Source organism: Bradyrhizobium sp. CIR18 (genome assembly GCF_014198295.1).
In the GTDB taxonomy this organism is placed as follows: domain Bacteria; phylum Pseudomonadota; class Alphaproteobacteria; order Rhizobiales; family Xanthobacteraceae; genus Bradyrhizobium.
Genome location: NZ_JACIHF010000001.1, coordinates 897,114 through 1,006,951, shown reverse-complemented (window position 1 = coordinate 1,006,951; position 109,838 = coordinate 897,114). Strand labels below are relative to the sequence as shown.

Annotated in this window: 108 protein-coding genes, 1 tRNA gene and 2 pseudogenes (2 of these 111 cut by a window edge); 64 read left to right on the top strand and 47 right to left on the bottom strand. The window is 65.0% G+C overall.

Annotated features, from left to right (window positions below; genetic code table 11):
- A protein-coding gene (locus GGD65_RS04895; protein WP_183234525.1) for a GlxA family transcriptional regulator crosses the window boundary here: on the bottom strand, positions 1-491 show its 5' portion. It extends 448 nt beyond the left edge of the window; the window shows 491 of its 939 coding nt (coding positions 1-491); it begins with the start codon at positions 489-491; its stop codon lies beyond the left edge, outside the window.
- Between the two features lie 91 nt (positions 492-582).
- On the opposite strand from GGD65_RS04895, the gene GGD65_RS04890 reads away from it, so the two are divergent.
- The gene (locus GGD65_RS04890; RefSeq protein ID WP_179738585.1) at positions 583-1,269 is read left to right on the top strand and encodes a DJ-1/PfpI family protein; all 687 of its coding nucleotides are present in this window, start codon (positions 583-585) and stop codon (positions 1,267-1,269) included.
- 86 nt (positions 1,270-1,355) lie between these two features.
- Positions 1,356-2,624: an ABC transporter substrate-binding protein gene (locus tag GGD65_RS04885; RefSeq protein WP_246783191.1), complete on the top strand. Its 1,269-nt coding sequence runs from the start codon at positions 1,356-1,358 to the stop codon at positions 2,622-2,624.
- A gap of 31 nt (positions 2,625-2,655) precedes the next feature.
- Here the strand turns inward: GGD65_RS04885 and GGD65_RS04880 are convergent, their stop codons facing one another.
- The gene (locus tag GGD65_RS04880; protein ID WP_018320592.1) at positions 2,656-2,913 is read right to left on the bottom strand and encodes a hypothetical protein; all 258 of its coding nucleotides are present in this window, start codon (positions 2,911-2,913) and stop codon (positions 2,656-2,658) included.
- A gap of 269 nt (positions 2,914-3,182) precedes the next feature.
- On the opposite strand from GGD65_RS04880, the gene GGD65_RS04875 reads away from it, so the two are divergent.
- Complete coding sequence (locus GGD65_RS04875) at positions 3,183-3,557, top strand: hypothetical protein (protein WP_018320591.1); 375 nt, start codon at positions 3,183-3,185, stop codon at positions 3,555-3,557.
- Positions 3,558-3,564: 7 nt separating this feature from the next.
- Here the strand turns inward: GGD65_RS04875 and GGD65_RS04870 are convergent, their stop codons facing one another.
- Complete coding sequence (locus GGD65_RS04870) at positions 3,565-4,842, bottom strand: polysaccharide deacetylase family protein (RefSeq protein ID WP_183234524.1); 1,278 nt, start codon at positions 4,840-4,842, stop codon at positions 3,565-3,567.
- A gap of 179 nt (positions 4,843-5,021) precedes the next feature.
- Positions 5,022-5,795, bottom strand: coding sequence for a polysaccharide deacetylase family protein (locus GGD65_RS04865; protein ID WP_183234523.1), 774 nt, complete (start codon positions 5,793-5,795; stop codon positions 5,022-5,024).
- Positions 5,796-5,910: 115 nt separating this feature from the next.
- Between GGD65_RS04865 and mgtE the strand changes: the two genes are divergently transcribed.
- The 4 genes from mgtE to GGD65_RS04845 all read left to right on the top strand — a co-directional run bounded on the left by mgtE (position 5,911) and on the right by GGD65_RS04845 (position 9,821).
- Positions 5,911-7,332 carry a magnesium transporter gene (gene mgtE, locus GGD65_RS04860; protein WP_018320588.1) on the top strand — a complete coding sequence of 474 codons (1,422 nt, stop codon included), beginning with the start codon at positions 5,911-5,913 and terminating at the stop codon, positions 7,330-7,332.
- Positions 7,333-7,494: 162 nt separating this feature from the next.
- Positions 7,495-7,812, top strand: a complete 318-nt coding sequence (locus GGD65_RS04855) for a DNA-binding transcriptional regulator (protein ID WP_038949950.1) — start codon at positions 7,495-7,497, stop codon at positions 7,810-7,812.
- Positions 7,813-7,981: 169 nt separating this feature from the next.
- Complete coding sequence (locus tag GGD65_RS04850; RefSeq protein WP_179738589.1) at positions 7,982-8,800, top strand: aldo/keto reductase; 819 nt, start codon at positions 7,982-7,984, stop codon at positions 8,798-8,800.
- A gap of 49 nt (positions 8,801-8,849) precedes the next feature.
- Positions 8,850-9,821 (top strand): hypothetical protein, encoded by a 972-nt coding sequence (locus tag GGD65_RS04845; RefSeq protein WP_183234522.1) that lies wholly within the window; start codon positions 8,850-8,852, stop codon positions 9,819-9,821.
- A 1,102-nt stretch (positions 9,822-10,923) separates the two neighbouring features.
- Here the strand turns inward: GGD65_RS04845 and GGD65_RS04840 are convergent.
- Entirely contained in the window at positions 10,924-11,640 is a 717-nt protein-coding gene (locus GGD65_RS04840) for a DUF599 domain-containing protein (protein ID WP_018321160.1), read from the bottom strand.
- 122 nt (positions 11,641-11,762) lie between these two features.
- Between GGD65_RS04840 and GGD65_RS04835 the strand changes: the two genes are divergently transcribed.
- The 4 genes from GGD65_RS04835 to GGD65_RS04820 all read left to right on the top strand — a co-directional run bounded on the left by GGD65_RS04835 (position 11,763) and on the right by GGD65_RS04820 (position 14,567).
- Positions 11,763-12,425 (top strand): glutathione S-transferase family protein, encoded by a 663-nt coding sequence (locus GGD65_RS04835; protein ID WP_026202496.1) that lies wholly within the window; start codon positions 11,763-11,765, stop codon positions 12,423-12,425.
- Between the two features lie 306 nt (positions 12,426-12,731).
- Complete coding sequence (locus tag GGD65_RS04830) at positions 12,732-12,935, top strand: hypothetical protein (RefSeq protein ID WP_018321158.1); 204 nt, start codon at positions 12,732-12,734, stop codon at positions 12,933-12,935.
- A 159-nt stretch (positions 12,936-13,094) separates the two neighbouring features.
- Complete coding sequence (locus tag GGD65_RS04825) at positions 13,095-14,084, top strand: hypothetical protein (protein ID WP_183234521.1); 990 nt, start codon at positions 13,095-13,097, stop codon at positions 14,082-14,084.
- A 42-nt stretch (positions 14,085-14,126) separates the two neighbouring features.
- Complete coding sequence (locus GGD65_RS04820) at positions 14,127-14,567, top strand: DUF1489 family protein (RefSeq protein WP_183234520.1); 441 nt, start codon at positions 14,127-14,129, stop codon at positions 14,565-14,567.
- Here the strand turns inward: GGD65_RS04820 and panC are convergent.
- Positions 14,564-15,415: a pantoate--beta-alanine ligase gene (gene panC / locus GGD65_RS04815; protein ID WP_018321155.1), complete on the bottom strand. Its 852-nt coding sequence runs from the start codon at positions 15,413-15,415 to the stop codon at positions 14,564-14,566. The two genes, GGD65_RS04820 and panC, sit on opposite strands and share 4 nt — an antisense overlap.
- A gap of 280 nt (positions 15,416-15,695) precedes the next feature.
- Here panC and GGD65_RS04810 point away from each other — a divergent pair, with 280 nt between their 5' ends.
- From GGD65_RS04810 to GGD65_RS04795, 4 genes are all read left to right on the top strand, one after another.
- Complete coding sequence (locus GGD65_RS04810; protein ID WP_018321154.1) at positions 15,696-16,619, top strand: division plane positioning ATPase MipZ; 924 nt, start codon at positions 15,696-15,698, stop codon at positions 16,617-16,619.
- Between the two features lie 353 nt (positions 16,620-16,972).
- Positions 16,973-17,833: an alpha/beta fold hydrolase gene (locus GGD65_RS04805; RefSeq protein ID WP_018321153.1), complete on the top strand. Its 861-nt coding sequence runs from the start codon at positions 16,973-16,975 to the stop codon at positions 17,831-17,833.
- 133 nt (positions 17,834-17,966) lie between these two features.
- The gene (locus GGD65_RS04800; protein ID WP_018321152.1) at positions 17,967-18,716 is read left to right on the top strand and encodes a hypothetical protein; all 750 of its coding nucleotides are present in this window, start codon (positions 17,967-17,969) and stop codon (positions 18,714-18,716) included.
- A gap of 64 nt (positions 18,717-18,780) precedes the next feature.
- Entirely contained in the window at positions 18,781-19,509 is a 729-nt protein-coding gene (locus GGD65_RS04795; protein ID WP_018321151.1) for a DnaJ domain-containing protein, read from the top strand.
- 219 nt (positions 19,510-19,728) lie between these two features.
- Here the strand turns inward: GGD65_RS04795 and GGD65_RS04790 are convergent, their stop codons facing one another.
- The gene (locus GGD65_RS04790; RefSeq protein ID WP_183234519.1) at positions 19,729-21,567 is read right to left on the bottom strand and encodes a D-alanyl-D-alanine carboxypeptidase; all 1,839 of its coding nucleotides are present in this window, start codon (positions 21,565-21,567) and stop codon (positions 19,729-19,731) included.
- Positions 21,568-21,956: 389 nt separating this feature from the next.
- Between GGD65_RS04790 and GGD65_RS04785 the strand changes: the two genes are divergently transcribed.
- Entirely contained in the window at positions 21,957-22,295 is a 339-nt protein-coding gene (locus tag GGD65_RS04785; RefSeq protein ID WP_183234518.1) for a phasin family protein, read from the top strand.
- 74 nt (positions 22,296-22,369) lie between these two features.
- On the opposite strand, the gene GGD65_RS04780 is transcribed toward GGD65_RS04785, so the two are convergent.
- Positions 22,370-23,731 carry a TadE/TadG family type IV pilus assembly protein gene (locus GGD65_RS04780; protein ID WP_092257705.1) on the bottom strand — a complete coding sequence of 454 codons (1,362 nt, stop codon included), beginning with the start codon at positions 23,729-23,731 and terminating at the stop codon, positions 22,370-22,372.
- 482 nt (positions 23,732-24,213) lie between these two features.
- Here GGD65_RS04780 and clpS point away from each other — a divergent pair, with 482 nt between their 5' ends.
- Positions 24,214-24,546 carry an ATP-dependent Clp protease adapter ClpS gene (clpS, locus tag GGD65_RS04775; protein WP_026202494.1) on the top strand — a complete coding sequence of 111 codons (333 nt, stop codon included), beginning with the start codon at positions 24,214-24,216 and terminating at the stop codon, positions 24,544-24,546.
- A gap of 282 nt (positions 24,547-24,828) precedes the next feature.
- On the top strand, positions 24,829-27,237 hold the full coding sequence (gene clpA, locus GGD65_RS04770) for an ATP-dependent Clp protease ATP-binding subunit ClpA (RefSeq protein ID WP_092257702.1): 2,409 nt from the start codon (positions 24,829-24,831) through the stop codon (positions 27,235-27,237).
- Positions 27,238-27,315: 78 nt separating this feature from the next.
- Here the strand turns inward: clpA and GGD65_RS04765 are convergent, their stop codons facing one another.
- From GGD65_RS04765 to GGD65_RS04745, 5 genes are all read right to left on the bottom strand, one after another.
- Positions 27,316-27,771: a PEGA domain-containing protein gene (locus GGD65_RS04765; RefSeq protein ID WP_179738609.1), complete on the bottom strand. Its 456-nt coding sequence runs from the start codon at positions 27,769-27,771 to the stop codon at positions 27,316-27,318.
- Between the two features lie 129 nt (positions 27,772-27,900).
- On the bottom strand, positions 27,901-29,322 hold the full coding sequence (locus GGD65_RS04760) for an MFS transporter (RefSeq protein ID WP_183234517.1): 1,422 nt from the start codon (positions 29,320-29,322) through the stop codon (positions 27,901-27,903).
- 137 nt (positions 29,323-29,459) lie between these two features.
- A complete protein-coding gene (locus tag GGD65_RS04755; protein ID WP_183234516.1) occupies positions 29,460-30,485 on the bottom strand; it encodes an aldo/keto reductase in 1,026 nt (341 codons plus the stop codon).
- A 112-nt stretch (positions 30,486-30,597) separates the two neighbouring features.
- Complete coding sequence (locus GGD65_RS04750) at positions 30,598-30,834, bottom strand: hypothetical protein (protein ID WP_183234515.1); 237 nt, start codon at positions 30,832-30,834, stop codon at positions 30,598-30,600.
- Between the two features lie 92 nt (positions 30,835-30,926).
- A complete protein-coding gene (locus GGD65_RS04745) occupies positions 30,927-31,883 on the bottom strand; it encodes a helix-turn-helix domain-containing protein (protein ID WP_183234514.1) in 957 nt (318 codons plus the stop codon).
- 196 nt (positions 31,884-32,079) lie between these two features.
- Here GGD65_RS04745 and GGD65_RS04740 point away from each other — a divergent pair, with 196 nt between their 5' ends.
- Positions 32,080-33,096, top strand: a complete 1,017-nt coding sequence (locus GGD65_RS04740) for a carbon-nitrogen hydrolase family protein (protein WP_183234513.1) — start codon at positions 32,080-32,082, stop codon at positions 33,094-33,096.
- Positions 33,097-33,124: 28 nt separating this feature from the next.
- Complete coding sequence (locus tag GGD65_RS04735) at positions 33,125-34,165, top strand: phenylacetaldoxime dehydratase family protein (RefSeq protein WP_183234512.1); 1,041 nt, start codon at positions 33,125-33,127, stop codon at positions 34,163-34,165.
- On the opposite strand, the gene GGD65_RS04730 is transcribed toward GGD65_RS04735, so the two are convergent.
- A complete protein-coding gene (locus GGD65_RS04730; RefSeq protein ID WP_092257682.1) occupies positions 34,162-34,800 on the bottom strand; it encodes an HAD family hydrolase in 639 nt (212 codons plus the stop codon). The two genes, GGD65_RS04735 and GGD65_RS04730, sit on opposite strands and share 4 nt — an antisense overlap.
- Positions 34,801-34,876: 76 nt before the next feature.
- Here GGD65_RS04730 and GGD65_RS04725 point away from each other — a divergent pair, with 76 nt between their 5' ends.
- From GGD65_RS04725 to tsaA, 4 genes are all read left to right on the top strand, one after another.
- A complete protein-coding gene (locus GGD65_RS04725) occupies positions 34,877-35,842 on the top strand; it encodes a lytic transglycosylase domain-containing protein (protein ID WP_092257679.1) in 966 nt (321 codons plus the stop codon).
- 154 nt (positions 35,843-35,996) lie between these two features.
- Positions 35,997-36,737 carry an AzlC family ABC transporter permease gene (locus tag GGD65_RS04720; RefSeq protein WP_018321136.1) on the top strand — a complete coding sequence of 247 codons (741 nt, stop codon included), beginning with the start codon at positions 35,997-35,999 and terminating at the stop codon, positions 36,735-36,737.
- Positions 36,734-37,084, top strand: coding sequence for an AzlD domain-containing protein (locus GGD65_RS04715; RefSeq protein ID WP_018321135.1), 351 nt, complete (start codon positions 36,734-36,736; stop codon positions 37,082-37,084). The genes GGD65_RS04720 and GGD65_RS04715 overlap by 4 nt, the downstream gene beginning before the upstream one ends.
- Before the next feature lie 32 nt (positions 37,085-37,116).
- On the top strand, positions 37,117-37,608 hold the full coding sequence (gene tsaA, locus GGD65_RS04710; protein ID WP_183234511.1) for a tRNA (N6-threonylcarbamoyladenosine(37)-N6)-methyltransferase TrmO: 492 nt from the start codon (positions 37,117-37,119) through the stop codon (positions 37,606-37,608).
- Between the two features lie 111 nt (positions 37,609-37,719).
- On the opposite strand, the gene GGD65_RS04705 is transcribed toward tsaA, so the two are convergent.
- The 4 genes from GGD65_RS04705 to GGD65_RS04690 form a co-directional block, all read right to left on the bottom strand.
- Positions 37,720-38,145 (bottom strand): HIT domain-containing protein, encoded by a 426-nt coding sequence (locus tag GGD65_RS04705; protein ID WP_018321133.1) that lies wholly within the window; start codon positions 38,143-38,145, stop codon positions 37,720-37,722.
- Positions 38,146-38,209: 64 nt separating this feature from the next.
- The gene (locus GGD65_RS04700; protein WP_183234510.1) at positions 38,210-39,481 is read right to left on the bottom strand and encodes a GNAT family N-acetyltransferase; all 1,272 of its coding nucleotides are present in this window, start codon (positions 39,479-39,481) and stop codon (positions 38,210-38,212) included.
- 211 nt (positions 39,482-39,692) lie between these two features.
- On the bottom strand, positions 39,693-40,439 hold the full coding sequence (locus GGD65_RS04695) for a glycerophosphodiester phosphodiesterase (RefSeq protein ID WP_183234509.1): 747 nt from the start codon (positions 40,437-40,439) through the stop codon (positions 39,693-39,695).
- Between the two features lie 5 nt (positions 40,440-40,444).
- On the bottom strand, positions 40,445-40,912 hold the full coding sequence (locus GGD65_RS04690; RefSeq protein WP_018321130.1) for a RidA family protein: 468 nt from the start codon (positions 40,910-40,912) through the stop codon (positions 40,445-40,447).
- Between the two features lie 248 nt (positions 40,913-41,160).
- Between GGD65_RS04690 and GGD65_RS04685 the strand changes: the two genes are divergently transcribed.
- Both GGD65_RS04685 and GGD65_RS04680 read left to right on the top strand, forming a co-directional pair.
- Positions 41,161-42,006, top strand: coding sequence for a cell envelope integrity EipB family protein (locus tag GGD65_RS04685; RefSeq protein WP_026202492.1), 846 nt, complete (start codon positions 41,161-41,163; stop codon positions 42,004-42,006).
- 258 nt (positions 42,007-42,264) lie between these two features.
- Complete coding sequence (locus tag GGD65_RS04680) at positions 42,265-42,666, top strand: RidA family protein (RefSeq protein WP_018321128.1); 402 nt, start codon at positions 42,265-42,267, stop codon at positions 42,664-42,666.
- 58 nt (positions 42,667-42,724) lie between these two features.
- Here the strand turns inward: GGD65_RS04680 and GGD65_RS04675 are convergent.
- The 3 genes and pseudogenes from GGD65_RS04675 to GGD65_RS04665 form a co-directional block, all read right to left on the bottom strand.
- Positions 42,725-42,961: pseudogene (locus tag GGD65_RS04675) on the bottom strand (ACT domain-containing protein); the annotation flags it as partial.
- Between the two features lie 316 nt (positions 42,962-43,277).
- Complete coding sequence (locus GGD65_RS04670) at positions 43,278-44,567, bottom strand: DNA polymerase IV (protein ID WP_183234508.1); 1,290 nt, start codon at positions 44,565-44,567, stop codon at positions 43,278-43,280.
- Positions 44,564-44,875 (bottom strand): DUF3572 domain-containing protein, encoded by a 312-nt coding sequence (locus GGD65_RS04665; RefSeq protein ID WP_018321125.1) that lies wholly within the window; start codon positions 44,873-44,875, stop codon positions 44,564-44,566. Before GGD65_RS04665 ends, GGD65_RS04670 begins: the two co-directional genes overlap by 4 nt.
- Positions 44,876-45,117: 242 nt before the next feature.
- Here GGD65_RS04665 and GGD65_RS04660 point away from each other — a divergent pair, with 242 nt between their 5' ends.
- Positions 45,118-45,483 (top strand): response regulator, encoded by a 366-nt coding sequence (locus tag GGD65_RS04660; RefSeq protein WP_008566616.1) that lies wholly within the window; start codon positions 45,118-45,120, stop codon positions 45,481-45,483.
- A gap of 14 nt (positions 45,484-45,497) precedes the next feature.
- Complete coding sequence (locus GGD65_RS04655) at positions 45,498-46,871, top strand: PleD family two-component system response regulator (RefSeq protein WP_018321124.1); 1,374 nt, start codon at positions 45,498-45,500, stop codon at positions 46,869-46,871.
- A 326-nt stretch (positions 46,872-47,197) separates the two neighbouring features.
- Here GGD65_RS04655 and GGD65_RS04650 read toward each other — a convergent pair whose 3' ends face one another.
- The gene (locus tag GGD65_RS04650) at positions 47,198-47,806 is read right to left on the bottom strand and encodes a TetR/AcrR family transcriptional regulator (protein ID WP_183234507.1); all 609 of its coding nucleotides are present in this window, start codon (positions 47,804-47,806) and stop codon (positions 47,198-47,200) included.
- A 129-nt stretch (positions 47,807-47,935) separates the two neighbouring features.
- Here GGD65_RS04650 and GGD65_RS04645 point away from each other — a divergent pair, with 129 nt between their 5' ends.
- On the top strand, positions 47,936-49,174 hold the full coding sequence (locus GGD65_RS04645; protein WP_183234506.1) for an MFS transporter: 1,239 nt from the start codon (positions 47,936-47,938) through the stop codon (positions 49,172-49,174).
- 193 nt (positions 49,175-49,367) lie between these two features.
- Here GGD65_RS04645 and GGD65_RS04640 read toward each other — a convergent pair whose 3' ends face one another.
- From GGD65_RS04640 to GGD65_RS40075, 5 genes and pseudogenes are all read right to left on the bottom strand, one after another.
- Positions 49,368-50,081, bottom strand: a complete 714-nt coding sequence (locus GGD65_RS04640) for a hypothetical protein (protein WP_246783190.1) — start codon at positions 50,079-50,081, stop codon at positions 49,368-49,370.
- 301 nt (positions 50,082-50,382) lie between these two features.
- Positions 50,383-50,550: a 50S ribosomal protein L33 gene (rpmG, locus tag GGD65_RS04635; RefSeq protein ID WP_007603295.1), complete on the bottom strand. Its 168-nt coding sequence runs from the start codon at positions 50,548-50,550 to the stop codon at positions 50,383-50,385.
- Positions 50,551-50,758: 208 nt separating this feature from the next.
- Positions 50,759-52,084, bottom strand: a complete 1,326-nt coding sequence (locus GGD65_RS04630) for an LLM class flavin-dependent oxidoreductase (protein WP_183234504.1) — start codon at positions 52,082-52,084, stop codon at positions 50,759-50,761.
- A 205-nt stretch (positions 52,085-52,289) separates the two neighbouring features.
- On the bottom strand, positions 52,290-53,630 hold the full coding sequence (locus GGD65_RS04625) for an amidohydrolase (protein WP_183234503.1): 1,341 nt from the start codon (positions 53,628-53,630) through the stop codon (positions 52,290-52,292).
- A pseudogene (locus tag GGD65_RS40075) lies at positions 53,627-53,832 on the bottom strand (hypothetical protein); the annotation flags it as partial. The gene GGD65_RS04625 and the pseudogene GGD65_RS40075, both read right to left, overlap by 4 nt.
- 68 nt (positions 53,833-53,900) lie before the next feature.
- Here GGD65_RS40075 and GGD65_RS04620 point away from each other — a divergent pair.
- Positions 53,901-54,443: a hypothetical protein gene (locus tag GGD65_RS04620; RefSeq protein WP_183234502.1), complete on the top strand. Its 543-nt coding sequence runs from the start codon at positions 53,901-53,903 to the stop codon at positions 54,441-54,443.
- Here GGD65_RS04620 and GGD65_RS04615 read toward each other — a convergent pair whose 3' ends face one another.
- From GGD65_RS04615 to topA, 4 genes are read right to left on the bottom strand one after another with little or no spacing between them, the layout of a single operon-like run.
- On the bottom strand, positions 54,444-55,196 hold the full coding sequence (locus GGD65_RS04615) for an NUDIX domain-containing protein (protein WP_183234501.1): 753 nt from the start codon (positions 55,194-55,196) through the stop codon (positions 54,444-54,446).
- Positions 55,197-55,226: 30 nt separating this feature from the next.
- Positions 55,227-55,667 (bottom strand): DUF983 domain-containing protein, encoded by a 441-nt coding sequence (locus GGD65_RS04610; RefSeq protein ID WP_183234500.1) that lies wholly within the window; start codon positions 55,665-55,667, stop codon positions 55,227-55,229.
- On the bottom strand, positions 55,661-58,030 hold the full coding sequence (rnr, locus tag GGD65_RS04605; protein ID WP_183234499.1) for a ribonuclease R: 2,370 nt from the start codon (positions 58,028-58,030) through the stop codon (positions 55,661-55,663). Before rnr ends, GGD65_RS04610 begins: the two co-directional genes overlap by 7 nt.
- A 20-nt stretch (positions 58,031-58,050) precedes the next feature.
- Positions 58,051-60,795 carry a type I DNA topoisomerase gene (gene topA, locus GGD65_RS04600; protein ID WP_018321114.1) on the bottom strand — a complete coding sequence of 915 codons (2,745 nt, stop codon included), beginning with the start codon at positions 60,793-60,795 and terminating at the stop codon, positions 58,051-58,053.
- A gap of 311 nt (positions 60,796-61,106) precedes the next feature.
- Between topA and GGD65_RS40070 the strand changes: the two genes are divergently transcribed.
- Positions 61,107-61,262: a hypothetical protein gene (locus tag GGD65_RS40070; RefSeq protein ID WP_240536454.1), complete on the top strand. Its 156-nt coding sequence runs from the start codon at positions 61,107-61,109 to the stop codon at positions 61,260-61,262.
- Between the two features lie 295 nt (positions 61,263-61,557).
- Here GGD65_RS40070 and GGD65_RS04590 read toward each other — a convergent pair whose 3' ends face one another.
- Positions 61,558-62,112 (bottom strand): flavodoxin family protein, encoded by a 555-nt coding sequence (locus GGD65_RS04590; RefSeq protein ID WP_092257629.1) that lies wholly within the window; start codon positions 62,110-62,112, stop codon positions 61,558-61,560.
- A 205-nt stretch (positions 62,113-62,317) separates the two neighbouring features.
- The gene (locus tag GGD65_RS04585) at positions 62,318-62,785 is read right to left on the bottom strand and encodes a helix-turn-helix domain-containing protein (protein WP_183234498.1); all 468 of its coding nucleotides are present in this window, start codon (positions 62,783-62,785) and stop codon (positions 62,318-62,320) included.
- A 121-nt stretch (positions 62,786-62,906) separates the two neighbouring features.
- Here GGD65_RS04585 and GGD65_RS04580 point away from each other — a divergent pair, with 121 nt between their 5' ends.
- Positions 62,907-63,680 carry an SDR family oxidoreductase gene (locus GGD65_RS04580; RefSeq protein WP_183234497.1) on the top strand — a complete coding sequence of 258 codons (774 nt, stop codon included), beginning with the start codon at positions 62,907-62,909 and terminating at the stop codon, positions 63,678-63,680.
- Between the two features lie 70 nt (positions 63,681-63,750).
- Here the strand turns inward: GGD65_RS04580 and GGD65_RS04575 are convergent, their stop codons facing one another.
- A complete protein-coding gene (locus GGD65_RS04575; RefSeq protein WP_092257623.1) occupies positions 63,751-64,359 on the bottom strand; it encodes an FMN-dependent NADH-azoreductase in 609 nt (202 codons plus the stop codon).
- 83 nt (positions 64,360-64,442) lie between these two features.
- Here GGD65_RS04575 and GGD65_RS04570 point away from each other — a divergent pair, with 83 nt between their 5' ends.
- Positions 64,443-64,865, top strand: a complete 423-nt coding sequence (locus GGD65_RS04570; RefSeq protein WP_018321109.1) for a helix-turn-helix domain-containing protein — start codon at positions 64,443-64,445, stop codon at positions 64,863-64,865.
- Here GGD65_RS04570 and dprA read toward each other — a convergent pair.
- Positions 64,862-66,004: a DNA-processing protein DprA gene (gene dprA, locus GGD65_RS04565; RefSeq protein WP_018321108.1), complete on the bottom strand. Its 1,143-nt coding sequence runs from the start codon at positions 66,002-66,004 to the stop codon at positions 64,862-64,864. The two genes, GGD65_RS04570 and dprA, sit on opposite strands and share 4 nt — an antisense overlap.
- A gap of 91 nt (positions 66,005-66,095) precedes the next feature.
- On the opposite strand from dprA, the gene GGD65_RS04560 reads away from it, so the two are divergent.
- On the top strand, positions 66,096-67,340 hold the full coding sequence (locus tag GGD65_RS04560; protein WP_183234496.1) for an amidase: 1,245 nt from the start codon (positions 66,096-66,098) through the stop codon (positions 67,338-67,340).
- On the opposite strand, the gene GGD65_RS04555 is transcribed toward GGD65_RS04560, so the two are convergent.
- The 4 genes from GGD65_RS04555 to GGD65_RS04540 form a co-directional block, all read right to left on the bottom strand.
- Positions 67,332-68,534: a patatin-like phospholipase family protein gene (locus tag GGD65_RS04555; RefSeq protein WP_183234495.1), complete on the bottom strand. Its 1,203-nt coding sequence runs from the start codon at positions 68,532-68,534 to the stop codon at positions 67,332-67,334. The two genes, GGD65_RS04560 and GGD65_RS04555, sit on opposite strands and share 9 nt — an antisense overlap.
- 148 nt (positions 68,535-68,682) lie before the next feature.
- The gene (gene plsY / locus GGD65_RS04550; RefSeq protein WP_092257610.1) at positions 68,683-69,279 is read right to left on the bottom strand and encodes a glycerol-3-phosphate 1-O-acyltransferase PlsY; all 597 of its coding nucleotides are present in this window, start codon (positions 69,277-69,279) and stop codon (positions 68,683-68,685) included.
- 47 nt (positions 69,280-69,326) lie between these two features.
- On the bottom strand, positions 69,327-70,628 hold the full coding sequence (locus GGD65_RS04545; RefSeq protein ID WP_026202486.1) for a dihydroorotase: 1,302 nt from the start codon (positions 70,626-70,628) through the stop codon (positions 69,327-69,329).
- Between the two features lie 5 nt (positions 70,629-70,633).
- Positions 70,634-71,581 carry an aspartate carbamoyltransferase catalytic subunit gene (locus GGD65_RS04540; RefSeq protein WP_018321103.1) on the bottom strand — a complete coding sequence of 316 codons (948 nt, stop codon included), beginning with the start codon at positions 71,579-71,581 and terminating at the stop codon, positions 70,634-70,636.
- Positions 71,582-71,779: 198 nt separating this feature from the next.
- On the opposite strand from GGD65_RS04540, the gene GGD65_RS04535 reads away from it, so the two are divergent.
- Genes GGD65_RS04535 through GGD65_RS04525 form a run of 3 tightly spaced genes read left to right on the top strand, consistent with a single transcriptional unit; the run spans position 71,780 to position 74,996 of the window.
- Positions 71,780-72,544, top strand: a complete 765-nt coding sequence (locus tag GGD65_RS04535; RefSeq protein ID WP_183234953.1) for a M15 family metallopeptidase — start codon at positions 71,780-71,782, stop codon at positions 72,542-72,544.
- 20 nt (positions 72,545-72,564) lie between these two features.
- On the top strand, positions 72,565-74,208 hold the full coding sequence (locus GGD65_RS04530) for an isovaleryl-CoA dehydrogenase (RefSeq protein WP_183234494.1): 1,644 nt from the start codon (positions 72,565-72,567) through the stop codon (positions 74,206-74,208).
- 23 nt (positions 74,209-74,231) lie between these two features.
- The gene (locus GGD65_RS04525) at positions 74,232-74,996 is read left to right on the top strand and encodes a CPBP family intramembrane glutamic endopeptidase (RefSeq protein ID WP_092257604.1); all 765 of its coding nucleotides are present in this window, start codon (positions 74,232-74,234) and stop codon (positions 74,994-74,996) included.
- Here the strand turns inward: GGD65_RS04525 and GGD65_RS04520 are convergent.
- Both GGD65_RS04520 and ruvX read right to left on the bottom strand, forming a co-directional pair.
- Positions 74,993-75,916 (bottom strand): AEC family transporter, encoded by a 924-nt coding sequence (locus GGD65_RS04520; protein ID WP_183234493.1) that lies wholly within the window; start codon positions 75,914-75,916, stop codon positions 74,993-74,995. The genes GGD65_RS04525 and GGD65_RS04520 overlap by 4 nt on opposite strands.
- A 3-nt stretch (positions 75,917-75,919) precedes the next feature.
- Entirely contained in the window at positions 75,920-76,405 is a 486-nt protein-coding gene (gene ruvX / locus GGD65_RS04515) for a Holliday junction resolvase RuvX (RefSeq protein WP_018321099.1), read from the bottom strand.
- Between the two features lie 45 nt (positions 76,406-76,450).
- Between ruvX and GGD65_RS04510 the strand changes: the two genes are divergently transcribed.
- Both GGD65_RS04510 and GGD65_RS04505 read left to right on the top strand, forming a co-directional pair.
- Complete coding sequence (locus tag GGD65_RS04510; RefSeq protein WP_091967017.1) at positions 76,451-76,663, top strand: hypothetical protein; 213 nt, start codon at positions 76,451-76,453, stop codon at positions 76,661-76,663.
- Between the two features lie 272 nt (positions 76,664-76,935).
- On the top strand, positions 76,936-79,155 hold the full coding sequence (locus tag GGD65_RS04505; protein WP_183234492.1) for a DNA/RNA non-specific endonuclease: 2,220 nt from the start codon (positions 76,936-76,938) through the stop codon (positions 79,153-79,155).
- Positions 79,156-79,275: 120 nt separating this feature from the next.
- On the opposite strand, the gene GGD65_RS04500 is transcribed toward GGD65_RS04505, so the two are convergent.
- The gene (locus GGD65_RS04500; RefSeq protein WP_183234491.1) at positions 79,276-80,211 is read right to left on the bottom strand and encodes a cyclase family protein; all 936 of its coding nucleotides are present in this window, start codon (positions 80,209-80,211) and stop codon (positions 79,276-79,278) included.
- A 195-nt stretch (positions 80,212-80,406) separates the two neighbouring features.
- Positions 80,407-81,297, bottom strand: a complete 891-nt coding sequence (locus GGD65_RS04495) for a LysR family transcriptional regulator (RefSeq protein WP_183232105.1) — start codon at positions 81,295-81,297, stop codon at positions 80,407-80,409.
- A gap of 97 nt (positions 81,298-81,394) precedes the next feature.
- On the opposite strand from GGD65_RS04495, the gene GGD65_RS04490 reads away from it, so the two are divergent.
- The 9 genes from GGD65_RS04490 to GGD65_RS04440 all read left to right on the top strand — a co-directional run bounded on the left by GGD65_RS04490 (position 81,395) and on the right by GGD65_RS04440 (position 89,544).
- On the top strand, positions 81,395-82,369 hold the full coding sequence (locus GGD65_RS04490; RefSeq protein WP_183234490.1) for a nitronate monooxygenase family protein: 975 nt from the start codon (positions 81,395-81,397) through the stop codon (positions 82,367-82,369).
- A gap of 54 nt (positions 82,370-82,423) precedes the next feature.
- Positions 82,424-83,500, top strand: a complete 1,077-nt coding sequence (locus GGD65_RS04485) for a nitronate monooxygenase family protein (RefSeq protein WP_183234489.1) — start codon at positions 82,424-82,426, stop codon at positions 83,498-83,500.
- A 140-nt stretch (positions 83,501-83,640) separates the two neighbouring features.
- A complete protein-coding gene (gene gatC / locus GGD65_RS04480) occupies positions 83,641-83,928 on the top strand; it encodes an Asp-tRNA(Asn)/Glu-tRNA(Gln) amidotransferase subunit GatC (RefSeq protein ID WP_028143922.1) in 288 nt (95 codons plus the stop codon).
- A gap of 14 nt (positions 83,929-83,942) precedes the next feature.
- Positions 83,943-84,155 (top strand): hypothetical protein, encoded by a 213-nt coding sequence (locus tag GGD65_RS04475; protein WP_018321091.1) that lies wholly within the window; start codon positions 83,943-83,945, stop codon positions 84,153-84,155.
- Entirely contained in the window at positions 84,152-85,627 is a 1,476-nt protein-coding gene (gatA, locus tag GGD65_RS04470; protein WP_018321090.1) for an Asp-tRNA(Asn)/Glu-tRNA(Gln) amidotransferase subunit GatA, read from the top strand. Before GGD65_RS04475 ends, gatA begins: the two co-directional genes overlap by 4 nt.
- Complete coding sequence (locus GGD65_RS04465; RefSeq protein ID WP_018321089.1) at positions 85,618-85,920, top strand: hypothetical protein; 303 nt, start codon at positions 85,618-85,620, stop codon at positions 85,918-85,920. The genes gatA and GGD65_RS04465 overlap by 10 nt, the downstream gene beginning before the upstream one ends.
- Entirely contained in the window at positions 85,917-87,395 is a 1,479-nt protein-coding gene (gatB, locus tag GGD65_RS04460; protein WP_183234488.1) for an Asp-tRNA(Asn)/Glu-tRNA(Gln) amidotransferase subunit GatB, read from the top strand. The genes GGD65_RS04465 and gatB overlap by 4 nt, the downstream gene beginning before the upstream one ends.
- A 1,577-nt stretch (positions 87,396-88,972) precedes the next feature.
- Positions 88,973-89,239: a hypothetical protein gene (locus GGD65_RS04445; protein ID WP_018321086.1), complete on the top strand. Its 267-nt coding sequence runs from the start codon at positions 88,973-88,975 to the stop codon at positions 89,237-89,239.
- A gap of 95 nt (positions 89,240-89,334) precedes the next feature.
- On the top strand, positions 89,335-89,544 hold the full coding sequence (locus GGD65_RS04440; protein ID WP_018321085.1) for a hypothetical protein: 210 nt from the start codon (positions 89,335-89,337) through the stop codon (positions 89,542-89,544).
- A 156-nt stretch (positions 89,545-89,700) separates the two neighbouring features.
- On the opposite strand, the gene GGD65_RS04435 is transcribed toward GGD65_RS04440, so the two are convergent.
- A tRNA-Ser gene (locus GGD65_RS04435) sits at positions 89,701-89,793 on the bottom strand.
- Between the two features lie 814 nt (positions 89,794-90,607).
- On the opposite strand from GGD65_RS04435, the gene GGD65_RS04430 reads away from it, so the two are divergent.
- Entirely contained in the window at positions 90,608-92,179 is a 1,572-nt protein-coding gene (locus GGD65_RS04430; protein WP_183234487.1) for a porin, read from the top strand.
- Between the two features lie 592 nt (positions 92,180-92,771).
- Here GGD65_RS04430 and GGD65_RS04425 read toward each other — a convergent pair.
- Positions 92,772-95,192: a lytic transglycosylase domain-containing protein gene (locus GGD65_RS04425; protein WP_183234951.1), complete on the bottom strand. Its 2,421-nt coding sequence runs from the start codon at positions 95,190-95,192 to the stop codon at positions 92,772-92,774.
- A 279-nt stretch (positions 95,193-95,471) separates the two neighbouring features.
- Between GGD65_RS04425 and dapA the strand changes: the two genes are divergently transcribed.
- Genes dapA through GGD65_RS04405 form a run of 4 tightly spaced genes read left to right on the top strand, consistent with a single transcriptional unit; the run spans position 95,472 to position 97,949 of the window.
- Positions 95,472-96,362 (top strand): 4-hydroxy-tetrahydrodipicolinate synthase, encoded by an 891-nt coding sequence (gene dapA, locus GGD65_RS04420; RefSeq protein WP_018320002.1) that lies wholly within the window; start codon positions 95,472-95,474, stop codon positions 96,360-96,362.
- A 54-nt stretch (positions 96,363-96,416) separates the two neighbouring features.
- Entirely contained in the window at positions 96,417-96,830 is a 414-nt protein-coding gene (gene mscL / locus GGD65_RS04415; protein WP_026202292.1) for a large conductance mechanosensitive channel protein MscL, read from the top strand.
- A 59-nt stretch (positions 96,831-96,889) separates the two neighbouring features.
- Complete coding sequence (gene smpB, locus GGD65_RS04410; protein WP_018320004.1) at positions 96,890-97,363, top strand: SsrA-binding protein SmpB; 474 nt, start codon at positions 96,890-96,892, stop codon at positions 97,361-97,363.
- A gap of 4 nt (positions 97,364-97,367) precedes the next feature.
- Entirely contained in the window at positions 97,368-97,949 is a 582-nt protein-coding gene (locus GGD65_RS04405) for a peroxiredoxin (RefSeq protein WP_018320005.1), read from the top strand.
- Positions 97,950-97,958: 9 nt separating this feature from the next.
- Here GGD65_RS04405 and GGD65_RS04400 read toward each other — a convergent pair whose 3' ends face one another.
- Positions 97,959-98,633: a uracil-DNA glycosylase gene (locus GGD65_RS04400; protein ID WP_183234486.1), complete on the bottom strand. Its 675-nt coding sequence runs from the start codon at positions 98,631-98,633 to the stop codon at positions 97,959-97,961.
- Positions 98,614-99,258: an NYN domain-containing protein gene (locus GGD65_RS04395; protein ID WP_018320007.1), complete on the bottom strand. Its 645-nt coding sequence runs from the start codon at positions 99,256-99,258 to the stop codon at positions 98,614-98,616. Before GGD65_RS04395 ends, GGD65_RS04400 begins: the two co-directional genes overlap by 20 nt.
- A gap of 329 nt (positions 99,259-99,587) precedes the next feature.
- Here GGD65_RS04395 and rpoZ point away from each other — a divergent pair, with 329 nt between their 5' ends.
- From rpoZ to parC, 11 genes are all read left to right on the top strand, one after another.
- Positions 99,588-99,980, top strand: a complete 393-nt coding sequence (gene rpoZ, locus GGD65_RS04390; RefSeq protein WP_008133017.1) for a DNA-directed RNA polymerase subunit omega — start codon at positions 99,588-99,590, stop codon at positions 99,978-99,980.
- 204 nt (positions 99,981-100,184) lie between these two features.
- Positions 100,185-102,470, top strand: a complete 2,286-nt coding sequence (locus GGD65_RS04385) for a bifunctional (p)ppGpp synthetase/guanosine-3',5'-bis(diphosphate) 3'-pyrophosphohydrolase (protein ID WP_018320008.1) — start codon at positions 100,185-100,187, stop codon at positions 102,468-102,470.
- Positions 102,471-102,515: 45 nt separating this feature from the next.
- Positions 102,516-103,268 carry a pyridoxine 5'-phosphate synthase gene (locus GGD65_RS04380; protein WP_183234485.1) on the top strand — a complete coding sequence of 251 codons (753 nt, stop codon included), beginning with the start codon at positions 102,516-102,518 and terminating at the stop codon, positions 103,266-103,268.
- Positions 103,265-103,684, top strand: a complete 420-nt coding sequence (gene acpS / locus GGD65_RS04375; protein ID WP_018320010.1) for a holo-ACP synthase — start codon at positions 103,265-103,267, stop codon at positions 103,682-103,684. Before GGD65_RS04380 ends, acpS begins: the two co-directional genes overlap by 4 nt.
- Positions 103,685-103,932: 248 nt before the next feature.
- On the top strand, positions 103,933-104,697 hold the full coding sequence (gene lepB, locus GGD65_RS04370) for a signal peptidase I (protein ID WP_018320011.1): 765 nt from the start codon (positions 103,933-103,935) through the stop codon (positions 104,695-104,697).
- Positions 104,694-105,515, top strand: coding sequence for a ribonuclease III (gene rnc / locus GGD65_RS04365; protein ID WP_018320012.1), 822 nt, complete (start codon positions 104,694-104,696; stop codon positions 105,513-105,515). The genes lepB and rnc overlap by 4 nt, the downstream gene beginning before the upstream one ends.
- Positions 105,505-106,431 carry a GTPase Era gene (era, locus tag GGD65_RS04360; RefSeq protein WP_183234484.1) on the top strand — a complete coding sequence of 309 codons (927 nt, stop codon included), beginning with the start codon at positions 105,505-105,507 and terminating at the stop codon, positions 106,429-106,431. Before rnc ends, era begins: the two co-directional genes overlap by 11 nt.
- A 21-nt stretch (positions 106,432-106,452) precedes the next feature.
- On the top strand, positions 106,453-106,833 hold the full coding sequence (locus tag GGD65_RS04355) for a hypothetical protein (protein ID WP_183234483.1): 381 nt from the start codon (positions 106,453-106,455) through the stop codon (positions 106,831-106,833).
- A 138-nt stretch (positions 106,834-106,971) separates the two neighbouring features.
- Positions 106,972-107,724 (top strand): DNA repair protein RecO, encoded by a 753-nt coding sequence (gene recO / locus GGD65_RS04350; protein WP_092257550.1) that lies wholly within the window; start codon positions 106,972-106,974, stop codon positions 107,722-107,724.
- 102 nt (positions 107,725-107,826) lie between these two features.
- On the top strand, positions 107,827-108,114 hold the full coding sequence (locus GGD65_RS04345) for a hypothetical protein (RefSeq protein ID WP_092257547.1): 288 nt from the start codon (positions 107,827-107,829) through the stop codon (positions 108,112-108,114).
- 60 nt (positions 108,115-108,174) lie between these two features.
- Positions 108,175-109,838: the 5' portion of a DNA topoisomerase IV subunit A gene (parC, locus tag GGD65_RS04340; RefSeq protein ID WP_018320017.1), read on the top strand. The gene runs 595 nt beyond the window's last position; 1,664 of the gene's 2,259 nt are visible here — the first part of the coding sequence; it begins with the start codon at positions 108,175-108,177; its stop codon lies beyond the right edge, outside the window.

The window sequence follows — 109,838 nt, the reverse complement described above, 5'->3', positions numbered from 1 at the left end:
AGCGCGAGATCGATCCCGGCCGTGATGCCGGCCGACGTCCACACCCGATCGTCGCGGATGAAGATCTGGTCCGGTTCGAGCCGCACCTTCGGGTAGCGCCCGATGAAGTCGCGGGTGCAGGACCAGTGCGTGGTCGCGCAGCGCCCGTCCAGCAGTCCCGCCTGCGCCAGAAGATAGGCGCCGTTGCAAACGCTGGCGATGCGCACGCCGCGGCTCGCCAGTCGCTGGATGAAGGCGATGGTCGTCTTGCAGCGAGCCGCCGCTTCCACGCCCTCTCCACCGGCGACGAACAGCGTCGTGACCGAGCTTGCCGACCGCAGATTGCGCGCCAGCATCTCGATTCCCGACGAGCTGCGCACCGCGCCCGCCTTCGTTGCGACGGTGATCACGCGCGGCGCATTCGGCGTGTGACGCCTGGCGATCTCGAACACCGAGATCGGACCGGCCGCATCCAGCAACTGGAATTCGGAAAAGATCAGGAAGCCGATCATGGGCGTGTCCAGAATTGAGGGAATTAAGCCATTTCGACCACAAGGCCAACATGGCAGGCTGCAAGCGTCAAGCACGTTGTCGAGGTTGGACATGTCGGGCCCGTTGCAGATCGGTCTTCTGGTTTTTCCGCGCGTCACCCAGCTCGATCTCACCGGTCCCGCCCAGGTCTTCTCCAGCCTGCCTGACGTGACCGTGCATCTGGTCTGGAAACGCATCGAGCCCGTGCCGAGCGATTCCGTCATCGCGCTGACGCCGACCGTCACCTTCGCCGATTGCCCGCAGCTCGACGTGATCTGCGTTCCGGGCGGCTACGGCACCGACGAGCTGATGCTGGACGAGGACGTTCTCGCCTTTCTGCGACAGCAGGAGAGGGGCGCGCAATACGTGACGTCGGTCTGCACCGGCTCGCTCGTGCTCGGCGCCGCCGGTCTGTTGAAGGGATATCGCGCGGCCACCCACTGGACCGCGAGGGACGCATTGCCGTTGTTCGGAGCCGAGCTGTCGCTGGAGAGGGTCTGCGTCGACCGCAATCGCATGACGGGCGGCGGCATCACGGCCGGCATCGACTTCGCGCTCACCCTGGTGTCGATGTTGCGAGGCCGCGCCGCGGCGGAGATGATCCAGCTGCGCATGGAGTACAATCCCGCACCGCCCTTTGCGGCCGGCTCGCCGGACACGGCGCCGGCGGCGATCGTCGCTGCCATGAAGGAGCGGGTTGCGCCGGCGCAGGCGCGGCGGCTGGAGTTCGTCAGGAAGGCCGTCGAGCGGCAGGGATAGCGAGCAGATTCGACCGGCCGAGCGCCGTCGGGACCGGATATCGATCATCGCCGACATGCCGTCGCGATGCTGAAGCGGAGGGGGCAATGGCGCCTTGTCGTGTTGGAGAATTGCTATCGTCGCGCAGCCGGCTTTGCCGTTTGACCTTCGGCCTCATCCTGGCGCTCAGTCCGGCAGCGCTGGCCGAACGGAGCGCGGCCGCCGAATTCTCCGGTGGCGCGATCAGGATCGGCATCATCAATGACCAGGCCGGACCGTTGTCGGATCTGGCCGGGCCCGGCTCCGTCGTCGCCGCGCGGATGGCCGTGGACGATTTTCAACGCGCAACGCCCGGGCTGAAGGCCGAGATCGTCGTCGCCGACCATCAGAACAAGCCGGATATCGGCGCCCAGATCGTCCGCAAATGGTTCGACGTTGACGGCGTCGACATGGTGGCCGACGTCGGAAACTCCGCGGTGGCGCTCGCCATCCAGTCGATCGCGCGCGACAAGAACAGGATCGTGATCTATTCGGCGGTCGGCACCACCGAGATCGGCGGCAAGCAATGCTCGCGCACCGGCCTGATGTGGCTGCACGACAATTACAATCTGGTCGCCGGCTCGGTCCGAAAACTGGTGTCGCAAGGCTATGACAGCTGGTTCTTCATCGCGTCCGACTACGCGTTCGGACGCAATATGGTCGAGGTGTCCCAGCGCGTGCTGGCGGCTGCAGGGGCCAAGTCGCTCGGCGCGGTCTTTCATCCGCTGGGAAATGCCGATTACGGCTCCTTCCTGCTGCAGGCCCAGGCGTCCAAAGCCAAGGTGGTTGCGTTCGCCAATGCCGGCGAGCAGCTCGTGACCTCGATGAAGCAATGGAACGAGTTCGGAATGAACGCGGGGCCGCAGAAGGCAGTCGCCGAGCTGATGTTCCTGACCGACGTGCACGCGATGGGGGCCGAAACCGCCAAGGGCCTGACGACCGTCACTGCTTGGTATTGGGCGCTCAACGAGGAAACGCGCGCGTTCGCCCAAAGGTTCTACAAGCTTCACAACGCCATGCCGACCGCGCCGCAGGCCGCCGTCTACTCCGCCGTGTCGCAATATCTGAAGGCCGCGTCTGCGGCCGGAACGGACGAGACCAACGCTGTTCTGGAGCAGATGCGCGCGATGCCGGTCGACGATTTCTACGCGCGTGGCGCGCGGCTGCGCGCCGACAACAAGCTGGTGCATGATTTCTATCTCGTCGAGGTCAAGAAGCCCTCGGACGTGAAGACGCCCTGGGATTATTACAACGTCGTCGAGAAGATACCTGCCGAGGACGCCTTTCTGCCGCTGAGCGACAGCGAATGTCCGTTGCTCAAGACGTCACGAAACTAGCGCTTCTCGTCAAGACAGGCGGCCGGCCGCCTCAGCCATATTCCTCGCCGATGCCGTATTCCCGGTAGATCTCCAGCGGATCGAGGTCCGGAAACAGGCGGCATTTGGCCTGGGCGAGGTGCAGACTCACCGCCGCCGGCTCCTTGCCGTTCGCCAGCATCTTGCGGAGGTCGTCCATATGCGCGTTCGGCTGGTGCTTCGGTTCGAGCTGCTCCAGCGCGACCAGGGCGGTCGCGAGAGCCTCGGTCAGAACCCAGTCGTCGTGGCCGGTGATTCCCTTCTTCGGCATCGGCAGATCCCAGATGTGACGGCAGCGCACAGTCTATCGCGACTTCCGCCAAATCGCCATTGAGCCGTAGCGGGCGCGCTGCGTCAGGGCAGGGCCACCGCCATCCGGCTTGCATTATGGCGGCGTGTGGCTAAAAGGCGGCGACTTGCAGTATCTTTGTTGAAACAAAGTTGGCGTAGACGGGCCGTCACAACCCAGCTCCCGGTCTGGGTCCCGATCCCGAATTCGCAGCACGATCCGGCTGCGCACCCCTCAAGGCTCGAGCCAGCATGGTTTTTCTCAGCTTCGTCTACCGCTTCATCACCAACTTCGCGTTCATGGCGGTGGTCTATTTCAGCCTGAACTTCATGGAGAAGTATCCGAACCGGGCGATCCTGGCGATCCTGGTGCTGATCTATGCCGCGATGCGCGCGGTCTCGACGCTGCGCGCGTTCTACTTCTTCCAGAAGATCGAGAAGCTGGAAGCCGAGACGCGGCGGCTTCAGGGCCCGATCAATGACGGCTCGGGGGGAACGAACGCGCGCAAGCAGGTCGTCGCCGACGTGGCCCGGCTGCGCCGCGACGGCGAGCTCAAGTCCTATATGGACCTGTTCTTCCTGGCGCTGATCGTGCTGCTCTGCGTCGCCGCCATCATGCGGCAGTAGCTAGGGACTAAGCGCGCTTCTTCAGGCTGGCGATGCGGGTCGAGCGCGGTGTAGTGCCCTTGGCCTGCGCGGCATGCTTCGGTGCGGCCGGCGCCGCATGCGCGGTGTGCCGAGCCTGGGACTTGGCCGTCTTGCCCTTTGCGGCCTTGCCCCTGGCCGCATGCGGCGTCTCGGCGGCCATTGCCAGCCGGGTCGCGGCACGCCGCGACAATGTCGTCGACAGCAGCACCTCGACCGAGCCTTCCGGGATCGCAAACAGAGCGCGGCCGGGCACGGGCAGGGCGGATGCGACGTCCATCTGACCCTTGGTTCGGCGCGGCAGCAGCGGCTGATGCTCGGTCTGCGCATTGAGGTCGGCGAGCGAGGGCGCCGGAAGCGTCCTGGTCTGCGTGAACACGAAGCTCGGAACGGAAGGCCAGCGCGCGATCGGCACGGTCTCGGTCGGCGGATGCAGCAGCCATTCCACCGGCGTGGTCGGCGTCGCCGGCCGGTCGGCGGTCGCCGGCACAACATGCACGATGCGATAGCCGCGCGCCTTGAGGTCGCGGATGATTTTTGGCAGCGCCGCGACCGTGCGGGCCTGGATGTCGTGCAGCAGCAAAATGCCCTTGCCCTTGGCCTCCAGCCGCTGGATCGCGAGCTGATAGACGCGGTCGGACGACACGTGGCGCCAGTCGTCGGCGGGGAAGTCGGCGCTCCACACCTGGATGCCGCGCGAGATCAGATGATGTTCGACGCCTTCGGCGCGCATCAGTCCGGGAATGCGGAAGAACGGCGCCAGCTTGGACGAGTCGGTCATCGCGGCCGAGGTCCACTCGATGCCGCCGTTGATCTCGGCCTCGGCCTTCTCGATGGGCATCCGGTCGAAGGTCAGCGGATGGTTCATGCTGTGGGTGCCGACCGTGTGGCCCGCCGCAACCAGCTTGCGCACGCCTTCGGGATTCGCCTTGGCCTGGCTGCCGATGATGAAGAAGGTCGCCTTGATGCACTCGTCGTCGAGCATCTTGAGGACCTGGTTGGAATATTTCGGCAGCGGACCGTCGTCGAAGGTCAGGACGACCTCATGATCCCTGAGCGGCAGCGTCTCGCGGTACTGCATGGTGCCGATCAGCGGATGTTCGCGCGGATCGACCACCAGGGTGCGGGACGTCCCGAGCGCGTCGGGATGGCCCGGGCAGTCGGCCGCAAGCGCCGCCGGCGATCCGATGGTCGAACATCCAAGGAATCCGCCGAGGCAAAGGACGATCCACGATCGCGTCCGCAAGACAACGCTACTTCCGATCATGAACCCCGTCTGCCCTCATGTGCGATGGCCGCCATAGTAGGTCGGAGACATCGGGAAACGGTTCAGGCGCCAACAGCCTTACCCGTCACAAAGTCCCCGTCCATTAGCAGGGGGTATCATGAACAGAGTGTTAATAGGGCCCAAATCACCCCATTTTGCGCCGGCGTGACATTCCGGCATCAGCGCGCATCGGCGCTCTTCTGCGGCGGGCCGGCCGGCACGATGTGGACCACGCGAAAACCGTTCTCCCTCAGATACCGCAGGAAGGCCGGCATGATCGCGGCGGTGCGCGCCTTGGAGTCGTGGAAGAGGACGATGCCCTTGCCGCTAGCGGCAAGCCGCTCCGTGACCAGCTTCAATTCCTGCTCCGGCGTCATCTCGTTCCAGTCGCTGGCCCAGAGGTCAGCGCCGAACACGACGATGCCGCGGGACTGGAGCAGGTCGAGCTGCGCTTGCGTCCCCTGGAAATAGGGAAAGCGGAAGAACGGCGTCGAAGGCGTCGCCGTCGAGCTGCCGTGCAGCGACATCTCGACGGCCGCGACGCCGCGGTCGATCTCGCCCTTGGCCTTGTCGAACGGGATCCGCGCCATGAACGGATGCGAGAAGGTGTGATGGCCGATGCTGTGGCCCTCGCGCGCGATGCGCTTGACCATGTCGGGATGCTGGCTGGCGTGCAGGCCGATCAGGAAGAAGGTCGCGCGCACGCATTCCTGCGCCAGCGCTGCCAGCACCTTCGACGTCGTCGGCGGGTTCGGCCCGTCATCGAAGGTCAGCACGACCTCGTGATCGGCCAGCGTAAGCGTCTGCGGAAAGCTCTTCAGGCCCACGCGCGGCGTGGTCCTGGCATCGACACTCAGCACGCGCGAGGTGCCGAGCGCGTCCTTGCGCGGGCACTCGGCGGCTTCCGTCGAGGCGATGCCGATCAGGGCAGCGAGGGCCGCGCCTGATGACATCGCGGTCCACCGCTGTCGAAGCATCTTTGTCATTGCGCTCGGCTTTGCCTTGTGGGTATTGCCTGACCGTCAGCCCAGACCATTCGTTCCAACCTGTCAAACGGCGAGGCGCGCCATGGATGAACATATGGACGTTGCCCGATCCGCTGCGGATTCGGTACTCGACCACGTGCCGATGCGCAATGAAGACGGCGATATCAGGCACGAATTCGTCGAGGAAATCGCCCATGCGATCGAGGCCGGCGACAGCGCCTCGCTGCGCGCCTGCGTCGCCGAGCTGCACGAGGCCGACCTCGGCGATCTCATCGGCGCTCTCGAGCCCGACGACCGCGTCCGCCTGGTCGAGCTGACGGGACGCGACTTCGACTTCTCCGCGCTGAACGAGCTCGACGAGGGCGTGCGCGAGGAGATCCTCGAGGAACTGCCGCCGGAGACCGTCGCCGAGGGCGTTCGCGAACTCGAATCCGACGACGCCGTCGAGCTGCTGGAGACCCTCGACCAGGCCGAGCAGGAGGAGATCCTCGAGAAGCTGCCGCTCAGGGAGCGCGTCGCGCTCGAACGCAGCCTGCTGTACCCCGAGAATTCCGCCGGCCGCCGGATGCAGACCGAGTTCATCGCGGTGCCCCAGGATTTCACCGTGGGGCAGGCGATCGACTACATGCGCGAGACGCCTGATCTGCCCGACCGCTTCTACGAGATCTACGTCGTCGACAAGGACCAGCACTGGCAGGGCGCAGTCCCCCTCGACGTGCTGCTGCGCGCGCGCCGGCCGGTGCCGCTCACCGAGCTCACCGATGAGGACCGCCGCCGCGTCTCCGTCCTGGAGGACCAGGAAGAGGTGGCGCGCATGTTCGGCAAGTACAATCTCGTCGCAGCTCCCGTGCTCGACACCCAGGACCGCCTGGTCGGCGTCATCACCGTCGACGACGTCGTCGACGTCATCGAGGAGGAGGCGGACGAAGACCTCAAGGCGCTCGGCGGCGTCACCAGCGACGAAGAGCTGTCGGATACCTTCCTGACGATTGCGCGCGCGCGGTTCAACTGGCTGCTGGTCAATCTCGCCACCGCCTTCCTGGCGTCCTCCGTGCTCGGCCTGTTCGAGGGCCAGCTGGAGAAGATGGTCGCGCTCGCCGTGCTGGCGCCAATCGTGGCGAGCCAGGGCGGCAATGCCGCGACCCAGACCATGACGGTGGCGGTGCGGGCGCTGGCGACGCGCGAGCTCGGTTCTTCCAACGCCTGGCGCGTGGTGATGCGCGAGGCGCTGGTCGGTCTCGTCAACGGGCTCGCCTTCGCCGTGATCACGGGGATTGCGGCGGTGGCCTGGTTCAAGATTCCCGGCCTCGGCATCGTCATCGGGCTGGCGATGGTGTGCAACCTCATCGCCGGCGCGCTCGGCGGCATCCTGATCCCGATGGCGCTGGAGCGTGTCAGGGCCGACCCGGCGGTGGCGTCGGGCACCTTCGTCACCACGGTGACGGACGTGGTCGGCTTCTTCTCCTTCCTCGGGATTGCGACGCTCTGGTTCGGGTTGAGGTAGGGGCGGGCAGCGGGAATTCGTAGCCCGGATGGAGCGCAGCGCAATCCGGGGGTGCCCCAAGCGACAGTGGTCCCGGATTACGCTGCGCTCCATCCGGGCTACGGGCTCCTGTCTTTAATCCGAACTTAAGCGACCTGCCGCATCATCGCCTCGCTTGGGGGAATGAGCATGCGGTTGCGGCTGAAGGCGGACGGACGGGTCGTTGAGTTGCGGGATGGACAGGAATTTCCGGTCCAGCCGTCGCCGGTCGAGCCCACGGCCAATGCCGCGCCGGCCGACGCCAACCCACTCGCAGTGCGTGATTTGCGCCGCCGCGCCTGCCTGACCCAGATGGAGTTCGCCGCCAAGCTCGGCGTTCCCGTCGAGACCATCCGCAACTGGGAGCAGGGCAAGCGCGCGCCGCGGGGACCGGCCCGTGCGCTGCTCGCGGTGATCGCGCACGCCCCGGATACCGTGTTCCAGGCGCTCGCCAAAGCCTGACGCCAAAGCCCTGACACCGAGGGCTGCCGGCCCTGACGCGAACCTCCCGTTAGCATTTGCGCCAAATAACCCGCTGGACTGCCGCGGCCTTCCGTTGGCAGCATCGTGGGCCGGGTCCATAATGAGGCCTGATGACGTCAGGGGCTGCCGCAACGGAAGAGGAGTCCTCATGCTGTTCGTCGAGGCCAATGGCGCAAAAATCCCGGCGATCGGGCTCGGGACCTGGGAGCTGAGCGGAAGACCTGCCGCGCGCCTGGTCGAGCAGGCGCTGCGGCTCGGCTATCGCCACATCGACACCGCGCAAGTCTACGAGAACGAACGCGAGGTCGGCGACGGCGTGCGCGCCTCCGGCGTGCGGCGCGACGACATCTTCCTCACCACCAAGGTCTGGACCAACCATTTCGCGCCCCACGATCTCGAGCGCTCGGTCAAGGAGAGCCTGGCCCGCTTGCGGCTTCCTAGCGTCGATCTGTTGCTGCTGCACTGGCCCAATTCGCATGTGCCGCTGGTGGAGACGCTCGGCGCGCTGTCGCATGCGAAGACCATGGGTCTGACCCGTCACATCGGCGTCTCCAATTTCACGGTGGCGCTGATCGAGCAGGCGGTCGCGCTCTCGCCGGAGCCGCTGGTCTGCAACCAGGTCGAATACCACCCTTATCTCGATCAGGCGAAGGTGAGGGCGGCCTGCGACCAGCATGGCCTTGCGCTCGTCGCCTACAGCCCGATCGCCAAGGGACGCATCAAGTCCGACCAGAGGCTGGCCGAGATCGGACGCGCCCACCGCAAGTCGTCGGCGCAGGTCTGCCTGCGCTGGCTGGTGCAACAGAATGTCGCTGCGATCCCGCGCACCTCGCGCATTGAACGCCTGTCCGAAAACATCGAGATCTTCGATTTCGAGCTGTCGGAGGACGAGATGAGCCGGATCGCCGCACTCGCCAGTCCGAAGGGCCGCCTGACCGACTTCGGCTTCGCCCCGAAATGGGATTGAGAGGGGGCCGGGGTATGCTAGGACCGCGACGGCAACTCAAGATCGGTCGATGGAACTGCGGAAGATCATACGGACGGACATTGCGGCGTCAGCAATCGCGCATCTGACGCTGGTGGCGCTGATCATCGTGATCAGCGAGGTCCATCCGTTTCGCAGCCAGCCGCCGGAGACCGTGACCGTCGACATCGTCACGCCGGAGCAGGTGAAGGAAGAGATCAAGGAGCAGGAGACGAAGGAGGCGGCCAAGGAGAAGCCGCCGGAGCCGACGCCCGATCTGAAACTGCCGAAGCTCGATTTCACCGACAAGTCCGAAGCGGCGGACAAGCCCGCGGCCAAGCAGCAGGCCGCGGCACCGTCGCAGCAGACGCCACCTGAACCGCAGCAGAAGCAGCCGCAGCCGCAACCCTCGCCCGCGCCGAAGCAGCGTGAGGCCAACGTGCAGCCGCAACCTCAACAGCCACAGCCGTCGCAACAGCCGCCGCCGCAAGCCCAGCAACAACCGCCGCCCCAGGCGATGCCGCAGCCACCGATGCAGCCGCCGCCGCAAGCGATGCAGCAGCCGGAGGCCGCACCGCCGCCGGCCTATCAGGCTCCGCAGCCTGACGTCACCGTCAAGTACGGCGTCATGCTGGGCCTGCCCCCGGAATTGCCGCCGGAGCTGCCGAAAGACACCCCCAAGGACGATGGCGGCGATGGCAAGGATTCAATCGCAGCCAAGTTGCCGGCTGAAGTCATCGCCGCGCTTCGTCGCCATTTGCGCAGCTGTGCGAAATTGCCGGCCGGACTGAGCCCGACCGACGCCGTTCACATCAAGCTGCGCACGGTGTTCGCGACCGACGGCACGCTGGCACGCGAGCCGATCCTGATCGAGGCTCCGCCGTCCGCAAAAGGGGTGGCACTCGTGAAGTCCGCCATGAGCGCGCTCCAGAACTGTCAACCCTACAAGATGCTGCCGGCAAATCTGTACGGGGAATGGAAGATCATGGACCTGCCGTTCAGCCCACGGGATTTCGGATCGTAGCTTCGCGTAGCCCGGATGAAGCGGTAGCGAAATCCGGGGCCGCTCGTCCGGCATTGTGCACTGTCCCGGATTACACTGCGCTCCATCCGGGCTACGGCACCGTGCCCTGTGTCGCCCGCTGTCAATCCGCTTCGCCAAAAATATTCCACTTTACCGAAATTCGGTTTCGGCGTATGTGTTTGCCCATCCTGGCTCACCAAGAGGGGCGACTATGTGGTCGTCACTGTCGCGAGCCGGGCTTGCGGTGGACGCGGCAGCGTCGGCACGAGAGGCGCGGGCAGGGCGGGTAGTCCCTGTGAGCCCGAGGCTTCGTGCGGACGAGCGGCGCTGCCAGGCTTCGTCTCGTCTGTAAGTTTCCGGCTCCGTCGACAGGGCCGGAAAAACTGCGGCGAAATGGCGGGCCGTGCGTACGGCAAAACCGTGTGGTCCTGGCCGTCGTTGCTACGGTCAAGTCCTTGCGAAGGTGCGAGCGAGCCCAACCGGGCAGACTGCATCATCCAATTCGCGGGGCGAGGGAGGCCAGAAGGAATGGTCGGCTCCCGGGAGATCACGGCATAAGCCGTCCAGCCACCGCGCAGGGAAGGCCGAGTGATCGGCCACACCTGTATGCTGCTGTGCGGTTCTTTCTGCGCGTGCTTTTCGCGCAGCGGACCGCGGGTGCGAGCCAGCACCCGGCCTTCCCTGCGCCCTCTTGGATGAGAGGGTCGCGAGACCAAGCAAAGCTCGGGCGAATTGCGCCGCGAGGACGCGAAGGCATGTCCGTGAGCTGAGCTGCGTGCCACAAACTCGATCTCGTAGGGTGGGCAAAGCGCAGCGTGCCCACGCCTTGTTGTTTATGGACGGAGATCGTGGGCACGGCGCTATGCGCCTTTGCCCACCCTACGGCAGCGCCGCTGGGATGTGCACTGGAGCACCGCAATGACAAGTGGAGACAGCGTGCGCCACGCTGCGCTCTCGTGCCCCGGACGCCGCACAGCGTCCCCGGCGATGCGAAGCATCGTCCGGTTCGACGGGGCCATCCATCCGCATCGCGCCGTGTTGCCCTGGGTCCCGGCTCTGCGCCGCAACGCTTGCGCGTTGCAGCTTGTCCGGGACACGTGCCTCAATGACCGCGCTTCATCCTCTCCGCGCCATCCACCACCTCCGGCGCCATCGCCGCCCATGCGCTCGATGCGAATTGCCGGCGCCAGGTCACGACCACCACCGCGGCCGTGGTCACGAACAGCAGCCAGGGGCTGACGAACCAGCCGAGATAGCCGAGCGCGAAGAAGAAGGCGCGCTGGCCGCGATTGAAATGGCGGCCGGCGGATTCGAACAGGCGCGTGGTGCGGATGACATGGGCTTCCGCCTCCGGCGTGTCGCGCCGCTCGGCCGGGGGCATGCCGCCGAACAGGATCGCGACATAGTTGAACAGGCGATAGGACCAGGCGAATTTGAAGAAGGCGTAGACGCAGATCAGCACGAGGCCGACGCATTTCAGCTCCCACATCGCCGGCGACGTGCTGAGGTCGATCGGCAGCTTGCTCAGAATCGTGATGGCGTCGTTGGTGGCGTGCAGCAGCGCCAGCGCACCGCCGAGCGCGATCAGGCTGGTCGAGGCGAAGAAAGCGGTTCCGTTCTGCAGCGAGGCCATGATCTGCATGTCGACCATGCGCGTCTCGCGATCGAGCAGCCGGCGCACCCAGACCTCACGATAGCGGTTCATGCGCGCCGACAGGCTGTCGCGGCCGTAGGCCGAATGCTCCAGCGTCAGGGCATAGACCAGCCATTCGATGATGAAGAAGCCGACCGCGGTGATGTCGACCCAATGCCTGCTCATCTCTCTCTCCTCGCAAGCCGCCACGATTGCCACGCATGGCAGGATGCGGCAACGATTGATTGGCGGCACGCGATGGCGTTAAAAGCGGCTCGCTTCAAAGCGTCTCGGGAAGGACTGATGACATGGCTGCGCTGAAACTCGCGATCGGCAACAAGAACTACTCGTCATGGTCGATGCGGCCATGGCTCGCGCTTCGCGCCAACGACATCCCGTTCGTGGAGACGCTGATCCCGCTCTACACCGACAATCCCGCGGACAAGGAGCAGATCCTGTCGTTCAGCCGTGCCGGCAAGGTGCCGGTGCTGGTCGACGGCGATGTCACGGTGTGGGATTCGCTCGCCATCATCGAATACATCGCCGAGCGCTATCCGGAGGTGAAGCTGTGGCCCGACGACGTCGCCGCGCGCGCGCATGCCCGGTCGGTGTGCGCCGAGATGCATTCCGGCTTCGTGGCGCTGCGCAACGAATGCGGCATGAACCTGCATCGGCCGATCCGCCCCGTGACGCTGTCGGCCGACGCCAAGGCCAACATCGCGCGCATCGAGGAGATCTGGCGCGAATGCCGCACACGCTATGGTGCCAAGGGTCCGTTCCTGTTCGGCCGCTTCGGCGCGGCCGATGCGATGTACGCGCCGGTGGTGCATCGCCTGCGCACCTACGCGATCGACGTCGCGCCGGACACCAAGGCCTACATGGAGACGATGATGGCGCTGCCGGCGTTCCAGGAATGGACCCGCGACGGGCTGGCCGAAACCCTTGTCATCGCGAAGTTCGAGGACGCCTGACCGGTCGGTCCGAACGAGGCCGCTGGCTGTGTGCCGGCCGGCGGCGCTCACGTTCCGGACATTGACTGGCGCCATATGCCATTCGGGCTGCGACCGGCCCTGCGACATGCCGCCTGAACATGCGGCCCCGGCGGTATCATCGACCGGCCGGTTCCATCCCTATCATTCTGAAAAGACTGCAGGATTTACGCGCTTGCCATGGTGGCATGGCGCTGGCCAAAACGGCAGGTCGCGTGCTATACAGCGCCTGGGTTTCTGGCCGGCCGTCGCAGTGGGACCATGGGCGAGGCAGGCGTTGTTTGAGTGATGGAGAGGGTGTTGAAGCACAAATTCCCGATTGGAACGCGCGTATTGTTCACGGCCAGCAACGTCGCGCGCCCTGCTGCCAGCGGCTCGTACGAGGTCATCCGCCTGCTGCCGACCGACGGCGACGACTGCCAGTACCGGATCAAGAGCTCGACCGAAGCTTTCGAACGCGTCGCCAAGGAAAGCCAGCTCGCGCTCTCCTGAAGACCGACGCTCCCCGCGCATTCGCGCCCTCTGCGGAATTGTGTCCTGCCGCCGTCAAAAGGCCCGCTTCACCTTCGCAAGGTGGGCCTGGGGGGCAGTTGCCGACTCGCGGTGCTCGCTTGACCATTCGTTCTCTGCTCGCGTGAGGGGACGTCGCGCATGAACTGGGCATGGGCCACTTCGCTCGACCAAATCTGGCGCTCGCCGGCCTTTCCGATGTGGATGACGCTGGCGGCTGCCGGATTCTTCGGATTGATCCTGCTGATCACGCTGCTGCGCGCCGATAGGTCGGTCGCCAACGGCGCGCTGACCGTGATCACGCTGCTGTCCATCGCGATCGCCGGAGCTGCCACGGTGCGCGTCTATGGACCGGCGGGGCAGGACGCTCCGACCGAAGTGCGCGCGCAAGGTGCTGCCATCGCGAGCCTGCCGGCGCTGTCCTGTCTCGACGATCTCGCCGGCGATGCGGTCGCCATTGGCTGCGAGAAGGCGCTGTTCGGCTCGCCGGATGCCGCGGCTGCCGCCGTCTCCTACACCGCGGCCCGAATCGACCGGCTGACCGCGCTCGGTGATGCCGCGACCGCCGAGAAGAGCCTCACGACGGACATGAAGGTGCTGCGCAAGGCGCTGGAGCACGATCGCTACGGCCTCGTCGCGCAGGTGCTGGTCGTGCGCGACGGCTGCACGCAGTTCGACTGCGCCGCGTTCCGCTCGCTGACCGACCAGCAGCGGGTTGCCGCCAACATGGACGCCCATCTCTACGACATGCTGGTCGCGCGCTACGCGCCAACCTGGAACGCGCCTGCAACGGCGCAGGGGATGCCGGCCACGGCCGCGCTTGCCGGGCTGCCGCCCGCGATGCCGACGGGCAAGCCGACCAGCGCTGAGTTCCCGAGCGCCTCGTCGACGCCGCCGGTCAGCATCATGAATCCGGAGCCCACGGCGACGACGCGTCAGGCGGCGCCCGCCGCCGCGAACGCAGCGCCGGCACCGCGCGCGCCCGCCGCGACGTCGGCACAGGCCGCCGCACCACCGGCCGCGAAGAAGCCGCCGGCCACGAAGGCTGCGCGTGCTCCCGCGGCAGCACCGGTTCCGCTCGCTCCGCCGCCAGCCTCGGCGGCCGCGCCCGCGGCTGCGGATAACGAATAGATCGGCATTCCAAATGCGGTGCTGCCCGGCTAATGCTTGGGCATGCCGCTACATCTGATCAAGCTCGCCGTCGGTTGCGACTCCGTCAAGGAATTGAAGGAGTGGATCGCCGAACGGATGCAGACCGCCAAGAAGAAGGGTCTGCCGCAACGTCACATCCACATCACCCGCATGGTTCCCAAGCGCGATGCCGAGATCCTCACCGGCGGGTCGCTCTATTGGGTGATCAAGGGCGAGATCGCCGCGCGGGAAAAGATCATCGGCATCGAGCCGTTCCGCGACAAGGACGGTATCGGCCGCTGCCGGATCGTGATGCAGCCGAAGGTCGTCTCGGTCTCGCCGCGGCCGATGCGCCCATTCCAGGGCTGGCGCTATCTCGCCGACGATTCCGTGCCGCCCGATCTGGGCAAGTCCGCCGCCGGCTCGATCGCGGCGATGCCGGAGCCGATGCGGCGCGAATTGCGCGATCTCGGGCTGCTCTAAACCGCGATATTGTCGATCAGCCGGGTGTTGCCGAGCTTGGCGGCGACCAGGATTCGCAACGGGCCGTCCTTGCGCGAGGTGAGGGGCGCCAGCGTCTCGGCATGGCGCGCTTCGTAATAGTCGAGCGCAAAGCCGGCCGCCTCGATCGTCGCGGCGCCACGCTTCATGGCCGACGCAACGGCTTCGCCGGCACGGATGCGGCCGGCGCTGTCCTTCATGGCACGGTAGAGGATGGGGGCGGTCTGCCGCTCCTCGGGCGATAGATAGACGTTGCGCGAGGACATCGCGAGCCCGTCGCGCTCGCGCACGGTGCGGGAGCCGACGACCTTGACGCCGAGGTCGAGGTCGCGCGCCATCTGCGTCACCACCCGCAACTGCTGAAAGTCCTTTTCGCCGAAGATCGCAAAGTCCGGCCGGCACTGCGTGAACAGTTTGCCGACCACGGTGGCGACGCCGCCGAAGAAATGCGGGCGGAAGCGGTCCTCGAGGCCGGCGAGCGCCGGTCCCTCCGGCATGATGCGGGTGGCAAAGCCCTCCGGATACATCGCCGCGACGCCGGGGTGCCAGACGATATCGACATCCTCGGCCGCGAGCTTGGCGATGTCGGCCTTCCAGGTGCGCGGATAGGCGCCGAAATCCTCGGTGGGGGCGAACTGGGTCGGGTTGACGAAGATCGAGACCATGACGCGGCTGGCGCGCCGCTTGGCGAGGCGGACCAGAGACACATGCCCGTCATGGAGAGCCCCCATGGTCGGGACCAGCGCGATCGTGGCTTTTCGCTTGCGGAGATTGTCGACGGCGCGGCGCAAGGTTGGGACCGTGCGGGCAATCAAGGGGCTTGCTGACATCAGGACTCGACAGGGTTGGGAATCGGCGCGGCATGACCTTGGCGCCAGGGGCGACTAACCTTAACAAGCGGCGATCGTGGACGCCATGCATCCGGATGCGGCACAGCATCCCGCGCAAGGCGCGCGCGATGTCGCGACATTGTGGCTGGATCACAGACGAAAGACGACGCCGCGATTCATGAAAAACGGCGCAATACGATTTGCATTACCTGTCACGCATTTCACTTGACCGCAGACGCGGCCAACTCGAAGATATTCATCAGGGGTGTTGAGGATCGCCATGCTTGTGCAGGCTAGCCAAGGCCAATCCGGCTCGGCGCATGTAGTCGTGCTCGGCAACGAGAAGGGCGGTTCCGGCAAGTCGACCACCGCCTTGCACATCGCCGTTGCGCTCCTGAAGGCGGGCCAGCGCGTCGCTACCATCGACCTCGACTGCCGTCAGCAGAGCTTCACCCGCTACATCGGCAACCGCTCTGCCTGGGCGCGCCGCACCAAGCTCGACCTCGAACTGCCGGTGCATCGCTGTATCAAGCTCGGCGAGACCATGCAGATCGCCGAGAACGAGAATTCCGAGTTCCAGCAGTTCATGGAGGCGGTCTCGGCGGTCGAGAGCAGCTTCGACTTCATCGTCATCGATACGCCGGGCACCGACAGCTATCTGATGCGGCTGGCGCACTCGATGGCCGACACCCTGGTCACGCCGATCAACGACAGCTTCCTCGATTTCGACGTGCTCGGCACCGTCGATCCCGCCAACTACGCGGTGACGGGCGAGAGCCATTACGCCGAGATGGTGCGCGACGTCAGGCGCAAGCGCCGCCAGCTCGACGGCTCGACCACCGACTGGATCGTCGTGCGCAACCGCCTGTCGATGCTCGGCTCGCGCAACAAGCAGCTCGTCGCCGAGGGGTTGAAGGATCTGTCGCTGCGGCTCGGCTTCCGCTACGTCGACGGCTTCGCCGAACGCGTCGTCTATCGCGAATTTTTCCCGCGCGGCCTGACCGCGCTCGACGAGATCGACGAGGCCACGCTCGGCATGCGCCCCAATCTCGGCCATCTCACCGCACGGGAGGAGGTGACGAGCCTGCTCCGCCAGCTCAAGCTGCCGCTGGACGAGCGCGGCCGCCGCCGCGCCGCCAACCGGGCCGAGTGGTTCAACCAGGTCGACAAGCCGCTCGAGGTCCACGACATCCTCGGCGCCTGAGCCGGCGGTATGCCACTACTTCCGATCGATCCGATCGATCTGAGGGCCGGGCTCTCCAGGGAACTGCGGCCCTGTTTCGCCGTTTTCACCTTACGTTGACCGTGAAATTGAACCCAATTGAGACCGGTTGCGTCGGATGGTGAAGTACACCCTGACGTAGCCTGGCGAGGACGGGATGCCCATAAAACGTGTGCGGCGCACAATGAAAGGGCTGCCGGTTCACAATATTTGGCCTTCCTGTCACGCGCCTGTGACATATATTAGCGAATAGGCGACAAGGGGCCGAAGAGCCCCGGAAGAACACGATTTTCAACAGGGATTCAGGCCGCAAGAGCCTGAGGCTGAGGACGAAAATGAAGCGTGGAATTGCCGTTCTGGTTTCGGTCAGTGCTCTCTGCGGCATCGCCTATTTCACGGCGAGCAAGTGGGCGATCAAGCACGAGACCATTACCTTCTACGACGCCTCGCGCGACAATCGCCCGGTGCCCGTCGACATCGCGGTGCGTCGCGACAAGGAAATGCAGGCCAATGCCGGCATGATCACGCTGCCGGTCGCGGTGATCAATCACGGCAACACCGTCAAGAACACCGAGTACGGCTTCCTCGCCAACATCTTCGCTGCGCGCGGCTACATGGTCCTGAGCCCGCAGCATGACTTGCCGACCGATCCTCCGATGGTGACCAAGCCCGGCGAACTCTATGTCGGCCGGCTGCCGCAGATCCTGCGCGGTGTCGCCAACATTCATCTCGCCGTGCAGGAAATGAGGAAGCTTCAGCCCAACGCCGACTACGACAAGGTCACCATGGTCGGCCATTCCATGGGCGGCGACATCACCATGTATTTCGCCAAGCAGTATCCGGATGAGGTCAAGAAGGTCGTCACGCTCGACAATCTGCGCGTACCCTTCGTCACCGCCGGCAAGTTCAAGATCCTGTCGTTCCGCTCCACCGATCCGCAGTTCAAGGCCGATGCGGGCGTGATCCCGACGGATGAGGAATGCGAGAAGGCGGGTATCCAGGTCGTGAAGACCGAATTCCAGCACAACGACATGCGCGACACCGGTCCGGACGTCGCCAAGAACTCGATCCAGGGCATGCTCGACAAATTCCTGAGCGCCACCGACAGCGAGATCGCGCCGGTCGACACGCAATCCTCGCCGCCCAATATCCTGGAGCCCGGTCCGGTCGCCTTGATGGGGCCTGCCAAGAGCTGACGTCTTCTCCCTGACGGTCCCTCATCGTCAGTCACGATCTGCAAAGCCCCCGCCAGCCTCTGCCGGCGGGGGCTTTGCACATTGACCGGGCAGCTTGCGCTAACCACATTAGCTGCCCACGCAGGGTCAAGGCATGTCGGGCGAACCCATCAAACCGCGCAGCGGCGATGCCGTCTCGGCGCAGGCAGGCCGCGCGGTGCCGCAGGCCGGAACGTCGACTGCGGAAGACATCGCCGCCTTCGTTGCCAAGGCGCAGGCGATGTCACCGCATGCGCCGGGCGCGAAGGGGCGGCTGATCTTCGCGCTGGATGCGACCATGAGCCGGCAGCCGACCTGGGACATGGCCTGCGCGCTGCAGGCCGACATGTTTCGCGAGACCGCCGCGCTCGGCAGTCTCGACATCCGCCTGGTCTATTATCGCGGCTTCAACGAGTGCCGCGCCACGGGGTGGATCTCCGACAGCACCAGGCTTGCGGCGTTGATGAGCAAGATCGATTGCCGCGGCGGCGACACTCAGATCGGCAAGGTGCTGACCGAGGCGCGGCGCGAAGCGGTCGCATCGGGCGTGCGCGCCGTCGTCTTCGTCGGCGATGCCATGGAGGAGAAGGTCGACGAGCTCTGCGCCAAGGCCGGCGAGCTCGGCATGCTCAAAGTGCCCGTGTTCGTGTTTCAGGAAGGTCATGATGCCGTCGCCGAGCAAGCGTTTCGCGAGATCGCGCGCCTGACGGGTGGCGCCTGGTGCCGCTTCGATCCGGGCGCGGCGGCGCAGTTGCGCGAGCTGCTGCGGGCCGCTGCGGCCTATGCCGCCGGCGGTCGCGAGGCCCTGTTGAAACTGGCGAAGACCGCGAGCGGCGCGGCCAGGCTGATCGGCCAGATGAAATAGCGCTCAGGCATCGCGGCGAGGCGTATGCCATGCATTTTGCCGCGAGGGCGACTATATTCCGGTCATGACCCTGATCGCCGGCGCTGTCGCTGTTATCACGCTTTATCTGCTGCTCCAGATGTTCCGAGCCGCCAACCCAGCGGTGCTGGCGAGGGCCATCAGGTTCGGTGGCGGCGTGGTGGCGCTGGCGGTCGCAGCCTTCACGGGCTTGCGGGGCGAACTGGTGGTGGCGATCCCGCTCGGGATTTTCGGCGCCGGCCTGCTGGGCTGGACACCGCTGGCAAACGCCGGCTTCGGCAATGTCGGCGGGCTGTTCGGCGGCGGTGGTGCTGCGCCGGCGTCAGGGCAGTCCTCACGCGTGCGCTCGCAATTCCTGGATATGCGGCTCGACCACGGCTCTGGCCAGCTCGGCGGGCAGATCGTCGCCGGGCCTCACGCCGGGCGCGATCTCGGCGAGTTCGATCTCGCTAGCCTGCTGGCCATGGTCCCGACATTCGACGCCGAGAGCGTGGCCTTACTTGAAAGCTATCTGGACCGCCGGTTTCCCGCCTGGCGTCAGAACGCGCAGAGCGATGCGGCAGGGGGGCAGCGCCGCACGGCGGCGAGCGGCAAAATGACGGCGGAGGAGGCCTATCAGATCCTTGGCTTGCAGCCGGGGGCGGGGCGTGACGACATCAGCCGGGCCCACAAGACCCTGATGAAGAAACTCCATCCCGACCAGGGGGGGTCGAACTACCTCGCGGCCCGTGTAAACGAGGCCAAGGATACTCTGCTTCGTACGCATAACGGCTAACTCCGGCACCACGCTACAAACGCCCGTACCGCGTGAGCTCCGCTTGCTCTGTCTGCCGTCGCCCTGACACCCGCCATTGTCGGCGTGGTTGATCTCTTGAGTAAAGTTTTAACCGTAAATCCTTGACGAGAAGTTGTCGCGGAACTGGCATCGAGACCCGCCAAAAACAAAAATGCCCGCGGCACAGCGCGGGCATTTTGATCGGAGCGTTGCGAAAGATCAGTTGCGGACGGTGATGCAGGAGATGTCGGCGCGCTTCAGGGTACGGCAGACGGCTTCGGCCTGGTCGCGCTCAAGCCCGGCGAAGCGGGCGCGATAGAGCTTGCGATTGTCCTTGGCGACGACCTCGGTGAACGGATCGGCCTTGCTGAGCAGGCCGCGGGCCGAGCTGCGCGCGGCGTCGATGCGCTGCTGGGCTTCGTTCTCGCTCTCGAGCGCGCCGACCTGGACGATCCAGCCGCTGTGAGTGACGACCGGCTTGGTGGTGGCGCTCATCTGGATCGGCATCGGATCGGCGGAGGCCAGCTTCGGAGCGGCCGGGGCGGGCGCGGCAGCCGTTGCGGCCGGCAGCACCCCGAGGATGCCGTTGCCGGTGCCGAAGCCCGCCGGCTGCCGCGGCAGCTCGGTGCGGGCTACCTCGGCCTTCGGCGCTTCCGGCTGGCTGACCACCTCGGGCTTGTTGATGAGATCGGCCCGGGCGACGACGGCGGTGGAGGTTTCCGCGACGTCGGAGCGGGACGAAATGGCGTTGGTGACCGGCGGTGCGACCTGAGCGGGGGCAGCGGAGGCGACCTTCACGGCGCCGGCCTTGACCTGAACCGTCTTGACCCGAACCGGCTTCATCGGCTCGGACGAGCCGGGGATGATCGAGAGCGGCTGGCTCGAGATCACGCCATTGGTGAGCGGCGCCGGCTCGATCCTGGATTCCGTCGGCCGAACTTCAGGCTTGGCTTCGGACCTGGGCTGGGCCGGCGGCACCGCGGCAGTCGCAGCCGCGAGCGTCGACAGGCGTGCGGCCAGACGCGACGGAGCGGCTTCAGGAGCAGGGGCAGAGGCCGCCTGAACCTGAGGAACAGCGCGGGCCGGGATAGGCGACGCATCGGCGACCTCGGTGCTGGCGTCAGCGCCGTTGCGCTCCGTGACCGCGGCGACGGTGTGGGTGGTCGCGCCCTTCTCAAGATTCTCCGCGAGCAGGTTGCGCATGATCGCATCGCGCGAGCCGCCGCTGCGGCCGCCGAGCACGACACCGATCAAATGACGGTTGCCGCGGCGCATCGAGGTCACGAGATTGAAGCCGGAGGCGCGGGTATAGCCGGTCTTGATGCCGTCAACGCCCTCGACATTGCCGAGCAGGTGATTGTGGTTGCGGATCGACTGTCCGCGCCAGTTGAAGGTCGCGGTCGCGAAATAGCGATAATAGCGCGGGAAGCGCTCCTGGATGGCGCGGCCGAGCGTAGCCTGGTCGCGCGCGGTCGTGACCTGCTCGTCGTTGGGAAGGCCGTTGGCGTTGCGGTACACCGTCTTGGACATGCCGAGCGAGCGCGCCTTGCGCGTCATCATCTGGGCGAAGTCGTCCTCGTCGCCGGCGATCGCTTCCGCGATCACCACCGCGGCGTCGTTGGCGGAGCGGGTGACGAGACCCTTGATCGCGTCCTCGACACGGATGGTCTGGCCGGCACGCAAATTCAGCTTGGTCGGATCCTGATCGGCGGCGTGCTGGGACACCGGCATCTCGGTGTCGAGCTTCATCTTGCCGGACTCGAGACGCTCGAACAGCAGATAGAGCGTCATGATCTTGGTGAGCGAGGCAGGGTGACGGATGCCGTCCGGGGCGTTCGACTGAAGCACCGCGCCGGAATTGCCGTCGACGATGATGGACGCGAATTTCGGGCTGGAGCTCTCGGACACATCGCGCTGCACTCGGTGGTGCGCGTAATGGCGGCGATGACGCCGCGCCTCGGCGGCATCGGTGGTGAAGATGACCGCGGTGGTGACCGTAAGAAGCCCGAAAACGCCAACCCGCGCCAAGCGCGAGGAAGACAAGTTTTTACGAAGCATGGAACCCCGTCCCCGTTTCTCAACTGATCACCGGCTCGTGAGGCGAAATTGTGCCCAATGGACCCGGGATCATTACCTGCTCAGGCTGTCCCTCCGCTGGTGTTCGCCGCGGGGGACGTTGGGCCTGAACCGCTATTCTGGCTAAGGTGATGGTCTCAAACGGCTTTTGACCGTCTGCGGAAGTTGAACACGTCCAGGGAATCAGGGTAGGGGCCCGCGGTTTCCAAATGCTTAAAGAACCCTTGCGGGAAACCCCGGGAATCTCCGCGAAGTGAGTCCAAATTTGTGCGTCGCACAAAGATTCTTGACTTTTTTGTGCGTTGCACTAATTGTGGGCAGAGTCAGGGAGCCGGGGCTTCCCGACGAGAGCCAGGGAAAAGGATTCCGAAATGTTCAAGGTTGAAGACTTTCAGAACTACGGGAAAGAGCACTTCGAGCAGTACGTCGCCTCAGCGACCTCGGTGCAGCACGGCCTCCAGGCGATCGCCAGCGCCTATGGCGACTATACGAAGAAGTCGTTCGAAGACACCAAGTCCTTCGTCGAGAAGCTTTCCGGCGTGAAGTCGCTGGACAAGGCCATGGAAGCGCAGACCGATTTCGCCCGTTCCTCCTACGAGACCTTCGTTGCGGAATCGCAGAAGATCGCCGGCCTCTACAACGACCTCGCCAAGCAGGCGTTCAAGCCGGTCGAGACCATCGTGTCGAAGTTCACCCCGGCTGCTCAGTAAATTTTTCAGGACGTCCTGGAATCGAAAAGCCCGGCTGAACCAGCCGGGCTTTTTGTTTGCACGCGCTCGATCCGTCAGCGCGCCACACGCAGCTTCGACAGCGAGGTGCCGATGTCCTTGAACACCGAAACGGTCTGGCTGGCCGACGTGACGAGATAGAACTTGTCGGCGCTGCTGGCGCAATATTGCAGCACGCTCGAGGTCGGATCAGTGCCGGTGTTCACCTGCACCGTGTAGATCGTGATGTTGTTGGGCTGGGCCTTGGCATTGTCGCACAGCTTCTTCTCCCGCGCGTCGATCTGCGAGGAGTCGCTGTACCAGCGGTTCTGCGTGTTCATGCCGTCGGAGAGCAGGACGATTGCGTCCTTGTAGGTGTAGTTGGTGTCCTTGGCCGGCGCGTTCATGGGATCGCCGGTCGAGAGCGTCATCCAGCCCCAGGCGAGGCCAATGCCCTGGTTGGTGTTGCCGGTCGGGACCAGATTGCCGATCAGCGTCTTGAGCGCGGACCAGTCGTAGCTCAGCGGCATGATCGGTTGGATGTAGGCCGAATTGCTGGAATTGCAGTACGAATACTGCTCCGCCGGGAACAGCGTCGACGAGTTGCTGATAACCGGAGTCGTATTCTTGGTGTCGTAGTCCTGATCGCGGTCGGTGACGCATCCCGTCCATTTGTTGTGGTTCTTCGGCGTCCACGTCTTGCCCGCGCTGACGCAGCCCGACTGTTGCTTGTACCAATTGTCGCTGCAGCTGCCATTCACCGCTTCCCAGTCGCTCCAGTCGATCCAGGACTTGTCATAGTTGCTGCTGCCGACGTTGACGTCCTTGGAAAACGGAACCACCGAGATGTAGACGTCGCCGTTGGTCTTGGCGAGCGTGCTGAGCTGGTCGACCAGGTTCTTCGCGGCCGTCTGCATGGCCGGCATCTTACCGTCGTCGGCCATCGATCCCGTGACGTCGAGCACCAGGGCCACGCGCATGCGCGTCAGGCCCCAGGCGCTGGTGGAGGTGGTGTCGATGCCGAGTGTCGGGAAGCCGGCGATCTTCATGAAGCTGGTCGTGTAGGTGCCGGTTCCGGTGAGCTGGATCGTCGAGCCGATGCTGGTGCTCGCGGTATAAGTGGCCCCAACGGTGACCGATGGCAGGGTCGTGGTGTTGGTGAACAGGGCATTGAAATAGGTTTGCGCCTTGCTGCTGATCTGCGACGTCGTGATCGTGCCGGCCGACAGGTCCCTGGAGAGCATCAGCGCGGTGGAGTCGAGGGCCGACTGCATGGAGGCGCGGGCCTGGGCGGCGCGGCTATAATCGATCGCGGCACCGACGAAGCTCAGCACCGGGACCAGCGCGATGGCGAAGATCACGGCGATATTGCCTTGCTCGGCCGCTGCAAAGCGGGCGAATAGTCGACCAAGGCGGCTGACGAGGGGCGGGCGAGACATGACAATCCCCGAAATCTGTGTTTGCCCGATTTCGCGCCACGCCATTGAACGGCAGGTAAATTGGACCGTAGAAAACCGGAGCGACCCGCGTGAAACCGCCGCAGCCGGGTTAACAGCCGGGGTTCCTGGTCAACATGTTCTAAACGCGCGGCGGCGAAATTTTTGTCAAATCGGTCCGGATTGTTTAACCTTGCTCCCGATCGCCCGGACCGGGAATCGGGACTGCTGTGGCCGCATCGGCCGGACCTTTGCACGCTTGCGGCGGGCCGGGGGCAGGCCCATATTGCTGGCGAACGATCCGGCTTGGACCGGATTGTCGGGAGCGGCGATCCAACAAGGCGGCGCGCCTGCGCCAGGCTCCGAAGGGCGGGGTCGTGCGGCGACTGCCATTCGCTTCCAAGGGGAATTTGAACGCCTGAGCCATGCCGCAATTGACTTCCAGACTCGACCTGTCCGCCCCAGCCGCTGCCTACGCTCCTCGCATGAGCAATGACGAGAACCGTTCGGGCAACCCCTCGGGTCCGAACACTTCGGTCATTACCAAGGTCAAGCCCAAGACCAAACGGCCGAACCTCTACCGCGTGCTGATCCTGAACGACGACTACACGCCGATGGAGTTCGTCGTCCACGTGCTGGAGAAGTTCTTCAACAAGGACATCGAGGCCGCGACCAAGATCATGCTGCACGTCCACCATCATGGCATCGGGGAGTGCGGCGTGTTCACTTACGAGATCGCCGAGACCAAGGTGACGCAGGTGATGGATTTCGCCCGCAAGCACCAGCATCCGCTGCAATGCGTGATGGAAAAGAAATAGTCGCCGGTCGCGTTCCTTAGAGTGGTTCTGTTCGCGTGGCGTGTGATGGCAGCACAACCTGCTGCATGATCCGGTGAACTTCGGCGCCGGCGTCAACCCTGCCCAAATGGGTAGTCTGCCCAAATCGGAACGGGTTTTGCATCGAAAATACCGCGGGTGTGTCGCTGCCGGAGTCGCGGAACCGGTCTTTCGCCGCGGTCTTGTATAACTATATGTGACAAAGGTTGTTGTTGCCTGACCGGGCGATCACGACCATGATGGTGGGGGCCATAGAGGACGCGAATGCCGACTTTTTCCCAAAGCCTTGAACAATCCCTGCATCGTGCACTGGCGATCGCAAACGAACGTCATCACCAATACGCGACGCTCGAGCATCTGTTGCTCTCCCTGATCGACGACTCCGATGCAGCCGCCGTCATGCGCGCCTGTAGTGTCGATCTCGACAAGCTCCGCACGAGCCTGGTTAATTATCTTGAGACCGAGTTCGAGAATCTGGTCACGGATGGCGCCGACGACGCCAAGCCGACCGCCGGCTTCCAGCGCGTGATCCAGCGCGCCGTGATTCACGTGCAATCCTCCGGCCGTGAAGAGGTGACCGGCGCCAACGTGCTGATCGCGATCTTCGCCGAGCGCGAGAGCCACGCCGCGTATTTCCTGCAGGAGCAGGACATGACGCGCTATGACGCGGTCAACTACATCAGCCACGGCATTGCCAAGCGGCCTGGCGTCTCCGAGGCGCGGCCGGTGCGCGGCGTCGACGAGGAGACCGAGACCAAGGGTGCCGAAGACGCCAAGAAGAAGGGCGAGGCGCTCGAGACCTATTGCGTCAACCTCAACAAGAAGGCGCGCGACGGCAAGATCGACCCGGTGATCGGACGCAACTCCGAGATCAACCGTGCGATCCAGGTGCTGTGCCGCCGGCAGAAGAACAACCCGCTGTTCGTCGGCGAAGCCGGCGTCGGCAAGACCGCGATCGCGGAGGGCCTCGCCAAGCGCATCGTGGACAGCGAGGTGCCGGAAGTTCTGGCGGCTGCCACCGTGTTCTCGCTCGACATGGGCACACTGCTCGCGGGCACGCGCTATCGCGGCGACTTCGAAGAACGCCTGAAGCAAGTGCTGAAGGAGCTCGAGGCGCATCCCAACGCCATCCTGTTCATCGACGAGATCCACACCGTGATCGGTGCCGGCGCGACGTCGGGCGGGGCGATGGATGCCTCGAACCTGCTCAAGCCGGCGCTGGCCTCGGGCACCATCCGCTGCATGGGCTCGACCACCTACAAGGAATACCGTCAGCACTTCGAGAAGGACCGCGCGCTGGTGCGGCGCTTCCAGAAGATCGACATCAACGAGCCGACGGTCGAGGACGCGATCGCGATCCTCAAGGGTCTCAAGCCGTACTTCGAGGACTACCACCGGCTGAAGTACACCAACGAGGCGATCGAGGCCGCGGTTCAGCTCTCCTCGCGCTACATCCACGACCGCAAGCTGCCGGACAAGGCGATCGACGTGATCGACGAGTCCGGTGCGGCGCAGATGCTGGTGGCCGAGAACAAGCGCAAGAAGACCATCGGCATCAAGGAGATCGAGACCACGATCGCCTCGATGGCGCGGATTCCGCCGAAGAGCGTGTCGAAGGACGATGCCGAGGTGCTCAAGCATCTCGAGCAGACCCTGAAGCGCACCGTGTTCGGCCAGGACAAGGCGATCGAGTCGCTCGCGGCATCGATCAAGCTGGCGCGTGCCGGCCTGCGCGAGCCGGAGAAGCCGATCGGCTGCTACCTGTTCTCGGGTCCGACCGGCGTCGGCAAGACCGAGGTTGCAAAGCAGCTGGCGGCAAGCCTCGGCGTCGAGCTGTTGCGCTTCGACATGTCCGAGTACATGGAGCGGCACACCGTATCGCGCCTGATTGGTGCGCCTCCCGGCTATGTCGGCTTCGACCAGGGCGGCTTGCTCACCGACGGCGTCGACCAGCATCCGCATTGCGTGGTGCTGCTCGACGAAATCGAGAAGGCGCATCCCGATCTCTACAACGTGCTGCTCCAGATCATGGATCACGGCCGGCTCACCGACCACAACGGCAAGCAGGTCAATTTCCGCAACGTGATCCTGATCATGACCACGAACGCGGGGGCTTCCGATCTCGCCAAGCAGGCGTTCGGCTTCACGCGCTCCAAGCGGGAAGGCGACGACCACGAGGCGATCAACCGGCAGTTCGCGCCGGAATTCCGCAACCGTCTCGATGCCATCGTCTCGTTCGGCCATCTCAGCGTCGAGGTGATCGGCACCGTGGTCGAGAAGTTCGTGCTTCAGCTCGAAGCCCAGCTCGGCGACCGCGACGTCACCATCGAGCTGTCCGAGCCCGCCAAGGCCTGGCTGGTCCAGCATGGTTACGACGAGCAGATGGGCGCACGTCCCATGGCCCGCGTGATCCAGGAACACATCAAGAAGCCGTTGGCTGACGAGGTGCTGTTCGGCAAGCTGAAGGGCGGCGGCCACGTTCGCGTCATCTTGGTCAAGGACGAGGCTGACGAGACCAAGGACAAGATCGGCTTCGAATACGTCGAGGGGCCGGTCACGCCGAAGCAGGAGAAGCTCCCGGGCACCCGCAAGCGCCCGCCGGGCAAGTCCAAGCCGGGCGGCCCCGGCGGCTCGAAGGGGCCGACCTCCAAGGGCCCGCTGGTCAAGGCTTGATCGGCACGCCATGAGAATTGAAAAGGCCGGCTGAAAAGCCGGCCTTTTCATTGATGCGATGTCGTACCGCAGAACGGCCTACGTACCGGCCTCCGGCGCGCGCGGCGGCAGGGGCCTCTTCGGAGCGGCCGGCCGGGCGCCGCGGGCAGGGACCGACGGCTGCATCGTTACAATGACCGGGTTTGGCTTGTGATCGGTGGCCGCCCCCGTCGCGGCGTCGACCCCCATGCCGACGACGCCGCCGAGCAAGAGGTTGCCGGCGAAGCCGGTGGCCCCGGTGCCTGAAACTTCCTTGGTGAGCTGCACCGTCTGGGATTGATAGCCTTCCTTCTCGAAGGTGATCGTGATGTCGGCGTTACGCTTGGCGACGATGGCGCAGGGTGTGGTGCAGGTGGTGGGCACTTCGAGCCCGGAGACCATGGCTTCCACGCCTGACGGTGTCGATGAGATGCTGATGTTTTCGGTCGTGCCGCGCGTCACAGACGCGCAGCCGCCCAGCATGACGCTGAGCGCCACAATTCCCAATGAACGCATGAAGTGCCCCTTATTCCCCACGCCAATCAAGCGCAACCGGAGCGCGAGGGCAATAGGTCATTGGTCCGGATAGTTAAGCCACGCAGGGGTTGTGCACGGGAATGGCCGGTACCTGGACGTGGGGCTCCGTCAGTCGCCCCGCAGGCGCTGATCGTCCTGCACGCGGACGTGTTCGGCGCCGCGCGCGCCAACCGGAGACAGCCGCAGCATGCTCAGCACCGCGCCGCAGAGTGCAAACCCGACGCCTGCGAGGAGCGCCAGCCTGGTCCCCTCAACCGGATACCGTCCGAGCAACAACGCGACCAGTGCGGCGCCGGTGGTCTGGCCGAGCAGGCGCGCCGTGCCGAGCATGCCGCTGGCGCCGCCTGCGCGCTCGCGCGGGGCGGCAGCGATCATGGTGCGGTTGTTGGGCGTCTGGAACAGACCGAAGCCGGCGCCGGCCAGCGCCATGCGCCAGATCACGTCGAACGGTGCGGGGTCTGCGGGCAGGAAGGCGAGCGCGGCAAGGCCGCAGGCGAACAGCGTGAGGCCGATGCCGCCGAGCAGGCCGGCCGGATAACGCTCGACCAGGCGGCCGGCGAGGGGCGCTGCGAACGCCACGGCGATCGGCCATGGCGTGATCAGGAGGCCCATATGGACCGCCGAATAGCCGAAGCGGCTCTGGAGGTAGAAGGGGATCGCGACGAAGGCCAGCATCTGCCCGCAGAACGAGGCGATCGAGGTCGCGATCGACAGCGCGAACACCGGGATGCGCAACAGGTCGACCGGCAGCAGCGGCGAGGTCATGTGGGTTTCGCGCCAGATCAGCAGCGCGCCTGCGACGATGGCGATGGCGAACTGCACGAGGCAGGTGATGGCGGCCTCGCCATGACCGACGCTGTCGACGGCCGCGATCCCGACGCCGAAGGTGATCGCCGAAAGCCCCGCGCTCTGCCAGTCGAACGAATGGCTGGCGGGCTTTGTGTGCGGCAGGCTGCGCAGGCCCAGCACCAGCGTCACCGCGCCGAGCGGCACGTTGATGGCGAACAGCCACGGCCAGCTTCCGACCGCCAGGATGCCTGCGGCGAGCGTCGGGCCGATGGCGGCCGAGAAGGCGACGACGAGCGCGTTGAGCCCGATGCCGCGACCGAGCTGGCTGCGCGGGTAGGTGAAGCGCACCAGCGCCGCGTTGACGCTCATGATGCCGGCCGCGCCAAAGCCCTGGATGATGCGCGCGACCGTGAGCAGCGGCAGCGTATGCGCCAGCGCGCAGAAGGCGGATGCCAGCGTGAACAGCACCAGCCCGACCAGATAGACGCGGCGATAGCCGACGATCTCGCCGAGCGAAGCCAGCGGCAGCAGCGAGATCGTGATCGCGAGCTGGTAACCGTTGACGATCCAGATCGAGAAGGCTGGACTGGCGTCGAGGTCGGCCGCGATCGTCGGCAGGGCGACATTGGCGATGGCGCTGTCGACCACCGCCATGATGATGCCGAGCGCGATGGTCAGCACCGCCTGGTTGCGCTGCGGCTGCGGCAGGCCGTCGGCATGCTCGATGGGGGCGGACGACATGATGGAGGCGCGCTTGATTCGAGCCGTGTTTCATCTCCGAATAGGAAATTGCCGGATTGACGGCAACCCGTCAGGCTTTCCGCAGTTCCCGCAACGGAAGCACTCGTAACGGCTCGGCAAACACAAAGATTCTTGCGCTAGACCGCCGGCGGATTGCGGTCGGTAAAGGTCGTGCGCTGGTGCCAATAGGGGTATGGCAGCGTCACCTTGCTCGCGGCGTCGAGCTTGGCAATCTGGTCCTTGGTCAGCGACCAGCCGACCGCACCGAGATTTTCGCGCAGCTGCGTCTCATTGCGCGCGCCGATGATCAGCGTCGATACGGTCGGGCGCTGCAGCAGCCAGTTGAGCGCGATCTGCGACACGCTCTTGCCGGTTTCCTTCGCGACCTCGTCGATGGCATCGACGACACGATAGACGTGCTCGTCCGGCACGGGCGGGCCGAACTCGGCGGTCTTGGGCAGGCGGCTCACCTCGGGCTTCGGCTGGCCGCGGCGGATCTTGCCGGTGAGGCGTCCCCATCCGAGCGGCGACCAGACCACGGCACCCAGCCCCTGGTCGAGGCCGAGCGGCATCAGCTCCCATTCGTAATCGCGCCCGATCAGCGAATAATAGGTTTGGTTGGCGACGTAGCGCGGAAAGCCGTGCTTGTCGGCAACGGAGAGCGACTTCATCAGGTGCCAGCCCGAAAAATTCGAAACGCCGACATAGCGGATCTTGCCGGCGCGCACGAGCGTATCGAGGGTCGCGAGCACCTCCTCGGGCGGGGTGAAGGCGTCGAAGCCGTGGAGCTGGAACAGGTCGATGTAGTCGGTGCCGAGCCGGCTCAGTGAACCGTCGATGGCTGCGAGCAGATGCTGCCGTGACGAGCCGATGTCGTTCGGGCCATCGCCGAAGCGAAACGTGGCCTTGGTCGAGACCAGCACCTTGTCGCGGCGACCCTTGATGGCTTCGCCGAGAACGCGCTCGGACTCGCCGAGCGAATAGACATTCGCAGTGTCGAACATCGACACGCCGGCTTCGAGGCAGATGTCCAGCAGGCGCCGCGCTTCGGTCGCGTCGGTCGTGCCCCACGCGGCAAGGCGGCCGACGCCGCCGAACGTGCCGGTGCCAAGGCTCAAAGCGGGCACCATGAGGCCTGACCGGCCCAAGCGTCGGTATTCCATCGATATGCTCCTCGGCTGGCCGCTGATTGATCGTTGCCGCCTTGCACCGAGGTTAGCGCAAGCGGGTGCCTTGTCCTATCACGCGCTCACATACCGGCCTTGCTTGGACGCCCTAATCGTGCCGAAGCATGTCGTCGAATGCGGCATCAACGATGCGCGGGCCGACAATCTTCGCCGAAAATTTCGCCTCGTCCTTTGCCACGGGTAGGGGAGCGCAGCCGAGTTCACGATTGCGCGTCTGCTGCGGCAGGAGAGTCAAACCCCATCCCACCACGACCAGCACGGCGAGACGGAGAGCGATGACGCTCAGTAATAGTTCCGTTCCGCTGATCGTGGACTGAGTCCTCATGCGTGGCAGCCTGATCCCCGCGGCAACACAAGACAATCTGGAATTGGCGAGCGTTGCCTTCGTCCAGGACGAAGGCTTGCGAAGATGGCTGCTCAGTGCCGCAACTGGCTCTGCCTGAAGTCGCGCGGCGACATCCCGAAATGCTCGCGGAAGACCCGGCCGAAATGCGAGAGGTCGTTAAAGCCCCAGGCGAAGGCGATCTCGCTGATGTGGCGATGGACGAGCATGGGCGAGGCGAGGTCGCGCCGGCACTGCGCAAGGCGCTCGGCGAGGACGTAACGTTGGAACGAGGTCTCCTCGTCGGCGAGAAGGTCGTTCACATAGCGCGGCGAGATGCCGAGCGCGGCGGCGGCCTCCGGCAATGAAAGGTCGGGGTCGGCGAGATGGGCGCGGACATGCGCCTTGAGCCGGTAGATCAGCGCGGAGCGATGGGTCGAAGATGGCAGCGACGTCTTGCCGAGCCGCTCGCTCAGCGCCATCGCGAGCAGGTCGACCGCCTGTTCGGACAGAACGGCGGCGTTGCCAGGGGCGAGCCGGTCGGCGCTCTGGCAAAGCCGGAAGATGAAATCATAGGCGAGCCGCTCGAGCGGTGCCTCAGTGCCGAACGACATCGCCGTCAGCGTCTCCGTGCCGCCGAGCCGCCGCTGCAACATCTCGCGCGGCACCTTGAAGATGGTCTGCGTGAAAGCGTCGTTGAACTTCAGCTCATAGGGGCGCGTGGTGTCGTAGAGCGCGAACTCGCCGGGATGAACCACGGTCTCACGGCCGTCTTGCACCACGCCGCCATCGCCGCGATGGCCGAGCGCGACCAGGACGAAATCCTGATCCGAGCGCGCGATGCGGGAGGGCGTGCGGAACACATGCTGGCGGTCGGAGCAGACCTCGGAGCACACCGCCTTGCCGAGCGCGGCTTGCGTCACCGAGCCGCGAAAGGCGCTGCCGAGATCGGACTTGCAGTCGAGCCCGACGAAGACGTCGCAGACGATGTCCTGCCAGAGGGCGAGCCGCCGGTAGCCGGGGCTGCCGTCCGTCGTGAACTGGATTGGCATCGGCAGGCCTCCCTTTCACATCCAGCGAAATCGCATGTTGGCGCAGATCCAGCCCGATCCGAGGCAAAACCCGTACCGGGCCGAAATCCTGGCCGGTCGAGTTTTTGTTCCGCCGCGGTCGAGCGTCCGATTGCCCGCTTTGGCCCAATAGACTGCATCGGAGATGGCTTCCGATCAACCGGCAATGGAGGCGGCAATGGGCATCGAACATCCGAAATACAAGGTGGCGGTGGTGCAGGCGGCGCCGGCCTGGCTCGATCTCGACGCCTCCATCGACAAGTCGATCGCGCTGATGCGGGACGCGGCCGAGAAGGGCGCCAGGCTGATCGCTTTTCCCGAGGCTTTCATCCCCGGTTACCCCTGGCATATCTGGATGGACTCGCCGGCCTGGGCGATCGGCCGCGGCTTCGTGCAGCGCTATTTCGACAACTCGCTGTCCTATGACAGCCCGCAGGCCGAGCGCTTGCGTGATGCCGTGCGCAAGGCCAAGCTCACCGCCGTGATCGGCCTGTCCGAACGCGACGGCGGCAGCCTTTATCTCGCGCAATGGCTGATCGGGCCCGATGGCGAGACCATCGCCAAGCGCCGCAAGCTGCGGCCGACCCATGCCGAGCGTACCGTCTACGGCGAGGGCGACGGCAGCGATCTCGCCGTGCATGCGAGGGCCGACATCGGCCGTCTCGGCGCGCTGTGCTGCTGGGAGCATCTCCAGCCGCTGTCCAAATACGCGATGTACGCCCAGAACGAGCAGGTGCATGTCGCGGCCTGGCCGAGCTTCTCGCTCTACGATCCCTTCGCGCCGGCGCTCGGCGCCGAGGTCAACAACGCCGCCTCGCGCGTCTATGCAGTGGAGGGCTCCTGCTTCGTGCTCGCGCCTTGCGCCACGGTCTCGCAGGCGATGATCGATGAGCTCTGCGACCGGCCGGACAAGCACGCGCTGCTGCATGCCGGCGGCGGCTTTGCCGCGATCTATGGTCCCGACGGCAGCCAGATCGGCGACAAGCTGGCGCCGGGTCAGGAGGGGCTATTGATCGCCGAGATCGACCTCGGCGCCATCGGTGTTGCCAAGAACGCGGCAGATCCGGCCGGGCATTATTCGCGGCCCGACGTGACGCGGCTGCTGCTCAACAAGAAGCGGTACCAACGCGTCGAGCAATTTGCGTTGCCGGTGGACACCGTCGAGCCCACGGACATTGCCGCGGCAGCGAGCTGATCACCGAGATCGAGAGGAGGGTACGATCATGGAATCTGCAATTCCTCAGCATCTCGAGACCCAGCGCACGCGCCACAAGCGCGTGCCTGATGATTACCAGCCGCCATATCCGTCCTTCGTGGCGCGCTACAAGCCGACAGTGAGCCGCGTCGTGATGGCTTACTTCGGCGTGCAGTATCGCGGCGCGGCGCCGGCGGCCGCAACGGAGGCGCTTGCCGAAATCGCGGGGCGGTTCGCTGCGCAAGGCGGACCCTCCCATTGGGATCGCGCGCGCTATGTCGATCAGGCCGGCTATGAGACCATCGTCTCGGTCGCCTATTGGGACACCATTGCGCGCTTCGATGCCTGGCTCGAACCGGCACGCGCGGCATGGACCGGGAGGCAGCGCGACGGCGTCGGCACCTTCATCGAGGTGCTGCGTCCCATTGTGGCGCGGCACGAGACGCTGTTCTCTTCGCCCGACCGGACCGAAGGTGTCGCGGCTATTGCCGGCGGCATGAGCGGCGAGGTGCAGGAGCACGCTTATTGGGGCGGCATGCGCGACCGTATCCCGCTGTCGCAAACCGACGCGATGACGCCCGGCGGCGCGCCGGAGCTGATCCGGGACGGCGCGCGGCTATGCGTGAGGGCGCACGACAATCTCTGCCTGATCAGATCCGGACAGGATTGGAGCGATACCGAGGCATCGGAGCGAAAGCTCTATCTCGACGATGTCGAGCCGGTGCTGCGCGAAGGCATGGATTTCCTGCGCGACGACGGTCTTGCGATCGGCTGCTATGCCAACCGCTACATGCAGGTGCTCCAGGCCGACGGCCGCGTGAGCGAAAAGTCCTACGGCCAGAGCTGGTGGAAGAGCCTGGCGGCGCTCGAACGCTGGGCGGAGTCGCATCCGACCCATGTCAGGATTTTTGGCGCGGCGATGAAATATCTGTCGACGCTCGGGCCGTCAGCCAAGCTGCGGCTCTATCACGAGGTCACGGTGGCGGCCGCCGACGAGCAGTTCTTCGAATATCTGGACTGTCACCCGAAGACCGGGATGCTGGCGGCGATCGAGACGGTCATCGCTTAGACGACGCAGTGGCCGAGCAGCTCGGGATGTGCGGCGCAGATGTGATGCGCGCCGGCGTCCCTGAGCTCGGTCTCGCTGCCATAGCCATAGAGCACGCCGATCGCGGTCATGCCGTTGGTGCGGGCGCCGATCACATCGTGGCTGCGGTCGCCGATCATGATGGCGCTGCTCGCGTCGACCTTGGTCTCGTCGAGCGCGTAGCGCAGCAGGTCGCGCTTGTCGACGCGGGTGCCGTCGAGCTCGGAGCCGAACACACGCTCGAAGTACGGCTTCAGGCCGAAATGATCGACGATGCGGGTGGCGTAGACCGCGGGCTTGCTGGTTGCGACGAACATCCGCGGCGTCGTGGCGGCCACCGCGGCGAGCGTGTCGTGGATGCCCTGATAGAGCGCATTCTCGAACAGGCCGACCTCGGAAAACCGCTCGCGGTAGAGTAGCAGCGCCCGGTCAGCAAGTTCGTCGGTTCCGACGAGCCTCTTCAGGCTGGCATGCAGCGGCGGCCCAATGCACCAGGTCAGCTCGTCCTGGCTCGGGACCGGCTGGTCGAGTTTTTTCAGGGCATACTGGATCGAACCGGTGATCCCGGGCTTTGGATCGGTGAGTGTGCCGTCGAGATCAAAATAGATTGTCCGCATTTTGGCCGAGCTCAGCGTTGATTGTTCCGGCCGTTGCTAGTTGCCTTGGGGCCCGAGTTCAAGGGCTTGGAGCGAAATGCAGCTTGGTGGGGTCCAGAAGCTGATCTGGCAGTTGCTCGTGGCAGCGTTCGTCTGCACGCCGGCGCTGGCCGAGGACGCACCGGTTCCTCCCACGCAGCTCGGCCCCGAAGCCCCCGCAAAACCGTCGCCATCGCCCGATTCGGCGCGCGAGAGCGACACGCGGGAGTCGATCTGCCTGATCATCGAGGCCGCCGCGCGCGATGCCAATCTCCCGCTGGAATTCTTCGCCCGGGTGATCTGGCAGGAAAGCCGCTTCCAGGCCGACGCGGTAGGCCCGACGACACGCAGCGGCGAGCACGCACAGGGGATCGCGCAGTTCATGCCGGGCACCGCGAGCGAGCGCGGTCTGCTTAATCCGTTCAATCCGGTGCAGGCATTGCCGAAGTCGGCAGAGTTTCTGAATGAGCTGCGCAACCAGTTCGGCAATCTCGGCCTTGCGGCCGCCGCCTACAACGCAGGTCCGCGGCGCGTGCAGGAATGGCTCGCCGGCACCGGCGGCATGCCGGAGCAGACCCGCAACTACGTCTACGCGATCACTGGGACGAGCGTCGATGCCTGGGCCAAGGCGGGTGCGACCGGCAAGGGCCCGCCGAGCGCGCCGCCGACCAGCTGTCGCGACCTGATGGCGCTGCTCAAGCGCGCGCCGAATGCTTTCGTCGCCGAGCTCGAGCAGCATGTCGAGCTGGCGGCCGCAAAAGCCTGGGGCGTGCAGCTCGCCGCTGGTTTCGACCGCAACAGGGCGCTGGCGATGTATTCCCGCGCCGTCACGCGGCTCGGCACCGCAATCGGCGACCACGATCCGAGCCTTTTGAGCTCGGTGATGCGCAGCCGCGGCACCCGCGCGTTCTACCAGGTGCGCATCGGTGCCGACACGCGCAGCGAGGCGGATGATCTCTGTAACCGGATCCGGAAGGCCGGCGGGGCGTGCTTCGTGCTAAAGAATAAGGGCGTGAGCGGGTAGCTCCAATCGTCATTCCGGGGTGCCCTCTTGGGCACGAGCCCGGAATGACAGCGGTGGGGGTGGCGCGCATGCCAGCCCCGCCGCCTGTTTCCTTGACGCGAGCCGCCGCATCGCCCGTTATGCAAGCACGATTCCTCACCCGGCCAAGTCTTCCGTGGCGCTCCCTCCGCTCGATTCACCGCAATGGAACAGCCCCTGGCTTGCTTTCGGCTGGGGGCTGCGCTCGATCACGCAGACGATCCTCACCATCGTGCTGTTCGTGACCTATCTCGGTATCGGCGCGCTGGCCCATGACACCCATTTCAGCCTGGTCTGGGCGCTCGCCTCGACGCTGTTCGTCTGGGCGGGGCCGGCGCAGATCATCCTGATCACCACACTGGGCTCCGGCGCCACCATCATCCAGTCCGCGATCGCGGTGACCGTCAGCGCTATCAGGCTGTTCCCGATGGTGGTCTCGGTCTTGCCGCTGATGCGCACGCCGACGACCAAACGGCGCGAGCTGGTCTTTGCCGCGCATCTCACCGCGGTGACGTTGTGGGTCGAATGCCACCGCTTCCTGCCGCTTGTGCCGCGTGAGCGGCGCATCGCCTTCGTTCACGGGCTCGGCTGTGGCCTCGTCTCGGTGTGCCTCGTCGCCAACACGGTCGGCTATTTCCTCGCCGCCAACCTGACCCAGACGCTTGGCGCGGCGATCCTGCTGCTGACGCCGCTGTCCTTCCTGTTCTCGACCGCGCGCAACAGCCGCGAGGTCGCCGATGTCGTCGCGCTCGTGCTGGGCATCTTGCTGTATCCGCTCGCCGCGAAGATGAGCTCCGGCGTCGATATCCTGATCAGTGGGGTGGTGGCCGGCACGATCGCCTATGGCGTGCATTGGTGGCGCGAGGTGCGCGCATGAGCTTTGCGCAAGCGATCGGCGACTGGCACGCGCTGGCGGTGCTGTTCGTCGCCGGCGTTATTCCCAATCAGATCTGGCGGATGCTAGGCCTGTGGTTCGGCGGCGGCATCGACGAGGGCTCCGAACTGCTGGTCTGGGTGCGGGCGGTCGCCACCGCGATTCTGGCCGGCGTCATCGCCCAGATCGTGGTCGAGCCGCCGGGGGCGCTGGCGAGCGTGCCCGATACCCTACGCTATGGCGCGGTTGGCGCTGGCCTCGTCGTCTTCCTGCTGACCCGCCGCTCGATCTTTGCGGGCGTGGTGACCGGTGAAGTCTTCATGCTGGCCGGCAAGTGGTGGTTGGGCTAAAACCGCCGGCGAACGGTCAAGGAACAGGAAATATGGTTCGCGAACAGGAGCTCCGCGAGGGCGAGGTCGCCATCGAGCTGCCACCGACGCAAGATGCCGGTCTCGTCTTCATCGGGCGTATTCGTACGCCCTGGACCTCGCGGCTGGAGACGCCGCGGCAGGGGCGTCAGGATGGTCCGATCTGCCGGCTCAAGATCTTCGAGCCGTTCGTGCCGGCCATCAAGGGGGTCGATTTCTACAGCAATCTCGAAGTGCTCTACTGGCTCGACCAGTCGCGCCGCGACATCATCCTGCAGAGCCCGAAGAACAACGAAAAGACCCGCGGCACGTTCTCGCTGCGCTCGCCGGTGCGGCCCAATCCGATCGGCACGTCGATCGTGAAGCTGGTCGGCATCGAGGGCAATGCGATCCTGGTGCGCGGTCTCGATTGCATCGACAACACGCCGCTGATCGACATCAAGCCCGACCGCTGCGAGTTCACGCCATTGGCGGCGCCGCAGCCGGGGGATTTCGAGACGGAGTAATCTGTCATTCCGGGGCGCGCCGAAGGCGCGAGCCCGGAATCCATCAGGCGTCAGCGTCGGTGGTGAAATGGATTCCGGGCTCGCGCCAAGGGGGCGCGCGCCGGAATGACATCAACCCTTCAACGCCGCGATCAGTCTCGCCGCGTGCTCTTCCAATACCTTTGCGTCTTCCTTGCGGCTGGCGGGCGGCAGCATCGCCACGCCGTCGTGGCGCGGCATCACGTGCATGTGCAGGTGAAACACCACTTGTCCGCCGGCGGGCTCGTTGAATTGCTGGATGGTGATGCCGTCGGCCTTGAACGCCTTCATTGCAGCCGCCGCGATTTTGTGCGCGCCGCGGGCGACGTGGGCGTAGTCGTCAGGCTTGATGTCGAGGATGTTGCGGGCAGGGGCCTTCGGGATCACCAGCGTGTGGCCAGGCACGCGCGGCATGATGTCGAGGAACGCGAAGACGTGCTCGTCCTCATAGACCTTGGAGCAGGGCAGCTCGCCGCGCAGGATCTTGGCGAAGATGTTGTTGGTGTCGTAGGCGGTCATGGCGGCTCCCCAAGAAATTTGCGCTTGGAATTTTGCGCTTACTGTCACCAGCCGCGGCAAACCGTCAAGGCGCCTCGTCAGCGCCTTTCCGGAACGGGCCGAGCCCGGCAAGCTCCCGTCCGGCCTCGGCGACATAGGCGCGCTCGCGCTTGAGGTAATCGTCGATCGCGCGGCGCAGGCCGGGATCGGCGATGAAGTGCGCGGAATGGGTGGTGCGCGGCAGGTAGCCCCGCGCGATCTTGTGCTCGCCTTGCGCGCCGGCCTCGACATGGGTAAGGCCGCGTTTGATCGCGAAGTCGATCGCCTGGTAATAGCAGACCTCGAAATGCAGGAACGGGTGATGCTCGACCGCGCCCCAGTTGCGGCCAAACAGCGTGTCCGAGCCGACGAAGTTGATCGCGCCCGCGATCCAGCGATTGTTGCGGCGGACCATCACGAGCAGCACGTCCTCGCTCATGGTCTCGCCGATCAGCGAGAAGAACTCGCGCGTCAGATAGGGACGGCCCCATTTGCGCGACCCGGTCTCCATGTAGAACATGAAGAACGCATCCCAGGCGTCCTCGGTGATGTCCTTGCCGGTGAGCCAGTGGATCGTGATCCCGGCGGGAAGCGCGTCGCGCCGCTCGCGCTTGATCGACTTGCGATGGCGCGAGTTCAGCGTCGCCAGGAAGTCGTCGAAGCCAGTAAAGCCCTCATTGTGCCAGTGGAACTGCTGGTCGGTACGCTGCAGGAAGCCGTGCTCGGCGAGCAGCTTCCACTCGGCCTTCTGTGCGAAGGTGACGTGGACGGAGGAGGCCTTGCTGACGCCGCAGAGCGCCACCAGCCCGCTCGCCAGTGCGTCCATGATGCGCTCGTGATCGACGCCGTCACGGACCAGCAGGCGCGGGCCTGTGGCCGGCGTGAAGGGAACCGAGACCTGGAGCTTCGGATAGTAGCGCCCGCCGGCGCGCTCATAGGCGTCCGCCCAGCCGCGGTCGAAGACGTACTCGCCTTGCGAATGCGATTTCAGATAGCAGGGCGCGACACCGGCGACGCGGCCGTCGACCTTGGCCACGAGATGCCGCGGTCCCCAGCCGGTGCGGATTGTCGCCGAACCGGATTTCTCGACGGCGGACAGAAAGGCGTGCGAGACGAAAGGGTTATAGGCGGGTTTTAAGAGGCCGAGGGAGTCGCCTGGAAGTCCAGATGAGGTTCCCGCGCCAAGCCCGTTGCAGGCCTTTTCGTTAAGAGCCTTTTCGCTAAGAGCCTTGCCGGGATTGGCACAGGCGTCCCAGTCCTCCGGGGATACCTCACCAATCGAAGGTACGGCCTCGAGCGTGATTTCGGATGATGCCATTGTTGCCCAAGATCGTGCATTGCAGCAGCGACTTCAAGGGGCGGGAACGCAGCTCTCGTGCCCCGGACGCAGCGTAGCGCGCCGGCGATGCAAGGCATCGTCCGCGCTGCAGAGCCGGGCCCATCTCACCGCGTAGCGTGCCGCCTTCTGGGTCCCGGCTCTGCGCCGCAACGCCAAAGCGTTGCAGCTTGTCCGGGACACGAGACCATTCCTACGGCACGAACCCCTCAAAGATCATCTGATCGGCATGTTGCCCGACCCGTGTCCGCTGCTCCGGGGTGCGGACGGTCCAGCCGAGCAGGGCGCAGCCGAAGACGTTGCGGGCGATCCAGGGAGCGGGGGCCGGGAGGTCGTCGACCCTGAAGGCAACGAAGTGGGGCTGGGTCTGAAAGCCGTGGCGCAGATACAGCATGCTGTCGCGCTGTTCCTGCGTGAGCTTGGCCCAATAGTCGTCCTCATAGGTCCGCTGCGCGACGATGCCGCGCGGGCGGGAGGGCAACAGCTCGCGCAGTGCCAGCACCTGGTCGGGATCGAACGACATGCCGACGGCGGGGCCGTCATAGGACGCCAGCACCTCGGCCATCCGCTTCACCAGCTTGCGGTCGCCGCCAAAATGGCTCTTCACCTCGATCACCAGCGGGACCCGGCCGGCGACCATGGCGCAGAGGTCGGACAGCGACATCATTCGCTGGTCCGTGTCCTTGAATTTGACAGCCTTCAGCTCCGCCGCGGTCTTCGACACGACCTCGCCGGTGGCCTCGGTGAGGCGGCCGAGCGCATGGTCGTGATGCACCATGGCCTCGCCGTCGGCCGAGAGCTGGATATCGACCTCGATTGAAAAATTGTCCGATATCGCAGCCTGCACCGCGCCAGGCATGTTCTCGACAATGCCGCGGGAAATGTCATGCAGGCCGCGATGGGCGACCGGCCGGGCTGTCAGCCAATCAGGAGCGCGCATGCGCGTCAGGCGACCTCGAACACGCCATCGACCTCGACCGCCGCGTCTGCCGGCAAAGAGGCGACGCCGACTGTGGTGCGGGCATGGCGGCCCTTGTCACCGAAGGCGGCGACCATCAGGTCGGAGGCGCCGTTCAGCACCTTCGGCCCATCCAGAAAATCGGGGGCCGAGTTGATGAAGCCGCCGAGGCGCACCACGCGCACCACCTTGTCGAGGTCGCCGAGTGCCGCCTTGACCTGGGCCAGCAAATTGACCGCGCAGCCGCGGGCGGCCGCCGCGCCGTCTTCGATCGAGACGCCGGCGCCCAGCTTGCCCTTGGCGATCAGCTTGCCGGCGGGGTCGAAGCAGACCTGGCCGGAGACGAACAGCAAATTACCGGTGCGCACGAACGGGACGTAATTGGCCACGGGGGTAGGGGCCTCGTGCAGCTTGATGCCCTGTTCCGCCAGCTTTTGCTCGACCGTGCCCGCCATGTTCGACCTCGTTGTCCAGAAATTCCATTCGCCCCGGCGCATCCGTGGGAGGCCGGCCGCGCCCTGTTTCGCCCATCGTGCCGCCACATGCAAGTAAACCGCAGCAGGCTCCCTTTTGCCGAGGCGAGGCCGCAGGTTCAACGGCAGGGCCGCAACTTTACGTGAAACGGCCTCAGTTGCGACGCAATGGAACGGTCATTAAAATGTCGAATCTGCGCATCCCAAGGACGCGTCCCCAAGGAACAGACATGGTGCACCTTTTCCGGACTTCGCTCGGTGTAATGGCGCTCGCGGCGGCCGGTTTAGGCCTCGCCGACAGCGCGCAGGCCGCCAACGGTCCGTTCCTTGCGCATCAGGCGCTTTACGATCTCAGCCTGGTGAAATCGCGCTCCAATTCGGTGAGCAGCGCGCGGGGCCGAATTCTCTACAACTTCACCGGAAGCTCGTGCGAGGGCTACACCTCTGAATTCCGCCAGGTGTCCGAGCTCGACAGCGGCGAGGGTAAGGTCACGCTGAGCGACCTCCGCTCCAACTCGTGGGAAGACGCCGGGGGGAAAAGCTACCGCTTCAAGATCGAGACCCGCATGAACGAGGCCGACGCCGGCCGCGTCGACGGCTCGGCCGAGCGCGACGGCGACCACATCAATGTCAAGCTGAAGCTGCCGGCGCCCAAGAATTTCACGCTCGACGGCAAGATCGTGTTCCCGACCGAGCAGATCCAGCGCATCATCGCCGCCGCCAAGGATGGCAAGCCGCTGCTCGAGCTCTCCGTCTATGACGGCTCCGACGACGGCCAGAAGGTCTACAACACGCTGACCGTGATCGGCCAGCCGATCCCCGCCGACCGCGCCGCCGCGCCGGATCCGTCGACTTCCGACGAGCACATGAAATCGCTCAAGCGCTGGCCCGTCACGGTCAGCTATTTCGACCGCGAGGCCCAGCAGAAAGAGGGCGAGCAGACGCCGGTCTATGCGATGGCGTTCGAGCTCTACGAAAACGGCGTCTCGCGCCAGCTCGTGCTCGATTACAACGACTTTGTCATTTCCGGCGCGATGGGCAAGTTCGACGTCAAGGACAGCAAGCCCTGTAATTGAGGGATTGTTGCTACAGCTGCGTACCGCGCACACCATCACCGTCACCCTGAGGTGGCCGCTTCTTCAGCGGCCCTCGAAGGGCGACGGCCCGGCCGTATCAGCGGGGCCGTGCATCCTTCGAGGCTTCCCATACGCCGCTTCGCGTCGCATGGCGCGCACCTCAGGATGACGGTGCTCGAGTGTTGCGCGTCGCATCTAGCTCTTGTCATGATCTCCCGCTACGCTCCCTCCTAACCAAAAACCTCAGGGAGCCAGCCCATGCCCAAGCTCGATCATCTCCGCCCCAGCGGCCTGCATCACAATCCCGCTTATTCCCACGTCGTCACCGCCACCGGCGCGCGCACCATCTACATTTCGGGCCAGGTGTCGGTGGATGAGGAGGGGCGGATCGTCGGCGAGGGCGATATCGCCGCGCAGACCACACAGGTGATGCAGAATCTTGGACACGCGCTAAAAGCGGCCGGTGCGAGCTATTCCAACATCGTGAAGATCACGACCTTCGTCGTGAACTACAGGCCGGAGCTGCGCCCGATCATCGGCAAGGCCCGCTCGGCCTTCTTCGAAGGCATGGAGCCGCCGGCGTCGACCCTGGTCGGCGTCTCCGCGCTCGCAGCGCCGGAATGGCTGATCGAAATAGAGGCGGTGGCGGTCGCGGATTGATTTTCGTAGCCCGGATGGAGCGCAGCGCAATCCAGGAAGTCTGCCGCTGAGGACGCACTGAGTGAACCGTCAGGGTGATCAGGCGTGAGGGGAACGCGTAGCGCAGCCCCGCCGCTTCGGCCTCTTCGCGAGGGATCACTAGCGTCGTGCCTTCCTGCTCGCGAAATGTCAGCAGCGGATTGAGCCCTGCGGGCACGGGCTCGTTCTGCGGTATCGCGCAGAACACGAAGGTGCCGTTCAGCATCTCCGGCTTCATGTTGCTCAGCAGCGCGTCGAGATCGCGTTCCCCTGTCACGGGCCAACCCCTGAAGCCTTGGCCAACATACCTTTGTATATCTCCTCTAAGCCTTCTCATACGCCGACCTTACGCTCGTACAATTGAGTGACGGCGGCGGATTCTTACAATTTGAGTCCACTCGGGTCACTACGAGGAAGCTCAATGAATGTCGTCATTCGAAAGCTCAACGGTTTGTGGCACCTCATTGTCGGGTCTTGTCAGATCCGAACTCCGTTCCTGGAAACGCAGGATCGGCAGCTGGTCGTTCAGTATGCCAGGCGCGCCTATCCGGGTGCACGGATCTTTGAACGCGACTGAGCAGAGCAGGTCCCGATCACTCCTGCGCCTTCTCCGGCCCCTCATACGCGATCCCGCGGATCACCGCGGCGCTGCCGAATTTCTTGCGCAGGCTGTCCACCGCGCGCTCGGCGTGGGCGGCGCGGCGGTCGAGCATGTCGGTGTCGTCGGCGGGCGAGCCCTCGCGCAGCGCGCTGATGCCGGCGCCCATCAGGCGGAAGGCGGTGCCGTCGATCTCCTTGGCCAGCATCTCGCGGCAGATCGCAAAGATCTTTGCGGCGAGCTGGGTCGGGGCCGCGATCGACTGCGAGCGCGTGCGCTGGCGGAAATCTGCGGTCTTCAGCTTCAGCGTGACGGTCGAGCCGCCAAGCTCGCTGCTCTTGAGCCGCGACGAGGTCTTCTCGCACAGCCGCCACAGGATCTTCTCCAGCGTCGCGAAATCGCGGATGTCGGTCTCGAAGGTGGTTTCGCTCGAAATGGTCTTGGCGCCGCGATCGGGCTCGACGCGGCGGTCGTCGATGCCGCGGGCGAGGCGCCAGAGCCGGCGGCCATCGCTCGGAAACTGCCGCATCATCTCGATCTCGTCGGCCTTCTGCAGATCGGCGATGATGCGGAAGCCGCGCTGCACCAGGCGCTCCTGCGTCGCAGGTCCGACGCCGAAGATGAAGCCGACGGGCTTCTCGGCAAGCATCGATCGCGCTTCCTCCTGGTCGAGCGCGGCGAAGCCCCGCGGCTTGTCGAGGTCGGAGGCGATCTTGGCCAAAAACTTGTTGCAGGACAGGCCGACCGAGACGGAGATGCCGATGTCGCGCTCGACGTCGCGGGCAAAGCGCGCCAGCACCTTGGCCGGGATCATGCCGTGCACCCGTTCGGTGCCGGAGAGATCGAGGAAGGCCTCGTCGATCGAGAGCGGCTCGACCAGCGGCGTCAGCGCCTGCATGGCCTGACGCACCTCGCGGCCGACGCGGACATATTTGGCCATATCCGGCGGGATCACAGTCGCGTGCGGGCAGGCTTCCAACGCCTTGAACATCGGCATGGCCGAGCGCACGCCATAGGTGCGGGCGATGTAGCAGGCGGCCGACACCACGCCGCGTTTTCCCCCGCCGATGATGACCGGCTTGTCGGCAATGTCAGGATTGTCGCGCTTCTCGACCGTCGCATAGAAGGCGTCGCAGTCGATGTGGGCGATGGTCAGGCCCGCGAGCGCGCGGTGGCGGACGAGGCGAGGGGAACCGCAGGCGGAACAGCGCCGCACGCCCATGTCGAGATCGGCCGAACAATCCCGGCAGAAGCAACGAGGCCCGGCCGGGTCGGGAACGGTCACGGCACGTCGCGCTCCCAGGAGGGATCGCCGAGCGCGTCGCCGAGGACCTGTCGCGCCGCCGCGACGTTGGTCGGATGCAGTTCCGCGGTCGAGGCAAAGGCCTTCACAGTGGCGTCATCGCGCAGCACGAAATCGAGCACGCTGAGGAGGAAATTGGGGTCCGCGGCGGCATTGCGCAGGGTCTCCGGACCGACCCCTGTCTCGGCCAGAAACAGGCCCAGCCGCTCCGGATCGCTCGCAACGAAAGAGAGCGCCTGAATCGCAACGATTTCAGCGACTTCGCGGGGGTTGTGAACAGGCTTTTTCAAGGGGACGGTTTGCCTTTCCGTTAACTTTCGGTCTCTAATTTGGAATCATCATGCCCGAGTCTCGGCCCTGAGTCTTCCGACCCCAGGCAAGCAACTGGAAACCACATCGCAGAAAGTCGACCCTCGGGTTTAACGAAACTCAAGCGAATCTGAGGCTAGTTTGAATCCAGTTTTCGAAGCGCCGGCGAGCGGCGCCTGAGGCGTTACATGTATGGGTCCTTCGGACCAATCAGGAGGGCGGGATGGCTAAGACCGTCCTGATCGTGGAAGACAACGAGCTCAACATGAAGCTCTTCCGCGACCTGTTGGAGGCGCACGGCTACCAGACCTCCGGCACCAGCAACGGCTACGAGGCGCTCGACCTCGTTCGCAAGATGCGGCCCGACCTCGTGCTGATGGATATCCAATTGCCGCAGGTCTCCGGCCTCGAGGTGACGCGCTGGATCAAGGACGATCCGGAGCTGCGCGCCATTCCCGTCGTCGCGGTCACGGCGTTCGCGATGAAGGGCGACGAAGAGCGCATCCGCGAGGGCGGCTGCGAGGCCTATTTGTCCAAGCCGATCTCGGTCGGCAAATTCATTGAGACGGTCCGGCGTTTTATCGGATAGGAAGTGAGTTCACAGTGTCCGCGCGTATCCTGGTTGTCGATGACGTTCCTGCCAACGTCAAACTCCTCGAAGCCCGCCTGTCCGCCGAATATTTCGATGTGATGACCGCCTCGAACGGCACCGAGGCGCTGGCGATCTGTCATCGCGCTGAATGCGACATCATCCTGCTCGACGTGATGATGCCCGACATCGACGGTTTTGAAGTTTGCCGCCGCCTCAAGAGCGATCCGGCCACGCACCACATTCCCGTCGTGATGGTGACGGCGCTCGACAGTCCGTCCGACCGTAACCGGGGGCTGGAAGCGGGCGCCGACGACTTCCTGACCAAACCCGTCTCCGACGTCGTGCTGATCGCGCGGGTGCGCTCGCTGACGCGGCTGAAGATGATGACCGACGAGCTGCGCATGCGCGCCATCACTTCGCTCGAGATCGGCATGCAGGCGCCCGAGCGCAGCGCCGTGGCCGACACCGGCAAGGGCGGCCGCATCCTGCTGGTCGACGACCGTCCGTCCTCCTACGAGCGGCTGGCGACGATCCTCGCCGCCGAGCACACCATCGACGTCGAGCCGAACCCGACGGAAGCGCTGTTCCACGCCGCCGAGGGCAATTACGATTTGCTGATCGTCTCGCTCGACCTCAACAATTTCGACGGCCTCCGCCTGTGCAGCCAGGCGCGCTCGCTGGAGCGCACGCGCCATGTGCCGATCCTCGCGATTGCCGACCCCGAGAACTCGACGCGGCTGCTCCGCGGCCTCGAGATCGGCGTCAATGACTATCTGCTGCGTCCCATCGACAAGACCGAGCTGCTAGCGCGGGCCCGCACCCAGATCCGCCGCCGCCGCTATACCGACCATCTGCGCGACAATGTGCAGAACTCGATCGAGATGGCGATCACGGACGCGCTCACCGGCCTGCACAATCGCCGCTACATGGAGAGCCATCTGGCGACGCTCGCCGAGCAGGCTTCGACCCGCGGCAAGCCGCTGGCGCTGATGATCCTGGACATCGACTTCTTCAAGTCGATCAACGACAATTACGGCCACGACGCCGGCGACGACGTGCTGCGTGAATTCGCGGTGCGGGTGCGCAAGTCGATCCGCGGTATTGACCTTGCCTGCCGCTATGGCGGCGAGGAGTTCGTCATCGTGATGCCGGAGACCGATCTCCACGTCGCCGGCATGGTCGCCGAGCGCCTGCGCCGTTCGATCGCGGGCGAGCCGTTCGCGATCCACAAAGGCGCCAAGCGCATCGAGGTCACGATCTCGATCGGCCTGACCACGCTGGAGCAGAAGGGCGAGGCGGTCGCCGACGTCCTCAAGCGCGCCGATACTGCGCTGTATCGGGCCAAGCACGACGGGCGCAACCGCGTGGTATCGCAGGCGGCGTAAAGGCCGCCGGCAGCAAAATTCGCGAAAACAACCCCATGCACAGTAGCCGGCGCTAGTCGGATCAACGGGTTACGTGCGCGGCAAAGATAGCTTGCGCGGACCGTCGCGCCGTTTGACCCGTCGGGCAAAACAGGGAGGATGTTGGTAGCGTCGCGAAATGGTCTGACGTGTAGTCAGGCGTCCACGCTTCCTCCACAAACTCCGCTGTCATTCCCCGCGAAGCGGGGAATCCAGTACGCCGCGGCCTCTCGGTTCAATCACAGCTGCCTCTGGAATACTGGATCATCCGCTTTCGCGGGTGATGACACCGAACGATGCGGCAAGGGTTATTGTGGCGTCGGCTTGCGTCGCTTCTCCGCCGGCTTCCCCGCATCCCCCACATCCACCCCTGCATTCCGCAACAGCACCTTCGCCGCTTCCTTCGCAGCTCTTGCCATTGCCGGATCGTCCCGCACGAGGTCCTGCGCGATCGAGCCGTCGACCAGCAACACCAGCTGCGTTGCGAGCGCATCCGCCTCGGTCACACCAAGCTCGTTCAGGCGGTCGCGAAACCAGAGGCGGCGGCTTTCCTTGAAGGCGACCGCGATCTTCTTCACGGCGCGGTCGGCTGGGCCGAGCTCGGCGACCGCGTTCACGAACGGGCAGCCGCGAAAGTCCCTGGCTGCAAACCGCCGCTCCAGCGAATCGAAGGTGCCGAGGATCTGTTCGGCCGGCGGCTTGTCCGAGGGGGATGCGTGCACGAAGCGGCGCTCGAGGTATGCCGCGATCAGCGCGTCCTTGGACGGGAAGTGGTTGTAGAGCGTGCGCTTGGAGATGCCGATCTCGGCCGCGATGGTGTCAACGCCGACGGCGCGAATGCCCTGCAGATAGAACAGCTTGTCGGCGGTCTCAAGGATCCGCTCTTTCATCGTCTGTGGGGCGGGCGGGGGAGCCATGCAGCGACGCGCATCCTCTTGGCTTGACAGCTGGGGCGCAACATAGCCTAAGTACACAGGTCTGTGTAACCAAAATCAACCGATATTTCAGACGACGGCATTTGCGCCGTGCCCCCGAGGGAGACGAAAATGCCCCTGCTGCAGGTCCTGCGTCCGACATTGCCCATCCTGATCGGCGCCTCGATCATGCTGACGCTGAGCATGGGGCTGCGGCAGAGCCTCGGCATCTTCATGCAGCCGCTGACCCACGACATCCACATTTCGATCTCGGATTTCACGCTGGCGCTGGCGGTGCAGAACCTCGCCTGGGGCTTTCTCCAGCCGCTCGCCGGCGCGATGACGGTGCGCTACGGCTTCCGCCCGATCATGATCGTCGGCGCGCTGATGTACATCGTGGGCCTCATTCTGATGGCGACCGCGAACGGCCTCGTCAGCATCATGATCGGCGCGGGCGTGCTGATCGGGACGTCGCTGGCCTGCACTGCGGCCGCTATCGCGATGTCGGTGGCGGCGCGCGCGGTACCCGAAACGGTGCGCTCGACTGTGCTCGGCATTGTCTCCGGCGCGGGTTCGCTCGGCGCGCTGCTGTCGGCGCCGATCGGACAGATGCTCAATGAGGGTTTTGGCTGGCGCGTCGGACTTGCCGGCTTCGTCGTCATGTCGGTGCTGATGATTCCGGCCGCGTGGTACGCGGGGCGCGTCGACCAGGTCCCGCTGCCGAAGCCGGCTGCCGACGAGATCGACGATGCCACGGCTGCGACCGCGGCGAGGACCGCGTTCGGCAATGCCTCCTTCGTGGTGATGACCTGCGCCTATCTCGTCTGCGGCATGCAGCTCGTCTTCCTCACTACGCATCTGCCGTCCTACCTCGCGATCTGCGGCCTCGATCCGATGCTGAGCGCGCAGACGCTCGGCATGATCGGCGGCTTCAACGTCCTCGGCTCGCTGTTCTTCGGCTGGGCCGGCCAACGCTGGAACAAGCTGGCGCTGCTGGGCGCGATCTACATCCTGCGCTCGCTGGCGCTCGCCTGGTACTTCATGCTGCCGGCAACGCCGTTCTCGACGCTGCTGTTCGGCGCCATCATGGGCTTCCTCTGGATGGGCGTCGGGCCGCTGGTCGCGGGCGCGGTCGCCGAGATGTTCGGCCTGCGCTGGCAGGCGATGATCCAGGGCCTCGCCTTCATGAGCCACCAGATCGGCAGCTTCCTCGGCGCCTATGGAGGAGGAGTGCTCTACGACGCGCTCGGCTCCTACACCATGGCCTGGCGCATCGGCGTGGCGCTCGGACTTGCCGGAGGCATCGTGCAGGTGGCGTTCGCGCTTGTCAGGCCGTCGCAGCCGCCGACGCCAGTGTTGAAGGCGGCGTAGGCTTCTGGGATTAGCATCTCTCACCGTCACCCTGAGGTGCTCGCCTTCGGCGAGCCTCGAAGGGCGACGGCGCGGCTGCATCTCGACCGTTCATCCTTCGAGGCTCCCGGCGCGATGCTCTTGCATCGCGCCACTCGCACCTCAGGATGACGGATCGGGATAAGGGCTTGCAGCAATCGGCGAGCGGTATGGACTAGCGATGTCCTGAGCGCTTGAGATCGGCGACCTTGAACCTGTTGCCGGCCTGCAGGCTGCTGCAAAACCAGTGGGCTCTGTTTCGAAACTCGCCCAGGAACACCTTCGTCTCGACGCAATTCTCGTAGGATGAATGGGTGATGGTGTCTCGGCACGTTGGCGAGAAGGGTCCATAGTTCACATTGCCGCCCGACTCGCTGCATCCGATCCACGGCTCCTTGCCGTGCCGGAAGCTTGATGCACAGCCACCGTTGCAGCTGCTGGCGACTTTCTCCAGGCTGGCTATCCTCCCCATGACAGAACCCGGTGCATAGGAAGGCGTGCGCGCGGTTGCCGTTCGAGTGGTTGACGCAGTTCGACGCGGCGCCGTTGTGTTTGCTCCCCGCTCCGACACGTGCGGCTTTGCCACCTGTTTCGGCGCATCGACCGTAACAGGGGGAAGCGTGGCGGCGGAGCCTGTCGGGATTTGCGACGCTGCCGGGGCGCACAGCAGGACAGTCGACAAGGCAGCGATGGTTGAAGGCACGACAAGGCTCGATGACAATCTCATGACCATGTCCTTCCCAAATCCGGACGGAAACTCCGTGCCGGTAAGTGCACGGTAACAGACATTTAGGATTGAGCAACCGGGGGTTGAGGGATCGCTTAGCGATAAATTCGCCATCGCCATGGCAACCAACAAGAGAATGCGCTTGCTGGGCGGCTTGTCCACCGAAGCTCGAAGAACGAAGGCGGAAGCGAAGCGGTTGGGAACGACTCTGCAGCGCAGAGCGCCGATGTGGCGGCGGCTTGCGCTCTCTGACCGTCACCCTGAGGTGCTCGTCCTGCGGTTTCCCGCAGGGCGAGCCTCGAAGGGCGACAGCCCGGCCGCATCTCGGCCGTTCATCCTTCGAGGCTCTCCGCGCGATGCTCTGCATCGCACGGCTCGCGCCTCAGGATAACGGAGAAGGATAGGTAAAGAAAAACGGGGCCCGAAAGGGCCCCGCAAAACTCTTCAACGCTTGTCCGCGATCTTACTTGATCTTGGCTTCGCGGAATTCGACGTGCTTGCGCGCCACGGGATCGTACTTCTTCTTGACCAGCTTGTCGGTCATGGTGCGCGAATTCTTCTTGGCGACGTAGTAGAAGCCGGTGTCGGCCGAGGACACGAGCTTGACCTTGATGGTGACCGCTTTGGCCATGTTCAGAACCTCAGGAATGAAGGGAATCTGGAGCCGGCCAAACGGCCCGCGTTGGCCGGCAACCTAGCCAGAAACCGCCTGATGTCAAGGTTTCGAAGCGTTTTCAAGCGAAGTGGGCACCGGTTCGCGTCAAGAAAACGCGTCAAAAACAACAACCTAGAGCCCCCGTACGGGGCTCTAGCGGCAAAAGCCCCCCAAAACGGCCCGATTACCCCTCGAAGAACCGGTTTTTCGGCCGTGGCAAGCCCAGATTCTCCCTCAAAGTGGGCCCTTCATACTCTTTCCGGAAAATCCCGCGCTGCTGCAGCTCGGGAACGACCTTGTCGACGAAATCGTCGAGGCCTGCGGGCAGGAACGGGAACATGATGTTGAAGCCGTCGGAGCCGCGCCCGACCAGCCATTCCTCCATCTGGTCGGCGATGGTTCTGGCCGTGCCGACGAAGGACAGCCCGCCATAGCCGCCGACGCGCTGGGCGAGCTGGCGCACGGTGAGCTTGTCGCGCTTGGCAAGGTCGACCATGCGCTGGCGGCCGCTCTTGCTGGCATTGGTCTCGGGGATATCAGGCAGTTGTCCGTCGGGATCGAAGCCGGAGGCATCGGTGCCGAGGATGACCGAGAGCGAGGCGATGGCGCTGTCGTAATGCACGCGGCTATCGAGCAGCGCGCGCTTCTCCTTGGCTTCATCGACGCTGTCGCCAACCACGACGAAGGCGCCGGGCAGGATCTTCAGATGCTCGGGATCGCGGCCGATCCTCTCCATGCGGCCCTTGATGTCGGCATAGAGCTTTTGTCCGTCGGCGAGGCTGCCGCCGCCGGTGAACACGGCTTCCGCCGTCTCTGCCGCGAGCTGCTTGCCGTCTTCGGAGGCGCCGGCCTGCACGATCACCGGCCAGCCCTGCACGGGACGGGCAATGTTGAGGGGGCCGCGCACCTTCAGATATTTGCCGTCGTGGTCGAGCGTGTGCATCTTCGCGGGATCGAAAAATAGCCCGCTCTCGACATCGCGCACGAAGGCGTCGTCGGCGAAGGAATCCCACAGGCCCGTGACGACATCGTAGAACTCGCGGGCGCGCTTGTAGCGCTCGGCATGCTCCATGTGGTCGTCGAGGCCGAAATTCAGCGCGGCATCCGGGTTCGATGTCGTGACGATATTCCAGCCGGCGCGGCCGCCGCTGAGATGATCGAGCGAGGCGAAGCGGCGCGCGACGTGGTAGGGCTCGTCAAACGTGGTCGAGCCCGTCGCGATCAGGCCGATCCGCTCGGTGACCGCCGAGAGCGCCGACAGCAGCGTGAACGGCTCGAACGAGGTCACCGTGTGGCTGCGCTTGAGCGCATTGACCGGCATGTTCAGCACGGCGAGGTGATCGGCCATGAAGAAGGCGTCGAACCTGCCGGCCTCGAGCTTCTGGATCAGCGTCTTGATGTGCGAGAAGTTGAAATTGGCATCAGGCCAGGCCCCGGGATAGCGCCAGGCGCCGGTGTGGATGCTGATCGGGCGCATGAACGCGCCAAGCTTGAGTTGCCGTTGTGCCATCGACCGGTGTCCGTTCTTGGTGACGCTCGGGAAGACATAGGCATGCGGCGGAACTCCGCCATTGGGGGAGGTGGGAAGATTTTTTCGTTTTTCGATCAAACCTCAGCACGTTCGCGTCATTCCGGGGCGCACCCCATCGCGCGAGCTACGATGCGCAATTGCGCATTTGAGAATCCATCAAGCCGCAGATACCGAGGCGAGAGGGCTACTGCCCCCGGGCGGCCCTTTGATCGAAGGCGCTCAGCACGGCGAGCGTCATCGCGGTGACGCCGGTCTGGATGGTCGGTTTCGGCACCGGGGCGAATTGCGGCGAGTGATTGCCGGGAAGCGGCGGGCCGCTGCCATTGCGCGCGGCGGCGACGCGGTCGGGCTCATAAACGCCGATGTTGAAGAACATCGACGGCACGCCGGCGTTGACATATTCCGAGTAGTCTTCGCTGGTCGTGTTCGCAGGGCTGACGTTGAACTTGTCGCCGAAGGCCGCTTTCAGCACCCGCTCGGCCTGGCCGACCACAGCGGCATCGTTCACCACCGCCTTGGTCCCTTCGTCGATGTGGATTTCAGGCGCCGGTGCATCCGCCATCGCCGCCACCGCTTTCGCCGTCCGCTCGATCCCGGCCAGCATCCTCGCGCGCACCTGCGGCTTGAAGCTGCGGATCGTGCCGATCACCCTGGCCTCGTCGGGGATGATGTTGCCGGCGGTGCCGGCGTGGATCGCGCCGATGGTGACAAGGCCGAATTCGGTCGGGTCCTTCTCGCGGCTGATCACGCTCTGGACGTCGACGACGAAGCGCGATGCCATCATCACGGGATCGATCGTCGCCTGCGGGATCGCGCCATGGCCGCCGCGGCCGACGAATCTGATAAACAGACCGTCGACATTCGACGATCCGACCCCGACCCTGTAGGTGACGGAGCCGTAGGCTCCACTGCCGTCGTGCAGGGCAAACCCCGCATCGGGTTTCGGAAAGCGGGTGAACAGGCCATCGGCGATCATCGCCCTTGCGCCCGCGACCTCTTCCTCGGCGGGCTGCGCGATGAACATCAGCGTACCGTGCCACTGGTCCTTGATGCCGACCAGGGTCTTCGCCGTGCCGACCCAGCTCGCCATGTGGATGTCATGGCCGCAGCTATGGGCGACGAATGTCTCGCGGCCCTGCCAGATCTGCTTGTCGCGGCTGGCATAGGGCAGGCCGGTCTTCTCCTCCATGGGCAGCGCATCGAGCTCGGTGCGAACCATGATGGTGGGACCGTCACCGTTCCTGTAGATGGCAACAAGGCCCGTCTTGCCGACGTGCTCGGTGACTTCAAAACCAATCGCACGCATCTCGCCGGCGAGTTTCGCTGCGGTCTTCTCCTCCTGGAAGGCAATCTCGGGATGGGCGTGGATGTCCTTATAGAGCGCGTCGAGCTTCGGGTATTCGCTCTCGAAGGCGGTCTCGATGGTTTGCTTCAATCTGGCGACGTCGAGCTCCGCACGGGCGGGCGGCGAGAGCAGGCCGCACAACGCCACGGAAGCGAGCAGAGGCCTTACGAAGCGCATCATCCGATCCTCCGGTTGTTCAAGCGCTCTTTCCCTTCACCTAGCACATCTCGTCGCATCTTTCCGCCATAGAAATGGAAGAACGGCACCGGCGCATCGCGGCGGAGCGGGCTGTCGCGTTGAGCAGCTTGCGCGTCATCGGATGCAGATCGGCGAGCGGTTTTGAGCCGAGCTCGACCCAGAGCAGCTTGACCAGCCCCGCATCGAGGCGTCACGTCGAACCAATCCGCTGCTCGCGCCGACCAAGCCATGACCCCGCGAGGAGACGCTTCAATGGCCGGCGCAATGACCGTGGACGGCGGCATCGTCCGCATCGACCGGCCCATGCCATGGGTCGGCCGGCTGTTGTCGCTGCCGCTGCTGGCGGCAAGTGGCTATCTGCTGTGGAACGTTGCGCTCGGCCTGCGCCAGGACTTTTTCGGTTTTGGAAGGCTCGCCGACGATCTCGTGCCGGTGCTAGTGTTCACGGGGTTCGGGCTGCTCGTCGGCATCCCCGGCATCATCCTGCTGACGTTCCGCTACTTCGTCGTGCTCAACGAGACGCTGCGCCAGATCGTGATCACCAGGCAGTTCGGCCCGCTGAACATCCGCTCGTCGCGCAGTCTCGCCGACTATCACTTCATCAGCGTCACCGACGACTACGACACGGATCTGACGACGTACGACGTCAATCTCTGCTGCAACAAGGGCATCGAGCCGATCACGCTTCAGAGCTTCACGCGTCGTGAGGAGGCCGATCAGCTCGCAAGCGAGATCGGCCGCGTCCTCAAGCTGCCGGCGCGCGATTATGTCGGCACCGAGCCGGACGCGGACTGACTAGCCTAAAATATCCTTCTGCATCTTGCCGCCGTAAAAATGGAAGAACGGCACTGGCGCATCGTGGCGCAGCGGGCCGGTGGCAAGGCGGGTGTGGAGCTCGTTGAGCACGTTGCGCGTCATCGGATGCAAATCGGCCAGCGGCTTCGAGCCGAGCTCGACCCAGACCAGCTCGACCAGTTCGGCATCGGCATGGATCACGCCGTCGACGCGGTGGGTGATCGCGGAGGCGTCCGCGGTGAAGAAGCGCGTGTCGAACCGCTTGACGCGGCCGGGCGGAGTGATCGCGCGCGCGATCAGGAACAGGCTGGAGGGATCGGGCAGGAGGCCGGCATCGGCGAACGGCTTCCAGGGGCCGTCGAGCTTTGTCACTTTGCCCTCGGCCGTGCGCCCGAGGCAGAGACCGGTTTCTTCGCAGGCCTCGCGGATCGCGGCGATGGCGAGCGACTTCGCGCGCGAGGCCGGCGTCTTCGGGCTGCCCTTGGCGAGGTTGGCTTCCAGCTCGGCCGTGATGGGCGCAGCACAGGGCACGCGATAGTCGGCCTTGTCGACGCGCCCGCCGGGGAAGACGAACTTGCCGGGCATGAACACCACCTTGTCGTGGCGCTTGCCGACCAGCACCTTCGGAATGGCGCCGCTGCGGTCGACCAGGATCAGCGTTGCCGCATCCCTCGGACGGAAATAGGGATGATGATCGGCTTCCTTCTCCTCGTGGACCTTGGCCTTCTCCGCGACCTGCGCAATATCCGTCATGTCCTCACCCAAACGCTTTTTGCTTCTTGCTTACACAGGCGGAATACCATCCGGAGGGTTCTCGTCAAACCCGTGCATGCGCAGAGCCCATTGCAGGCCGACCACAGCTCCCTTGACCGGCTGCAGCAGCGCAAGCGAGGCGACGAAGGTGAAGGGCAGATAGGCCGCGAAGCTGAGCCAGACCGGCGTCGTGTAATTGGTCTCGATCCAGAGGATCGTGGGCACCACGATGTGACCGACGATGACGATGACGAGATAGGCGGGCAGATCGTCGGCGCGGTGCGGCGTGAAATCGAGGCCGCATTTGGCGCAATCGTCTGCGGTCTTCAGGAAGGCGCGGAACAGCTTGCCCTCGCCACAGCGCGGGCAGCGGCCGCGAAAGCCGCGCTTCATCGCCGTCCAGAGATCGCGCTTCTCGACGAGACCCGTCTCGCGCGTCCAGAGTTTTGGGGCCGTGCTCATCGTCACCATGCTTTGCCCTTTTTACCGCCGCCTTTTCCCTTGTTCTTTCCTTTATTCTTTCCCTGGCCCTTCTTCGGTTTGCCGGATTTTGGCTTCGGCGGCTTGCGTTTTCTATCCGGGCTGCGTCCGGGATGCGCCTTGAATGAGGGGCGGCGCTGCGGACCGGATGACCTGCGTTCGCGCGGCGCGGTCTCACTGGAGGACGACAGCAGCTCGAAGCGCAGCGCGCCCGCGATCGGCGCTGCTTCGATCAGGCGGACGTCGACCATGTCGCCGAGCTGATACATGGTGCGGCTGCGCGTGCCGACGAGGGCGTGTCGGCTCTCGTCATAGTTGAAATATTCCGTGCCGAGGGATCGGATCGGGATCAGGCCGTCGGCGCCGGTCTCAGCGAGCTTGACGAACAGGCCGGCGCGGGTGACGCCGGAGACCCGGCCCTGGAAACTCGCGCCGATGCGATCAGCCAGGTGATGGGCAATGAGCCGGTCGACGGTCTCGCGTTCCGCCTTCATCGCGCGCCGCTCGGTCACCGAGATGTGGGCTGCGACCTCGCTTAAGGTTTCCGGCGTCTCGCTGTCGGGCAGGGCGCCTTCGCCGAGGCCGAGCGCGCGGACCAGCGCGCGATGCACCACGAGGTCGGCATAGCGGCGGATCGGCGAAGTGAAATGCGCGTAGCGGCGCAAATTCAGGCCGAAGTGCCCGTAATTCTCCGAGGAGTATTCGGCCTGCGCCTGGGCGCGCAGCACCACTTCGCTGACCAAGGGGTAGTAATCGTGGCCCTCGAGCTGGGCCAGCACGCGGTTGAATGTGGTGGGACGCAGCGCGCCTGATTTGGCGAAGGGAACGTCGAGCGTCTCCAGGAATTCCGCGAGCGCGTGGACCTTCTCCAAGGTCGGCTCGTCGTGCACGCGGTAGATCAGCGGGAGCGATTTCTTCTCCAGCATCTCGGCGGCCGCGACGTTGGCGAGGATCATGAACTCCTCGATCAGCTTGTGCGCGTCGAGACGTTCGGGCACTACGACGCGGTCGACCGTGCCGTCGCTCTTCAAGAGGATCTTGCGCTCGGGCAGATCGAGATTGAGCGGATCGCGCTCGTCGCGCGCGCGCTTGGCGCAGGCATAGGCGGCGTAGAGCGGTTTCAAGATTGGATCGAGCAGGGGGCCGGTGGTGTCGTCGGGCCGTCCGTCGATCGCGGCCTGGGCCTGCGCGTAGCTCAGCTTTGCCGCCGAGCGCATGAGGATGCGGTGGAAGCTGTGCGAGCGCTTGCGGCCGTCGGAGCCGAGCACCATGCGCACCGCGAGCGCGCCACGCGGCTCGCCCGGCACCAGCGAGCAGAGATCGTTGGAGATGCGCTCGGGCAGCATCGGTACGACGCGGTCGGGGAAGTAGACCGAATTGCCGCGGTCGAGCGCGTCGCGGTCGAGCGCGCTGCCCGGCCGGACGTAGAAGCTGACATCGGCAATGGCGACGTTGACGATGAAGCCGCCCTTGTTGTTGGGATCGGGATCGGCCTCAGCATGCACCGCGTCGTCATGATCCTTGGCGTCGGGCGGATCGATGGTGAGAAGCGGCACGTCGCGCCAATCCTCGCGGCCCTTCAGGTTCGCGGGCTCAGCGGCTTCTGCCTCGCGCTCGGCGGCAGGCGAGAATTGCAGCGGGATGTCATGGGCGTAGATCGCGATCAGGCTGATCGCCTTCTCCGACTTGACCGAGCCGAGCTTCTCTTTCACGCGCCCGGAGGCCAGTCCAAAGCTGCGCGTGCGGACGATGTCGACGCTGACGAGATCGCCGTCCTGCGCGCCGTGTGTGTCGGCCGGGGCGATGTTCAACTCGCGGTCCGCGGACTTCTTGTCGACGGGGACGAGCCGTCCGCCGCCTTCGGGCAGACTGCGAAACACGCCGAGGATGCGGCTCTTGGCCTTGTCGAAAACCTTGATGATGTGGCCGCGATACGCCGGGCCTTCGGTGTCGTCCGTGCGCTCGACGCGCAGCAGCACGCGATCGCGGACGCCGGCGACGGTGCCTGGCTTCGGCCGGCGCGGCATCTGGATGCGGATTTTGGGGGGCTCGCCACTCTCGACCTCGTCCCATTCGGTGGGGGAGGCGATCAATTCGCCGTCGGCGTCGCGGCCGGTAATGTCGGCGACCAGCGTCGGCGGCAGCGCGTCCGGCTCGGACACCTTGTGGCGCTTCTTCTTGATGGTTCCGTCGTCGGCGAGCTCGCGCAATATGCGCTTGAGCTCGACGCGATCGGCGTTCTTCAGGCCGAACTCGCGCGCAATTTCGCGGGTCCCGACCTTTCCGGGATTTGCCTTGATGAAGGCGACGATGGCTTGCCTGTCGGGAAAGCCACGGTCATTCTTGCGTTTCACTTAACCTCTAATTCTTGATCTCAAGTCTTGCCGGCGCTCTTCTTGGCCGGAGCCTTGGGGGCGGCGGCCTTGGTCGGCGACGTTTTTGCGGTCGACGACACGGCTGCGCGCGCCTTGCTGGTGGATTCGGATTTGGTTTTGGCCGCCTTCTTCGCGGCGGCCTTTTTCGGTTTCGGTGCGGCGTCATCGCCGTCCGCAGCCTTCGCCGTAGTCTTCTTGGCCTTGGCCGGCTTCGCCGCCTTCTTCGGCTTCTTGCCGCCGCCTTTGGCTGCGCGCTCGTCGATCAGCGCAATCGCCTGGGCCAGCGTGACGGTGTCCTTTTCGAACTCGGCGGGGATCGTCGCGTTGACGCCGCCCGCAGTGACATAGGCGCCGTAGCGGCCGCTCTTCACGGTGACGGTGCCGAGCGAGGGATGATCGCCGATCGCCTTGCCGGGATCGGCGCCGAACCGGCGGCTCGGGCCCTTGGCGACCTTTTCCGCGATCAGCGTCACCGCGCGGTTGAGGCCGATGTCGAACACTTCGTCGCCGGCTTCCAGGCTGGCATAGGTCTTCTCATGCTTGACGAACGGCCCGAAGCGGCCGAGACCTGCGGTGATCGGCTGGCCGGTCTCCGGATGCTTGCCGATCTCGCGCGGCAGCGACAATAGCTTCAGCGCAAGCTCAAGCTCGACATCGCCTGGCGAGGTGCCCTTCGGAATGCCGGCGCGCTTCGGCTTCTCGCCTTCCTCATAATCCTTCTGCTCGCCGAGCTGGATATAGGGCCCGAAGCGGCCGGCCTTGACCCAGACATCGCGACCCGTCTCGGGATCCTGGCCGAGCGAACGGTCAGCGGTCGCTTCGCCATCGGCGGCGAGCTGACGAGTGTAGCGGCACTCCGGATAATTCGAGCAGCCGACGAAGGCGCCGAACTTGCCGGCCTTGAGATTCAGCCGGCCATTGCCGCAGCTCGGGCACTGCCTGATATCGCCGCCATCCGTGCGGGGCGGATAGATGTGCTGGCCCAGCATCTCGTCGAGCACGTCGAGCACCTGGGCTACGCGCAGATCCTTGATTTCGTCGACGGCGCCGATGAAGCCCGTCCAGAAATCCTTCAGCACCTGCTGCCAGGAGATCTCGTTGTTAGAGATGCGGTCGAGCTGCTCTTCGAGACCGGCCGTAAAATCGTATTCGACGTAGCGGGCGAAGAAGCTCTCGAGGAACGCGATCACGACGCGGCCCTTGTCCTCGCCGTGCAGGCGCTTCTTCTCCAGCTTGACGTAGCCGCGGTCCTTCAGCACCTGCAGGATCGAGGCATAGGTCGAGGGGCGGCCGATGCCGAGCTCTTCCATGCGCTTGACCAGCGAAGCCTCGGAGAAGCGCGGCGGCGGCTCGGTGAAATGCTGCGTGACGGACAGGCTCTGCCGCTTGAGCGCGTCGTTCGGGCTCATCGCGGGCAGGCGGCGGGAATCCTCGTCCTCCTCGTCGTCGCGGCCTTCCTGGTACAGCGCGAGGAAGCCGTCGAACTTGACCACCTGGCCGGTGGCGCGCAGCTCCAGCGTGCGGGAGCCTGCCTTGGCCGTGATGTCGACGGTGGTGCGCTCCAGCTCGGCCGATTCCATCTGGCTCGCGATGGTGCGCTTCCAGATCAGCTCATAAAGCCGCGCCTGATCGGCATCGAGCTTGCGGCTCATGCTGTCGGGGCGGCGCGACATGTCGGTCGGGCGGATCGCTTCGTGCGCTTCCTGGGCGTTCTTGGCCTTGGCTTGGTACTGGCGCGGCGCGTCCGGCACGTAGGCGTTGCCGTAATCCTCGCCGATCACCTTGCGCGCCTGGGTGATCGCCTCGGGGGCGATCTGCACGCCGTCGGTACGCATATAAGTAATGAGTCCGGTGGTCTCGCCGCCGATGTCGATGCCCTCATAAAGGCGCTGGGCGATGCGCATCGTGTGCGCCGGCGCAAAGCCGTATTTGCGGCTGGCTTCCTGCTGCAGCGTCGAGGTGGTGAAGGGCGCCTGCGGATTGCGCCGGGCCGGCTTCGCATCGACGGATGTCACGGTGTAGGCGGCCGTCTCCAGCGCCTTCTTGAAGTCTTCGGCTTCCGCGCCGGTTCCGATGTCGAGGCGCTGGATCTTCTTGCCGTCGGCGCCGACCAGGCGGGCCTCGAACGCATCGCCGCGCGGGGTGAGCAGGGTCGCGATCAGCGACCAATATTCGCGCGCGACGAACTTCTCGATCTCGAGCTCGCGGTCGCAGACGAGGCGCAGCGCCACCGACTGCACGCGGCCGGCGGAGCGGGCGCCCGGCAGCTTGCGCCACAGCACCGGGGAGAGGGTGAAGCCGACCAGATAGTCCAGCGCCCGGCGCGCCATATAGGCGTCGACCAGCGCGCCGTCGATCTGGCGCGGATGCTTCATGGCGTCCGAGACCGCCTGCTTGGTGATGGCGTTGAACACCACCCGCTCGATCTTCTGGTCCTTCAGCGCGCGCTTTTCCTTCAGCACCTCCAGCACGTGCCAGGAGATGGCCTCGCCCTCGCGATCAGGGTCGGTGGCGAGAATCAGGCGGTCGGCGTTCTTCAGGGACTTGGCGATGTCGTTGAGCCGGCCGGCCGCCTTGGGGTCGACCTCCCAGATCATCTTGAAATTGGCGTCGGGATCGACGGAGCCGTTCTTCGCGGGCAGGTCGCGGACATGGCCGAACGAGGCCAGAACCTCATAGGACGAGCCCAAATATTTGTTGATCGTCTTGGCTTTCGCCGGCGACTCCACAATGACGATATTCATGTAGTTCCAGTAACTTACGGGAAAATCTGAGGCCGAAAACGAAAGGACTCGGGTCGGCCGTTTCGCCCCGAACATGGGTGGTGAGGCCCTCGCTGTCAAATCGAGGGCTGTTGAAAGCCGCCCGGATGGGAAAAGTTTCATATCGAGAAAGTTGCAAAATACCACCTTGGAGTTGCGATCGCTATCGGCGTAATGTTTCCGCGGGGCATGGATTCGGGTGGGGTCTGGTGACTAGGCCGGGAAAGAAACGGGCGCGCGCCGCATCAGGCGCGCCGGGAGGCTCGCGTCACGAGGAACCGGGGGAGGGCGGCGTGGACGAGGCCGTCGCCTTCATCGCCGAGCAGGTCGGGGCCTTGCGCAAGCTCGCCGAGCGCCACAAGCTCGACGTGCTGCATTATCTCCTGGGCATGACCAAGCTCGAGGCCGACGAGCATGTGAGGCTGCGGAGCAAGCGCAAGCTGTCGTGAGGGGGGCAGCCAACGTCAGCCCGTCATCCTGAGGCGCGAGTGGCGCGATGCAAGGCATCGCGCCGGGAGCCTCGAAGGATGCACGGCCGAGGTGTCAGCCGGGCCGTCGTCCTTCGAGGCTCGCCGAAGAGGCGAGCACCTCAGGGTGACGGTGCGAGATATGGGCGCCGTTCTATCCCCGTCATTTGCGAGCGCAGCGACTTGTCCGCCGAAGCCTTGGCGAAGGCGGAAGCAATCCAGAGTCTTTCCGCGGCGGCAGTCTGGATTGCTTCGCCGTGCTCAATGGACGGTGAGGTTAGCCGTTGCGGCTGGCCATTGTCACCAATCGCTGGCCGAGATATTCGGCCGTGCTGACGTCGCTTTGGGGTAACAAGCCGCCAACCAAGTGTGTGGCCAAGCCAAGTTGGCTGCCCAACCGATTCCGGCCGCTCGGATCCTCCCCGCCCGGAATATCCAGCCCGCACCAGAGCATGCCGTGCTGCGCAGCCAGAATGGAGAAGTAGGTCAAGGTGTGGAGTTGATCGCCCCCCGCGAGAGCCCCCGTGGTGAAGCCAGCTGCGAACTTGTTGGCCCATCGCTGCTGGGTCCACCGGTCGCTTGAGGCGTCTGCGAAGGCTTTGAATTGCGCCGCTGCTCCGCCCATGTAGGTCGGGCTGCCAAATGCGACCGCGCTGGCGCGGTCGATCGTGTTCAATAAGCTCTCATTCTGGAAGCGGCCCGACACGATATCGTCACCTGTGATGCGACAAAGCGCGACGTGCGCTATGCCATCCGCTCCGCGCGCCACTGCATGCGCCAGCGTCTCAGTGGTGCCGGAGATGGAAAAATAGACGATGGCGAGCAGGGGCATGGGATGACGCTTTGGGATGCCTAGCCATCTTTGACGTTGCCGAGACTTTGCACAAGTCCCGCCACCCCGTCATTGCGAGCGCAGCGACTTGTCCGCCGACGCCTTGGCGAAGGCGGAAGCAATCCAGAGTCTTTCCGCGGCGGCAGTCTGGATTGCTTCGTCGCAAGGGTTCCTCGCATTGACGGTGTGGCGAGAGCCGGGCTCGTCACGCCGACCGCCGTCGCGACGCCGGCCGTGGCTTCAGAGTCGTATCCGCCGGGCTAAGCAGCCGGCCATCCTCCGCGCGCATTTCCAGCTTCTTCACCGGGCGGCCCTTGGCGCGATCCACCAAAATGGTCGCGATCTCCTCAGGCGCGTCGTCGAACTCCTCGCTCCATTGCCTGAGCGCCACCAGGATCGGGAAGGTGCCGCGGCCCTTCGGCGTCAGCACATATTCCTGGTAGGCGCTGCCGTCGGAGGCGGGGGCGGTTGCCAGGATGCCGTGGTCGACCAGCGCGCGCAGCCGGACCGACAAAATATTCTTGGCCATGCCGAGCTTGCTCTGGAATTCGCCGAAGCGGCGCAGTCCGAACAGCGCCTCGCGGATGATCAGCAGCGACCACCAATCGCCGAGCGCGTCCAGCGACCTCGCGATTGGGCAGGCATCGCCCTCGAAGCTGGTTCGTTTCACCATCGTTCCGGTCTTGTCGCGTTCGCACGATCGGTGTGCCGATCACGCGCTTGTGTGGTTGCATGATAAAACCATGTGCCCTAGATGGCAACTTAGTTTTATGATGCAACCACTGGAGGCGAACGTGAGACTGAAGAACAAGACGGCCCTGATCACCGGCGGCAACAGCGGCATTGGCCTTGCGACCGCAAAACTGTTCGTGGCCGAAGGCGCCAAGGTGGTGATCACCGGACGCAACAAACAGACGCTGGAGGCGGCGGCCAAGGAGCTCGGGCCGAACGCCCTCGCGCTCGTCGCGGACGCCACCGACATCGCCGCGACGGAAGCTGCGATCAAGCAGGGCGCCGAGAAGTTCGGCAAGTTTGACATCGTGTTCGCCAACGCCGGCATCGCCGGCGGCACGCCGCTCGGCTCGGCCACGCTCGAGGTCTTCGAGAAGGTCATCAGCACGAACCTGACAAGCGTATTCTTCACGGTGCAGGCGGCACTGCCTTATCTCAGCGACAATGCCTCGATCATCCTCAACGGCTCGGTGATCTCAGTCCTCGGCATTCCCGGCTACTCGGCTTACGGCGCCGCGAAGGCCGGCGTGCGCGCGATGGCGCGGATCATGGCCTCGGAGCTGTCGCCGCGCGGCATCCGCGTCAACGTGGTCGCCCCCGGCGCGACCCGCACGCCGATCTGGGGACCTGCAACGGCAACACCGGAAGCCGAGAAGGCGTTCGAGAAGCGGATCGCGCTGTCGACGCCTCTGGGGCGCATCGGTGAAACCGATCACGTTGCGAAGACGGTGCTGTTCCTCGCCTCCGATGATTCCGCGCACGTACAGGGCCAGGAGATCTTCGTCGACGGCGGCGCGGTGGCCTCGCCGAGCGGCGCGCCGATCTATCGCGGTTGATCGCTCCTCCGAGCTTAAGTCGTCCGGCGCAGATCGTGTGTTGCGCCGGACGGTTCTGCGCTCGCGAGGACTATGCCGCGCGCAGGCTGGTGGCTGCCTGAAGGGCGCCGGCCAGCGACTTCTCGCGGTGGTCCGGGCCGACCTGGACTCCGTCGGCCGGAATGAATTCGACGCCGGTGATGCCCATGAAGCCGAACACCCAGCGCAGATAGGTTTCGAGATGCTCGCCGGCCGCATACGGCGTCTCCGCGCCATAATAGCCGCCGCGCGAGATCGCCACGATCACGCGCTTGCCCCCGGCGAGCCCCTCGGGCCCGGCCGCGCCGTATTTGAAAGTCTTCCCCACCACCAGGATGCGATCGATCCAGGCCTTGAGCTGGCTGGGAATGGTGAAGTTGTACATGGGCGCGCCGATCACGACGATGTCAGCGGCCAGGAACTCATCCAGCGCAGCTGCGCTCGCGGCGAGGTCGGGTCCGAGTTCCGCCGGCGCGGGCGCGCCTTGCGCGGCGGCGAGGTGCGATCCCGAGAGGTGGGCCAGCGGGGTCTGGGTCAGGTCGCGATAAGTGATGTCCAGTGAGGGCGTCGCCTGCCGGAGCCGGTCGACGATGGCGGCAGAGACCTGCCTGGAGACGGAGTGGGGGCCGAGCACGCTGGAGTCGAGATGAAGCAGTTTCATTTGGGGTCACCCTGGTATAAGTTTGTAACCAGAGCTACATGAGTGACTATCGAAAACCTCGCAAGAACGCACTTTTTTGAGCCATGGGCACATCTTTGAAACCTAAGAACACCGGTTTTCCTGCGACGCCGAGGCCCGATCCAATGCCGCATCCCGACCATGCGGACTGCCGTGGGGTCGCCTCCGTGCTTTCTCGCGTCGGTGACAAATGGAGCGTGTTCGTCATCATGATGCTGAGCGACGGGCCGAAGCGCTTCAACGAGCTGAAGCGCATGATCAACGGCATCTCGCAGCGCATGCTGACATTGACGCTGCGGGGGCTGGAGCGCGACGGCCTCGTTACGCGCACGATCTTCCCCACCATCCCGCCGCGGGTCGACTATGAGTTGACCGATCTCGGCCGTGGTCTCCAACAGCCGGTGAAGGCGCTCGGCGAGTGGGCGATCGCGCATCAGCAGCAGATCGCGGCGGCGCGGACGAAGTTCGACGAGCGCAACGAGAGCTAAAGCAGCGACACCAGCCCGCCGCCGTGACGCTCCAGCTTGCCGGCGAGCTCGAGCTCCAGCAGCACGGTGCGCACGATCGCAGGTGAGGCGCCGCACATCCGCACGAGATCGTCGATCGAGATCGGGGTGGGGCCGAGCAGGCCGGTGATCTGGTTGCGGTCATGGCTTTGCGGATCGCTCTCGAACGGCTCGCTGTCGGGCTCGCTGACGGGGTGCATCAGCGGCCGCTCCATGATCGGTGCAACCGCGTTGATGATGTCGGAAGCTTCCGTGACGAGGGTCGCGCCCTGCTTGATCAGATCATTGGCGCCGGCGGCACGCGGATCGAGTGGCGAGCCCGGCACCGCGAACACCTCGCGGCCCTGTTCGGCCGCCATGCGCGCGGTGATCAGCGAGCCCGAGCGGTGCGCCGCTTCCACCACGACGACGCCGAGCGAGGCGCCCGAGATCAGGCGGTTGCGGCGGGGAAAGTCGCGGGCGCGCGGCTCGTGGCCGAGTGGCATCTCGGAAATCGCAGCGCCGGCGTGGTCGAGGATCGCTGCGAGCAGGTCGCCATGCTCGGGCGGATAGATGCAATCATGTCCACCGGCGAGCACCGCGATCGTGCCGCTTGCGACGCTGGCGCGATGGGCGGCCTGATCGACGCCGCGGGCGAGCCCTGAGATGACGATGAATCCGGCTTCGCCGAGCTCGCGCGCCAGCAGGCCTGCGAATTTCAGCCCGGCGCCGGAGGCGTTGCGCGAGCCGACGATGGCGATCATCGGCCGCATCAAGGTCTTCGTATCGCCGCGCACCGCGAGCAGCGGCGGCGCATCGTCGATCATCGCCAGCCGGGCCGGATAGCCGTCCTCGCCGGGTGCGCGCCAGGCGATGCCGAATTTGCGGCTGGCGGCGAGCTCGGCCTTGGCCTCGTCCGCGCTATAGATGCGCCCAGACCGCTGCGCGCCGCCGCGGCGCGCCAGATCAGGCAGCCGCTCCAGTGCGGCGCGCGGGCTGCCGAAATGATCGACCAGCGAACGGAAGGTGCGCGGTCCGACATTGTCGGAGCGGATCAGCCGCATGCGGTCGATCCGCTCAGCTTCGGTCAGCTCCACGCTCGGATTGATGGCGTCCACGGCGTCTCCTTGTGGCCGCAGCATGGAACAACCTGAGGGCGTTGCGCAACAGCGGCGTGCGCTTGCGTGGCCTCGCCCCGATGCTAAAAGCGATCCCAATAAGAAGGGTATTGCCATGATCTCACTCGCCGACCTCCAGCGCCGCATCGAAGCGGGCGAGCTCTCGCCCGATGCCGCCATCGCCCAGTCGCATGCGGCGATCGAGGCCAAAGAGAAGGACGTTCGCGCCTTCGTCCGCCACGACAAATCCGCGAAGGCGCAGGCCTCCGGCCCGCTGCGGGGCATCGCGGTCGGCATCAAGGACATCATCGACACCGCCAATATGCCGACCGAGATGGGCTCGGAGATCTATCGCGGCTGGCAGCCGCGCAGCGATGCGCCTGTTGTCATGATGCTGAAGCGGGCAGGCGCCACCATCATCGGCAAGACCACGACCACGGCATTCGCGTCGCGCGATCCCACCCCGACGCTCAATCCGCATAATCTCGGCCATTCGCCGGGCGGCTCGTCCTCGGGCTCGGCGGCGGCGGTCGGTGCCGGCATGATCCCGCTGGCACTGGGCACCCAGACCGGCGGCTCGGTGATCCGGCCCGCGGCCTATTGCGGGACTGCCGCGATCAAGCCGTCGTTCCGCATGCTGCCGACGGTTGGCGTGAAGTGCTATTCGTGGGCGCTCGACACGGTCGGCCTGTTCGGCGCGCGTGCGGAGGATCTTGCGCGCGGACTTTTGGCGATGACGGGCCGCACCGAGTTTTCCGGCATCGTCCCGGCCAAGGCGCCACGCATTGCCGTCGTCCGGCAGGAATTTGCCGGTGCTGTGGAGCCGGCGGCCGAAGAAGGCTTGCAGGCCGCGATCAAGGCGGCGGAGCGCGCCGGTGCCAGCGTGCAGGCCATTGATCTGCCCGAGGCGGTGCGGGAGGCCTGGCGCATCCATCCCATCGTCCAGGATTTCGAGGCGCATCGCGCGCTGGCCTGGGAGTTTTCGGAGCGTCACGACGAGATCGCGCCGATGCTGCGGGCAAGCCTCGATGCCACCGCCCATCTGACGCCGAGGGACTATGACGAGGCACGCCGGATCAGCCGTCGTGGCCGCCGCGAGCTCGGCGAATTGTTCGAGGGCGTCGACGTGCTCTTGACCTATTCGGCGCCCGGCACGGCACCGGCCAAGGAGCTCGCGACGACAGGCGATCCTCGCTACAACCGGCTGTGGACGCTGATGGGCAATCCTTGCGTCAACGTGCCGGTGCTGAAGGCGGGCGGCCTGCCGATCGGCGTGCAGGTGATCGCGCGCTTCGGCAACGATCCGGTCGCACTCGCGGCGGCATGGTTCCTGGAGAACGCGCTGGCGAAGTCAGGCTAGCGCGGGTTCGGACGCGACAAGGGACTGTGCGGGCGCAGAGAGCGGTGCGCCGATCTTTGCATCTTGCCCGAGCCAGCGCTCTGCGGCTGCGCGACCGCTTCGGTGCAGCAGGCGAATGAAGCCGCGGCCGAGATCGGCGGACGAACGTTGTGCCAGGCCGTCAACGGAATCTTCCGCCGCGATCCTGGTGAGGCGCAGCGACGGCGCGGCACGCGCTTGCGCCCATTCGATCGCCGCGATCTCGGCATTGAGGGCGGCGTTGGCCGCGATCTGGTCCAGCCGGCGATCGATCGCGGCAAGCGTGATCGGCACGTAGCTGTCGCGCGCCGGCGTGATCTGAACGAGCAGGACATCGGACGTCGTCGTGTCCTGCGCCAGCCGCAGCAAGGGCGGGTTGCCGCCAAAGCCGCCGTCCCAATAGGCTTCGCCCTCGATCTCGACGGCGCAGTGAACCAGGGGCGGACAGGTCGAGGCCAGCGCGACGTCGGCGGTGATGGCGTCGTTGCGGAAGATGTGCTGCTGCCCGTCGCGGATCCGTGTCGCCGCGATCAAGAGCTTCGGGCAGTCCGGATTGAGCAGCGCGGCGAAATTGATGTCGCGCGACAGCGCCTGTCGCAGCGGATCGAGATCGAAAGGATCGAACTGGCCGGAGCGCAGCGTCGGACCGAACGCGACCGAGCTTCCCGCCGGCGAGAAGCCACCGACCAGCATCAGCGAGCGGAACGAGGCCTCGTGCAGCAGGCGGAGCCAGAACCGGCTCAGTCGTGCCCGTGCCGCTTCGCGGCCGCCTTCGGCAAGGCCGGAGGCGAGCAGGAGCGCATTGATGGCGCCGGCACTGGCGCCGCTGATGGTGTCGATCTCGATCGGCTCTTCCAGCAGCCGCTCCAGCACGCCCCAGGTGAAGGCGGCAAAGGTGCCGCCGCCCTGCAGCGCCAGCGAGAGCTTTCGCGGCGGCCAGGGGGTGGCGCGAGCCTGCGCCGATGCAACCTGGGCAGCCGCAGGTCGGACCTCGACTACAACAGGAGCGGGAGCGACGGGGGCAGGTGGCGGAGCCGGCGGCGAAACGGCAGTGAGCTTTGGCGCAGGCGGCGGTGCGGGCGCATCGGACCAGATGCTGGTCATCGACAGCAGTCGGCTTGCCGCAGTGCCCTGCGAGCTACCGTCATCGTGCGTGCCGTCAATCTTCTCGCTCATTCTGAGCAACCGTGTAACGCCATTTGCTCTGTCAGGATGACAGGCATGGAACCCGTTCGCTACGGCTGGCTGCGGGTCGGCGGCGAGTTGCGAACAGGATTTGACATATAATGCAGAAGGTCGCTTCGATATCCGTAGATGTCCGGCTTCAAGCCTTCTCGCCGATCCGGCTCTCCTTGCCGGTCTGCAAGCGCTTGATGTTCTCGCGGTGCGCGTAGAACAGCAGCAGCGTCAGCAGTGCCGTCAGCGCCGACAAGGCGAGATGCCCGAACCACCACAGGAACATCGGCGTGACGAACGCCGCCACCAGCGCGGAGAGCGAGGAGTAGCGGGTGGTGAAGGCGGTCGCCAGCCAGATCAGGCAGAACACGACGGCGCCGGGCCAGAACAGGCCGATCAGGATGCCGATATAAACGGCCACGCCCTTGCCGCCCCGGAACTTGAGCCAGACCGGGAACAGATGGCCGAGGAACGCGCCGAGCCCGGCGACCATGGCGGCATTGGGTCCTGCGATGTAGCCGGCGATCACCACGGCCACGGTGCCCTTGAGGGCGTCGAACAGCAGGGTGCCTGCGGCAAGGCTCTTGCGTCCCGTGCGCAGCACATTGGTGGCGCCGATGCTGCCGGAGCCGATCGAGCGAATATCCTGGGTGCCGGCGAGCCGGGTCAGGACCAGCCCGAACGGGATCGAGCCGAGGAGGTAGCCGATGACGAAGGCCACCGGCAAAAATGCTTCAAGCCCCATGGCGGCAGCTCCAAAGGCCCGACTTTCGAGCCGAACGATTGCACAGGTCAGACATGCTCGTAAACCGTGCGTCCGCCGACAATGGTGCGCACCACGCGGCCTGTAAAGCGGGCCTCGTCGAACGGAGTGTTCTTGCAGGGCGATTTGAGGTCGGCGGGATCGACCACCCAGGGCACGTCGGGATCGATCACGATGACGTCGGCCGGGCTGCCTGCGCGCAGGGTTCCGCCGGGCAGGCCGAGCAATTCGGCCGGCCGGGTCGACATCGCGCGGATCAGCGTCTTCAGTTCCATCTCGCCATTATGCACGAGGCGGAGGCCGGCGGGCAGCATGGTCTCGAGTCCAACGGCGCCGGGAGCGGCTTCGGCGAACGGCAGGCGCTTGACCTCGACGTCCTGCGGATTGTGGTCGGACATGATGACGTCGAGGAGGCCGGAGGCGATCGCGGCCACCAGCGCGCGGCGGTCGTCCTCGGTCCGCAACGGCGGCGACAGTTTCAGGAATGAACGGTAGGGGCCGATGTCGTTCTCGTTCAGCGCAAGATGGTTGATCGAGACCGAGGCGCTGACGGCGAGCCCGGCGTCGCGCGCGCGCTGAAGGATCTCGAGCGAGTCGATGCAGGTCAGCGAGGCCGCGTGATAGCGGCCGCCGGTCAAGGCCACGAGGCGCATGTCGCGTTCGAGGATCACGGCCTCGGCGGCATTCGGGATGCCCATCAGGCCGAGCCGCGATGCGAACTCGCCCTCGTTCATCACGCCTTCGCCGACGAGATCGGGGTCCTCGGTGTAGTGGACGATCAGCGCGTCGAAATCGCGGGCGTAGGTCAGCGCGCGGCGCATCACCTGCGCATTGGTCACGCTTCTGACGCCATCGCTGAAGGCGACGGCGCCCGCGGCCTTGAGCAGACCGAACTCGGTCATCTCATCGCCGTGCATGCCCTTTGTGAGCGCCGCCATCGGCTGGATGTTGACGATCGCGGTGTCGCGGGCGCGGCGCATCACGAAGTCGACGGTCGCCGAATTATCGATCACCGGAGAGGTGTCGGGCTGGCAGATGATGGTGGTGATGCCGCCGGTCGCGGCCGCCTGGCTCGCGGTGGCAAAGGTCTCGCGATGGCTGAAGCCGGGCTCGCCGACGAAGGCGCGCATGTCGATCAGGCCGGGCGCGACGATCTTGCCGGAGCAGTTGACGATGTCGGTGCCTTCGGGGACGCCGGCCGCGCCGATGCCGCGGCGGGTCTCGCGGATGGCGCCGTCGGCGATCAGGACGTCGCCGACACCGTCGAAATCCCGGGAGGGATCGACGACGCGGGCGTTGGCGAGCAGGATGGGGCGGCGATCGGTCAACATCGGCATCACGCGTTCGGCAGGTTACGGGCGAGCGCTTCCAGCACGGCCATGCGCACGGCCACCCCCATCTCCACCTGTTCGCGGATCAGGGACTGCGCGCCGTCGGCCACAATCGAGTCGATCTCCACGCCGCGGTTCATGGGGCCCGGATGCATCACGAGTGCGTCCGGCTTGGCGTAGGCGAGCTTCTTCTGGTCGAGCCCGAAATAGTTGAAGTACTCGCTGGAGGACGGCACGAAGGAGCCGTTCATGCGCTCGCGCTGCAGCCGCAGCATCATGACGATGTCGGCGCCGTTGAGCCCCTCGCGCATGTCGCGCGCGACCTCGACGCCCATCCGCTCGATGCCCGGCGGCAGCAACGTGGTGGGGCCGACCACGCGGACGCGGGCGCCCATCGTGTTGAGCAGGATGATGTTCGAGCGGGCGACGCGCGAATGCAGAACATCGCCGCAGATCGCGACCACGAGCCCCTCGATCCGGCCCTTGTTGCGGCGGATGGTGAGCGCGTCGAGCAGGGCCTGGGTCGGATGCTCATGGGCGCCGTCGCCGGCATTGATCACGGAACCGTCAACCTTGCGCGCCAGCAGTTCCACCGCGCCGGAGGCGTGATGGCGCATCACCAGGATATCCGGGTGCATCGCGTTCAGCGTCATCGCGGTGTCGATCAGCGTCTCGCCCTTCTTCATGGACGAGGAGGAGACCGACATGTTCATGACGTCGGCACCGAGCCGCTTGCCCGCAAGCTCGAACGAGGATTGGGTCCGGGTGGAGGCCTCGAAGAAGAGGTTCACCTGCGTCCGTCCCCGCAGGACGGTGCGCTTCTTGTCAACCTGCCGGTTGAGCTCGACATATTCTTCGGACAGGTCGAGGAGGCCGGTGATGTCGGCCGCGGAAAGGCCCTCGATGCCCAGCAAGTGCCGGTGGCCGAGGACGAAGGTCGATTTCGATGTCATTAAAACGAGAGCTATAGGCGCGGATGGATGGGGGGGCAAGGGGCAAAGCCGGGGCGGTGAGTTATCCCCTGATCTGTCGGTCCCGACGCTGCGGCGTGGCCTCGACGTCATGCCCGGGCTTGTCCCGGGCATCCACGTTCTTCTATCGCATTTGACGCAAAAAGAACGTGGATGGCCGGGATAAACCCGGCCATGACGATGTGGGGGCATTTCGTGAAAACAATCCTGACTGTGCTCTTGGCTGCAGCAACAATCAGCGCGGCCCACGCCCAATCGCTCCCCGGCGGCTTCGTCTATCTGCGTGACATCGTTCCCGGCATCATCCAGGACATCCGCTACGCCACCGCGAACAATTTCGTCGGCCGGCCGCTCGCCGGCTACAACGCCGGCGAGTGCGTGGTGAAGCGCGAAGTCGGGCTGCGGCTCAAGGCGGTGCAGCAGGAGCTGGCGGCGCAAGACCTCTCGCTCAAGATGTTCGACTGCTACCGGCCGGCGCGGGCCTCGCTCGACATGGTCAAGTGGTCGCAGAACGGTCACGAGAGCGCCGCCGAGCGGCGCTACAATCCCAAAATTCCCAAGACCGAGCTGTTCCGCCTCGGCTACATCGCGAGCCGGTCGCAGCATTCGACGGGCGCCGCGCTCGATCTCACTTTGGTCGATCTGAAGGCTGACAACTCCGCCAAATACGACCCATCAAGAGCCTATGCGGATTGCACCGCGCCGGTCGAAGCGCGCGCGCCGGAAGGCAGCGTCGACATGGGCACCGGCTACGACTGTACCGATGCGAAGGGCCATACCGCGGCACCGGCGATTACGTCCGAGCAGCGCATCTGGCGCAGGCGGCTGGTGGCTGCGATGGCCAGGCAAGGCTTTGTGAACTATTCGAAGGAGTGGTGGCATTTTTCCCTGCCGGGGGCCGGCGGGGCGGCCTATGATTTCCCGATCCAGCCGCGCCGGAACTGATTCCGCGCCGAGGAAGCACCATGACCCAGCCGAGCTTCGCGACCCACGAGGTCTTCAACCAGTCGCCGCCGTTCGAGGATGTCGACCTGTTCGCCGCGGATCGGCCGCTGGTCGATGCGGTGAAGGCCAATGGCGGTGCGGCGGCGGAACGCGAGCTGTCCGAGTTTGGCAAGCAGTGGGGCTCGGCCGCGATGGCCGATCGCGGGCGTGTCGCGAACGAGAATACGCCGAAGCTGCGCAGCTTCGACGCAAAAGGCAACCGCCGCGACCAGGTCGAGTTTCACCCGGCCTATCACGAGCTGATGGCGCACAGCGCCCATGCCGGCGTGCACAATTCGACCTGGACGGCAGACGGAAAGCCGGCGGGCGATGCCGCCGAGGTCATCCGCGCGGCGAAATTCTACATGGCCGCACAGGTCGAGACCGGCCATCTCTGTCCGATCACGATGACGCGCGCCTCGGTCGGCGCGTTGGCGATGCAGCCGGACCTGCTCGGCAGGGTGATGCCGGTGCTGTCGACCCGGAGCTACGACCCGAGCTTTGCGCCGTGGTGGCAGAAGCGCGGCATGACGCTCGGCATGGGCATGACCGAGAAGCAGGGCGGCACCGACGTGCGTGCCAACATGACGCGCGCGGTGCGCGAGGGCGAGGCCTACCGCATCACCGGCCACAAATGGTTCATGTCGGCGCCGATGTGCGATGCCTTCCTGGTACTGGCGCAGGCGAACAGCGGGCTGACCTGCTTCTTCATGCCGCGCTTCGCGCCGGATGGTTCGGTGAATGCGATCCAGTTCCAGCGGTTGAAGGACAAGCTCGGCAATCGCTCCAATGCCTCGTCCGAGGTCGAGTTCGTCGGTGCCTATGCGGAGCGGGTCGGCGAGGAAGGCAAGGGCATCCGCACCATCATCCAGATGGTGCAGCTGACGCGGCAGGATTGCGCGATCGCCTCCGTCGGCCTGATGCGCTCGGGGCTTGCGCATGCGCTGCATCACGCCCGACACCGCAGCGTGTTCCAGAAACATCTCGCCGATCAGCCGCTGATGCAGGCCGTGCTGTCGGACATGGCGCTGCATGTCGAGGCGAGCACGGCCCTGGTCATGCGGCTCTGCCGCGCCTTCGACCGCACGCCGCACGATGCGGCGGAGGCCGCGTATATGCGGCTCTTGACGCCCGCGATCAAATACTGGACCTGCAAGAGTGCGCCGCCGTTCCTCTATGAGTCCATGGAATGCCTCGGCGGCAACGGCTATGTCGAGGACGGCATTCTGGCGCGGCACTACCGGGAGTCGCCGGTCAACGCGATCTGGGAGGGCTCGGGCAATGTGATGTGCCTCGACGTGCTCCGCGCGCTCTCGCGCGAGCCGGAGCCGGCGACGGCTGTGCTGCAATCGCTTGCGGCCGAGACGAAGGGCTTGCCCGGGGCAGGAGACGCGGCCGCGTTCATCGGCAAGACTTTCCGCCGCGCCGATGGCGAGCGCGTCGCGCGTCTCGCCGTCGAGAAGCTGGCGCTGCTGGCCGCTGCTGCGGCATTGAACGGCGTGTCGCCGCGTAATGCCGAACTGTTCGCGAGCACACGCCTTGCGGCCAATCACGCCAGCATGTACGGCGCCGTCGAGCTGGAGAGCGGCGAGGCCCGCGCGCTGCTGGAGCGGGCGCTGCCGTGAGTCTTCCCAACGAAAGCCTTCTGATGGACTCCCTCAATCCCGACCATCCGCCGCTGACTATGACGCCAGCGCCGCCGCGCGTCTGGATGTTCTGGGGCACCGCGTTGTGGGGCCTTTTTATCTTCGCCGCGATGTTCGTCGGGCAGATCGGCGCCGTCGTCCTGCTGGTGGCGCAGCGTGGTCTTCCCATGGACTTCGCCTCGCTCCAGGCGGTCGGCCACGATCCGCAGGCGCTCGCGCTGTCGGTCATCATGGGCCTGCCGGCGACGCTTTTGGCGGTGTGGCTCGCCATTGCCATCAAGAAAGCCTCCTTCGTCGACTATCTCGCGCTGCATTGGCCGTCCTGGAAGCAGCTCCTGTTCGGTGCGGTCGGCCTCATCCTGCTGGTGCTGGTCTGGGAGACGATGTCGCGTGCGCTCGGCCGCGAGGCGACGCCGGGCTTCATGACTGATCTGTTGAAATCGGGCCGCGACAAGGGCGCGGCGCTGTTGCTGCTATTCGCCTTCAGCGTGGCTGCGCCGATGTCGGAAGAGATCCTGGCGCGCGGCTTCCTCTATCGCGGCTGGTCGGCGAGCTTCTTGCGCGTGCCGGGCGCGATCCTGCTGTCGTCGCTGGTCTGGACCATCGTGCACCTGCAATACGACATGTACTTCCTCGCCGAAGTCTTCACCATCGGCCTGTGGTTCGGCTATATGCGCTATCGGGCGAATTCGCTCTGGCTCACCATCGTGCTGCACGCGCTGAACAATCTGACCGCGGTGGTGCTGACGATGTGGCTGGGGAGCTAAGCCGCCAGCGCGATCGCGACCGGCATCGTGATGGCCGCCAGAATCGTCTGCAGCGTGATGATCTGCGCCAGCAACGGCGCGTCGCCGCCCATCTGGCGCGCCATCACATAGGCGCTGGACGAGGTCGGCACCGCCGCGCAGATCGCCACGATCGCGCGGCTGTCGCCTGATAGCCCGAACCAGAGGGCCAGCGCCAGCGCCAGCGCAGGCATCAGCGCGAGCTTGAAGACGACGCCGATGGCCGCGGCCAGGCTTGGACGCAAGAGGCCTTCGAGATGCAGGCCCGCGCCGGTGACGAGCAGGCCGATCGCGAGCGAGGAGCGGCTGAGCGCGTCCGCCACGTCGTGCCAGAGTTTTGGCAACGGCAGGTGGGTGACATTGACGAAGAGCCCGATCGCGCAGGCCCAGATCAGCGGATTGCGGATCACCGTCATGACGATCGTGCCTGCGGACTGCTTCTCGGGCGCGGCGTAATGAGCGAGCACCACGACGCTCAATACGTTGACGAGGGGAATGATCGCGACCATCGCCACGGAGGCGAGCGCCAGCCCGACATCGCCGAACATGTTGGCGGCGACCGACAGCCCGACGAAGGTCTGCCAGCGCGTCGCGCCCTGGAAGATCGAGGTGAAGGCGGGGCCGTCGATATCGAGCCGGGCCAGGGCAGGGCGCAGCGCGAGGCAGAGCAGCGACATCGCCAGTGCCGACAGCAGCAGCGCACCGCCGACGCCGGCGACCGGCACCTTGGAGAGGTCGGCCTTCACCAGCGTCTGGATCAGCAGCATCGGAAACAGCACGAAATAGGTCAGTCGCTCCAGCCCGTGCCATTGCGTGTCGAGCCGCATCAGGCTGCGCTTCAGCACGATTCCGAGCACGATGAGGATGAAGACCGGCAGCAGCGCCGCGATCACGACGGCCATCGGTCAGGCGGTCCCTGGACGCAGATTGGCGAGGCGGTCGAGCGCGCCCTGCAGGATGAAGATCGCGGCGTGCTCGTCGATCACCTCGGCGCGCTTGGCGCGGCTGACGTCCATGCCGATCAGCTCGCGTTCGACGGCCGCGGTCGAGAGGCGCTCGTCCCACAGGCCGATGGGGAGGGCGGTCAGGCCGGCGAGATTGCGGGCGAAGGCGCGGGTAGATTGAGCGCGCGGACCCTCGCTGCCGTCCATGTTGATGGGCAGGCCGAGCACGAAGCCGACCACTCTGCGCTCGGCCGCGATCGCGAGCAGCCGGGCGGCGTCCTGCTTGAACTGCTTGCGCTGGATCGTCTCGACGCCGGTCGCAAGCCGCCGGTCCGGGTCGGACACCGCAACGCCGATGGTCTTGGTGCCGAGGTCGAGCCCGACCAGCGCGCCGCGGGCGGGCCAGTGGGTTGCAGCATCGATGAGGGGCAGGATAAGAGCCGGCATGCGTAGCGCATATCATGCGTCGCGCCGCGGAGTGAACCCGGAACAATGGACGCGCTGACATTATTCGGCCTGTTCGCCGTCACGGCGATGCTGGTCACTTACGCCCTGGAAGATCGCAGCCATTGGTTCGTGCTGCTGTTCGCCGCGTCCTGCGCGCTCGGCTCGGCCTACGGCTTTCTCCAGGGCGCCTGGCCGTTCGGCCTGGTCGAAGCGATCTGGGCCGTCGTGGCGCTGCGGCGGTGGCAGCTGAAGCCGTAGATGATCCAGCGGCAGCAAGCAGCGCGCGAAATCGTGATGCGCGGGCGCTTCGATCAAATGTGGGAAATCTCACACTGGTGACATTGCAGACCATGGCATGATGCCGGTGGTTGCGTGGCAGGAGATGTACAGGTCTAAAGTAGTGTGGGGCGGAGCCCCGATTTCCAGAACGATCGGCAGCGATCGGCCATCCGGCCCGCGCTGCAACTTCGCGCAGATTTTTTCAGGCGCTCACCAGGTCCAATATTCGCCAGTCATTTGAGAGGTCACCGATGCTCATCAAGCCAAGCCTGATCGCGGGCTCAGAAAGGCGATTCAAGCAAGCCGAGTTCTCACCCGAAGCCTTGAACCGGAAACTGGGCGACGGTCCGATCGAGATGACGGTCGAGAAGATGCGCGTGCGCCAGCGCCAGCTGCTGGCCGAGACGCAGGACGTGGAGAAGGCCGAGATCGGCCTGGAGCGGATCATCCAGGGCAATGATCTCGACAGCATCAACTATCTCGCCAAGGGGACCGCGGCCGCGCGCTCGGTCTGCCGCATTCAGCTCAGGGATCTCAAGTCGAACCTGCTCGGCTACGGCTCGGGCTTTCTGATCGGGCCGGGCCTGCTGCTGACAAACCATCATGTCTTCGGCAAGCCGGCCGACGCCGCCAATTCGATCGCCGATTTCAACTACGAGCTCGACGTCTCCGGACAAGAGCGTGTGCCTGTGCGGTTCGGTTTCGAGCCGGGCAAGTTCTTCTACACCAATGACAGGCTGGATTTCTCGGTCGTCGCGGTGGCGCCGACCTCGCTGTCGGGCCACGAGGAGCTCGAGGATTGGGGATGGTTGCCGCTCAGCGGCGCGCCCGGCAAGGCAGACCCCGGCGAGTACCTCACCATCGTCCAGCACCCCAGCGGGCAGATGAAGCAGGTCTGCGTCCGCGAGAACAAGCTGCTCAAATATGTCGGCGACTTCCTCTGGTACAACACCGATACGACGGCGGGATCGTCGGGCTCGCCGGCGTTCAACCGCTTCTGGCAGGTGGTCGCGCTGCACCACAGTGGCGTTCCCCGGAAGGATGCGCAGGGCCGCACCCTGGCCAAGGATGGCAAGGTCTGGAAGCCGTCGATGGATGAATCTCTGATCGACTGGATCGCCAATGAAGGCATCCGGATCAGCGCGATCGTCGCCGATCTCAAGGTCGCCGTTGGCTCCCATCCCCTGATCAAGCCGGTGCTGGACGAGGAAGAGCCGCCGATCCGGCTCGAGGTCGAGAAGGCCCGCGCGCCGGTCGCCGCGCCTGCGTTCAGCGCCAATGTCTGGGTCGAGCAGTCGCTCGACGGCACCTCGCTGGTGGTTCCGATCCGCGTGCCATTGCCGATGTTCCGGAAGGAGATTCCGTTCGCGCCGCTGGCACCCGAGCCGGGCCCGGCTGGGGGCAACGGAGGGGCGCAGAACGGCGGTATGCCGAACGGTGGCAAGCCGTTGATCGCTCCGCCGGCCGGCCTCCTGCCTCGCATCAGTGCGAACGGCCTGCCCATGGAGGCCGTGCATATCGATCAGAGCACGCTGAAATCGCGTCCCGGATACAAGGCAAATTTTCTCGGCACCGGTAAATTCTCGGTGGCCCTGCCGAAGATTCCGGCCGCGCTCAAGTCCAGAATCGCGACGCTCAAGGGAAGCTCCAGGCAGTCCGAGCTGAAATATTTCAACTACAGCGTCGTCATGAACAAGGAGCGCCGGCTCGCCTTCTTCAGCTGTGTCAATATCGACGGCGGGCAGCAACAGGACGTCGGCAAGCGCGAAGGCGATTCCTGGTTGCGCGATCCGCGCATCGACGACGATGCCCAGATCGGCGACGAATTCTACCGCAAGCAGGCCACGTTCGAAGCGGACCGCAGCAAGAATCCGTTCGATCGCGGTCATCTCGTGCGCCGCCTCGATGCGACCTGGGGCGACACCGTCGCCGCGGCCAAGCAGCATGGCGACGATTCCTTCCACTTCACCAATTGCTCGCCGCAATTCTTCTCGTTCAACCAGGGTAAGCAGCTCTGGGCGGGCCTGGAAGATTACACGCGCGATGTCCTGCTTGAAGGCGAGGAGAAGGGCATCGTCATGAACGGTCCGGTGTTCGACGGGCCGGATGCCGATGGATCCGATCTGCCCAATCCGGCCGGGCGGCCGCACAAGGATCCGAGCTTCGGCGGCGTTCAGATCCCGAAATATTTCTGGAAGATTCTGATCCGACGCAACGAGGATGACGACGCTCTCAAGGCGGCGGCGTTCCTGATGAGCCAGCGGAAGCTGGTCATGGAGATCGATCGCATCCAGGAGGCGGATCTGCGCGAAAAGATGTCGGAGGAGGATGTCAGTGTCTTCCAGGTCTCGATCGCGGACCTCGCGAAATTGACCAAGCTCGATTTCGGCAATCTCACTGATGCGGATTCGCACGAGGCGACCTCGGTCGGCCCGCGGCGGATCGAGTCCTATGAGGACATTCGACTCTGATGAGCGCTTCGGTTCGCGAGGCAGCGAAACCGAGGCGACGTTCGGGTGAGGGCAGCGGTGCGCTCTATCGAGGCACTGCAAGTCCTCACCCGGCTTCTTTCGCCAGACGCGCGTCCGACGTCAGCGGATCGCGATCGGGTTGATCATTGCCTGTACGCCGCCGGTCCAGCGCGGCTGGCCCAGCACGAACAGGAATTCATAGCCCTTGTCGCGCGCGAGCGCCGCGGTGTCCATGTTCTCGAGGATATAGGTCCCATTCATCGCAAGCAGGATCTGGTGCACCTCGAACACGTTCTTGGATTCGAACGGCAGCACCTCGAGGGCCCAGGTATCGGCACCCACTGCGACGACGCCCTTGCCGGTCAAATACTTCGCGCCTTCGACGCCGAGGCCGGGCTCGCCGGCGGAATAGCGCTTGTCGTCCTTGCCGATCAGGCTGAGCCAGCCGGTGTGGAAGATCACGACGTCGCCCTGGCGGATCTCGACGTTCTGCTGCTTGGCGGCTTCCTCGATCTCCTTGACGTTGAAGGCGGTTCCTTCCTTCACCACGTCGGTCTTGAAATAGGCGGCCATGTCGAGCAGCACGCCGCGCGTGACCATCGGCGGCACCTTTTCGATGCCGAGCTTCTTCAATCCGTTCGGATCGGCGAAGTCGGCGAGCTTGTTGCCGTTGTAATAGACGTGCTCGACGCCGAGATGACCGAGCCCGTCGAGCTGGCTGCCGATGCCGACCCAGGTGTCGAGGATGTCGTCGTTATAGGTGGCCTTGTTGGGACCGAGGCCTGGAATGCCGGCCTGTCCGGGCTGCACGATGGTGAGCTTGAAGGCGCGCGGCGGATAGGCCGGCGTCTGCGGCGTGACGGGAATACCGAGTGCGTAGGTCTTGCCGGTCTTCACCAGAGAGGCGGCTTTCACCACGAGCTCCGGCGTCATGTAGTTGGCGGCGCCGATTTCGTCGTTCGGCCCCCATTTCGATTTGGTCCAGTCCTGTGCGTTTGCTGTTTGGATCGTCGCCGACAACGCGGCGACACAGCACAACACGAACGTATTGCGCATCGATAGTCCTCCCGATGTTTTGGCTTCGTTATGGTAATTTGCGCTGGCAGTGCCGCATCCTAACGTCAAAGGCGTCTGCGCTTCAAAATATTTCAGCGCGCGGTGCTGCGGCCGCCGAACGCAGCGCGACGTCGACCGATTCAAGTACGGCAGATTTGTGACGTTGAATTTCGTGCGATGGAACGTCTCAACGCGTCAGGCCGCGATGACGTCCTCATCGGACTTCAGGCAAGCGGCAAATCCGCTCAGCGCGCTGGATTGATGTCCGGCGCGGCGCTGGATGAAGAGTGTCTCGACGCGCGCGTGCGAGGTGCTCAGCGTGTGCATCGAGACGCTGCCGTTCATTGCGCTGCGCTCGACCACGGCACGCGGCAGCAACGTCACGCCCATGTCGGCGGCGACGCAGCCGATCATGCCGTCAAGCGTGCCGAGCTCGAAGCGCGTGGCTGAGGGCCAGCCGAACTCGACGAACACCTGCTCGAGCCGCTGGCGGTAGGTGCAGCCGGTGCGAAACACCAGTGCCGTCGGGCCGGACTCCGGCGTGCCGGCGCGCAGCTCGGCGAGGGAGGTCCAGCGCCGCGCGCTGACCAGCACCAGCTCCTCGCGGAAGGCGCTCGTCGCAGTGAGGTCGTCGTGCGCGATCGGACCTGCGACGAAGGCACCATCGAGCGCGCCTTCGAGCACGCTCGCGACGAGGTCGGCGGTCGGCGCGGTACGCAAGGACAGGCGCACCGCGGGAAAGCGGCGATGGAAGTCGGCGAGCAGCGGCGGCAGCCGCACCGCCGCCGTGGTCTCCATCGAACCGATCGCGAGCGGTCCCTTCGGCTCGCCATCGTCGCGCGCGGCAAGCACGGCCTCGCGCGACAGCGCGGCCATCCGCTGAGCATAGGGCAGGAGGCGCTTGCCGGCGCCGGTCAGCGTCATGCCGCGGCTATGGCGTTCGAACAGCTGCGTGCCGATCTCCGCCTCCAGCGCTTTCACGCGCTGGGTGACGTTGGATTGCACGGTGTTCAGCTCTTCCGCGGCACGGGTGATGCCGCCGCTGCGGGCGACGGCCGCAAAGGTCTGGAGATCGCTGAGTTCCATCGTACCGTTTCGCGTTTGAGATGGTAGCGTTCGCAACAATTCAATTTTCGAGAATGCTAATCGCACTTACTCTCGCTGTCCAGATCGGGGAAGGACCATGCCCATTGCGACACCGCTGACCACGCTGCTTGAGATCAGCCATCCCGTCCTGCTGGCGCCGATGGATGTCATCGCGGGCAGCCGTCTGGTCGCGGCCGTGAGCGGCGCCGGCGGGTTTGGCATTCTGGGCGGCGGCTATGGCGAGAGGACGTGGCTGGAGCGGGAGACCGCGAAGCTCGCTTCGCTGTCCGCGCCGTTCGGGATCGGCTTCATTACATGGAGCCTCGCCAAGCGGCCCGAGCTTCTCGACATCGCGCTCGGCGCAAGACCATCCGCGATCATGCTATCGTTCGGAGATCCTGCGCCGTTCGCGAACAAGATCAAGTCGGCCGGGGCGCGTCTGATCTGCCAGGTACAGGACGAGGCGATGGCGCGGCAGGCGCTCGAAGCCGGCGCCGATATCCTGATCGCGCAGGGGACGGAGGCGGGCGGTCACGGCGCCTCCCGCACCACGGTCGATCTCGTGCCCGCAATCGTAGATCTTGCCGCGGGCGTGCCCGTGGTTGCGGCCGGCGGCATCGCCGATGGGCGTGGGCTTGCTGCGATGATGATGCTGGGCGCGAGTGGCGTGCTGCTTGGCACGCGCTTCTATGCGAGTGAGGAGGCCGACGGTGCACAGGAGGCCAAGCGGCGCATTTGCGCGGCAAGCAGCGGCTCGACTGTGCGCGGCATCATCTTCGATCTCTCCCGCAACAATGTCTGGCCGGCGCCGTTTACCGGGCGGTGTCTAGTCAATGATCATGCCCGGCGCTGGAGTGGTCGCGAAGTCGAGTTGATGCAGAATGTCGCTGGGGTCGCGGCGGATTATGCCGCGGCCAAGGCAGCCGGCAATTTCGACGTCGCCGCCGTGATCGCAGGCGAGGCGGTCGGCCTGATCCATGATATTCCACCGGCAGCCGAGATCGTCGAGCGGATTGCGATTGAGGCCGGGCAGCTTCTTGCCGGGCGGCGGAACTCGGTAGTCGCGGGGTAGGATTCTTCACCCTCCCCCTCCAGGGGAGGGTAAGAGAAACGAGAGAGAACAACGATGTGGCCTGACCGTCGACTGATCGACCTCTTCAACACCGAATTTCCGATCGTGCTGGCGCCGATGGCGGGTGTGATGGATGCGGAGCTGGTGATCGCCGTGGCAGAGGGCGGTGGGCTCGGCTCGTTGCCGAGCGCGATGCTGTCGCCGGAGAAGGCGCGCGAGCAGGTCAACATCATCCGCCAGCGCGTGAAGGCGCCGGTCAACATGAACTTCTTCTGCCACACGCCGGTTGACCTTTCGACAGAGGCTGAAGCGCGCTGGAAGCAGCGGCTCACAGGCTATTACATCGAGCATGGTCTCGATCCCGCGGCGCCGGTCGCTGCGGCGAACCGCGCGCCGTTCGATGCCGCCTTCTGCGAGGTCGTCGAGGAACTGAAGCCCGAGATCGTCAGCTTCCATTTCGGTCTCCCGGAGCAGGCGCTGCTCAAGCGCGTCAAGGCCGCTGGCTGCCTCGTCATCTCGTCGGCGACGACGGTGAAGGAGGCGGTCTGGCTCGAACAGCGCGGCGTCGATGCCGTCATTGCGCAAGGCGCCGAGGCCGGCGGCCATCGCGGCATGTTCCTGACCGACAAGATCTCCGAGCAGCCCGGCACGTTCGCGCTGGTGCCGCAGGTCGCCGATGCCGTGAAGGTGCCGGTGATCGCGGCCGGTGGCATCGCGGACGGGCGCGGCATCGCCGCCGCCTTCGCGCTCGGTGCCTCGGGCGTGCAGATCGGCAGCGCCTATCTGCGCTGTCCGGAGTCCAAGGTCAGCGCCGGCGGCCGCAAGGCGCTGGCTGAAGCGCGGGACGATTCCACCGTGATCACCAATGTCATGACCGGCCGGCCGGCGCGCGGCGTCCAGAACCGCCTGATGCGCGAGGCTGGCCCGATCTCGCCGGACGCCCCGCCGTTTCCTCATGCCGCGACCGCGCTGGGACCATTGAAGACGGCTGCGGAAAAGCAGGGCAGGGTGGATTTCACCAATCTCTGGGCCGGACAGGCTGTGGCGCTGGGCCGCGAGGTCCCTGCGGCCGAATTGACCCGGAATTTTGCCAAATCGGCGCTGGCCCGCATGAAAGCGCTGGCCAGCTAAGCGCTTTAGGTTCTTGTTTGCGCATGATCTTTTCGGAAAACCGCTTCACACTTTTCCGGATCATGCGCTAGCGCCGGTTGCGGCGCAAAACCGGCCTCTGCTATACGGCACATAGGTTTTGCCGTGAGAGGCCTTATATAATGTCCGTCGACGCCGCTACCGTCCGCCGCATCGCGCATCTGGCGCGCATCGCGGTTTCCGAGGGCGAGGTTCCGCATCTGCAGGGCGAGCTCAACGCCATGCTCGCCTTTGTCGAGCAGCTCTCGGAGGTCAATGTCGAGGGCGTGGAGCCGATGACCTCGGTCACCCCGATGCAGATGAAGAAGCGGCAGGACGTGGTCGATGACGGCGAGATCGCCGACGATATCGTTGCCAACGCGCCCGCGACCGAAGGTCACTTCTTCCTGGTGCCCAAGGTCGTTGAATAAACAGGTTAGATCCGATGTGCCTGCTTTGCGACGATGAGAAGGCCTATCAGGCCTACATGAACTATCTCGACAAGATGGAGCGGCAGGGCAAGGCTGCCGATCCCAACGTCGCCGTCAATGCCGTGCTCGACGAGATCGAGGCCGCTGCGAATGCGGCCGCCAAAAAAGACGACCCGGCCAACGACAAGACCCTGTCTCCGTTCTTCTGCAGCCCGATCAATAAATGACCGATTTGACATCGCTGACGCTCGCCGAGGCCCGCAAGGGTCTCGCCGACAAGACTTTCACGTCCCTCGAGCTGACCGACGCGCATCTGAGCGCCATCGAAGCCGCGCGCGTGCTCAACGCCTTCGTGATGGAGACGCCGGAGCAGGCCCGCGACATGGCCAAGGCCGTGGACGAGAAGATCGCCAAGGGCGATGCCGGCCCGCTCGCCGGCATTCCGCTCGGCATCAAGGATTTGTTCGCGACCAAGGGCGTGCGCACCACGGCATGCTCGAAGATCCTCGGCAATTTCGTGCCGACCTACGAGTCCACCATTACCTCGCAGCTGTGGCGCGACGGTGCGGTGATGCTCGGCAAGCTCAACAATGACGAGTTCGCGATGGGCTCGGCGAACGAGACCTCGTGCTTCGGTCCCGTGGGCAATCCCTGGCGGCGCGAGGGCAGCAACACCACGCTGGTGCCGGGCGGCTCGTCCGGCGGCTCGGCCTCGGCCGTGGCGGCACTGCTGTGCATGGGCGCCACCGCGACCGACACCGGCGGTTCGATCCGCCAGCCGGCGGCGTTCACCGCGACCGTCGGCATCAAGCCGACCTATGGCCGCTGCTCGCGCTGGGGCATTGTCGCCTTTGCCTCTTCGCTCGACCAGGCAGGCCCGATCGCGCGCAGCGTGCGCGATGCCGCGATGCTGCTGCGCTCGATGGCCGGCCATGACCCCAAGGACACGACCTCGGTCGACATCGCCGTGCCGGATTACGAGGCCGCGATCGGCAAGTCCGTGAAGGGCATGAAGATCGGCATCCCCAAGGAGTATCGTCTCGACGGCATGCCGGCCGAGATCGAGAAACTCTGGAGCGAAGGCGCGGCCTGGCTGAAGGCGGCCGGCGCCGAACTGGTCGAGGTGTCGCTGCCGCACACCAAATACGCGCTGCCGGCCTATTACATCGTGGCGCCGGCGGAGGCATCCTCCAACCTCGCGCGCTATGACGGGGTCCGCTATGGCCTGCGCGAGCAGGCCAAGAACATCGTCGAGCTCTACGAGAACACCCGCGCCGAAGGTTTCGGCGCAGAGGTTCGCCGCCGCGTCATGATCGGCACCTATGTGCTCTCGGCCGGCTACTACGACGCCTATTATCTGCGCGCGCAAAAGGTGCGCACGCTGATCAAGAAGGATTTCGAGGATTGCTTCGCGCGGGGCGTCGACGCGATCCTGACGCCGGCGACGCCGTCGGCGGCCTTCGGCATCGGCGAGAAGGGCGGCGCGGATCCGGTCGAGATGTATCTCAACGACATCTTCACGGTGACCGTGAACATGGCGGGCCTGCCCGGCATCGCGGTGCCCGCCGGCAAGGACGCGCAAGGCCTGCCGCTCGGCCTGCAGCTGATCGGCCGTCCGTTCGAGGAGGAGACGCTGTTCTCGCTCGGCGAGGTGATCGAGCAGGCGGCCGGCCGCTTCACGCCCGCGAGGTGGTGGTGAATGTCGCCGCGTTCATCGCGAGCCTCGACAGCGCGGCGCCCGCGCGACACCTGAGCGCGCCGCTCGCCGGCCTGTGGTGGGCCGCGAAGGGCGATTGGGATCAGGCGCACAAGATCGTCCAGGACGACAACGGCCGTGACGCGGCCTGGGTGCACGCCTATCTGCACCGCGTCGAGGGCGATCTCGGCAATGCCGGCTACTGGTACCGCCAGGCCGGCCAGCCCGCGGCAAAGGATTCATTGGAAGCGGAGTGGGAGCGGATCGCTGTCACGCTGCTCGGGAGCACGACATGAGCACGGCCACGCACAAGCTTCTCAAGGGCGCCACCGGTGATTGGGAGGTGGTCATCGGCATGGAGATTCACGCCCAGGTGACGTCGAACTCAAAGCTGTTCTCGGGCGCCTCGACCGCGTTCGGCGGCGAGCCGAACACGCAGGTGTCGCTGGTCGATGCCGCGATGCCGGGCATGCTGCCCGTCATCAACGAGGAATGCGTCAGGCAGGCTGTCCGGACCGGGCTCGGTCTCAACGCGCAGATCAATCTGCGTTCGGTGTTCGACCGGAAGAACTACTTCTATCCCGACCTGCCGCAGGGCTACCAGATCAGCCAGTACAAGTCGCCTGTCGTGGGCGAGGGCGAGGTGATTGTCGATCTCGACGGCGGCCGCAGTGTCTCCATCGGCATCGAGCGGCTGCATCTGGAGCAGGATCCCGGCAAAATGCTGCACGACCGGTCTCCGTCGCTGTCCTACATCGATTTCAACCGCTGTGGCGTGGCGCTGATGGAGATTGTCTCGAAACCGGACATCCGCGACGCCGAGCAGGCCAAGGCCTATGTGACCAAGCTACGCTCGATCATGCGCTACCTCGGCACCTGTGACGGTGACATGGAGAAGGGAAGCCTGCGCGCCGACGTCAACGTCTCCGTGCGCAAGCCCGGTGGGCCGCTCGGCACCCGCTGCGAAATCAAGAACATGAACTCGATCACCTTCATCGGCCAGGCGATCGAGTATGAAGCGCGGCGCCAGATCGAGATCCTGGAGGACGGCGGTCAGATCGAGCAGGAGACACGCCGGTTCGATCCCAACAAGGGCGAGACCCGCTCGATGCGGTCCAAGGAGGAGGCGCATGACTATCGCTACTTCCCCGATCCCGACCTGCTGCCGCTGGAGTTCAGCCAGGAATTCGTCGACGAGCTGAAGGCGAAGCTGCCGGAGCTGCCGGACCAGAAGAAGACACGCTTCGTCGCCGATCTCGGCCTGTCGCCCTATGACGCGAGCGTGCTGGTCGCCGAGCGCGAGAGCGCGGTGTTCTACGAGACCGTGCTCGAGAAGCTCGGCAACCGCGCGCGCGACGGCAAGATGGCGGCGAACTGGGTGATCAACGAACTGTTCGGCCGTCTCAACAAGGAAGGCCGGGATATTACGGGCTCTCCGGTCAGCGCCGAGCAGCTCTCGGGCATCATCGACCTGATCGGAGAGGGCACGATCTCGGGCAAGATCGCCAAGGATCTGTTCGAGATCGTCTGGCAGGAGGGCGGCGATCCCCGCGCGCTGGTGGAAAGCCGCGGCATGAAGCAGGTCACGGATCTTTCGGCGATCGAAAAGGTTGTCGACGACATCATCGCGGCCAATCCCGACAAGGCCGCGCAGGTCAAGGACAAGCCGCAGTCGCTCGGCTGGTTCGTCGGTCAGGTGATGAAGGCGTCCGGCGGCAAGGCCAACCCGCAGAGCGTCAACGACGTGCTCAAGTCGAAGCTCGGCCTCTAACCTCGCGCGTTCGAACGAGGTGACGGACACGCTCCGTCACCTCGCTGTCGGTTTTCGATGCGACGCTCGCGCGCACCCTCGGCGGTAAACTTCATCCCGACCAGACGCGATGCAACGGCCGAATCGCCGTCACGCGATTCGCGCAAAACGGCGGCTCGCACACGCTCCGGCGAGCGTTCGCGCCGTTAAGCATGAAAATATTTTCGTTGCCAAAAATCGCGACTCAGAGTCCGCGAAGCGCCCTTGCGAGGTGATCGCGGGATCGGCGATGCGCATCATCGCGATGATCGCGCGCGATGCGTACGCAAAGAAAAATACTTGCTGCATAGTGTTTTTCTGCAATCGCATCCGCCGCGAACGTCGATGCTGCGCGTACGCTCTGCGGTCGCTCGCACCCGTCGTTCGGTGCGCTTGCATCGCGTTCGCAAAGCGCACGCGCGTTGCGTCGTCAACACTTCTTTAAGCGAGACGCTGTTTTTTTCGTTGTGTTGGTGTATTCGGGATGAGTGTGCATTCGATCCCCGACTGCACGCAGCGATTAAAGCCATCTCACACATCGGAGGGCAACATGGCCAAGAAAGCGAAGAAGGCGAAGAAGGCGAAGAGCGCAGTGAAGAAGACTGCGAAGAAGACCCGCAAGGTCGCGAAGAAGAAGAAGTAACTTCGCTTCTGAAGTTGCCGGCTCCAGCAGCCGGCACGTCATCAGCGCCTCCTAGAGGTTCTGGTCGACGATAGAGGGTGTCGGCGAGACATCAGGTCAACGGTCGGACCGTTCTCTTTGCGGTCCGGCAGAAGAAACTAGTTTTCTTCGTTCGGTGCGGGGCCGGTTCTCCGGTTCTGCAATTTCACGAGTGGCCTCGCGGTCAAAGTGGAATCTGGTCCTGACGTGTTCGCCGACGCCCTCGTTCTCCTGAGGCCGGGGTATTGCCGGCATTTCCTTTTCCCCACATTGCTGATCTGACCACGGCGTCATCGTTGCGCTGGCCGCTCCACCTTGGGCAGGCGAGGGCTGGGGCCTGATTGCGCGCTGCTCGCACGCCGCTTTCGCCATTCGCGGTGTCATCGCCGCGCTCCGGCCGGGCGATCCAGTACGCCGGGCTGCTCGTGCGACATTGCCGTCTCTGGAGTGCCGGTCACCCTTCTGCCGCCTTCGCCGAAGCTTCGGCGCTCAAGGACGACGGGGCCCGGCGAAGCCTTGGCGATAGCCCGGGCGCGGGCGACGATAGCGAGTGGGGACGCCGCAGGATGCGTCCACCGCGCGCGATGGTTATCGATGTCCCAAAATCCCAGGGTAAACCAAATCTGACGAAACGCAGAAGTGCCTGCAAATCAGCGATTTCTTGAATTCTGCGCGCCGGCGCCGCGCGCTCGCGTTTACGTCTGCTTCATCGCGATACTTAAATTGCCATTCAAATTTGCCCGCCATCATCGCCTCCAACAAGCCGGCAAACGGCGTTGGGCAAGAAGCCCAAGGGATGAGTTGAACAGTGCGCGGTCCCAGCAAGGGTCATGCACATCAGAGTTGGACGGGAGCCGCGCTCGGGGGAGCAAGGCACAAGAAAAAAAGGGGATGCGTTATGTTTCAGGGTACTTTCGATCTGGAGACGGCAACGCCGATCGACGCGACCGCGCTGTCGGACGTGCTGTTCGAGCGCGGGATCTATTGGGCGAGCGGCCGTTCCGGGCTCGTCGATCTCGTCGCCGCGCACAAATGGTTCAACCTCGCCGCCCTGAAGGGCCGCAAGGACGCCGTGACGCTGCGCCAGGAAGTCGCCGGGCAGATGTCGGATGCCGAGATCTCGGCCGCACAGCGCGAGGCGAGGGCGTGGGTCTCCACGCACTGAACCGAGAATCGCATCCGCACCCGTGTTCGCACGGGTGGGCCTGGTTGCGCTGAATCAAGTTTCTTCGTCGTGCCGCCACATAAGACCCGTGCGGCATGAGCGAGCCCGATACCAATGGACGATGGCTGCCGATTCAGATCGCTCCCGATGAGTGCGATCTGGAACTCGGACGTCCGCACAAGACTGGGATTCTGCCCTGGTCGTTTCCGTGCCGGCGCAGGTCCGGCGTCTGGTACAATGTCTGGGCCGGCGAGGCGGTGCTGATTTCGCCCTCGCATTGGCGGATCTGGCGGTTCCACCGCTAGGTGCGGACCACACGCATACCCACACATATAAGACATATAAGATGGTGCGAATCGAGCTGAACGGCCGCGTCGATCCTTGCGCCGGGCTTTCGCGCCGGTCACACGAGCGCTTTCAGCTGAAAGAACGCCCAGACCTTGATTGATTCTGCCGCTGGGTGGCGGAGAGGGAGGGATTCGAACCCTCGATACAGCTTGAGACCGTATGACGCTTTAGCAAAGCGTTGCCTTCAGCCACTCGGCCACCTCTCCGGTGCGAGCCTTATGCATCTAATTACTTGGGCGGGTCAATTTGGAAGCGTGTGTTTTCGCTCGAATATTCCCAGCGATTTTCGCGACAAAGCACTTTGCTCCCGGGGCGTGACCATAACGTTGCGAGAATGAGGCACAGAGTTGGAGCGTCCGGCGCATCTCGAAGATGGTTTTTGCCTATGAGAACGTCCTTGGTCGCGTAAGAGACTGAGTTTACTGGAAAAATCAATGCGGCGCGGGGAGCGGGCGGCTGAAGGTTCGATTCGTGTCATCCGCCAACCGGCCCAATAACGGTCGCTATCCATAAAGGGTGCTCGTCCACCCCTTAAAGCCGTGCCTGCATCAGGTTGGGAGGTGCGGAGCAGGGCGATGCGTTCTCCTTGAGTCTCCCTGCGATTCCACGATTCGAGTGCGTCAAAGCCCCTCCAGGCCGAGATCTCGCTTGCCGTGCCTTAAGTGGGGAACTTTGATGGCAGGAGGAACCGTCTCTAAAACGTCAATGAAAACAATTGGTTGCGAGGGCGCTTCGATCACATCTGCGTGTTATTTGTGCAACACCCGTCGGAAAACAAGCTTCATAGGCCCGTTTCCAAGCGTTCTCTTGTTGTGTGTGCAAGGACGTTCGGTAATTGTGACTGAGCGACGGAGGGGGGCATCCCGAGGTCGTCCCGTTTAGGTCATTTCGCTTAAGTCCCTCGCGTTCATGCGGGTGTGTCCGAAGACGCGAAGGAGCCCGGAGCGGTGATTTAGAGGGGGTTGGGGAATTGGCCGTCCGGTCAGTGACCTTCCCTGAAGAGCAACTTGGAGGTTTAACATGAAGTTGGTTAAGAGCCTTTTGCTCGGCTCAGCGGCGGGTCTGATCGCCGTGGGCGGAGCTCAAGCAGCCGATCTGCCCGTGAAGGCCAAGGCGGTCGAATACGTGAAGATCTGCTCGCTGTACGGCGCGGGCTTCTACTACATCCCGGGCACCGACACCTGCATCAAGCTGGGTGGTTATCTGCGCGCTGAAGTCGCGCTGAACACCAACTCGAGCTTCAGCGGTCAGCTCACGTCGAACAACGGCGCGCGTAACCGTCTGACGAACTACTACACCATGCGCGCTCGTGAAGATCTCAACATCGACACGCGCACCGCGACCGAGTACGGCGTCGTCCGTACCTTCTTCGACGGCGTGTTCTCCTGGACCACCGGCAACTACGCCGGCACCGGCAGCGCGACGGGCACGACCGCCTACAGCGGCACGCTGGCGCTCAACACCTCCGGCGCCACCCCGGCGCTCGTTGGTTCGTCGATCAACGGCACCGACGGCAACACCTCGGGCGGTTCGCTCGGCGTGTACTACGCCTTCATCCAGTTCGCTGGCTTCACCATGGGTAAGGCCGTGTCGCAGTTCGACGCGCCCTGGACCAACTATCCCGGCAACAACTTCGACAGCCTCGTCGGCGGTTCCGGCACGGTCACTGGTGTCAACCAGTTCACCTACACCGCTGACTTCGGTCAGGGCGTGACGGCGTCGTTCTCGGCGGAAGACGCGACGGCTTACTACCAGGCCGGCAACCTCAACATGACCGGCGCTACGGCGGCTGGCATGATCGGCGGTTCGTATGGCTCGAACGCCATCGGCGGTTCGCGCTCGCCGAACCTCGTCGGTATGGTTCGTGTCGACCAGGCTTGGGGTCTGTTCCAGGCGTCGGTCGCTGCGCACGACAACCACGTTGCCTACTACGGCGCCACCGAGCCGACTGGCCACCCCGACGACAAGTGGGGTTGGGCTGTTCAGCTCGCTCTGTCCATCAAGAACATCCCGACTGGTGCGGGTGACGTGATCAACATTTCGGGCGTCTACACCGACGGCGCGTCCCGCTACAACTTCCAGAACCTCGCGGGCGGCAGCTACTCGATGTTCGGCAGCTCGGGCGTTGCTTACCAGAGCGTCGGCTTCGCCATCGCTCCGGACACCGTGTTCGTGACCGGCAGCTCGCAGGAAACCGTCAAGACCTGGGGCTTCCGCGGCGCTTACACCCATAACTGGGATCCCTACTGGAACACCGCGCTGTACGGTGCCTACGCTCAGGCGCAGTTCGGCTCGCTCGCCAAGACCACGCTTTGCGGCGCTGGCGGTGCAGGCGGCGTGTTCGGTGGCCTGGTCGGTGTGACGGGTTGTAATCCTGACTTCGCCGTTGCGCAGGTCGGTGTCATCACCCGCTGGACTCCCGTCAAGAACCTCACGTTCTCGGCTGACCTGAACTGGACCCATCTCGACCAGAAGTACTCCGGTACGGTTGGTTACGCTGGTGCCGGCACGACGGCCAAGCCGGCTGCCGTGTACGAGCTCAAGGATCAGGACACCATCACCCTGCTCCTCCGCGCTCAGCGCAACTGGTAAGTTCGGTCTAACGACCTGACAGAGAGCCCCGGCGGGAAACCGCCGGAGCTTTTCTTTTGCCCCGGTGCTTGCCTTCTCGCTTGGCGCAATGGGCCAAGTTTGGCGCATCGCTCTCCATTGATCGGGCTTCGTTGCGATCTGATGGAAGCCGTGGTGGGAGAGCAGGCAATCGCTTATGCATTTTCCGCTGGCTGAGCGCGCGCCTCGTCCCTCCAGACGACTGCGAAGCCTGTCATCGGGCCGCGCTTGCGCGGACCCGGCGGCGGTCTCCTAGAGGCCAAGCGGCATCGATGCCCGTCAAGACAGCTGCCGACACTCGGTCCTCATCCTGAGGGCCCGCCAACGGCGGGCGTCTCGAAGGATAGCCACAGAGGGGTCGCTTCCAAATGCGATTGCTCTGGGGTGGGAGAGGGAAGCTCCGCGCTTCCCATCCTGATAGTGGCGCGCAGGGTGCACTGCTGTTGGCCGGCTGGCCTCGCAAACGCCTCGCTAATCTGCCTTTGCAGCGGTGGCGACAGGCGCCTTCATCTGCACGCGAGGCAACGGCGGCGCTTGCCACCCATGCTCGCGGCTGAATCGAAAGAGCGGATCGCTATTCCACGCTGCCGGCGCCGCGGCGCAAATCGGCCTCGATCTGCAGCCGCGTGCCGCCGCCGAAGCGGGCACGGTAGACTTGCAGGTTCTCCATGATCCGCTGCACGTAGTTGCGCGTCTCGGAGAACGGAATCAGCTCGACCCAGTCGACCGCATCGACCTTGGGATCGCGCGGATCGCCGTAGCGCTCGACCCACTTCTTCACGCTGCCGCGGCCGGCATTGTAGGCGGCGAAGGTCATGATGTAGGAGCCGCGATAATCCTCGAGCAGTCCGCCGAGCTCGGCCGAGCCGAGCGTGGCGTTGTAGACCGAATCGTTCTTCAGCCGTCCCAGATCGTAGGTCGCGCCGTGGCGCTTGCAGACATAGCGCGCGGCGTCGGGCGTCACCTGCATCAGGCCGTAGGCCTGGGCCGGCGAGACCACTGACGGATTGAATGCGCTCTCCTGCCGCGCGATCGCATAGACGATGCTGCGCTCGACTTCGGGACCGATCGGCGTGAACTGCGGAATGCCGTTGACTGGATAGGCATAGAAGTCGAATGGCAGGCCGCGATTGAGCGCGGCCTTGCCGAGCAGCAGCATGCCGCGCGCATCGTTGTAGCGCTGGGTCAGCTCGCCGAGGCCGGCGAGCGCTTCGGGATCGCCGTTCTCGCCCATGTCGGCCAGCAGCGGTATCGCCATCTCGCGCTCGTCGAGCTCGTAGAGCAGGTGCGCGGCGCGCACGATCTCCAGCCGTTCGGCGCCGCGGCCGCGCGGCTGGCTGTTGAGCTCGATCTGCGGCAGGCCGAGCTTGGCCCGGGCGAGCTGGCCGTAATAGCTGGTCGACTGTTCGGCGGCGCGGGCATAGGCGTTGCGCGCCTCCTGCTGGCGCCCCGCCGCTTCCGCGGCGCGGCCCTGCCAATAGCCGGCACGCGCCAGCGCGGTCGGATTGACGCTCCCGACGCCGATGCGGGCGAAATGCTGGGTGGCGGCCGCGGGGTCGTTGAGGAAGCGCAGCGCGATCCACCCGGCCGTGAATTCCTGCTCGGTCTTGTAGATGTCGCGCGAGGGCAGTGCGGCGTCGCGCGCGATCAGATAGGCGCTGCGGAATTCCTCGGTGTCGATCATCTTGCGCGCCAAAAGACGCCGCTCGATCCACCATTCGTCGAGATTGTGGAGCCGGTTCGGATCCTTCGGCGCCGACAGCATGAGCTGGGCTGCTTCGGCGAATTTCTCCTCGCGGCGTAGCAGCTGGATCTTGCTGAAGGTGAAGCCGGGGTCGTTGTGCAGCTCGCGGGGCACGGCGTCGAGCAGCGCGCGCGCGTTCGGCGCCTTCTTGACGGCGGCGATGCGGGCCTTGGCAAGTGCGACATAGCCGGCGCCCAGGCGCTTTGCGGCGCGCAACGCCGCCTCGTTCTCGCTGCCATAGAGCAGCGTGTCCATCCGCGCCTTCTGGTCGCCCGGCGACAGCAGGGCGCCGAACTGGTCGAGCGCGTTGTTTTCGGTATCCTCGGACATCGGATCGCTGCGCCAGGCCTCGCGCACCAGCCGCTCGGCATTGGCGCGGTCGCCGCGCGCCAGCATCGCCTTGGCGAGCGTGAAGCGGCCCTTGGCGGAGATCGGAGATTCGTTTTCGAACCACGACCACGCGACGGAATCGTCGCGCCTGTCGTCCCACATCGCGGCCTCGAGGCGTCGGCGCAGGAAGGTCTGCGACGGCCAGCTCGGATTGGCGGAGAGGAAGGCGCGGTAGCGCTCCACGGTCGCGCCATTGTCCTCGCTGCGCAGGATGATCCATTCCGCGAGTTTTCGCGCGACCGGATCCGAGATGCCCGCTGCGACGTTGCTGGCCTCACCCGCCTTGCGCTTGCGCACGAGCTCGATGACGCTATCGAGGGCGTCCTTGTCACCCTGGGGCGTCGACGACGTCGCAGCGACCGCGGCCGGTATGACCGGCTTGCGCGGCGCGGCGTGCTGGCGCGTCGCCGGGGCCAGCACCGGCGCTGCGGCCGGTCTGGCGACGGGGGCGGAAGGCCTGACGGTAGCCGTCACGGCCGGCGCGGGGGCCGTTTTCGGCGGCGAACCGCTGGCGGCCGGATGCGATTTCGGCGCAGGTGCCGCTGCGGCGGGCTTGGGCTTGTCCTTGGCTGGCTCTTTTCCGGCGCTCTTGCCGGCGTCCTTGCCTGCCTCCTTGGCCGGTTTCTTCGCAGCGTCCTTGGCCGGGGCAGGAGCTGCACCCTTGCTTGCGCCTTTGTTTGCTCCCTGGCTTGCTCCTTTGGCCGCGTCCTTCGAAGTTTCCTTGCCGGTTCCCTTGGACGAGCCCTTCGCGCTGTCCTTGGCAGTGTCCTTGGCGGCTGGCTTCGCGGTGTCCTTGCCAGCTTCCGCCGTGGTCTCATTGGACTTGGCGAGGGCGGCGCAGCCGACCGATAGCCCTGCCATCAGGCACACGATGAGACCGGTGGATCGCCAGGCGGCATGAGGGAATGAGGTCACGGGTTTGGTCGCCCCGAATCAGTCAAGTGGCTCAAGATCTAGCTGTATTTGATTGAATATGCGGACAAAATACCAACAGCCGCTTACCGCGGGCCGATTTGCACCACTACCGCGGCAAAATCGCGGCCTAAACGGTGCGTCACACGGAAGCGGGCCTTTTACCGGCGGGGTAGACCCGATATGAAAGGGGCTTGCTCAAGAGATAGCCGCGTACGGAGGAAGTCCATGGCAGCCAAGACGAAATTCCGGGGGTCGTTCACCGCCTTGGTCACGCCGTTCAAGAACGGCTCGCTGGACGAGGCGGCATTCCGATCCCTGGTCAACTGGCAGATTTCGGAGGGCACCAACGGCCTGGTGCCGGTCGGCACCACCGGCGAGAGCCCGACGCTCAGCCATGACGAGCACAAGAAGGTGGTCGAATGGTGCATCGCTGAAGCCAAGGGCCGCGTGCCTGTGATCGCGGGTGCGGGCTCCAACTCGACCAAGGAGGCGATCGAGCTCGCTCAGCACGCCGAAAAGGCGGGCGCGGACGCCGTGCTGGTGGTGACGCCTTACTACAACAAGCCGACCCAGGAAGGCATGTACCAGCACTTCAAGGCGATCAACGACGCAATCGGCATTCCGATCATCATCTACAACATCCCGCCGCGCTCGGTGATCGACATGTCCGTCGACACCATGAAGCGGTTATGGGAGCTGAAGAACATCGCCGGCGTGAAGGACGCCACCGCCAGCATGGTGCGCGTGTCGCAGCAGCGTGCGGCGATGGGCGAGGACTTCAACCAGCTCTCGGGCGAGGACGCGACCATCATCGGCTACATGGCGCATGGCGGCCACGGCTGCATCTCGGTGACCTCGAACGTCGCGCCGCGCCTGTGCTCGGAGTTCCAGGCCGCCTGGGCCAAGGGCGACCATGCCACCGCGCTGAAGATCCACGACAAGCTGATGCCGCTGCACAACAACCTCTTCATCGAGAGCAACCCGGCGCCGATCAAGTACGCGATGTCGCTGCTCGGCAAGCTCGACGAGACGCTGCGGCTGCCGATGGTGCCGGTCTCCGAGCCGACCCGCGTTGCCGTGCGCAGCGCCATGGTGCACGCTGGCCTGATCAACTGATGGGTTGACCTATCGGGGAGGCCGTTCATGAGCGTCGACGAAAAGGGCAGGCGGATGCTCACGGAGTTCCGTGAGTTCGCCATGAAGGGCAACGTCGTCGATCTCGCGGTCGGCGTCATCATCGGCGCGGCCTTCGGCGCCATCGTCACCTCGCTTGTCGGTGACATCATCATGCCGATCATCGGCGCTGCGACCGGCGGCCTCGACTTCTCGAACTACTTCGCCCCCTTGTCGAAGTCGGTGACCGCCACCAACTTAGCGGATGCGAAAAAGCAAGGCGCCGTACTTGCTTACGGTAGCTTCCTGACGCTGACGATCAACTTCATCATCGTCGCCTTCGTGCTGTTCCTGGTGATCCGCGCCATGAACACGCTGAAGCGGAAGGAAGAGACCAAGCCCGCGGAGCCGTCGAAGCCGTCGGAGGAGGTCGTGCTGCTGACCGAGATCCGCGATCTCCTCAAGAAGTGACGCGCGCGCTTCATCCAAACTGTTAGCATCGCTGCGCATCGCGCTCAGGTTTCGTCGCCATGGCTGAAAAGAACGAACGTCCGATCAAGGTCATGGCGGAAAATCGCAAGGCCCGCTTCAACTATGCGATCGAGGATACGATCGAGGCGGGGATTGCGCTGACCGGCACCGAGGTCAAGTCGATCCGCAACGGCAAGAGCACGATCGCGGAGTCCTATGCCGATTCCAAGGACGGCGAGATCTGGCTGATCAACGCCACCATTCCCGAATATCTGCAAGGAAACCGCTTCAATCACGAGCCGAAGCGGCCGCGAAAGCTGCTGCTGCATCGCCGGCAGATCAACAAGCTGATGGGCGCCGTCGACCGCGAGGGCATGACGCTGATCCCGCTCAAGCTCTATTTCAATGAGCGTGGGCGCGCCAAGTTGCAGCTTGCGGTTGCAAAAGGCAAGAAGCTCCACGACAAGCGCGAGACCGAGAAGAAGCGCGACTGGAGCCGGGAGAAGGGCCGCCTGATGCGGGCGAGGGGATAGCGAGATGAATCAACGGAACCTGCTCGAGGTCGATTGGAGCCAGATTCCCGCACCTGAAGACGACGGCGCCGCCGCGCATCTGACCGGCATGACGCTGCCGCCAATCGGCCTGCTCGCGACCAACGACACCTCGGTGACGCTGTCGGCGCTGCGCGGCCGGACCGTGGTGTTCGCTTATCCCCGCACCGGCGAACCCGGCAAGATTTCGTTGGTCGACGATTGGGACATGATCCCGGGTGCACGCGGGTGCACGCCGCAGACTTGCGCGTTTCGCGATCTGTTCGCCGAGCTGAAGGGCGCCGGCGCCTCCCACGTGTTCGGCCTCTCGACCCAGAGCAACGAGTACCAGACCGAGATGGCGTCACGGCTGCATCTGCCGTTCCCCGTGCTGTCGGACGAGAAGCTGGCGCTGACGCGCGCGCTCAATCTGCCGACGATGGAGGTCGCGGGCCTGACGCTGATCAAGCGTCTTGCGCTGATCATCGACGACGCCAGGATCACGCGTGTGTTCTACCCGGTGTTTCCGCCCGACCGGAACGCCGGCGACGTCCTGGACTGGCTGAAGGCCAATCCGGCCAAGGCCTGAACCAGGGCGCTAATCGAGATCCGCCTTCACCTTCGCGAACACCGACCGGAACATGTCCGGCGTCAGCACGCCGGTGTTCGTGTTGTAGCGCGAGCAATGATAGCTGTCGTAGAGCCTGAACGCGCCGGCCTGATGCACGGCGCCGTGGCCGAAGGGGGCCTGCGAGGCCTTCAGGTTCAGCGGCTTGAGCACGCTGTCGTGCGCAATCCGCCCGAGCGCGATGATCGCGCGCAGCTTCGGCATCGTCTCGAGATTCGCCACGAGGAACTGGCGGCAGGTGTTGATCTCGAGGGGCAGCGGCTTGTTCTGTGGCGGAACGCAATGCACGGCATTGGCGATCCGGCAGTCGACCAGCTTCAGGCCGTCATCGGGACGCGCCTGATAGGTGCCCTTGGCAAATCCATATTCGAGCAGGGTGGCGTAGAGCAGGTCACCGGCGTAATCGCCGGTGAACGGCCGTCCCGTGCGGTTGGCGCCCTGCATCCCCGGCGCGAGGCCGACGATCAACAGGCGGGCCTTGATGTCGCCGAAGGGCGCAACCGGCGCATTGTGCCACAACGGCTCACGCGCCCGGTTCGCCTCGCGAAAGGCGACCAAGCGCGGACAGAGCGGACAATTGCGGTCGGGAACGAGGGTGGGAGGCTGGCGGCTTGACCGGGCCGCCTCACTCCTCGAAGTCGTCATCGCCCCTCGGCGCCATCGTGGTTGCGCGCTGGAGGAATTGCGGGGCGTGGTGGCGGGCCTCGCGATCACCGCGGTCGCGCGGGGCGGGGCGTTCGGAGGGATCGCGGCCGAGCTTGGATTGCAGCTCGACGAGGTCGGTGAAGACGTCGGCCTGGCGGCGCAGCTCGTCGGCGATCATCGGCGGCTGGCTGGCGATGGTGGAGATCACCGTGACCCGAACGCCGCGGCGCTGCACGGCCTCGACCAGGGAGCGGAAGTCACCGTCACCGGAGAACAGCACCATCTGGTCGATGTGCTCGGCAAGCTCCATGGCGTCCACGGCGAGCTCGATGTCCATGTTGCCCTTGACCTTGCGGCGGCCGGAGGCGTCGATGAACTCCTTGGTCGCCTTGGTGACGACGGTGTAGCCGTTGTAATCCAGCCAGTCGATCAGCGGGCGGATCGAGGAGTATTCCTGATCCTCGATGATGGCGGTGTAGTAGAACGCCCGAAGCAACGTTCCGCGGCTCTGAAACTCCTTCAGCAGGCGCTTGTAGTCGATGTCGAAGCCCAGAGTTTTCGCCGTCGCGTAGAGATTGGCTCCGTCGATGAAGAGCGCGATCTTGTCGGTGGAGGAAGGTGACATTCAGTTTGCTCGCGTAGTGTTCGTGATTGATCGTTTATTGTTGGCGCGGCGGCAGCAGGCCGCGCAGTTCTAGGGTGCCGCCGAAATCCGTCGAAGCCGCAAATCCGGAGAAGTCGGGGCAAACAAGGTATAGTTATGGCGGACTTTCATAGACCCGGCGCCGCCCTCGATGGCCGCCCGGGTAACCGCCCATCCCAGCCCCAATGTGGGGGTAGCAGAGCCGTTTGGCGAGGCCAAATCACAAATTGGCCTTGCGAAACGGCCCCAGCCCCTATAACTAGCCCCAATCATCCACATATTTCGTCCCACCCACAACGGAGCGACAGTCCATGGCTCGCGTCACCGTAGAAGATTGTATCGACAAGGTCGACAACCGGTTTGACCTGGTCCTGCTGGCCGCCCACCGTGCCCGCATGATTTCGTCCGGTTCACAACTAACGGTTGACCGCGATAACGACAAGAACCCTGTTGTGTCTTTGCGCGAAATTGCTGACACGACCATTTCGCCCGAGGACCTGCGCGAGGAGCTGGTGCACTCGCTCCAGAAGTTCGTCGAGGTCGACGAGCCCGAGCCCGATACGGTGCCGCTGATCGGTTCCGCGGGCGCGAGCGTCGATGCGGACGATACCGAAGTCGCCGTCGAGCGCATGACCGAAGAGGAGCTCCTGAAGGGTCTCGAAGGCCTCGCGCCGCCCGAGGAGCAGCCCGAGGAAGACGAGTAAATCGTCCGTCGCGATCGTCGATTTCTTGTGATTTTATCAAAGGCCCGAACCGGTGTTCGGGCCTTTGCTTTTGTTGACGTTTTCGTGGTTACCATGCGTTGCAGTTGGCGATGCGTCCTGTCACTGAATTGATCGGACACAAGCGCGATCGGAGCTAAGATGTATACAGCGGGCCGGCTCGGGTTCGTTTGAAGGCAGGACGGGATGGTATATCGGCGCCGCAGATCCACGCAGATGCAGGCCGCAACCGAGTCGGTTGCCGTGGCCCCGACTGCGCCGGTCGCGCGCCCGGCCAAGCCGCGCGCGCGCATGATGCGTCAATATGACCTCGTCGAGCGCGTCAGGTCCTACAATCCCAACACCAACGAAGACCTGCTGAACCGCGCCTATGTCTACGCCATGAAGGCGCACGGCTCGCAGACCCGCGCCTCGGGCGATCCGTATTTTTCGCACCCGCTCGAAGTGGCAGCGATTCTCACCGACCTCAAGCTCGACGACGCCACCATCGTGGCCGCGCTGCTCCACGACACCATCGAGGACACCGAAGCGACGCGAGCCGAGATCGACCAGATCTTCGGGCCGGAGATCGGCGCGCTGGTCGAGGGTCTGACCAAGCTGAAGCGGCTCGAGCTGGTGTCGCGGGAGGCCAAGCAGGCCGAGAACCTGCGCAAATTGTTGCTGGCCATTGCTGACGATGTCCGTGTGCTCCTGGTCAAGCTCGCCGATCGCCTGCACAACATGCGCACGCTGGATTTCGTGCCGACGGAATCGCGCAGGCGCATCGCCGAGGAGACACTCGACATCTATGCGCCGCTGGCGGGCCGCATGGGCATGCAGGAAATGCGCGAGGAGCTGGAGGATCTGTCCTTCCGCACCCTCGATCCCGAAGCCTATTCGGTGGTGATGCAGCGGCTCGACGCGCTCGCCGAGCGCAACCGCAATCTGATCGGCGAGATCGAGGACCAGCTCTCCAACAATCTGCGCCACCGGGGCTTAGGGGCGCGGGTCTATGGCCGCCGCAAGAAGCCGTTCTCGATCTGGACCAAGATGGAGCGCAAGTCGGTCGGCTTCGAGCAATTGTCCGACATCTTCGGCTTCCGTCTCGTCGTCAACGACATCGAGGCCTGCTATCGCGCGCTCGGCATCGTCCACACCACCTGGCCGGTCGTGCCGGGACGCTTCAAGGACTACATCTCGACGCCGAAGCAGAACGACTATCGCTCGATCCACACCACGGTGATCGGCCCCGGCAACCAGCGCGTCGAGCTGCAGATCCGCACGGAGGCGATGGACCAGATCGCCGAGCGCGGCATCGCCGCGCATGTGTTCTACAAGGAGGGCGTCGGCTCGCCGACCGAATTCCTCAAGCGCGAATCCAATGCGTTCGCCTGGCTGCGCCACACCATCGGCATCCTCTCGGAGAGTGCCAACCCGGAGGAATTCCTCGAGCACACCAAGCTCGAGCTGTTCCACGACCAGGTGTTCTGCTTCACCCCGAAGGGCAAGCTGATCGCGCTGCCGCGCCATGCCAACGTGATCGACTTCGCCTATGCCGTGCACACCGACGTCGGCAACAGCGCGGTCGGCTGCAAGATCAACGGCCAGTTCGCGCCGCTGTCCTCGGAGCTGCAGAACGGCGACGAGGTCGAGGTGCTGACCTCGGAAGCGCAATCGGCGCCGCCCTCGGCCTGGGAGACGCTTGCGGTCACCGGCAAGGCGCGCGCCGCGATCCGCCGCGCCACCCGGACTGCGGTGCGCGATCAATACGCCGGTCTCGGCCGGCGCATCGTGGAGCGCCTGTTCGAGCGCGCCAAGATCGAATACGCCGACGACAAGCTCAAGGGCGCGCTGCCGCGGCTCGCGCGCACCTCGATCGAGGACGTCATGGCGGCGGTGGGGCGCGGCGAGATCAAGGCCTCCCACGTCGCGCGTGCGATGTACCCCGACTACAAGGAGGAGCGCATCGCGCGCTACGGCGTGAAGAAGGGACTTGCCGCCAAGCTCAAGGAGAAGTCGTCGGAGCCGCCGCGCAGCCCGGTCGCGATCCCGATCCGCGGCATCAATTCCGACCTGCCGATCAAGTTCGCACCGAATGGCGGCGCCGTGCCGGGCGATCGCATCGTCGGAATCGTGACGCCGGGCGAGGGCATCACGATCTACCCGATCCAGGCGCCGGCGCTGAAGGATTTCGAGGAGGAGCCGGAGCGCTGGCTCGACGTCCGTTGGGACATCGAGGACTCCGCGCCGCAGCGCTTTCCGGCCCGCATCAAGGTCGAGAACGTCAACGAGCCCGGCGCGCTGGCGCAGATCGCGACCGTGATCGCCGAGCACGACGGCAATATCGACAACATCAGCATGCAGCGCCGCTCGCCTGATTTCACGGAGACGACGATCGATCTCGAAGTCTACGATCTCAAGCACCTCAGCGCGATCCTGGCCCAGCTGCGCGCGAAGGCGGTCGTCGCCAAAGTCGAACGTGTTAATGGATAGGCGTCCTCCGCAGCCGTCCATCCCTCCGATTTCGTGAGTTCTGAAATGCCCGCTTCGAAGCTTCGCCTCGGCGTCAATATCGATCACGTCGCAACCGTGCGTAACGCGCGGGGCGGCCGCCATCCCGATCCGGTGCGCGCGGCGCTGCTGGCGATCGAAGCCGGCGCCGATGGCATCACCGCCCATTTGCGGGAGGATCGCCGCCACATCCGCGACGAGGACATGGCGCGGCTGAAGGCCGAGATCTCCAAGCCGCTCAATTTCGAGATGGCGGCGACCGACGACATGATGCGCATCTCGCTCGCCACCAAGCCGCACGCGGTGTGCCTGGTGCCGGAGCGGCGGCAGGAAGTGACCACTGAAGGTGGGCTGGATGTGGTCGGCCAGCACAACGCGCTCGCGCCCTATATCGCGCGACTGAACGATGCCGGCATTCGGGTCTCTTTGTTCATCGCCGCCGATCCCGCCCAGATCGAGATGGCGGCGCGGCTGCGCGCGCCTGTTATCGAGATTCATACCGGCGCCTGGTGCGATGCCGTCGTCGACGGCCACTCCGCCAAGGCCGAGGCCGAATGGCAGCGGATCGTGGCGGGCGTGAAGCTGGCGAAGGCGGCCGGGCTCGAGGTTCATGCCGGGCACGGGCTCGATTATGCGACGGCGGAGACGATTGCCGCCCTTCCAGAGATCATGGAGCTCAACATCGGCTACTACATGATCGGCGAAGCACTGTTCGTCGGTCTTGCCGAGACGGTGCGCAGCATGCGCGCGGCGATGGACCGCGGCCGGAGCCGGGCATGATCATCGGCGTCGGCTCCGACCTGATCGACATCACCCGCGTCGCCAAGGTGATCGAGCGCCACGGCGAGCGTTTCCTCGACCGCATCTTCACCGCGGCCGAGCGGGCCAAGGCGGAGCGGCGGGCCAAGAACGAGAAGATGGTGGTTGCGACCTACGCCAAGCGCTTCGCCGCCAAGGAGGCCTGCTCCAAGGCGCTCGGCACCGGGATCCGGCGCGGCGTCTGGTGGCGCGACATGGGGGTGGTCAACCTGCCGGGCGGGCGGCCGACCATGCAGCTGACCGGCGGGGCGCTGGCCCGGCTCCAGACCCTGACCCCGGAGGGGTTCGAGGCGCGGATCGACCTGTCGATCACCGACGACTGGCCGTTGGCGCAGGCCTTCGTGATCATTTCGGCCGTCCCGCTGCCGAAACCCTGAGGGGTCCCGGCGATTTTATGATTTGTGTTATAAATCAATACCTTATTCAGTTTTGATGCGATCCTTGATTGCGTGGCCTCCGACAACCGTCTAAAAGTCCGCGGACGCAAATCAGCTTGGGCGAATTCGGCTTTACGCCGGAATTGGCCCTCACTATCAGAATCAGGACAATCTCCTTGCGCCGCGAACCGGTGGGCCGTTCGCGGGAGGAGGGCGCTCTGTGATCGCCGGCCGGAATTGAGAGAGCAATGAGCGTGACTTCAGGAACGAAAACTGAGAGCGGCGTCGGTGAGACGATCCGGGTCGTGATCCACGCTCTCCTGATCGCGCTGGTGATCCGCACGTTCCTGTTCCAGCCCTTCAATATCCCGTCCGGCTCGATGAAGGCGACGCTGCTGGTCGGCGACTATCTGTTCGTCTCGAAATATTCCTACGGCTACAGCCACTATTCGATTCCGTTCTCGCCGCCGCTGTTCTCCGGGCGGATCTGGGGCTCCGATCCGAACCGCGGCGACATCGTCGTGTTTCGGCTGCCGAAGGACGATTCCACCGATTACATCAAGCGGGTGATCGGCCTTCCAGGCGACCGCATCCAGATGCGGGACGGGCTGCTCTACATCAACGACACGCCGGTCGAGCGGCAGCGCATGAGCGAATATGTCGGCGAGGAGCCCTGCGGCTCGGAAGGTGGCGGTATCTCCCGCGTGAAGCGCTGGAAGGAAACGCTGCCGAACGGCGTGTCCTATGAGACGCTCGACTGTGCCGACAACGGTTACGTGGACAACACCAACGTCTACACCGTGCCGGCCGGCCATTTCTTCATGATGGGCGACAACCGCGACAATTCCACCGACAGCCGCTTCCTCGGCCAGGTCGGCTATGTGCCGCAGGAGAATCTGATCGGCCGCGCCCAGATGATCTTCTTCTCCATCGCCGAAGGCGAGCATGCCTGGATGTTCTGGCGCTGGCCGTGGGCGGTGCGCTGGAATCGGTTCTTCAAAATCGTCCGATGAAAGACGAAGCCAAGGACATCGCGATCCAACCGACCGAGGCGCAAGCCGCTCCCGAGAGCGAAGCTGCAGCGAAGACGCCTGCAAAGAAGAAGCGGACGCGGAGCAGCAAGGCCAAGGGCACCGATGCCAACGCGGCGCTCGAGGCGCGCATCGGCCATAGCTTCGCTGACCCGAATATGCTGATGCAGGCGATCACGCATGTCTCGGCGCTGAAGTCCGGGCGCAAGCGCGGCGACAGCTATCAGCGCCTGGAATTCCTCGGCGACCACGTGCTCGGGCTCGTCGTCTCCGACATGCTCTATCACGCGTTCCCGAACGCCGATGAGGGCGAGCTGTCCAAGCGTCTTGCCGAGCTCGTGCGCAAGGAAAGCTGCGCCGACGTCGCCAAGTCGCTCGGTCTGCTCGACGACATCAAGCTCGGCTCGGTCGGCTCCAGCGCCGACGCGCGCCTGCGCAAGTCCATCCTCGGCGACATCTGCGAGGCCGTGATCGGCGCCATCTTCCTTGACGGCGGCCATGCGGCGGCCGCCGAGTTCGTCAAGCGCAACTGGACCGAGCGCATGCACAAGCCGCGCCGTCCCTTGCGCGATCCCAAGACCGTGCTGCAGGAATGGGCGCAGGGCAAAGGGCTGCCGACGCCGGTTTACCGCGAGGTCGAGCGCACCGGCCCGCACCACGATCCGCAATTCCGCGTAGCGGTGGACCTGCCGGGGCTCGCGCCGGCCGAGGGCATCGGCGGCAGCAAGCGCGCGGCAGAGAAAGTAGCAGCTTCAGTGATGATCGAACGTGAAGGCGTTGGCGGCGGCAATGACGGCTGAAACAAGCGGCGAGGCGCCCACTGCCACGCGCTGCGGCTTCGTTGCGCTGATCGGCGCGCCGAACGTCGGCAAGTCCACGCTGGTCAACGCGCTGGTTGGCGCCAAGGTCACGATCGTTTCGCGCAAGGTGCAGACCACGCGCGCGCTGATCCGCGGCATCGTGATCGAGAACAACGCGCAGATCATCCTGGTCGACACGCCCGGCATCTTCCTCCCCAAGCGCCGGCTCGACCGCGCCATGGTCTCGACCGCCTGGAGCGGGGCGCATGACGCCGATCTCGTCTGCGTGCTGCTCGACGCCAAGACCGGGATCGACGAGGAAGCCGAGGCGATCCTCACCAAGGCGGCCAGCGTCAATCACGAGAAGATCCTCGTCATCAACAAGGTCGATCTGGTCCAGCGCGAGAAATTGCTGGCGCTGGCACAGGCCGCCAACGAGCGCATGAAGTTCGCGCGGACCTTCATGATCGCGGCGATCTCGGGCGACGGCGTCGACGATATCCGCAAGACGCTGTCCGAGATGGTGCCGCTGGGTCCGTTCCTCTATCCCGAGGACCAGATGTCGGACGCGCCGATGCGGCAGCTGGCGGCCGAGATCACGCGCGAAAAGATCTATCAGAAGCTGCACCAGGAATTGCCCTACCAGTCCACGGTCGAGACCGACAAGTGGGAGGAGCGCAAGGACAAGTCGGTGCGGATCGAGCAAACGATCTTCGTCGAGCGCGAGAGCCAGCGCAAGATCGTGCTCGGCAAGGGCGGCGCCACCATCAAGTCGATCGGCGCGGACTCGCGCAAGGAGCTGATGCAGATCCTGGACGTGCCGGTGCATCTGTTCCTGTTCGTCAAAGTGCGCGAGAACTGGGGCGACGATCCCGATCGCTACCGCGAGATGGGCCTGGACTTTCCGAGAGAATAACCAAGAACAGATCGGTATCCGATGAGCGTGCCCAGCAATGTCCGGCGCTTCGAAGCGCTGCTCTATGCATCGTTGATGCTGGATGCCTTGTCCGTTGCGGTGCAGGACCGCACGCCCAATGCGGAGGTGACCGAGCAGATGATCATGACGGGGACCTTGCTCGCCGGCGGCATGATCCTGCTGCTGGTCTACTTCGTCAGGCTCGCCGCGCATGAGCGGAAGAACTGGCCGCGCTGGGTGCTGGCGGCGGCGCTCGTGCTGTCGGTGATCTCGCTTGGCCAGATCATCGGCCAGAAGGGCCTGGAGCTCGACAGCGCCATCGAGATCGTTTCCTGCGCGCTGACGACAATAGGCCTGTATTTCTCCTTCAGCGGCGACGCGCAGGGCTGGTTCAACGCGTGAGGTTTCGCGCGGTGCCGTAGGGTGGGCAAAGGTGCGCCCTTGCGCGCCGTGCCCACCATCTCGCGCCGTCGATCAAATTGGTGGGCACGCTTCGCTTTGCCCACCCTACGGCAGCTTTAAATGCGCTAAACTTCCTTCATGGAATGGACCGACGAAGGCATCGTGCTGGGCGTGCGGCGGCATGGCGAAAGCAGCGCCATCGTCGAGCTGTTGACGCGCGCGCACGGCCGCCATCTCGGCCTCGTCCGCGGCGGCGCCGGCTCGCGGATGCGGCCCTTGCTGCAGCCGGGGAACAGCGTCAGCGCGGTATGGCGAGCGCGGCTCGACGAGCATCTCGGCACCTACGCCATCGAAGGGCTTAAGCTGCGCGCGGCGGCGCTGTTGGGTTCGTCCCATGGCGTCTACGGCGTCACCCATCTCGCCTCGATTGCGCGCCTCTTGCCGGAGCGCGATCCGCATGAGGAGATCTTCGCGCTGCTCGAGCATTCGCTCGACGATTTCGAGGATATCGGTGGTGCAGCCGTGCACCTCATCCATTTCGAGCTGGCGATGCTCGCCGAGCTCGGCTTTGGGCTGGCGCTGGAAAACTGCGCGGTGACCGGCGAGACCACGGACCTGATCTATGTCTCGCCGAAATCCGGCGGCGCGGTGTCGCGCGGCGCTGGCGAGCCGTGGCGTGACCGCCTGTTGCGCCTGCCGCCGTTTCTGCGCCAAGGCGAAACCGCAAGCGACCTCACCGAGCAGGATCTTCAGGACGGTTTTCGGCTCACCGGCCTATTCCTGCTGCGCCACGTGCTGGAGCCGCGCGGGCAGGGCCATTCCGACGCGCGCGCGGGCTTCATCAACGCCTTGATCCGCCAGCAGGCGAAGGCGGCGATTCCCGCGCCATGAGCGTAGCGGGACTCTGCCTTGCCTCCGGATATGGAGTTCCGGCGGAACGAAGTAGAGCTGGTTGAGTTCGCTTCCTCAGGTTCCATAGCGGGGACAGCCTAAATGTTGATCAGAGGATTCGCCTTGTCCGCGGCGCTGCTCACGTTTGCGCCTGATGCAATGGCCGGCGAGCCGCAACCCGGCGTGTTTCGCCGGGCGTCCTGCACGGTCGTCCGGTATTATGTGGCGAAATATTCTGCTGCGGCCGCAGAGACATGGGCGCGGTCGAAGGGAGCGACGGAGGCCGAAATCGAGGCCGCCCGGCGCTGCCTGACCAATGCGCCGGCGCCTGCCCAAACGCCTGGTGGGACCCAGACCCAGACCGTGACAGCTGGCTGGGCGGGGCATTAGGCGCCCACAGGGAACCAATCCATCCTTGCCCGATTCGCTTCCACGGTTTAACCGGGCGGCATGGGAAAACGAATCGTTCCGCCGGAAGAACCGGCCGAAATTCACGAGGTGCCGCTGCGTGAAGCGCTCGAGGAGCGTTATCTCGCCTATGCGCTCTCCACCATCATGCACCGCGCGCTGCCCGACGCGCGCGACGGCCTGAAGCCGGTTCACCGGCGCATCCTCTACGGCATGCGCCTGCTCAGGCTCGACCCCGGCACGGCCTTCAAGAAATCCGCCAAAATCGTCGGCGACGTGATGGGCTCGTTCCATCCGCACGGCGACCAGGCGATCTACGACGCCATGGTGCGCCTCGCGCAGGACTTCTCCTCGCGCTACCCGCTGGTCGACGGCCAGGGCAATTTCGGCAATATCGACGGCGATAATCCCGCCGCCTACCGCTACACCGAAGCGCGCATGACCGACGTCGCGCGGCTTCTGCTCGACGGCATCGACGAGGACGGCGTCGAGTTCCGCGCCAATTACGACGGCCAGTCGAAGGAGCCGGTCGTGCTGCCCGGCGGCTTCCCGAACCTGCTCGCCAACGGTGCGCAGGGCATCGCGGTCGGCATGGCGACCTCGATCCCGCCGCACAACGCGGCCGAGCTTTGCGAAGCCGCGCTGCATCTGATCGAGAAGCCCGACGCCAAGTCCAAGGCGCTGATGCGTTGGGTCAAGGGGCCCGATTTCCCGACCGGCGGCATCTGCGTCGATTCCAAGCAGGCCATCGCCGAAGCCTACACCACCGGCCGCGGCTCGTTCCGCGTTCGCGCGCGGTGGGAGCAGGAGGAGGGGGCGCGAGGCGCCTGGGTCGTCGTCGTCACCGAGATTCCCTTCCTGGTGCAGAAGTCGCGGCTGATCGAGAAGGTCGCCGAGCTGCTCGACCAGAAAAAGCTGCCGCTGGTCGGCGACATCAGGGACGAGTCGGCTGAAGACGTCCGCATCGTCATCGAACCGAAATCGAAGAACGTCGATCCCGCGCTGATGATGGAATCGCTGTTCCGTCTCACCGAGCTCGAAAACAAGATTCCGCTGAACCTCAACGTGCTGATCAAGGGCCGCGTGCCCAAGGTGGTGGGTCTTGCGGAGTGCCTGCGCGAATGGCTCGACCATCTGCGCGACGTCCTGATCCGCCGCAGCAACTACCGCAAGGCGCAGATCGAGCACCGGCTGGAAGTCCTCGGCGGCTTCCTGATCGCCTATCTGAACATCGACAAGGTCATCAAGATCATCCGCACCGAGGATGAGCCGAAGCCGGCCTTGATGAAGGAGTTCAAGCTCACCGAGGTGCAGGCCGAAGCCATCCTCAACATGCGCCTGCGCTCCTTGCGCAAGCTCGAGGAGATGGAGATCCGCACCGAGGACAAGAACCTCCGTGCCGAGCTCAAGGGCATCAACGCAGTGCTCGCTTCGGAGGCCGAGCAGTGGAAGAAGGTCGGCGAGCAGGTCGGCAAGGTCCGCGACATGTTCGGACCGAAGACGCCGCTCGGCAAGCGCCGCACCACCTTTGCCGATGCGCCCGAGCACGATCTCGCCGCGATCGAGGAGGCCTTCGTCGAACGCGAGCCGGTGACGGTCGTCGTCTCCGACAAGGGCTGGATCCGCACCATGAAGGGCCATGTCGAGGATCTCTCGGGCCTTGCCTTCAAGCAGGACGACAAGCTCGGCTTCGCCTTCTTCGCCGA

Excerpts from the sequence above, each read along its gene's own strand:
- gatC (WP_028143922.1), top strand. The coding sequence starts at position 83,641 with ATGTCCGTCGACGCCGCTACCGTCCGCCGCATCGCGCATCTGGCGCGC.
- GGD65_RS04790 (WP_183234519.1), bottom strand. The coding sequence starts at position 21,567 with ATGCTTCGTAAAAACTTGTCTTCCTCGCGCTTGGCGCGGGTTGGCGTT.
- GGD65_RS04750 (WP_183234515.1), bottom strand. The coding sequence starts at position 30,834 with ATGAGGACTCAGTCCACGATCAGCGGAACGGAACTATTACTGAGCGTC.
- era (WP_183234484.1), top strand. The coding sequence starts at position 105,505 with ATGACGGCTGAAACAAGCGGCGAGGCGCCCACTGCCACGCGCTGCGGC.
- GGD65_RS04425 (WP_183234951.1), bottom strand. The coding sequence starts at position 95,192 with ATGGCAGGGCTATCGGTCGGCTGCGCCGCCCTCGCCAAGTCCAATGAG.
- rpoZ (WP_008133017.1), top strand. The coding sequence starts at position 99,588 with ATGGCTCGCGTCACCGTAGAAGATTGTATCGACAAGGTCGACAACCGG.
- GGD65_RS04485 (WP_183234489.1), top strand. The coding sequence starts at position 82,424 with ATGTGGCCTGACCGTCGACTGATCGACCTCTTCAACACCGAATTTCCG.
- GGD65_RS04725 (WP_092257679.1), top strand. The coding sequence starts at position 34,877 with ATGCAGCTTGGTGGGGTCCAGAAGCTGATCTGGCAGTTGCTCGTGGCA.
- GGD65_RS04795 (WP_018321151.1), top strand. The coding sequence starts at position 18,781 with ATGACCCTGATCGCCGGCGCTGTCGCTGTTATCACGCTTTATCTGCTG.
- GGD65_RS04755 (WP_183234516.1), bottom strand. The coding sequence starts at position 30,485 with ATGGAATACCGACGCTTGGGCCGGTCAGGCCTCATGGTGCCCGCTTTG.
- GGD65_RS04835 (WP_026202496.1), top strand. The coding sequence starts at position 11,763 with ATGGCTGCGCTGAAACTCGCGATCGGCAACAAGAACTACTCGTCATGG.
- GGD65_RS04695 (WP_183234509.1), bottom strand. The coding sequence starts at position 40,439 with ATGCGCGCTCCTGATTGGCTGACAGCCCGGCCGGTCGCCCATCGCGGC.
- GGD65_RS04840 (WP_018321160.1), bottom strand. The coding sequence starts at position 11,640 with ATGAGCAGGCATTGGGTCGACATCACCGCGGTCGGCTTCTTCATCATC.
- GGD65_RS04690 (WP_018321130.1), bottom strand. The coding sequence starts at position 40,912 with ATGGCGGGCACGGTCGAGCAAAAGCTGGCGGAACAGGGCATCAAGCTG.
- GGD65_RS04630 (WP_183234504.1), bottom strand. The coding sequence starts at position 52,084 with ATGGCACAACGGCAACTCAAGCTTGGCGCGTTCATGCGCCCGATCAGC.
- GGD65_RS04380 (WP_183234485.1), top strand. The coding sequence starts at position 102,516 with ATGCCCGCTTCGAAGCTTCGCCTCGGCGTCAATATCGATCACGTCGCA.
- GGD65_RS04685 (WP_026202492.1), top strand. The coding sequence starts at position 41,161 with ATGGTGCACCTTTTCCGGACTTCGCTCGGTGTAATGGCGCTCGCGGCG.
- GGD65_RS04730 (WP_092257682.1), bottom strand. The coding sequence starts at position 34,800 with ATGCGGACAATCTATTTTGATCTCGACGGCACACTCACCGATCCAAAG.
- GGD65_RS04660 (WP_008566616.1), top strand. The coding sequence starts at position 45,118 with ATGGCTAAGACCGTCCTGATCGTGGAAGACAACGAGCTCAACATGAAG.
- GGD65_RS04610 (WP_183234500.1), bottom strand. The coding sequence starts at position 55,667 with ATGGTGACGATGAGCACGGCCCCAAAACTCTGGACGCGCGAGACGGGT.
- GGD65_RS04745 (WP_183234514.1), bottom strand. The coding sequence starts at position 31,883 with ATGCCAATCCAGTTCACGACGGACGGCAGCCCCGGCTACCGGCGGCTC.
- GGD65_RS04715 (WP_018321135.1), top strand. The coding sequence starts at position 36,734 with ATGAGCTTTGCGCAAGCGATCGGCGACTGGCACGCGCTGGCGGTGCTG.
- GGD65_RS04520 (WP_183234493.1), bottom strand. The coding sequence starts at position 75,916 with ATGGCCGTCGTGATCGCGGCGCTGCTGCCGGTCTTCATCCTCATCGTG.
- lepB (WP_018320011.1), top strand. The coding sequence starts at position 103,933 with ATGAGCGTGACTTCAGGAACGAAAACTGAGAGCGGCGTCGGTGAGACG.
- GGD65_RS04525 (WP_092257604.1), top strand. The coding sequence starts at position 74,232 with ATGGACTCCCTCAATCCCGACCATCCGCCGCTGACTATGACGCCAGCG.
- GGD65_RS04625 (WP_183234503.1), bottom strand. The coding sequence starts at position 53,630 with ATGATGCGCTTCGTAAGGCCTCTGCTCGCTTCCGTGGCGTTGTGCGGC.
- GGD65_RS04405 (WP_018320005.1), top strand. The coding sequence starts at position 97,368 with ATGAATCAACGGAACCTGCTCGAGGTCGATTGGAGCCAGATTCCCGCA.
- GGD65_RS04400 (WP_183234486.1), bottom strand. The coding sequence starts at position 98,633 with ATGACGACTTCGAGGAGTGAGGCGGCCCGGTCAAGCCGCCAGCCTCCC.
- GGD65_RS04760 (WP_183234517.1), bottom strand. The coding sequence starts at position 29,322 with ATGTCGTCCGCCCCCATCGAGCATGCCGACGGCCTGCCGCAGCCGCAG.
- rpmG (WP_007603295.1), bottom strand. The coding sequence starts at position 50,550 with ATGGCCAAAGCGGTCACCATCAAGGTCAAGCTCGTGTCCTCGGCCGAC.
- GGD65_RS04845 (WP_183234522.1), top strand. The coding sequence starts at position 8,850 with ATGGAACTGCGGAAGATCATACGGACGGACATTGCGGCGTCAGCAATC.
- clpA (WP_092257702.1), top strand. The coding sequence starts at position 24,829 with ATGCCGACTTTTTCCCAAAGCCTTGAACAATCCCTGCATCGTGCACTG.
- dprA (WP_018321108.1), bottom strand. The coding sequence starts at position 66,004 with ATGCTGCGGCCACAAGGAGACGCCGTGGACGCCATCAATCCGAGCGTG.
- GGD65_RS04440 (WP_018321085.1), top strand. The coding sequence starts at position 89,335 with ATGAGCGAGCCCGATACCAATGGACGATGGCTGCCGATTCAGATCGCT.
- GGD65_RS04545 (WP_026202486.1), bottom strand. The coding sequence starts at position 70,628 with ATGTTGACCGATCGCCGCCCCATCCTGCTCGCCAACGCCCGCGTCGTC.
- GGD65_RS04875 (WP_018320591.1), top strand. The coding sequence starts at position 3,183 with ATGGTTTTTCTCAGCTTCGTCTACCGCTTCATCACCAACTTCGCGTTC.
- GGD65_RS04560 (WP_183234496.1), top strand. The coding sequence starts at position 66,096 with ATGATCTCACTCGCCGACCTCCAGCGCCGCATCGAAGCGGGCGAGCTC.
- ruvX (WP_018321099.1), bottom strand. The coding sequence starts at position 76,405 with ATGCCGGCTCTTATCCTGCCCCTCATCGATGCTGCAACCCACTGGCCC.
- GGD65_RS04555 (WP_183234495.1), bottom strand. The coding sequence starts at position 68,534 with ATGAGCGAGAAGATTGACGGCACGCACGATGACGGTAGCTCGCAGGGC.
- GGD65_RS04570 (WP_018321109.1), top strand. The coding sequence starts at position 64,443 with ATGGGCACATCTTTGAAACCTAAGAACACCGGTTTTCCTGCGACGCCG.
- GGD65_RS04870 (WP_183234524.1), bottom strand. The coding sequence starts at position 4,842 with ATGATCGGAAGTAGCGTTGTCTTGCGGACGCGATCGTGGATCGTCCTT.
- GGD65_RS04850 (WP_179738589.1), top strand. The coding sequence starts at position 7,982 with ATGCTGTTCGTCGAGGCCAATGGCGCAAAAATCCCGGCGATCGGGCTC.
- GGD65_RS04810 (WP_018321154.1), top strand. The coding sequence starts at position 15,696 with ATGCTTGTGCAGGCTAGCCAAGGCCAATCCGGCTCGGCGCATGTAGTC.
- panC (WP_018321155.1), bottom strand. The coding sequence starts at position 15,415 with ATGTCAGCAAGCCCCTTGATTGCCCGCACGGTCCCAACCTTGCGCCGC.
- GGD65_RS04430 (WP_183234487.1), top strand. The coding sequence starts at position 90,608 with ATGAAGTTGGTTAAGAGCCTTTTGCTCGGCTCAGCGGCGGGTCTGATC.
- GGD65_RS04535 (WP_183234953.1), top strand. The coding sequence starts at position 71,780 with ATGTGGGGGCATTTCGTGAAAACAATCCTGACTGTGCTCTTGGCTGCA.
- GGD65_RS04650 (WP_183234507.1), bottom strand. The coding sequence starts at position 47,806 with ATGGCTCCCCCGCCCGCCCCACAGACGATGAAAGAGCGGATCCTTGAG.
- GGD65_RS04355 (WP_183234483.1), top strand. The coding sequence starts at position 106,453 with ATGAGCGTGCCCAGCAATGTCCGGCGCTTCGAAGCGCTGCTCTATGCA.
- GGD65_RS04490 (WP_183234490.1), top strand. The coding sequence starts at position 81,395 with ATGCCCATTGCGACACCGCTGACCACGCTGCTTGAGATCAGCCATCCC.
- GGD65_RS04540 (WP_018321103.1), bottom strand. The coding sequence starts at position 71,581 with ATGACATCGAAATCGACCTTCGTCCTCGGCCACCGGCACTTGCTGGGC.
- GGD65_RS04880 (WP_018320592.1), bottom strand. The coding sequence starts at position 2,913 with ATGCCGAAGAAGGGAATCACCGGCCACGACGACTGGGTTCTGACCGAG.
- topA (WP_018321114.1), bottom strand. The coding sequence starts at position 60,795 with ATGAATATCGTCATTGTGGAGTCGCCGGCGAAAGCCAAGACGATCAAC.
- mscL (WP_026202292.1), top strand. The coding sequence starts at position 96,417 with ATGCTCACGGAGTTCCGTGAGTTCGCCATGAAGGGCAACGTCGTCGAT.
- GGD65_RS04705 (WP_018321133.1), bottom strand. The coding sequence starts at position 38,145 with ATGACCGCCTACGACACCAACAACATCTTCGCCAAGATCCTGCGCGGC.
- GGD65_RS04505 (WP_183234492.1), top strand. The coding sequence starts at position 76,936 with ATGCTCATCAAGCCAAGCCTGATCGCGGGCTCAGAAAGGCGATTCAAG.
- GGD65_RS04395 (WP_018320007.1), bottom strand. The coding sequence starts at position 99,258 with ATGTCACCTTCCTCCACCGACAAGATCGCGCTCTTCATCGACGGAGCC.
- GGD65_RS04475 (WP_018321091.1), top strand. The coding sequence starts at position 83,943 with ATGTGCCTGCTTTGCGACGATGAGAAGGCCTATCAGGCCTACATGAAC.
- GGD65_RS04865 (WP_183234523.1), bottom strand. The coding sequence starts at position 5,795 with ATGTCATCAGGCGCGGCCCTCGCTGCCCTGATCGGCATCGCCTCGACG.
- dapA (WP_018320002.1), top strand. The coding sequence starts at position 95,472 with ATGGCAGCCAAGACGAAATTCCGGGGGTCGTTCACCGCCTTGGTCACG.
- GGD65_RS04735 (WP_183234512.1), top strand. The coding sequence starts at position 33,125 with ATGGAATCTGCAATTCCTCAGCATCTCGAGACCCAGCGCACGCGCCAC.
- tsaA (WP_183234511.1), top strand. The coding sequence starts at position 37,117 with ATGGTTCGCGAACAGGAGCTCCGCGAGGGCGAGGTCGCCATCGAGCTG.
- GGD65_RS04620 (WP_183234502.1), top strand. The coding sequence starts at position 53,901 with ATGGCCGGCGCAATGACCGTGGACGGCGGCATCGTCCGCATCGACCGG.
- GGD65_RS04645 (WP_183234506.1), top strand. The coding sequence starts at position 47,936 with ATGCCCCTGCTGCAGGTCCTGCGTCCGACATTGCCCATCCTGATCGGC.
- GGD65_RS04345 (WP_092257547.1), top strand. The coding sequence starts at position 107,827 with ATGTTGATCAGAGGATTCGCCTTGTCCGCGGCGCTGCTCACGTTTGCG.
- GGD65_RS04495 (WP_183232105.1), bottom strand. The coding sequence starts at position 81,297 with ATGGAACTCAGCGATCTCCAGACCTTTGCGGCCGTCGCCCGCAGCGGC.
- smpB (WP_018320004.1), top strand. The coding sequence starts at position 96,890 with ATGGCTGAAAAGAACGAACGTCCGATCAAGGTCATGGCGGAAAATCGC.
- acpS (WP_018320010.1), top strand. The coding sequence starts at position 103,265 with ATGATCATCGGCGTCGGCTCCGACCTGATCGACATCACCCGCGTCGCC.
- GGD65_RS04830 (WP_018321158.1), top strand. The coding sequence starts at position 12,732 with ATGGAGAGGGTGTTGAAGCACAAATTCCCGATTGGAACGCGCGTATTG.
- GGD65_RS04780 (WP_092257705.1), bottom strand. The coding sequence starts at position 23,731 with ATGTCTCGCCCGCCCCTCGTCAGCCGCCTTGGTCGACTATTCGCCCGC.
- GGD65_RS04510 (WP_091967017.1), top strand. The coding sequence starts at position 76,451 with ATGGACGCGCTGACATTATTCGGCCTGTTCGCCGTCACGGCGATGCTG.
- GGD65_RS04500 (WP_183234491.1), bottom strand. The coding sequence starts at position 80,211 with ATGCGCAATACGTTCGTGTTGTGCTGTGTCGCCGCGTTGTCGGCGACG.
- GGD65_RS04445 (WP_018321086.1), top strand. The coding sequence starts at position 88,973 with ATGTTTCAGGGTACTTTCGATCTGGAGACGGCAACGCCGATCGACGCG.
- gatA (WP_018321090.1), top strand. The coding sequence starts at position 84,152 with ATGACCGATTTGACATCGCTGACGCTCGCCGAGGCCCGCAAGGGTCTC.
- GGD65_RS04820 (WP_183234520.1), top strand. The coding sequence starts at position 14,127 with ATGCCGCTACATCTGATCAAGCTCGCCGTCGGTTGCGACTCCGTCAAG.
- gatB (WP_183234488.1), top strand. The coding sequence starts at position 85,917 with ATGAGCACGGCCACGCACAAGCTTCTCAAGGGCGCCACCGGTGATTGG.
- recO (WP_092257550.1), top strand. The coding sequence starts at position 106,972 with ATGGAATGGACCGACGAAGGCATCGTGCTGGGCGTGCGGCGGCATGGC.
- GGD65_RS04680 (WP_018321128.1), top strand. The coding sequence starts at position 42,265 with ATGCCCAAGCTCGATCATCTCCGCCCCAGCGGCCTGCATCACAATCCC.
- GGD65_RS04805 (WP_018321153.1), top strand. The coding sequence starts at position 16,973 with ATGAAGCGTGGAATTGCCGTTCTGGTTTCGGTCAGTGCTCTCTGCGGC.
- plsY (WP_092257610.1), bottom strand. The coding sequence starts at position 69,279 with ATGGGGCTTGAAGCATTTTTGCCGGTGGCCTTCGTCATCGGCTACCTC.
- GGD65_RS04890 (WP_179738585.1), top strand. The coding sequence starts at position 583 with ATGTCGGGCCCGTTGCAGATCGGTCTTCTGGTTTTTCCGCGCGTCACC.
- mgtE (WP_018320588.1), top strand. The coding sequence starts at position 5,911 with ATGGATGAACATATGGACGTTGCCCGATCCGCTGCGGATTCGGTACTC.
- GGD65_RS04615 (WP_183234501.1), bottom strand. The coding sequence starts at position 55,196 with ATGACGGATATTGCGCAGGTCGCGGAGAAGGCCAAGGTCCACGAGGAG.
- clpS (WP_026202494.1), top strand. The coding sequence starts at position 24,214 with ATGAGCAATGACGAGAACCGTTCGGGCAACCCCTCGGGTCCGAACACT.
- GGD65_RS04785 (WP_183234518.1), top strand. The coding sequence starts at position 21,957 with ATGTTCAAGGTTGAAGACTTTCAGAACTACGGGAAAGAGCACTTCGAG.
- GGD65_RS04825 (WP_183234521.1), top strand. The coding sequence starts at position 13,095 with ATGAACTGGGCATGGGCCACTTCGCTCGACCAAATCTGGCGCTCGCCG.
- GGD65_RS04385 (WP_018320008.1), top strand. The coding sequence starts at position 100,185 with ATGGTATATCGGCGCCGCAGATCCACGCAGATGCAGGCCGCAACCGAG.
- GGD65_RS04885 (WP_246783191.1), top strand. The coding sequence starts at position 1,356 with ATGGCGCCTTGTCGTGTTGGAGAATTGCTATCGTCGCGCAGCCGGCTT.
- GGD65_RS04855 (WP_038949950.1), top strand. The coding sequence starts at position 7,495 with ATGAGCATGCGGTTGCGGCTGAAGGCGGACGGACGGGTCGTTGAGTTG.
- GGD65_RS04590 (WP_092257629.1), bottom strand. The coding sequence starts at position 62,112 with ATGCCCCTGCTCGCCATCGTCTATTTTTCCATCTCCGGCACCACTGAG.
- GGD65_RS04585 (WP_183234498.1), bottom strand. The coding sequence starts at position 62,785 with ATGGTGAAACGAACCAGCTTCGAGGGCGATGCCTGCCCAATCGCGAGG.
- GGD65_RS04800 (WP_018321152.1), top strand. The coding sequence starts at position 17,967 with ATGTCGGGCGAACCCATCAAACCGCGCAGCGGCGATGCCGTCTCGGCG.
- GGD65_RS04575 (WP_092257623.1), bottom strand. The coding sequence starts at position 64,359 with ATGAAACTGCTTCATCTCGACTCCAGCGTGCTCGGCCCCCACTCCGTC.
- GGD65_RS04765 (WP_179738609.1), bottom strand. The coding sequence starts at position 27,771 with ATGCGTTCATTGGGAATTGTGGCGCTCAGCGTCATGCTGGGCGGCTGC.
- rnc (WP_018320012.1), top strand. The coding sequence starts at position 104,694 with ATGAAAGACGAAGCCAAGGACATCGCGATCCAACCGACCGAGGCGCAA.
- GGD65_RS04700 (WP_183234510.1), bottom strand. The coding sequence starts at position 39,481 with ATGGCATCATCCGAAATCACGCTCGAGGCCGTACCTTCGATTGGTGAG.
- GGD65_RS04530 (WP_183234494.1), top strand. The coding sequence starts at position 72,565 with ATGACCCAGCCGAGCTTCGCGACCCACGAGGTCTTCAACCAGTCGCCG.
- GGD65_RS04740 (WP_183234513.1), top strand. The coding sequence starts at position 32,080 with ATGGGCATCGAACATCCGAAATACAAGGTGGCGGTGGTGCAGGCGGCG.